101 protein-coding genes, 2 tRNA genes and 2 pseudogenes (2 of these 105 cut by a window edge) are annotated in these 113,541 nt (G+C 64.2%); 64 read left to right on the top strand and 41 right to left on the bottom strand.

The annotated features are described in order from the left end of the window. A protein-coding gene (locus LB516_RS10045; protein ID WP_224719447.1) for a helix-turn-helix domain-containing protein crosses the window boundary here: on the bottom strand, nt 1-634 show its 5' portion. The gene continues 116 nt to the left of window position 1, outside the view; 634 of the gene's 750 nt are visible here — the first part of the coding sequence; it begins with the start codon at nt 632-634; its stop codon lies off the left edge, out of view. A 321-nt stretch (nt 635-955) separates the two neighbouring features. Continuing rightward, nucleotides 956-1,031, bottom strand: a tRNA-Ala gene (locus LB516_RS10040). A gap of 147 nt (nt 1,032-1,178) precedes the next feature. Between LB516_RS10040 and LB516_RS10035 the strand changes: the two genes are divergently transcribed. Continuing rightward, nucleotides 1,179-1,472, top strand: coding sequence for a YggT family protein (locus LB516_RS10035; protein ID WP_015315112.1), 294 nt, complete (start codon nt 1,179-1,181; stop codon nt 1,470-1,472). A 7-nt stretch (nt 1,473-1,479) separates the two neighbouring features. Next, nucleotides 1,480-1,793, top strand: a pseudogene (locus tag LB516_RS10030) (DUF167 family protein). 163 nt (nt 1,794-1,956) lie between these two features. Here LB516_RS10030 and LB516_RS10025 read toward each other — a convergent pair. Genes LB516_RS10025 through LB516_RS10015 form a run of 3 tightly spaced genes read right to left on the bottom strand, consistent with a single transcriptional unit; the run spans nt 1,957 to nt 4,698 of the window. Continuing rightward, complete coding sequence (locus LB516_RS10025) at nt 1,957-2,838, bottom strand: MurR/RpiR family transcriptional regulator (protein ID WP_015315114.1); 882 nt, start codon at nt 2,836-2,838, stop codon at nt 1,957-1,959. A 16-nt stretch (nt 2,839-2,854) separates the two neighbouring features. After that, nucleotides 2,855-3,925 carry an ABC transporter ATP-binding protein gene (locus tag LB516_RS10020; protein ID WP_224719445.1) on the bottom strand — a complete coding sequence of 357 codons (1,071 nt, stop codon included), beginning with the start codon at nt 3,923-3,925 and terminating at the stop codon, nt 2,855-2,857. Nucleotides 3,926-3,927: 2 nt separating this feature from the next. Then, on the bottom strand, nt 3,928-4,698 hold the full coding sequence (locus LB516_RS10015) for an SDR family oxidoreductase (protein WP_224719444.1): 771 nt from the start codon (nt 4,696-4,698) through the stop codon (nt 3,928-3,930). 181 nt (nt 4,699-4,879) lie between these two features. On the opposite strand from LB516_RS10015, the gene LB516_RS10010 reads away from it, so the two are divergent. The 4 genes from LB516_RS10010 (at nt 4,880) to LB516_RS09995 (ending at nt 9,799) form a co-directional block, all read left to right on the top strand. Continuing rightward, a complete protein-coding gene (locus LB516_RS10010) occupies nt 4,880-6,106 on the top strand; it encodes an ABC transporter substrate-binding protein (protein ID WP_224719443.1) in 1,227 nt (408 codons plus the stop codon). A 430-nt stretch (nt 6,107-6,536) separates the two neighbouring features. Beyond that, on the top strand, nt 6,537-7,406 hold the full coding sequence (locus LB516_RS10005) for a carbohydrate ABC transporter permease (protein ID WP_015315118.1): 870 nt from the start codon (nt 6,537-6,539) through the stop codon (nt 7,404-7,406). After that, nucleotides 7,403-8,227, top strand: coding sequence for a carbohydrate ABC transporter permease (locus LB516_RS10000; protein ID WP_224682858.1), 825 nt, complete (start codon nt 7,403-7,405; stop codon nt 8,225-8,227). The genes LB516_RS10005 and LB516_RS10000 overlap by 4 nt, the downstream gene beginning before the upstream one ends. Nucleotides 8,228-8,305: 78 nt before the next feature. After that, a complete protein-coding gene (locus LB516_RS09995) occupies nt 8,306-9,799 on the top strand; it encodes a M81 family metallopeptidase (RefSeq protein ID WP_140712359.1) in 1,494 nt (497 codons plus the stop codon). Between the two features lie 25 nt (nt 9,800-9,824). Here LB516_RS09995 and LB516_RS09990 read toward each other — a convergent pair whose 3' ends face one another. From LB516_RS09990 to LB516_RS09965, 6 genes and pseudogenes are all read right to left on the bottom strand, one after another. Continuing rightward, nucleotides 9,825-11,879 (bottom strand): M3 family metallopeptidase, encoded by a 2,055-nt coding sequence (locus LB516_RS09990; protein ID WP_224719442.1) that lies wholly within the window; start codon nt 11,877-11,879, stop codon nt 9,825-9,827. A gap of 90 nt (nt 11,880-11,969) precedes the next feature. Continuing rightward, complete coding sequence (locus LB516_RS09985; protein ID WP_224719441.1) at nt 11,970-12,404, bottom strand: nuclear transport factor 2 family protein; 435 nt, start codon at nt 12,402-12,404, stop codon at nt 11,970-11,972. Then, nucleotides 12,401-13,045, bottom strand: coding sequence for a carbonic anhydrase (locus LB516_RS09980; protein ID WP_208699123.1), 645 nt, complete (start codon nt 13,043-13,045; stop codon nt 12,401-12,403). The genes LB516_RS09985 and LB516_RS09980 overlap by 4 nt, the downstream gene beginning before the upstream one ends. A gap of 147 nt (nt 13,046-13,192) precedes the next feature. Continuing rightward, nucleotides 13,193-13,984 (bottom strand): annotated as a pseudogene (locus tag LB516_RS09975) (DUF429 domain-containing protein). Continuing rightward, the gene (gene pdxY / locus LB516_RS09970) at nt 13,981-14,865 is read right to left on the bottom strand and encodes a pyridoxal kinase PdxY (protein ID WP_140616546.1); all 885 of its coding nucleotides are present in this window, start codon (nt 14,863-14,865) and stop codon (nt 13,981-13,983) included. The pseudogene LB516_RS09975 and the gene pdxY overlap by 4 nt, the downstream one beginning before the upstream one ends. A 13-nt stretch (nt 14,866-14,878) precedes the next feature. Beyond that, entirely contained in the window at nt 14,879-15,130 is a 252-nt protein-coding gene (locus LB516_RS09965; protein WP_023771802.1) for a hypothetical protein, read from the bottom strand. Between the two features lie 163 nt (nt 15,131-15,293). Here LB516_RS09965 and LB516_RS09960 point away from each other — a divergent pair, with 163 nt between their 5' ends. The 6 genes from LB516_RS09960 (at nt 15,294) to ppa (ending at nt 19,861) form a co-directional block, all read left to right on the top strand. Further along, entirely contained in the window at nt 15,294-15,932 is a 639-nt protein-coding gene (locus LB516_RS09960) for a LemA family protein (protein ID WP_015315127.1), read from the top strand. A gap of 77 nt (nt 15,933-16,009) precedes the next feature. After that, nucleotides 16,010-16,843: a TPM domain-containing protein gene (locus LB516_RS09955; protein ID WP_411908826.1), complete on the top strand. Its 834-nt coding sequence runs from the start codon at nt 16,010-16,012 to the stop codon at nt 16,841-16,843. Between the two features lie 4 nt (nt 16,844-16,847). After that, nucleotides 16,848-17,738 carry a TPM domain-containing protein gene (locus LB516_RS09950; protein WP_224719440.1) on the top strand — a complete coding sequence of 297 codons (891 nt, stop codon included), beginning with the start codon at nt 16,848-16,850 and terminating at the stop codon, nt 17,736-17,738. Between the two features lie 9 nt (nt 17,739-17,747). Further along, nucleotides 17,748-18,386 carry a TPM domain-containing protein gene (locus LB516_RS09945; RefSeq protein ID WP_224719439.1) on the top strand — a complete coding sequence of 213 codons (639 nt, stop codon included), beginning with the start codon at nt 17,748-17,750 and terminating at the stop codon, nt 18,384-18,386. Nucleotides 18,387-18,630: 244 nt separating this feature from the next. Next, nucleotides 18,631-19,137: a GNAT family N-acetyltransferase gene (locus LB516_RS09940; RefSeq protein ID WP_015315131.1), complete on the top strand. Its 507-nt coding sequence runs from the start codon at nt 18,631-18,633 to the stop codon at nt 19,135-19,137. A gap of 190 nt (nt 19,138-19,327) precedes the next feature. Further along, nucleotides 19,328-19,861, top strand: coding sequence for an inorganic diphosphatase (gene ppa, locus LB516_RS09935; RefSeq protein ID WP_224719438.1), 534 nt, complete (start codon nt 19,328-19,330; stop codon nt 19,859-19,861). A gap of 9 nt (nt 19,862-19,870) precedes the next feature. Here ppa and LB516_RS09930 read toward each other — a convergent pair whose 3' ends face one another. Both LB516_RS09930 and LB516_RS09925 read right to left on the bottom strand, forming a co-directional pair. Next, nucleotides 19,871-20,464: a hypothetical protein gene (locus LB516_RS09930; RefSeq protein ID WP_140719846.1), complete on the bottom strand. Its 594-nt coding sequence runs from the start codon at nt 20,462-20,464 to the stop codon at nt 19,871-19,873. A gap of 44 nt (nt 20,465-20,508) precedes the next feature. Continuing rightward, on the bottom strand, nt 20,509-21,126 hold the full coding sequence (locus LB516_RS09925) for a TetR/AcrR family transcriptional regulator (RefSeq protein WP_015315134.1): 618 nt from the start codon (nt 21,124-21,126) through the stop codon (nt 20,509-20,511). A gap of 74 nt (nt 21,127-21,200) precedes the next feature. Between LB516_RS09925 and LB516_RS09920 the strand changes: the two genes are divergently transcribed. Continuing rightward, complete coding sequence (locus tag LB516_RS09920) at nt 21,201-22,484, top strand: MFS transporter (protein ID WP_224591829.1); 1,284 nt, start codon at nt 21,201-21,203, stop codon at nt 22,482-22,484. Nucleotides 22,485-22,677: 193 nt separating this feature from the next. Here LB516_RS09920 and LB516_RS09915 read toward each other — a convergent pair whose 3' ends face one another. Next, nucleotides 22,678-22,959 carry a hypothetical protein gene (locus tag LB516_RS09915; protein WP_140874660.1) on the bottom strand — a complete coding sequence of 94 codons (282 nt, stop codon included), beginning with the start codon at nt 22,957-22,959 and terminating at the stop codon, nt 22,678-22,680. Nucleotides 22,960-23,157: 198 nt separating this feature from the next. On the opposite strand from LB516_RS09915, the gene typA reads away from it, so the two are divergent. Next, the gene (typA, locus tag LB516_RS09910; RefSeq protein WP_015315136.1) at nt 23,158-24,987 is read left to right on the top strand and encodes a translational GTPase TypA; all 1,830 of its coding nucleotides are present in this window, start codon (nt 23,158-23,160) and stop codon (nt 24,985-24,987) included. A 57-nt stretch (nt 24,988-25,044) separates the two neighbouring features. On the opposite strand, the gene LB516_RS09905 is transcribed toward typA, so the two are convergent. Continuing rightward, nucleotides 25,045-25,671 carry a DUF1062 domain-containing protein gene (locus LB516_RS09905; RefSeq protein WP_224719437.1) on the bottom strand — a complete coding sequence of 209 codons (627 nt, stop codon included), beginning with the start codon at nt 25,669-25,671 and terminating at the stop codon, nt 25,045-25,047. A gap of 437 nt (nt 25,672-26,108) precedes the next feature. On the opposite strand from LB516_RS09905, the gene LB516_RS09900 reads away from it, so the two are divergent. Beyond that, nucleotides 26,109-26,720 (top strand): LysE family translocator, encoded by a 612-nt coding sequence (locus LB516_RS09900; protein ID WP_140616554.1) that lies wholly within the window; start codon nt 26,109-26,111, stop codon nt 26,718-26,720. Between the two features lie 2 nt (nt 26,721-26,722). Here the strand turns inward: LB516_RS09900 and LB516_RS09895 are convergent, their stop codons facing one another. Both LB516_RS09895 and LB516_RS09890 read right to left on the bottom strand, forming a co-directional pair. Further along, nucleotides 26,723-28,543, bottom strand: a complete 1,821-nt coding sequence (locus tag LB516_RS09895; protein WP_224719436.1) for an aromatic amino acid ammonia-lyase — start codon at nt 28,541-28,543, stop codon at nt 26,723-26,725. A 141-nt stretch (nt 28,544-28,684) separates the two neighbouring features. Beyond that, a complete protein-coding gene (locus tag LB516_RS09890) occupies nt 28,685-29,248 on the bottom strand; it encodes a peroxidase-related enzyme (RefSeq protein WP_224719435.1) in 564 nt (187 codons plus the stop codon). 138 nt (nt 29,249-29,386) lie between these two features. Between LB516_RS09890 and LB516_RS09885 the strand changes: the two genes are divergently transcribed. Further along, the gene (locus tag LB516_RS09885; protein ID WP_224719434.1) at nt 29,387-34,174 is read left to right on the top strand and encodes an NAD-glutamate dehydrogenase; all 4,788 of its coding nucleotides are present in this window, start codon (nt 29,387-29,389) and stop codon (nt 34,172-34,174) included. Between the two features lie 86 nt (nt 34,175-34,260). Further along, on the top strand, nt 34,261-35,634 hold the full coding sequence (locus tag LB516_RS09880; RefSeq protein WP_224719433.1) for an MFS transporter: 1,374 nt from the start codon (nt 34,261-34,263) through the stop codon (nt 35,632-35,634). A gap of 40 nt (nt 35,635-35,674) precedes the next feature. On the opposite strand, the gene purH is transcribed toward LB516_RS09880, so the two are convergent. Both purH and LB516_RS09870 read right to left on the bottom strand, forming a co-directional pair. After that, nucleotides 35,675-37,291 carry a bifunctional phosphoribosylaminoimidazolecarboxamide formyltransferase/IMP cyclohydrolase gene (purH, locus tag LB516_RS09875; RefSeq protein WP_224719432.1) on the bottom strand — a complete coding sequence of 539 codons (1,617 nt, stop codon included), beginning with the start codon at nt 37,289-37,291 and terminating at the stop codon, nt 35,675-35,677. 104 nt (nt 37,292-37,395) lie between these two features. After that, nucleotides 37,396-39,120 (bottom strand): heparinase II/III family protein, encoded by a 1,725-nt coding sequence (locus LB516_RS09870; protein WP_224719431.1) that lies wholly within the window; start codon nt 39,118-39,120, stop codon nt 37,396-37,398. A 423-nt stretch (nt 39,121-39,543) separates the two neighbouring features. Between LB516_RS09870 and LB516_RS09865 the strand changes: the two genes are divergently transcribed. Continuing rightward, a complete protein-coding gene (locus tag LB516_RS09865; protein WP_224586455.1) occupies nt 39,544-40,476 on the top strand; it encodes a phytanoyl-CoA dioxygenase family protein in 933 nt (310 codons plus the stop codon). 96 nt (nt 40,477-40,572) lie between these two features. Here LB516_RS09865 and LB516_RS09860 read toward each other — a convergent pair whose 3' ends face one another. Together LB516_RS09860 and htpX are read right to left on the bottom strand one after the other, a co-directional pair. Then, complete coding sequence (locus tag LB516_RS09860; protein ID WP_224719430.1) at nt 40,573-41,961, bottom strand: RsmB/NOP family class I SAM-dependent RNA methyltransferase; 1,389 nt, start codon at nt 41,959-41,961, stop codon at nt 40,573-40,575. After that, nucleotides 41,958-42,980, bottom strand: a complete 1,023-nt coding sequence (gene htpX, locus LB516_RS09855) for a zinc metalloprotease HtpX (RefSeq protein WP_224719429.1) — start codon at nt 42,978-42,980, stop codon at nt 41,958-41,960. The genes LB516_RS09860 and htpX overlap by 4 nt, the downstream gene beginning before the upstream one ends. A 105-nt stretch (nt 42,981-43,085) precedes the next feature. On the opposite strand from htpX, the gene LB516_RS09850 reads away from it, so the two are divergent. Further along, nucleotides 43,086-43,307, top strand: coding sequence for a DUF1674 domain-containing protein (locus LB516_RS09850; RefSeq protein WP_015315148.1), 222 nt, complete (start codon nt 43,086-43,088; stop codon nt 43,305-43,307). Between the two features lie 9 nt (nt 43,308-43,316). On the opposite strand, the gene LB516_RS09845 is transcribed toward LB516_RS09850, so the two are convergent. Further along, nucleotides 43,317-43,982: an HAD-IA family hydrolase gene (locus LB516_RS09845; RefSeq protein ID WP_224719428.1), complete on the bottom strand. Its 666-nt coding sequence runs from the start codon at nt 43,980-43,982 to the stop codon at nt 43,317-43,319. A gap of 188 nt (nt 43,983-44,170) precedes the next feature. Between LB516_RS09845 and LB516_RS09840 the strand changes: the two genes are divergently transcribed. From LB516_RS09840 to LB516_RS09830, 3 genes are all read left to right on the top strand, one after another. Beyond that, complete coding sequence (locus tag LB516_RS09840) at nt 44,171-45,040, top strand: transglutaminase-like domain-containing protein (protein WP_015315150.1); 870 nt, start codon at nt 44,171-44,173, stop codon at nt 45,038-45,040. 384 nt (nt 45,041-45,424) lie between these two features. Continuing rightward, nucleotides 45,425-46,903 (top strand): TadE/TadG family type IV pilus assembly protein, encoded by a 1,479-nt coding sequence (locus LB516_RS09835; RefSeq protein WP_224719427.1) that lies wholly within the window; start codon nt 45,425-45,427, stop codon nt 46,901-46,903. Nucleotides 46,904-47,237: 334 nt separating this feature from the next. Next, nucleotides 47,238-48,506: an SAM-dependent methyltransferase gene (locus tag LB516_RS09830; protein WP_140712399.1), complete on the top strand. Its 1,269-nt coding sequence runs from the start codon at nt 47,238-47,240 to the stop codon at nt 48,504-48,506. Nucleotides 48,507-48,521: 15 nt separating this feature from the next. Here LB516_RS09830 and LB516_RS09825 read toward each other — a convergent pair whose 3' ends face one another. After that, nucleotides 48,522-49,268, bottom strand: a complete 747-nt coding sequence (locus tag LB516_RS09825; RefSeq protein WP_140822691.1) for an MOSC domain-containing protein — start codon at nt 49,266-49,268, stop codon at nt 48,522-48,524. Continuing rightward, on the bottom strand, nt 49,268-51,223 hold the full coding sequence (acs, locus tag LB516_RS09820) for an acetate--CoA ligase (RefSeq protein WP_224719426.1): 1,956 nt from the start codon (nt 51,221-51,223) through the stop codon (nt 49,268-49,270). The genes LB516_RS09825 and acs overlap by 1 nt, the downstream gene beginning before the upstream one ends. 317 nt (nt 51,224-51,540) lie before the next feature. On the opposite strand from acs, the gene LB516_RS09815 reads away from it, so the two are divergent. Next, complete coding sequence (locus tag LB516_RS09815; protein WP_224719425.1) at nt 51,541-51,813, top strand: usg protein; 273 nt, start codon at nt 51,541-51,543, stop codon at nt 51,811-51,813. A 62-nt stretch (nt 51,814-51,875) separates the two neighbouring features. Here the strand turns inward: LB516_RS09815 and LB516_RS09810 are convergent, their stop codons facing one another. Both LB516_RS09810 and LB516_RS09805 read right to left on the bottom strand, forming a co-directional pair. Then, nucleotides 51,876-52,910 (bottom strand): aldo/keto reductase, encoded by a 1,035-nt coding sequence (locus LB516_RS09810; RefSeq protein WP_224719424.1) that lies wholly within the window; start codon nt 52,908-52,910, stop codon nt 51,876-51,878. A gap of 56 nt (nt 52,911-52,966) precedes the next feature. Further along, nucleotides 52,967-54,148, bottom strand: a complete 1,182-nt coding sequence (locus LB516_RS09805) for an MFS transporter (protein WP_224719423.1) — start codon at nt 54,146-54,148, stop codon at nt 52,967-52,969. A 121-nt stretch (nt 54,149-54,269) separates the two neighbouring features. On the opposite strand from LB516_RS09805, the gene LB516_RS09800 reads away from it, so the two are divergent. Then, nucleotides 54,270-55,175 (top strand): LysR family transcriptional regulator, encoded by a 906-nt coding sequence (locus LB516_RS09800; protein ID WP_224719422.1) that lies wholly within the window; start codon nt 54,270-54,272, stop codon nt 55,173-55,175. A 60-nt stretch (nt 55,176-55,235) separates the two neighbouring features. On the opposite strand, the gene LB516_RS09795 is transcribed toward LB516_RS09800, so the two are convergent. Beyond that, entirely contained in the window at nt 55,236-56,285 is a 1,050-nt protein-coding gene (locus LB516_RS09795; RefSeq protein WP_224719421.1) for an aldo/keto reductase, read from the bottom strand. 127 nt (nt 56,286-56,412) lie between these two features. Further along, nucleotides 56,413-57,075 (bottom strand): YggS family pyridoxal phosphate-dependent enzyme, encoded by a 663-nt coding sequence (locus tag LB516_RS09790; RefSeq protein ID WP_140662539.1) that lies wholly within the window; start codon nt 57,073-57,075, stop codon nt 56,413-56,415. Nucleotides 57,076-57,228: 153 nt separating this feature from the next. Here LB516_RS09790 and leuS point away from each other — a divergent pair, with 153 nt between their 5' ends. The 3 genes from leuS (at nt 57,229) to LB516_RS09775 (ending at nt 63,159) form a co-directional block, all read left to right on the top strand. Next, nucleotides 57,229-59,853, top strand: a complete 2,625-nt coding sequence (leuS, locus tag LB516_RS09785) for a leucine--tRNA ligase (protein ID WP_224719420.1) — start codon at nt 57,229-57,231, stop codon at nt 59,851-59,853. Beyond that, nucleotides 59,840-60,418 (top strand): LPS assembly lipoprotein LptE, encoded by a 579-nt coding sequence (locus LB516_RS09780; RefSeq protein WP_015315162.1) that lies wholly within the window; start codon nt 59,840-59,842, stop codon nt 60,416-60,418. Before leuS ends, LB516_RS09780 begins: the two co-directional genes overlap by 14 nt. A gap of 275 nt (nt 60,419-60,693) precedes the next feature. After that, entirely contained in the window at nt 60,694-63,159 is a 2,466-nt protein-coding gene (locus tag LB516_RS09775) for a DNA translocase FtsK (RefSeq protein ID WP_224719419.1), read from the top strand. A 60-nt stretch (nt 63,160-63,219) separates the two neighbouring features. Here the strand turns inward: LB516_RS09775 and fsa are convergent, their stop codons facing one another. Next, nucleotides 63,220-63,876, bottom strand: coding sequence for a fructose-6-phosphate aldolase (gene fsa, locus LB516_RS09770; protein WP_015315164.1), 657 nt, complete (start codon nt 63,874-63,876; stop codon nt 63,220-63,222). Between the two features lie 90 nt (nt 63,877-63,966). On the opposite strand from fsa, the gene LB516_RS09765 reads away from it, so the two are divergent. The 8 genes from LB516_RS09765 to LB516_RS09730 all read left to right on the top strand — a co-directional run bounded on the left by LB516_RS09765 (nt 63,967) and on the right by LB516_RS09730 (nt 72,840). Continuing rightward, complete coding sequence (locus LB516_RS09765; protein WP_224719418.1) at nt 63,967-66,150, top strand: primosomal protein N'; 2,184 nt, start codon at nt 63,967-63,969, stop codon at nt 66,148-66,150. A gap of 49 nt (nt 66,151-66,199) precedes the next feature. Then, nucleotides 66,200-66,895 carry an aspartate/glutamate racemase family protein gene (locus tag LB516_RS09760; RefSeq protein ID WP_140874697.1) on the top strand — a complete coding sequence of 232 codons (696 nt, stop codon included), beginning with the start codon at nt 66,200-66,202 and terminating at the stop codon, nt 66,893-66,895. A 96-nt stretch (nt 66,896-66,991) separates the two neighbouring features. After that, nucleotides 66,992-67,387 (top strand): DUF4345 family protein, encoded by a 396-nt coding sequence (locus tag LB516_RS09755; RefSeq protein WP_224719417.1) that lies wholly within the window; start codon nt 66,992-66,994, stop codon nt 67,385-67,387. Between the two features lie 246 nt (nt 67,388-67,633). Next, nucleotides 67,634-68,194, top strand: coding sequence for a F0F1 ATP synthase subunit delta (locus LB516_RS09750; RefSeq protein WP_015315170.1), 561 nt, complete (start codon nt 67,634-67,636; stop codon nt 68,192-68,194). Continuing rightward, nucleotides 68,194-69,723, top strand: a complete 1,530-nt coding sequence (gene atpA / locus LB516_RS09745) for a F0F1 ATP synthase subunit alpha (RefSeq protein WP_015315171.1) — start codon at nt 68,194-68,196, stop codon at nt 69,721-69,723. The genes LB516_RS09750 and atpA overlap by 1 nt, the downstream gene beginning before the upstream one ends. Before the next feature lie 46 nt (nt 69,724-69,769). Continuing rightward, nucleotides 69,770-70,654: a F0F1 ATP synthase subunit gamma gene (locus LB516_RS09740; RefSeq protein ID WP_140662549.1), complete on the top strand. Its 885-nt coding sequence runs from the start codon at nt 69,770-69,772 to the stop codon at nt 70,652-70,654. A gap of 70 nt (nt 70,655-70,724) precedes the next feature. Beyond that, nucleotides 70,725-72,320 carry a F0F1 ATP synthase subunit beta gene (gene atpD, locus LB516_RS09735; RefSeq protein ID WP_181171137.1) on the top strand — a complete coding sequence of 532 codons (1,596 nt, stop codon included), beginning with the start codon at nt 70,725-70,727 and terminating at the stop codon, nt 72,318-72,320. Between the two features lie 112 nt (nt 72,321-72,432). Continuing rightward, nucleotides 72,433-72,840, top strand: a complete 408-nt coding sequence (locus tag LB516_RS09730) for a F0F1 ATP synthase subunit epsilon (RefSeq protein ID WP_140719892.1) — start codon at nt 72,433-72,435, stop codon at nt 72,838-72,840. A gap of 168 nt (nt 72,841-73,008) precedes the next feature. Here LB516_RS09730 and LB516_RS09725 read toward each other — a convergent pair whose 3' ends face one another. Then, nucleotides 73,009-74,517 (bottom strand): mannitol dehydrogenase family protein, encoded by a 1,509-nt coding sequence (locus tag LB516_RS09725; RefSeq protein ID WP_181174485.1) that lies wholly within the window; start codon nt 74,515-74,517, stop codon nt 73,009-73,011. A gap of 151 nt (nt 74,518-74,668) precedes the next feature. Between LB516_RS09725 and uxaC the strand changes: the two genes are divergently transcribed. The 8 genes from uxaC (at nt 74,669) to LB516_RS09685 (ending at nt 81,835) form a co-directional block, all read left to right on the top strand. Next, the gene (uxaC, locus tag LB516_RS09720) at nt 74,669-76,081 is read left to right on the top strand and encodes a glucuronate isomerase (RefSeq protein ID WP_224719416.1); all 1,413 of its coding nucleotides are present in this window, start codon (nt 74,669-74,671) and stop codon (nt 76,079-76,081) included. A gap of 33 nt (nt 76,082-76,114) precedes the next feature. Next, a complete protein-coding gene (locus LB516_RS09715) occupies nt 76,115-77,092 on the top strand; it encodes a TRAP transporter substrate-binding protein (protein WP_224719415.1) in 978 nt (325 codons plus the stop codon). A 62-nt stretch (nt 77,093-77,154) separates the two neighbouring features. After that, nucleotides 77,155-77,679 (top strand): TRAP transporter small permease, encoded by a 525-nt coding sequence (locus tag LB516_RS09710; protein WP_041163297.1) that lies wholly within the window; start codon nt 77,155-77,157, stop codon nt 77,677-77,679. Nucleotides 77,680-77,682: 3 nt separating this feature from the next. Further along, nucleotides 77,683-78,963 (top strand): TRAP transporter large permease, encoded by a 1,281-nt coding sequence (locus LB516_RS09705; protein ID WP_140822662.1) that lies wholly within the window; start codon nt 77,683-77,685, stop codon nt 78,961-78,963. A 114-nt stretch (nt 78,964-79,077) separates the two neighbouring features. Next, the gene (locus LB516_RS09700; protein ID WP_015315180.1) at nt 79,078-79,851 is read left to right on the top strand and encodes a FadR/GntR family transcriptional regulator; all 774 of its coding nucleotides are present in this window, start codon (nt 79,078-79,080) and stop codon (nt 79,849-79,851) included. 22 nt (nt 79,852-79,873) lie between these two features. Next, on the top strand, nt 79,874-80,725 hold the full coding sequence (gene kduI / locus LB516_RS09695; RefSeq protein ID WP_224719414.1) for a 5-dehydro-4-deoxy-D-glucuronate isomerase: 852 nt from the start codon (nt 79,874-79,876) through the stop codon (nt 80,723-80,725). Continuing rightward, a complete protein-coding gene (gene kduD / locus LB516_RS09690) occupies nt 80,722-81,486 on the top strand; it encodes a 2-dehydro-3-deoxy-D-gluconate 5-dehydrogenase KduD (RefSeq protein WP_224719413.1) in 765 nt (254 codons plus the stop codon). The genes kduI and kduD overlap by 4 nt, the downstream gene beginning before the upstream one ends. Before the next feature lie 10 nt (nt 81,487-81,496). Beyond that, entirely contained in the window at nt 81,497-81,835 is a 339-nt protein-coding gene (locus LB516_RS09685; protein WP_224719412.1) for a cupin domain-containing protein, read from the top strand. A gap of 153 nt (nt 81,836-81,988) precedes the next feature. Here the strand turns inward: LB516_RS09685 and LB516_RS09680 are convergent, their stop codons facing one another. Further along, on the bottom strand, nt 81,989-83,410 hold the full coding sequence (locus LB516_RS09680) for a coniferyl aldehyde dehydrogenase (protein WP_224719411.1): 1,422 nt from the start codon (nt 83,408-83,410) through the stop codon (nt 81,989-81,991). Between the two features lie 237 nt (nt 83,411-83,647). Between LB516_RS09680 and recQ the strand changes: the two genes are divergently transcribed. After that, entirely contained in the window at nt 83,648-85,483 is a 1,836-nt protein-coding gene (gene recQ / locus LB516_RS09675; protein WP_224719410.1) for a DNA helicase RecQ, read from the top strand. Between the two features lie 62 nt (nt 85,484-85,545). Here the strand turns inward: recQ and LB516_RS09670 are convergent, their stop codons facing one another. From LB516_RS09670 to LB516_RS09660, 3 genes are all read right to left on the bottom strand, one after another. Further along, nucleotides 85,546-86,889 carry a phospholipase D-like domain-containing protein gene (locus tag LB516_RS09670; protein WP_224719409.1) on the bottom strand — a complete coding sequence of 448 codons (1,344 nt, stop codon included), beginning with the start codon at nt 86,887-86,889 and terminating at the stop codon, nt 85,546-85,548. A gap of 1 nt (nt 86,890) precedes the next feature. Then, nucleotides 86,891-87,217, bottom strand: coding sequence for a low affinity iron permease family protein (locus LB516_RS09665; protein WP_015315187.1), 327 nt, complete (start codon nt 87,215-87,217; stop codon nt 86,891-86,893). Nucleotides 87,218-87,825: 608 nt separating this feature from the next. Then, nucleotides 87,826-87,915, bottom strand: a tRNA-Ser gene (locus LB516_RS09660). Between the two features lie 326 nt (nt 87,916-88,241). Here LB516_RS09660 and LB516_RS09655 point away from each other — a divergent pair. The 3 genes from LB516_RS09655 (at nt 88,242) to LB516_RS09645 (ending at nt 89,990) form a co-directional block, all read left to right on the top strand. Beyond that, nucleotides 88,242-88,913 carry a 50S ribosomal protein L21 gene (locus LB516_RS09655; RefSeq protein WP_140662565.1) on the top strand — a complete coding sequence of 224 codons (672 nt, stop codon included), beginning with the start codon at nt 88,242-88,244 and terminating at the stop codon, nt 88,911-88,913. A 100-nt stretch (nt 88,914-89,013) separates the two neighbouring features. After that, the gene (gene rpmA / locus LB516_RS09650) at nt 89,014-89,283 is read left to right on the top strand and encodes a 50S ribosomal protein L27 (protein WP_015315190.1); all 270 of its coding nucleotides are present in this window, start codon (nt 89,014-89,016) and stop codon (nt 89,281-89,283) included. Nucleotides 89,284-89,402: 119 nt separating this feature from the next. Next, a complete protein-coding gene (locus tag LB516_RS09645; protein ID WP_140712513.1) occupies nt 89,403-89,990 on the top strand; it encodes a GNAT family N-acetyltransferase in 588 nt (195 codons plus the stop codon). Nucleotides 89,991-90,089: 99 nt separating this feature from the next. Here the strand turns inward: LB516_RS09645 and LB516_RS09640 are convergent, their stop codons facing one another. Further along, nucleotides 90,090-90,959 (bottom strand): endonuclease/exonuclease/phosphatase family protein, encoded by an 870-nt coding sequence (locus LB516_RS09640; RefSeq protein ID WP_224719408.1) that lies wholly within the window; start codon nt 90,957-90,959, stop codon nt 90,090-90,092. Between the two features lie 132 nt (nt 90,960-91,091). Between LB516_RS09640 and obgE the strand changes: the two genes are divergently transcribed. The 5 genes from obgE (at nt 91,092) to LB516_RS09615 (ending at nt 96,581) form a co-directional block, all read left to right on the top strand. Then, nucleotides 91,092-92,123: a GTPase ObgE gene (gene obgE, locus LB516_RS09635; protein ID WP_140822653.1), complete on the top strand. Its 1,032-nt coding sequence runs from the start codon at nt 91,092-91,094 to the stop codon at nt 92,121-92,123. Between the two features lie 3 nt (nt 92,124-92,126). Continuing rightward, entirely contained in the window at nt 92,127-93,263 is a 1,137-nt protein-coding gene (proB, locus tag LB516_RS09630; RefSeq protein WP_015315193.1) for a glutamate 5-kinase, read from the top strand. 3 nt (nt 93,264-93,266) lie between these two features. Further along, the gene (locus LB516_RS09625; protein ID WP_140662570.1) at nt 93,267-94,553 is read left to right on the top strand and encodes a glutamate-5-semialdehyde dehydrogenase; all 1,287 of its coding nucleotides are present in this window, start codon (nt 93,267-93,269) and stop codon (nt 94,551-94,553) included. 72 nt (nt 94,554-94,625) lie between these two features. Beyond that, on the top strand, nt 94,626-95,213 hold the full coding sequence (locus LB516_RS09620; RefSeq protein ID WP_411969385.1) for a nicotinate-nucleotide adenylyltransferase: 588 nt from the start codon (nt 94,626-94,628) through the stop codon (nt 95,211-95,213). Between the two features lie 69 nt (nt 95,214-95,282). Next, nucleotides 95,283-96,581: an MFS transporter gene (locus LB516_RS09615; protein WP_015315196.1), complete on the top strand. Its 1,299-nt coding sequence runs from the start codon at nt 95,283-95,285 to the stop codon at nt 96,579-96,581. Here LB516_RS09615 and LB516_RS09610 read toward each other — a convergent pair whose 3' ends face one another. Beyond that, nucleotides 96,582-97,433: a mechanosensitive ion channel family protein gene (locus LB516_RS09610; RefSeq protein WP_140616597.1), complete on the bottom strand. Its 852-nt coding sequence runs from the start codon at nt 97,431-97,433 to the stop codon at nt 96,582-96,584. It abuts the gene before it with no gap. 242 nt (nt 97,434-97,675) lie between these two features. Here LB516_RS09610 and rsfS point away from each other — a divergent pair, with 242 nt between their 5' ends. The 10 genes from rsfS to LB516_RS09560 all read left to right on the top strand — a co-directional run bounded on the left by rsfS (nt 97,676) and on the right by LB516_RS09560 (nt 107,197). Next, the gene (gene rsfS / locus LB516_RS09605; protein WP_015315198.1) at nt 97,676-98,053 is read left to right on the top strand and encodes a ribosome silencing factor; all 378 of its coding nucleotides are present in this window, start codon (nt 97,676-97,678) and stop codon (nt 98,051-98,053) included. A 28-nt stretch (nt 98,054-98,081) separates the two neighbouring features. After that, nucleotides 98,082-98,564 (top strand): 23S rRNA (pseudouridine(1915)-N(3))-methyltransferase RlmH, encoded by a 483-nt coding sequence (rlmH, locus tag LB516_RS09600; RefSeq protein ID WP_140616598.1) that lies wholly within the window; start codon nt 98,082-98,084, stop codon nt 98,562-98,564. 157 nt (nt 98,565-98,721) lie between these two features. Next, the gene (locus LB516_RS09595) at nt 98,722-100,071 is read left to right on the top strand and encodes a murein hydrolase activator EnvC family protein (RefSeq protein WP_224719406.1); all 1,350 of its coding nucleotides are present in this window, start codon (nt 98,722-98,724) and stop codon (nt 100,069-100,071) included. 1 nt (nt 100,072) lies between these two features. Further along, nucleotides 100,073-101,404 carry a S41 family peptidase gene (locus LB516_RS09590; protein ID WP_015315201.1) on the top strand — a complete coding sequence of 444 codons (1,332 nt, stop codon included), beginning with the start codon at nt 100,073-100,075 and terminating at the stop codon, nt 101,402-101,404. A gap of 182 nt (nt 101,405-101,586) precedes the next feature. Then, nucleotides 101,587-102,768, top strand: coding sequence for a divergent polysaccharide deacetylase family protein (locus LB516_RS09585; protein WP_224719405.1), 1,182 nt, complete (start codon nt 101,587-101,589; stop codon nt 102,766-102,768). Nucleotides 102,769-102,804: 36 nt separating this feature from the next. After that, entirely contained in the window at nt 102,805-103,326 is a 522-nt protein-coding gene (locus LB516_RS09580; RefSeq protein ID WP_140662582.1) for an RNA pyrophosphohydrolase, read from the top strand. A 97-nt stretch (nt 103,327-103,423) separates the two neighbouring features. After that, complete coding sequence (alr, locus tag LB516_RS09575) at nt 103,424-104,563, top strand: alanine racemase (protein ID WP_224719404.1); 1,140 nt, start codon at nt 103,424-103,426, stop codon at nt 104,561-104,563. Nucleotides 104,564-104,837: 274 nt separating this feature from the next. Then, nucleotides 104,838-105,260 carry a nucleoside diphosphate kinase regulator gene (gene rnk / locus LB516_RS09570; protein WP_224719587.1) on the top strand — a complete coding sequence of 141 codons (423 nt, stop codon included), beginning with the start codon at nt 104,838-104,840 and terminating at the stop codon, nt 105,258-105,260. Between the two features lie 14 nt (nt 105,261-105,274). Then, on the top strand, nt 105,275-105,817 hold the full coding sequence (locus LB516_RS09565) for a nucleoside-diphosphate kinase (protein WP_140616604.1): 543 nt from the start codon (nt 105,275-105,277) through the stop codon (nt 105,815-105,817). Nucleotides 105,818-105,940: 123 nt separating this feature from the next. Beyond that, nucleotides 105,941-107,197, top strand: a complete 1,257-nt coding sequence (locus tag LB516_RS09560) for a D-amino acid dehydrogenase (RefSeq protein WP_224719586.1) — start codon at nt 105,941-105,943, stop codon at nt 107,195-107,197. 46 nt (nt 107,198-107,243) lie between these two features. Here LB516_RS09560 and LB516_RS09555 read toward each other — a convergent pair whose 3' ends face one another. The 4 genes from LB516_RS09555 to LB516_RS09540 all read right to left on the bottom strand — a co-directional run bounded on the left by LB516_RS09555 (nt 107,244) and on the right by LB516_RS09540 (nt 110,897). Further along, complete coding sequence (locus LB516_RS09555) at nt 107,244-109,388, bottom strand: phospholipase D-like domain-containing protein (protein ID WP_224719403.1); 2,145 nt, start codon at nt 109,386-109,388, stop codon at nt 107,244-107,246. Then, nucleotides 109,385-109,531 carry a hypothetical protein gene (locus LB516_RS09550; protein ID WP_224719402.1) on the bottom strand — a complete coding sequence of 49 codons (147 nt, stop codon included), beginning with the start codon at nt 109,529-109,531 and terminating at the stop codon, nt 109,385-109,387. The genes LB516_RS09555 and LB516_RS09550 overlap by 4 nt, the downstream gene beginning before the upstream one ends. Next, the gene (locus tag LB516_RS09545; protein ID WP_224719401.1) at nt 109,528-109,827 is read right to left on the bottom strand and encodes a hypothetical protein; all 300 of its coding nucleotides are present in this window, start codon (nt 109,825-109,827) and stop codon (nt 109,528-109,530) included. The genes LB516_RS09550 and LB516_RS09545 overlap by 4 nt, the downstream gene beginning before the upstream one ends. A gap of 188 nt (nt 109,828-110,015) precedes the next feature. Next, entirely contained in the window at nt 110,016-110,897 is an 882-nt protein-coding gene (locus LB516_RS09540) for a LysR family transcriptional regulator (RefSeq protein WP_224719400.1), read from the bottom strand. 159 nt (nt 110,898-111,056) lie between these two features. Between LB516_RS09540 and LB516_RS09535 the strand changes: the two genes are divergently transcribed. Both LB516_RS09535 and LB516_RS09530 read left to right on the top strand, forming a co-directional pair. Beyond that, nucleotides 111,057-112,553: a CoA-acylating methylmalonate-semialdehyde dehydrogenase gene (locus LB516_RS09535; RefSeq protein WP_015315211.1), complete on the top strand. Its 1,497-nt coding sequence runs from the start codon at nt 111,057-111,059 to the stop codon at nt 112,551-112,553. Nucleotides 112,554-112,789: 236 nt separating this feature from the next. After that, a complete protein-coding gene (locus tag LB516_RS09530; protein WP_224719399.1) occupies nt 112,790-113,095 on the top strand; it encodes a hypothetical protein in 306 nt (101 codons plus the stop codon). A gap of 25 nt (nt 113,096-113,120) precedes the next feature. Here the strand turns inward: LB516_RS09530 and LB516_RS09525 are convergent, their stop codons facing one another. Further along, nucleotides 113,121-113,541, bottom strand: the 3' portion of a protein-coding gene (locus tag LB516_RS09525) for a GntR family transcriptional regulator (protein ID WP_051041241.1). 272 nt of this gene lie beyond the right edge of the window; the window shows 421 of its 693 coding nt (coding positions 273-693); its start codon lies beyond the right edge, outside the window; its stop codon occupies nt 113,121-113,123.

The following is a 113,541-nucleotide window of genomic DNA, read 5'->3' as shown; positions in this document are numbered from 1 at the left end:
GCCGCATGATGACCGACACGAATGCCGGCCCGGCTTCGGTCAGAAGCATGGCCTTGCCTGTCAGCACCGGTTCGGAGATAGGCGCCCATTGCACCGAGATCAGCGACGGCTCGCCTGTCTGGCGGCGGTTGACGCCGCTGAAATAGATCCAGTTAAGGCGCGAGATCGCCACGCCATAATGATTGCCGCGTGCCCGCGCCCGTGTCGAGCCACGATGCTCCGACCATCCGGTGACCCTGCGGAACGTGACCAGCTCGGCCTCACGCCGCACGAAGGTCACCGACCGCATCAGCAGATCGGAGCGGGTCGGGATTGAAAAATAGGTGAAATAGATGCCGCCAGCGATCGACGGGGCGGGTGGGCGGATCATCTGGGTGAACAGGCTTTCGGAAATCGGCGGCAGGCCGAGAGCCGTGGGCGAGGGGGTGCCGGGGTCCCGGTACAGCTCGGCTTCGTCGACGCGGAAATAATCGCAGATCAGCTTGGCGGTGGCCTTGTTGGGCACGGTCTGCCCTTGCAGGTAACGCTCGAATTGTGTGCGGTTGATGCCAAGCTCGCGGCATACCGCGCTGACAGAAGCATGGTCCTTGCAGAGCCGCCTGAGATTTGCAGCAAGATTCTGGCGAATGGACACTAGTTTGCTTTCGCAGGCGGATACTTCATTTCGACTCGGAATCCGTATAGCGCTTTCGGTCACCCCCGCCGAATCGCCCTGTCACAACACACAGAAAAAACTGATTTGAGAACGCCAGTCTAATGGGACGGCTTCCAAAAAAAATAGCGCCGGGGGGACACCGGCCACCGCCATAAGTCCAATTGACAACCATTTCGCCTTGGAAACGGCGAAATGCCATTTGGCCATTTTTGGGGGGATCGGGGCTACGCCTTGCATCGCGCCGTGGCGGATGCCGGTCGCGCCTTGCAGGAAGGGCCAAAAGCGCGACGATTATTCCGCTGGTGGAGCTGAGGAGGATCGAACTCCTGACCTCGTCATTGCGAACGACGCGCTCTCCCAGCTGAGCTACAGCCCCGTCCAGCGGATGGCGCATTTATCGGGCGCCGCGGTTTCCTGTCAAGGCGGCGCTTCACCGAAAACCGGCTGCCGGTCGCGTGGCGGAACCCTGCCCTTGCCGGTTTGGCGCGTAATGGCTACATGTCGGCAACAATTGGAGTCCGGCATGCTCGCCCTCATACAAACCATCGTCATGGCGCTCGACCTCTATTGGTGGGTGATCATCGCCTCGGCGATCTTTTCCTGGCTCTACGCCTTCAATGTCGTCAACTCGCGCAACCAGTTCGTCGGCAGCATCGGGAACATGCTCTACCGCCTGACCGAGCCGGCGCTGCGGCCGATCCGCCGCTTCATGCCCGACCTTGGCGGTATCGACATCTCACCGATCATCCTGTTGCTGATCCTGTTCTTCCTCAGGCAGTTCATTCTCACCACGGTCGCGCCGCTGCTGCTGGCCTGACGATCGCATGAGCGCGCCGTTCCGCATGCGCGAGAACGGCGTCGATCTGTTCGTGCGGCTGACGCCGAAGTCTTCCGTGGACCGCCTCGACGTCGTAGAAACATTGGCGGACGGACGAAGTCACGTGAAGGCGCGGGTCCGAGCCGTGCCGGAAAATGGCGCCGCCAATCAAGCGCTGGAGAGGCTGGTCGCCAAGGCGCTGGGTGTTCCGGCATCGGCCGTTTCGGTCGTCGCCGGCGGTACGGCCCGCCTCAAGACGTTGCGGATATTGGGTGATCGGAGGCGCTGGTAACAGGTGTCGAAGCGCTTTTCCAAAATTGAGATGCAGGCGGGACATCGCCCCCTCTGCCCTGCCGGACCCGGTCCTGCGCTGTCGCTCCGGGTGGTCGTCGTTCGGAAAGCCAAGCAATTGGCTTCCCGTCCGCCGCGCGTGCCACTCCTTATCCCCGGTTGGGGAGAAATTGGCGGTTTCGGCGCCAGCTCGTCAATCGCCCAGCGGCAAACGGGGGTCGTCGACCTTCAGCGTGTTCACGCTCTGCTTGATGCGGCGCAGGTTCTCCAGCACCTTCGGTCCGCGTGTCTCGGCGACCGAGGTCACGATCATGTCGACGATCGCCAGCAACGCGTAACGTGACGATGTCGGCTTGTAGATGTTGCCGTCCTCGAACGGCTGCAGGTGGATGACAGTGTCGGCGACTTTGGCCAGTGCGGAGTCGGGCGCGGTGACCGCCACCGTGGCGGCGCCATATTGTTGGGCGACCTGCACCGCCTCGATGACCGAGCGCGCATAGCCGGAGACCGAGAAGGCGACCACCGTGGTGTCTGGCGTGGCAACGGCGGCATACATGCGCTGCAACTGTCCGTCGATCTGTGCCAGAACCGGCAGGCCGAGCCTGAACAGCCGGTTCTGCATTTCGGTCGCCATCATCGAGGAAATGCCACCCGAACCTATGCACAGCACATTGCCTGATGCCGCAAGCCGCGCGGCGACGTCGACCAGCGTCGTCATGTCGAGGTTCTCGCTGGCGCGCTGGATGGCTGTAACAGCCGCTTCGGTGATGGCCGAGGCAATGCGCTGTTCGCGGGCGTCGCGGCTCAGTGGCTCCGGCGACAGATACTGGCCGCCGATGGCGATGGCCTGGGCCAGGTAGAACTTGAAGTCGCGCAACCCCTCGCAGCCGAGATTGCGGCAGAAGCGGGTGACCGTCGGTTCGCTGACGCCGACCCGCGCGGCGATCTCGGAGATCGCGGCCTTGGAGGCGAAGTCGAGGTCGGACAGGACGAGGCTCGCCAGCCGGCGATCCGACTTGGTGCCGTCCTGCGACATCAGCTGCAGCCGCGTGATGATATCGGCCGGGGTCTTCATATCCGCGTTTCCGTCGTCATCTCAGCGGCAGGCCCGTCGCCGTGTCGAACAGATGGATGTTGCCGGGGTCGACCGAGACCGGCAGCAGGTCGCCCGGCCGCACCGGCACCCGTTCGCGGAACACGGCGCGCACCGTATCAGTGCCAATGGCGCCGTAGACATGGGTTTCGGAACCGGTCGGCTCGACCACGTCAACCTTGAGCGTCATGGCATCGGTGGCTTCACCGACGATGAAATGCTCCGGCCGGATGCCCGCCTCGACGGCACTGCCTGCCGGCACCGGGTCGCCGGCAAGGGCAAGCCGGCCGCCGCCGACCGACTCGAACCAGGTCGTCCCGGGCGTCGTCTTCAGTGCCCCAGACACAAAACTCATCGACGGCGAGCCGAGGAAGCCAGCGACGAACTTGTTGGCCGGCCTGTCATAGAGCTCCAGCGGCGGCCCGACCTGCTGGATCCTGCCGCGGTCCATCACGACGATGCGGTCGGCCATGGTCATGGCCTCGATCTGGTCGTGGGTGACGTAAACTATGGTGGATTTCAGCCGTTGGTGCAGCGCCTTGATCTCGGTGCGCATCTGTACGCGCAACTGCGCGTCGAGATTGCTGAGCGGCTCGTCGAACAGGAACACCGAGGGTTCGCGCACGATGGCGCGGCCCATGGCGACACGCTGGCGCTGGCCGCCCGAGAGTTGGCGGGGATACCGGTCGAGATAGGAGAACAGGTTGAGGACGCCGGACGCCTTCTTGACCTTCTGGTCGATGGCGGCGCGGCTCTCGCCCCGGATTTTCGGACCGAAGCCGATATTGTCGGAAGCCTTCAGGTGCGGGAACAGCGCGTAGGATTGGAACACCATGGCGATGTTGCGCTGCTGTGGCGGCAGGTCGTTGGCGCGCGTGCCACCGATCAGGAGGTCGCCGGAACTGATGGTCTCCAGGCCCGCCAGCATGCGCAGCAAGGTCGACTTGCCGCAGCCGGACGGGCCGACGAGCACGACGAACTCGCCGCTCTTGATGTCGAGGCTGATCTCCTCGAGGATCTTGTGCTGGCCGAAGGATTTCGAGAGGTTGCGAAACTCGACGTCGGTCATGGTCACGCTCCCAGTATGTCGTCGATGAACGGCAGGCAGCCGGCGGTCAATCCCGCATCCACGGGCATCACCACGCCTGTTATGCCCGAGGCGCGGTCGGAGGCAAGGAAAGTCACCGCTTCGGCGACTTCGGAGGCGTTGACGATGCGGCCGAGCGGATAGAGCCGCTGCAGCTTGCCGATTATGTTAGGGTTCTTGGCAAGGCGATGGTCCCAAGCGGCGGTGCGAATCGATCCGGGGCAGACGACATTGGCGCGCACGCCGCTACGGCCGAGCTCGACGGCGATCGACTTGGCATAGGCGTTGATGCCGGCCTTGGCGGCGGCGTAGGCCGGATTGCCGAAATGCGCGATGGCGTTGACGGAAGAAATGAAGACGACGCTGCCCGAACCGCGTGCAGCCATCGCCTTAACCAGCGGGTCGGCGAAAGTCATCACACCGGTCAGGTTGAGGTCGAGCTCATGTTCGATCGTGTCCGCCGTCAGCGCATCGAGCGTTTCGGCGCGCGTCCAGCCGGCATTGTTGACCAGGATATCTGGCACGCCGTCCCGGTCGAGAACGGCGGCGATCCCCGCCTCGATGGAAGCCCGGTCGAGAAGGTCGAAGACATGCCGCGAGGCAAGGTGCGGGCTCGCCAGTGCCTCCTCTGATTGGTCGCAGCCGACCACCCGCGCGCCCCTGCCGGCCAGCAGTGCGACGATCGCCGAGCCAAGGCCGCCACCGGCGCCGGTAACGACGGCGGTCCTGCCTTCGAATTCGGCTCTCGAAACCACGGCGCTTGCTCCTCCCGCAGGTCAGGCAGATGCCGGAGAGGCTAAAGAACAGGATGTAATTAAGCAACATATTAATCCGCTTGCGCGCGGCGAATTCATCGATAATGTAGGAAAGTCACATAAATCTTGTGCCGGCACCGGCACAAGGAGCGCGAATGCGCGAAACAATGGGAGAGATCGGATGAACCTTGCGAAATGGACTGCCGGCCTGATCGCCGGAATGGGCATTCTGGCCTTCGCGGCGCAGGCAGAGGCTGGCGAAGTGCGGGTTACCGTCGCCGAATACAGCGCCAAGACCGGTCCGTATTTCGAGCAGGTCAAGAAGGAGTTCGAGGCGAAGAACCCTGGCATCACGGTCAAGTTCGAGGTGGTGCCGTGGGATGTGCTCTTGCAGAAGCTGACCACCGACATCACCGCCGGCACCAACGCCGATCTCTCCATCATAGGCACGCGCTGGCTGATCGACTTCGTCCAGCAGGACGTCGCCGAGCCGCTCGACAGCTACATCACGCCCGAATTCAAGGGTCGCTTCATCGACACCTTCCTGTCGCCCTCGATCATGGGCGGCAAGACCTACGGCCTGCCGATCGCCGCCTCGGCGCGCGCCATGTATTACAACAAGGAGCTGTTCGAGAAGGCCGGCATCGCCAAGCCACCGGCAACCTGGACCGAATTGCAGGAGGATGCTCGCAAGATCAAGGCGCAGGGTGCCTTCGGTTTCGGCCTTCAGGGCAAGGAGATCGAGACCGACGTCTATTACTACTACGCGATGTGGTCGCAGGGCACCGAGATCCTCAACAAGGACGGCACGTCGGGCCTGAGCACGCCGGGCGCGCTCGAAGCGGCCAAGCTCTACAAGTCGATGATCGACGAGGGGCTGACGGAGCCCGGCGTCACCTCCAACAATCGCGAGGACGTGCAGAACCTGTTCAAGCAGGGCAAGGTCGGCATGATGATCACGGCGCCCTTCCTGTCCAACCAGATCAAGGACGAGGCGCCGAGCCTCAAATATGGCGTTGCCGCCATTCCGGCCGGTCCGACCGGTGCGCGCGGCACCTATGGCGTCACCGACTCCATGATCATGTTCAAGAACTCCAAGAACAAGGACGAGGCCTGGAAGCTGATGGACTTCCTGTTCACCACGGAACAGCGCGCCAAGTTCACGCAGGGCGAAGGCTTCCTGCCGGTGAACAAGGAAGAGGCCAAGATGGACTATTACGTCAACAACGCCGACCTGGCCGCCTTTACCGCCCTGCTGCCGGATGCCCGTTTCGCGCCGGTCATCCCAGGCTGGGAAGAAGTTGCCCAGATCACGTCGGATGCCATGCAGAAGATCTATCTCGGCGGCGATCCCGAGGCAGGCTTGAAGGAAGCGGCGGCCAAGGCCAACGCAGTGCTGAAGAAGTAGGGGCCGCGCCCAACAAATAGGGCGTATCTCCCTGCGCCCGTGGCGCGCCCCCGACTCAGGTGGGGCGCGCCACATTTCCAAACAGACATTTGGCTGCGCTCCACGTAAATAACGAAGACTGACAAGCAACCACTTTGGACGAATTGTCGACGTCAGCGCCGCCCCTCATTGCCCTGCCGGGCATTTCTCCCCGTATAGAGACGGGGAGAAAGGGCGGCCGGCATCTCGGAGCCCTTTCTGGACGCTGGTGACTGGCGAAAGCGGTGATGAAAGCTCCCCTCTCCCCGTCTCTATACGGGAGAGGATGCCGGCAGGCAGGTGAGGGGCGGCGCCGACGCCGGGGAAGAGTTTGAACCGAGCGCCTGGGAAGAACAGGTCAACTGGCCAACCAGTGCTACTGATGCCTCGCAACGCGGTGTAAAATCAGCCGATGCAAAATCGCTTCCTGCCCTACCTCTTGACCTTGCCCAGTCTGTTCCTGGCGGCGGTGGTCATCTTCTGGCCGGTCTGGGACCTGATCCAGATCGCCACGCATGACGTCAATCGCTTTGGTCAGCTGCGCGAGTTCAGCGGTCTTGCCAATTTCGCCGCGCTGGCCGCGGATCCCGACTTCGTCGCCGCGCTCTGGCGCACGGGGCTGTGGACGGTGCTGGTGGTCGGCGGCGCGCTGCTGCTCTCGGTCCCGGTGGCGATGATCCTCAACACCGATTTCTATGGGCGTGGCCTTGCCCGCGTCATCATCATGCTGCCCTGGGCAGTGTCGCTGACCATGACGGCCGTGGTCTGGCGCTGGGCGCTGAGCGGTGAAAGCGGCATGCTGAATTCGGCGCTGATCGGACTTGGCCTGATCGACCACAACATCCAGTGGCTTGCGAGCGCCGAGACGGCGTTTCCGATGCAGGTGCTGATCGGCATATTGGTGACGGTGCCGTTCACCACGACGATCTTTCTCGGCGGCCTGTCGTCGATCCCGGACGATCTCTACGAGGCGGCGGCGCTCGAAGGGGCAACGCCGCTCCAGCAGTTCCGCGAGATCACCTTTCCGCTCCTGAAACCCTTCATCAACATCGCCATCGTGCTCAACACCATCTACGTCTTCAACTCGTTCCCGATCATCTGGGTGATGACGCAGGGCGGGCCGGCCAACTCGACCGACATACTGGTCACCCACCTCTACAAGCTGGCATTCCGTATCGGCAAGCTCGGCGAGGCCTCGGCGGTCTCGCTGGTGATGTTCGCCATATTGCTGATCTTCACCATGATCTATGTGCGCCTTGCGATGCGGGAGCAGCGCGCATGAAGGCCAAGCTGAAGCGCACCATCATCGCCTGGCTGCTGCTGGCGCCCTTGATCGTGGTGACGATCTTTCCCTTCGCGGTGATGTTCCTGACAGCGGTCAAGCCGCGTACCGAAGTGCTGACGCCGACCTGGTGGCCGAGCGAGTTCCGGTGGTCGAATTTTGCCGACATGTGGGTGGCGACCGGATTCGGCCAGGCGCTGGCCAATTCGCTCTACGTGTCTGTCATCGCCACCGTTGGCGCCATCCTCATCTCCGTCCCGGCGGCCTATGCCATGTCGCGCTTCCGCTTTGCCGGATATGGAGCGTTCCGCCAGTTCCTGCTGATCTCACAGATGATCTCGCCGATCGTGCTGGTGCTCGGCCTGTTCCGGCTGATGGCTGCCTGGGGACTGGTCGAATCGACCACCGCGCTCGGCTTCATCTACATGGCCTTCAACGTCGCCTTCACCGTATGGATGCTGCAGAGCTATTTCGACACCATTCCGCGCGACCTTGAGGAGGCCGCCTGGATGGAAGGCGCCGGCCGCTGGCTGACGCTGCGAAAAGTGTTCCTGCCGCTCTGCCTGCCGGCGATCGCGGTGACGGCGATCTTCACCTTCATCAATGCCTGGAACGAATTCGTCGTGGCGCTCACCATGCTGCGCAGCCAGGAGAGCTATACGCTGCCGATCCAGGTGTTCTCGCTGGTTGCCGGGCGCTACACGATCGAATGGCACCATGTCATGGCGGCGACGCTGCTGGCGACGCTGCCGGTGGCGATCCTGTTCATCTGGCTGCAGCGCTATCTTGTCCGGGGCTTGGCGCTCGGGGCTGTCAAATAGCAATCCCAGCAATTCCAGGAAAAGTGCCCAGCGGTTATCCGTCCGGAATTGCGAAAACAAGAAGTCCACGGAGTTTTCATGCGTATCTTCACCGCCTCGCTGGCGACGGAAACCAACACCTTCTCGCCTGTGCCAACCGACCGGGCCTCTTTCGAGATGGCGTTCTATGCCGGGCCGGGCAAGCATCCGGGAACGCCGACCCTGTGCTCCTCGCCGATCGTGGCGCTGCGCCGCCGCGCGGCCGCCGAAGGCCTGACCGTGATCGAGGGCACCGCCACCTGGGCCGAGCCCGGCGGCCTCGTGCAGCGGCAGACCTATGAGGCGCTCCGCGACGAGATCCTCGGCCAGCTCGAGGCCGCCTTGCCGGTCGATGCCGTCATTCTGGGCCTGCACGGTGCCATGGTGGCGCAAGGCTATGACGACTGCGAGGGCGACCTGCTGGAGCGCGTGCGTGGCATTGTCGGGCCAAGCGTGGTGATTGCCTGCGAGTTCGATCCGCACAGCCATCTGACGCCGAAGCGCGTGGCGGCGTCCGACATCATGGCCTATTTCCTCGAATTCCCGCACACCGATTTCTACGAGCGCGGCGAGCATGTGGTCGCGCTTGGCCTGGCCGCGGCGCGCGGCGAGATCAAGCCGGTCATCTCAACTTTCGACTGCCGCATGATCCAGGTGCTGCCGACCAGCCGCGAACCGATGCGCTCCTTCGTCGACCGCATCAAGGCGCTGCACGGCAAGGACGGCGTGCTGTCGGTCTCGGTCATCCACGGCTTCATGGCCGCCGACGTGCCCGAAATGGGCACGCGCATCCTTGTCGTTACCGACAATGACAAGGCCAGGGGCGATGCGCTGGCGGAGCGGCTTGGACGCGAGCTCTATGGCATGCGCGAAACGACCGCGATGACGATGCTGAGTACGGCCGACGGCATCGATCGGGCGCTGGCCGTGCGCAAGCAAAGACCGGGCAAGCCGGTGGTCATTGCCGATATCTGGGACAACCCCGGCGGAGGCGTTCCCGGCGACGGCACCTTCGTGCTACGCCAGATGCTGGCGCGGGGCCTGGACAAGTTCGGCGTGGCGACGATCTGGGATCCGATCGCGGTGACTTTCTGCCAGGCGGCCGGCGAGGGCGCCGTCATCGACCTGCGTTTCGGCGGCAAGGCCGGCCCGCAGGCGGGCGAACCGATCGATGCACGCGTCAAGGTACTGAAAGCGGTTGCCGAGGGCTGGCAGAGTTTTGGCCCGAGCCGGGTGACATTGGGACCATCAGCGGTGGTGCGCATCGAGGGCACCGAAGTCGATGTGATCCTGAACACCAACCGCACCCAGACCTTCGAGCCGGATGTCTTCTCCAACATCGGCGTCGATCCGTTGTCGAAAGACATTTTGCTGATCAAGTCGACAAACCATTTCTACGCCGGCTTCGAGCCGATCGCCGCCGAGATCATCTATGTCGCGGCGCCGAGTTCCTATCCCAGCAATCCGGCGGCGACGAATTACACGAAGCTGACGCGGCCGGTGTGGCCAAGGGTAAGGGATCCTTGGGTCGGCAGCCAAGGACAACGAGGTTAACGTCGGCGCCGACTTCGGCGATTGCCTACACCAATCCGCGCTTGACCATCATCGCTTCCGGCGACGGCATTTTGCCGCGAAACGCCGTGTAGAGCTCTTCCGGATCCTTCGAGCCGCCGGCGGCGTAGATGTTCTTCCTCAGCCGCTCGGCCAGCGCCGGGTTGAAGGGGTCTCCGGTTTCCTCGAAGGCGGCGAAAGCATCGGCGTCCAGCACCTCCGACCACATGTAGGAATAGTAGCCGGCCGAATAGCCCTCGCCGGCGAAGACATGGCCAAAATGCGGGGTGCGATGGCGCATGGCGATCGTATCCGGCATATGCAGCGTCGCAAGTGTTTCGGCCTCGAAACGAAGCGGCTCTTCCGGCGCGTCGGGCCGTGCATGGTAGGCCATGTCCATCAAGGCAGAGGCGGTGAACTCGACGGTGGCGAAGCCGGCGCCGAAGGTGCGCGTGGCCAGCATCTTGTCGAGCAGCGCCTTCGGCATCGGCTTGCCGGTCTTGACATGCAGCGCGTGCTTTTCCAGAACCGCCGGCACCGTCAGCCAGTGCTCGTAGAGCTGCGAGGGCAGTTCGACAAAGTCGCGGCTGACCGAGGTGCCTGACACCGACGGCCAGGTGACGTCGGTCAGCATGCCATGCAGCGCATGGCCGAATTCGTGGAACAAGGTCTTCGCTTCGTCGACCGACAGCAAAGCCGGTTCGCCCGCTGGCGGCTTGGCGAAGTTCATGATGTTGTAGATCACCGGCTTCGAGCCATGGCCAAGCTTGTAACCGGACTTCAGCGCGCTCATCCAGGCGCCGGAGCGTTTTGACGGCCGCGCGAAATAGTCGGCGAGGAACAGGCCGCGCTCACTGCCGTCGGCATTTTTGACCACGAAGACGCGCGCGTCCGGATGCCAGGCGGCGATGCCTTTCTTCTCCTCGAACGTGACGCCGAACAACCGTGTCGCGACGTCGAAGCAGGCGTCAATGACGCGGTCGAGCTGCAGATAGGGTTTCAGCTCCGCTTCGTCGAAAGCGAACTTCTCGGCGCGCAGCTTCTCCTGGTAGAAGCGCCAGTCCCAGGCGGCGAATTTTTCGTTACTGCCGGCCTCGGCCGCCAGACGCTCCAGCTCTTTCTGGTCGGCGGCGGCTTTTTCCAGTGCCCTTTCCCAAACCGGGTCGAGCAGCGCGTGCACCGCCTTCGGTGTCTTGGCCATGGTGTCGTCGAGCTTGAGCGCGGCGAAGGAGGCGTAGCCGAGCAGCTTCGCCTTTTCGGCGCGCAGCTTCAGCATGTCGCGCACCACGGATGTGTTGTCGGACGCACCGCCGTTCTGGCCGCGCATGGTAAAGGCGCGATAGGCGATCTCGCGCAGGTCGCGGCGTTCGGAGAAGGTCGTGAACGGCTCATAGATCGAGCGCGACAGGGTGACGGCGTAGCGGCCCTTCTGGCCGCGCATCTCGGCGGCTTCGGCCATCGAGCTTTTCACGAAATCCGGCAGGCCGATGAGATCGGCCTCGTCGAGGAACAGCGCCCAGTCGCGCTCGTCGGCCAGCACGTTCTGACCGAAAGTCGTGCCGAGCGACGACAGCTCCTCGTTGATTTTGGCCAGCCGCGTCTTGCCGTCGGCGTCGAGCTTGGCGCCGGAACGGACGAAGCCTTTCCAGGTCTTCTCCAGGACGCGCAGCGTCTCGCGATCGAGGTCAAGGCTCTCGCGGCGCTGGTAGAGATCGTCGATGCGGGCAAACAGCTTCTCGTTCATCGAGATGGCCGAGAAGTGCCGCGACATCTTCGGCGAAATGTCACGCTCCAGGGCCTGGATGGTTTCGTTGGTGTGAGCGCCGGCGCGGCACCAGAAGATCGATGAGACATGATCCAGCGCCTCGCCGCCGAGTTCAAGCGCGGCAAGCGTGTTCTCGACGCTCGGCGTATCCTTGTTGCTTGATATCGCGTCGATCTCGGCCTCATGCGCCTTCAGCGCGGCGTCGAAGACGGGAGAAAAATCACCGTCGCCAATATGGGCGAAATCGGGCAGGCCGAGCGGCCCTCGCCACGCGGTCAACGGATGGGCGGCGAGATCGACGGCTTTCGGAGAGGGCATGGAGGGTCTTTCGCTGGCGTCAGGAAGGAGGGTGTCACCGATGTAGGGCGCGGTCCGCGGGCCCGCAATATGCCAGTTGGCCGCTCCGCCTCAGTAGCCCTCGCAGTTTTCAGCGATTGCCGCCTGCGAACTGGCGGTGATGCGGTTGTCGCTCACCGCGAAGGTCTCCTGCATCAACATATCATTGTCGGGGAAGTCGTAGCAGGCGATCACGGTGGTGACCCCACCTTCGGTCTTCTCGATGCGGTGGCGGATCGCAGCTCCCGCAACCGCACCTTTCCATTCGTCGAGCGAGGCGATGAATTCCTGCTTGCTCTGGACAACGCCGAGGTCGTCGAGCTTGATGCGGACATCGTCGGCGAGCAGGTCCGCCAGCTCGGTGCGATCGGCGACCAGCAGCGCCGAATACCAGCGGCTTATGATGGCGCGGTCATCGGCGCGAGCGGCAACGATCGCCATCATCAGCGCGGCCGCCGTGAAAACGACCGGCCGGACGCTCATCGCCTGCCGCGCCGTACCGTTCATTCCAGCACCGGACGCTCGAAATCGCCGGTCTCCTTGTTCATCACCCAGAGCTCGCCGGTCGAAATGTCGAACCAGGCTCCGTGCAGCGACAGCCGCCCCTTGCCCTCGAGGATCGAGACGCAGGGAAAGGTCCTGAGATTGGCGAGGGAGTAGCGGATCGAGATGCGCTCCAGGGCCGTCTGGCGTTCCGTCGCCGTCATGAAGGTGCTGGCCGACACCGTCTCGGCGGCCGGCGCGATCAGGCTCATCCACTTGCCGATGAAGTCGCCGGGTGAGAGCGGCGCGGCGTTGGTGTCGAGCGCGGCCCGGATGCCGCCGCAGCGGCCGTGGCCCATGACCACGATATTCTTGACCTTGAGGCTCTGCACCGCGAATTCGAGCGCGGCCGAGGTCGAATGGAACTCGCCGTCCGGCTCGTAAGGCGGCACCAGATTGCCGACATTGCGCAAGACGAAGAGTTCGCCCGGACCGGCGTCGAAGATCGCCTCGGGCGCGGATCGCGAGTCGCAACAGGCGACGATCATGGTCTCGGGCGCCTGGCCTTCGCGGGCGAGCTCGCGATAGCGGCCGCTCTCGGTGAGGTAGCGGCCGTTCATGAAATTGCGGTAGCCGGCGAGGAGGTGTTCGGGAAGATGAGGCATGGGCGGCTAAGGCCTTTCCGGGTTGGAGGCGGCAGCTCGTTGCGGTCGAGGAAAGCCTCTAACGGCAAAAGCCCGTTACGAGCAATGCAGAATTGTAGGGGCTAGCTATAAATGCCATGCGCCAGAGCGGGACGCCCGCCGACATTGTCACGCCCAAATGGCGACCGGTATGCCAAAACCGTCAGCGCGAGGCGGGTCGGGAAACGGCTTCGCGTCGCCGCTGGCGATGCGGCCGGCAATCAGCATCATGGCCGCCGCATCGAGGAAATCGTCGGCGGCCGCACCACGTGGCGGCAGCTGGTCGAGGAAATCCATGTCATAGCCGTGCCGGCAAAGCAGCGCCTAGCGCTCCGCCATGCCGGCCAGATTGACGCTGCCCTTGATCTTCTTCGGCAACCGCATGGCCTGATCGCCGTTCAGGCGACAGAAGGCGACTTCCGGATGCGATTCGAAGATGCGGCCGCGCAGTTCGGGCCGCGCGATCAGCAATGTGTCGATCTCGCGGATTTTCGAAAAGATGCCGAAGGCCTGGATGGAAACGCCGCGCGGCGGGTTGGATGTGGCCTTGGCCGCTTCGCTTGCCCTGATATGCGCCGCGTACCAGGCTTCGATCGTGGTGAAGCCGCTGGTGTCGGCATAGAGCGCGGCACGGGACGGAATCGAGAAGACGCTGGACTGGCGAGCGCCAAGCAGCGGCCGCACCAGCGCTTCCGGCCCGCGTCCGCCCTTTTGCGAAAATTCCGGTAGACCGATCGGCATGTCGACGGCGACGATCGCGTCATCGGGGATCGCCGCCAGCAGGGCGGCGAACGAAGAGAAGACATCGACCGAAGGCGCCGTATCTGGGTCACGACGTGTCGAACCGGGTTCGCTCCGCACGGCGATCCAGCCGGCCTTGCAGCCATCGGCGCCGACGAGCACGACCTTGGCCGGGGTCACGCCCGGCGATCCCGCCCCGGATGCGTGAGGTGGCGAAGCTGGACCATGGCCATCGGGTGCGACAGGCTCTGCGCGTCGGTTTCGAGCTGCAACTCGTCGCCGCCGCGTTTTGCGGTGCGCGCCAGGATTTCGTAGACCGCCGCCGTCGTCGACTGCAGCGCCTTGATCGCCGGCTGGCCGGACAGGATGCGCGCCAGGTAGACCGCTGCCGTCAAGTCGCCAAGGCCGTTCGGCGGCTTGTCGATCAGGCGGTGTTCGGCCAGCAGCGCCTGGGTGCCGTCGAGCAGCAGATTGCCTGTGCCGCCTGACATCATCGACGGAGCCGAGGTGACCAGCATGGTCGACGGTCCGGCATGGAGTGCGGCCGAGATCACCGATTTCAGATCGGGCAGCGGCGCGCCGGCCATCCATTCTAGCTCATAGCGGTTGGGCGTGGCGATGTCGGCGATCGGCATCAGCCGGTCGCGCATGGCGGCGGCGGTGGGCTCGGGCACGTAGAGGCCGCCGGAATCACCCATCACCGGATCGCAGATATAGACGGCATCGGGCGTCCTCGCCTTGACCGCGGCGACCAGCGAGGCGACCGCCTCGGCCTGGCCGGCCTCGCCGAGATAGCCCGACAGCACGGCCCCGACCTCGCCCAGCCACGGCGCGCGCTCCAGATCGGCCATCAGCGCCTTGAACTGGTCGAGCGGCGGCACGATGCGGGTCGCGCGGCCATGGCCGGGATGCCAGGGCAGGGTGACCGTAGGCACGGCCCAGACCGGAAAGCCCAGTGTCTCCAGCGCGAAGACGGCCGCGCGGTTGCCAACGGAGCCACGCGCGACATGGCTGGAAATGACGATGACCGCGTGCGGCGCGTCGGTTTTTTCGGCGCTCATTGTTTCTTGATTCCTAGCTGCCCCGGGTGAGGAAAAGCACGAGCCAGACCATCAGGCCCAGCGCCAGAAGCAGGCCGAGTATCCTGCCAACACGCGTGCCCCAGACTTCGATCGGATCCGTGCGATCGGCATCGGCCGCGGAGACGTGGTCGCGCACGCCTTTCGTCGTCCGTGCCACGAAAGAATTGCCGGCCGGATCGGTCTCCTGCGCGACGCGCTGGAGGATACGGCGCGATTCGCTGTCGCTGTCCTGGCGTTTCGCCATGATGATATCCCGTTCTGATCGAACCTTATCGCGTTCACCGGGCCAATCACAGGGCCTTGCGCGGGCACAATTCATGCCGAGCCTGCTTCAGAGGCCGAGGCCGTTTTCTTGCGCGCCGATTGTGGTAATGCTTCGGATGCAACTTCTATCGAGGGATCCCTTCATGCTTGCCCAGCGCCTTGCTCGACCATCGACATTTCGCACGTTGCCCGCCTTCCTGATGATGGCAATCGTGCTGCCGCTGCTTGCCGGCTGCGGCTACAACACGATCCCGACGGCGGAAGAAAACGCCAGGGCGGCATGGAGCGAGGTGTTGAACCAGTATCAGCGCCGCGCCGACCTCATTCCCAATCTGGTCGAGACGGTCAAGGGCTATGCCTCGCATGAAAAGGACACGCTCGACGCGGTTGTCCAAGCGCGCGCCAAGGCGACGCAGATCACGGTGACGCCCGAAACGCTGAAGGATCCGGAAGCCCTCAAGAAGTTTCAGGATGCCCAGGCCGGGCTGACCAGCGCGCTGTCGCGGCTGATCGCGGTGTCGGAAGCCTATCCCGACCTCAAGGCCAACCAGAATTTCCTGGCGCTGCAGGCGCAGCTCGAAGGCACGGAGAACCGCATCGCGGTGGCGCGGCGCGACTACATCCAGGCGGTCAGGGACTACAATTTGACGCTGAAGACCTTCCCGTCGGTGCTGTGGGCGACATTCTGGTTCCGCGGCAACGAGCCCTTCGCCAACTTCACCGTCGACGAAGACAAGATGCAGCCGCCGAAGGTCGATTTCGGCACGAAGCAGGGCGGGTGAACGGCGACTGTCCTCGGAACGAATTCCCGAAAAGACGGACCGCCGGCGTGCAAACACCCCCCTCTGTCCTGCCGGACATCTCCTCCTCAAGGGGGGCGCTACGGAACGCCCACCTTTCCTTTCTTGGCCTTCTTGCCGGCATCCTCTTCCTCCCGTTCGCCGCCTTCGCCGCCGATCTTCCGGCGCTGACCGGCCGCGTGGTCGACAATGCCGGCATCATCGATGCCGGCACACGTGCGGCGCTGACCCAAAAACTCGCCGACTTCGAAACCAAGGGCTCGGACCAGATCGTCGTCGCCACCATTCCCAGCCTCGGCGGCGAGGAGATCGAGCCCTACGCCAACCGGCTGTTCCGCTTCTGGAAGCTCGGCCAGGCCAAGGAGAACAACGGCGTCCTGCTTTTGGTCGCGCCAAACGACCGCAAGATGCGCATCGAGGTCGGGTACGGGTTGGAAGGCACGCTGACCGACCTGCACACCAAGCTGATCATCGAGAACGACATGGTGCCGGCCTTCCGCGCCGGCGATTTCCCGGGCGGCATCTCCAAGGCCGTCGACGACATGATCATGGTGCTGGAGGGCAATCCGGAAGAACTGGAAGCGCGCGGCAAGCGCAACGAGCAGGCACCATTCAATTCCGACGACCTGTTCTTCGCCATTTTTATCGGCATCTGGGCGATCATTTTCTTCGGCAGCATCGCGGCCTCGGTCCTGCCGCCGATCTTCGGCCAGAAACTCGGGCCCGGACGCTATCGCTGGCTCGGCATGACCTTCGAGCCGCACCGGCGATCATCGTCCGGCGGCTGGTCGTCCGGCGGCGGCGGTTGGTCCTCCGGCGGAGGGTCCTCCGGTGGCGGTTTTTCGGGCGGCGGCGGTTCGTCCGGCGGCGGCGGCTCCTCGGGAGGCTGGTAAGGCCATGGCCAGAGCTGCCGTCCCTTCAATGCCCGGCCAATGCGCTTCGCGGCTGCGCCTGGCCTTGATCATCCTGGCGTCTCTGCTGCTTGCCTCGATCGCCGCCGTGGCCGCCGACCTTCCGGCTCTCACCGGCCGCGTGGTCGACAATGCCGGCATCATCGATGCCGGCACACGTGCCGCGCTGACGCAGAAGCTGGCGGACTTCGAAACCAAGGGCTCCGACCAGATCGTCGTCGCCACCATTCCCAGCCTCGGCGGCGAGGAGATCGAGCCCTACGCCAACCGGCTGTTCCGCTTCTGGAAGCTCGGCCAGGCCAAGGAGAATAACGGTGTCCTGCTTTTGGTCGCGCCAAACGACCGCAAGATGCGCATCGAAGTCGGCTATGGGCTGGAAGGCACGCTGACCGACCTGCACACCAAGTTGATCATCGAGAACGACATGGTGCCGGCCTTCCGCGCCGGCGATTTCTCCGGCGGCATCTCCAAGGCCGTCGACGACATGATCATGGTGCTGAACGGCAATCCGGAGGAGTTGGAGGCGCGCGGCCGGCGCAATCCCGCCGACAGCAGCACCCCCATGGATCCGGTCGTCGCGGTGTTCCTGATCCTGTGGGCGACGATGTTCTTCGGTGGCCTGGCAATGGCCTTCCTGCCGCCGATGTTCGGCACAAAGCTGTCGCCGGGCGTGTATCGATGGCTGGGTATGACGTTTCGTTATGGCCAGGGTGCGGGCGGATCATCCGGAACCAGCGGCTGGACGACAAGGTCGTCGGGCGGCGGCTGGTCCTCGGGTGGTTCCGGCAGTGGCTGGTCGGCCGGGTCAAGCAGTGGCGGCGGGTTTTCCGGTGGCGGCGGCTCGTCCGGCGGTGGCGGTTCTTCAGGAAGCTGGTGAGACAAGATCATGGCGACACGACCGATCAGCCCGCAGGATCATGAGCGCATCGCCGCTGCGATCCGCGCCGCCGAAGCGCAAACCGACGGCGAGATCTACTGCGTCGTGGCGCATGCCAGCGACGGCTACTTCGCTCCCGCAGCCTTGATGGCGACCCTCGGCATGCTGGTCGTCAGCCTCGCGGTCGCCTATGGGCTGGAGGCCTGGTGGCTCACCATCCGCCTGCCACATTTCGTCATCGCTCAGTTGCTGGCCATGGCCTGCGTGCTGGCCCTGTTGTGGACGCTGCCCGGCCTGCGCATCCATATGGTGCCGCGTCGGCTGCGCTATCAGGCTGCGCACGCCAATGCGGTCAAGCAGTTCCTCGCCCGCAACGTCCACCGCACCACGGCGCGCACCGGCGTGCTGATCTTCGTCTCGATCGCCGAGCGCTACGCCGAAGTGGTCGCCGATTCGGGCATCGCTGCCAAGGTCGGCCAGCATGTCTGGGACGGCGTGGTGCGCGATCTGACCGCGCATGCCGGCCACGATCGGCTTGCCGACGGTTTCGTCAAGGCGATCGAGGGGGTCGGGGCCGTGCTGGCCGAGCACTTTCCGGTTACTTCGGGCGATACCAACGAGCTCGACGACCATCTGGTCGAAATCTGAAAAGCCCTACCTGCAAACGCTACTCAGCCGGACGCCTGACGCGGCTTTCTGCGCTTCCGATGCCCACGGACCTAAAAGTCCGCTGGGTTTCGGTACTCGAAAGCCGCGCCATCCGCCTCGGCTGAGCGCGTTTTCAGGCAGGCTTTGGCCAATGTCGGCAGTGTCATGATCGTCTGTGCGAAAGCGGACCATCGGCCGCCGGGACTCTTGCAATCGGGCGATGCGGGTTTATGGTTAACAAATCATGAATACGCTGACGATCGACATTCGGAAGGCAGACCCGCGCGATGCCGGCGCCATCGCCGAAGTGCACCTCGAGGCTTGGCGCGGCGCGTATAGCGGAATCATTCCGCACCGCACGCTGACATCTATGATCAACCGTCGCGGAAGCGACTGGTGGGCCAACGCCATCCGCCGCGCCGCCACGGTCCTCGTTGTCGAGATCGGCGGCACGATCGCCGGCTATGCGACGATCGGTAAGAACCGCGCCAAGGAGCTCAAGCAGCAGGGCGAGATCTACGAATTGTACCTGCGCCCGGAATATCAGGGCATCGGGCTCGGCAGGCGGCTGTTTTCGGCGGCCAGGGCACGTCTCGCCGACCATGGGCTGAAAGGCATGGTGGTGTGGGCGCTGGAAGACAATCAGAACGCACTTGCCTTCTATGCCGGGGCCGGCGGCCGCGACATCGCCGAAGGGGTCGAGATTTTCGAGCAGAAGGCGCTGAAGAAGGTCGCCTTCGTCTGGGAGTGACCGCCTGGGGATAATCGCGGAAGGTGTGGTCCCGGGCTCACGCACATCACGACCTTGAAACATCTTGTGCCGATGATTGAACGGGTCGACCGCCATCGCGTCTCGCCGGACGCCTGTAAGCACCATTCGCCGCATTGCACCATTTTGCGCCGCCCGCTATCTCCTGCCGACCGAGAGAGGGACAAAAGACATGCGCATCGAAGCTATAGCCACCGGAAAGAATCCGCCTGAGGACGTCAATGTCATCATCGAGGTGCCGATCGGCGGCGAGCCGATCAAGTACGAGATGGACAAGGAGGCCGGCACGCTGTTCGTCGACCGCTTCCTGCACACCTCGATGCGCTACCCCGGCAATTACGGTTTCGTGCCGCACACGCTGTCGGGCGACGGCGACCCGATTGACGTGCTGATCTGCAACACGCGCGCCTTGGTGCCGGGCTGCGTGATCAACGTGCGGCCGATCGGCGTGCTGATCATGGAAGACAATGCCGGCCAGGATGAAAAGATCATCGCGGTGCCGTCACCGAAGCTGACACTGCGCTACGAGAACGTCACCGAATACACGCAGCTGCCCGACATCACGCGCCAGCAAGTGCAGCACTTCTTCGAGCACTACAAGGATCTGGAACCCGGCAAATGGGTCAAGATCGAGGGCTGGCATGATTCCAAATACGCCAAGAGGATGATCATGGACGCGATCGACCGGGCGAAGGCGAACAAGTAGCTCGAGCGGTCAGTTATCGACCCGGCCGAAAGCCGGCACGTCGCCAATCACCACGCGCTTGTCCTTGCCGCAGGCGAAGCCTTTCGCCTTCTCGTCGGCGATCTTGCGCGCCTGGTCGTTGGCGGCGGGGTTGCCGGTGGCCAACACCAGGCCGACGGTGCAGCCGTCCCGGGCGTCCATCTGGGCGACCTTGGCGACGAGCAGCACCTCGGTCTTCTTGGTCTCGTCCTCGCCATTGCTGATCGAGCGGCGGTGGATGACCGCGAACGGCACGGCTTTGTCGCCATTGGTTTCGACGCGCCACTCGACCTTGGCTCCGGACGAATTCAAGGCGGAAAAACTTTCCCAGGTGGACGTCATGTCGCCGCCGGGCGGAAAACCATAGAACAGCGATTCGCGGGCGTCGTCATATCCGACCAGCACGGGATAGCCGCGATAGCCGGAGCAGGCGAGGTCGGCCCAGTCGCCGTCGCCCTGCCCGGCCTGCGCATAGGTCACGCAGTCCTTCTTCCAGTCGAGGTCGGTGTAGGTGCTGGATATGTCGCCGGCCTGTGCCGCCTGGCAAAGGCCGGCGAAGGTGAGCGGGATCAACAGGCTGCGCATGGCGGAGATCTCAGTTGGAGGTCGTCCCAGCGTATCGCCAATCGCTATTTCTTCAAGCTGGCTTCGATCAGCAGGTCGGCGTTGCGGGCAACCGACTGCGCGGGTCCGCCGAGGCCGAACAGTTGGCCGCTGATATAGGCGCCTTCGATAAGCAGCAGCAACCCGTCGCCCAGCGTGTCGGGGTCTTGCGCGCCCATCGCAGCCGCCATGGCGCGCAGGCGGCGGCGCAATTCCTGCTTGTTGGCCTCGCTGACGACGCGAGCCGGATGGCTGTGGTCGGGATATTCGACCGCCGCATTGGTCATGCCGCAGCCGCGATAGTCCGCCACCTGCGTTCGCTTGCCGATGCGGGTCAGGAAAGCCTTGATCTGAGCGCGCGGGTCGCCGGGATTGGCGGCGACGGCCTCGTCGAAACGCTCCCAATATTCAAGATCGTATTGCCTGAGGTAGGAGGCGGCCAGCTCGTCCTTGGAGGGAAAGCTGCGATAGAGGCTGGGCTTGGTGACGCCGGCACGCTTGACGATTTCGTCGACGCCGATCGCCCGAATACCGCGCCGGTAGAACAGGTCATAGGCCACGTCGAGAATCTTCTTGGCGGCCTTCGGTGGCGCCGACGCATGACCGTCGCTGATGGTCAGTTCAATATTTTTGTCGCTTGGCATCATGGGACTCGATTGACAATGTTACCGATCGGTACGTATACATGCTCCCATCTTGCAACGTACCGGTCAGTAACATGATAGCTCAATCCCGTCCCTTTGGCCAGCGCTACGCTTTCGTGGTGGTGGGCGTCATCTTCCTCTGCCTGCTGATCGCGGCCGGCCTGCGCTCGGCGCCTTCCGTCATGATGCTGCCGCTCGAAAACAGCTTCGGCTGGCGGCGCGACGTCATTTCGCTGGCCGCGGGCGTCGGCATCCTGCTCTATGGGCTGACCGGTCCGTTCGCCGCCGCGCTCATGGAGCGCATCGGGCTGCGCCGCACGCTGCTGGCGTCGCTGGTGGTGATGTCGGCTTCGACCACGCTCAGCCTGCTGATGACCAAGCCATGGCATCTGTTCATCACCTGGGGCGTTTTTTCCGGCATCGGATCCGGCGCTGTCGCCAGCGTCCTTGGCGCCACCATCGTCAACCGCTGGTTCAAGACCAATCGCGGTCTTGTCATGGGGCTGATGTCGGCCTCCAGCGCCACCGGCATGCTGATTTTCCTGCCGCTCATCGCCTCGCTCGCCCAGTCAGGCGGCTGGCAGCCTGTCGTCATCGCTGTCGCGATCGCCACCGCGGCGTTGATCCCTCTGGTCTGGTTGCTGGTGCCGGAGCGCCCGGCCTCGATCGGAATGGTGCGTTATGGGGCCGAGGCGGATGATGTGCCGCCGACTTCGCCCGCATCACAAGGTAATTTCCTGGCGCATACGCTCAGCACGCTGCGCCGCGCCGCCGGCACGCGGGTTTTCTGGTACCTGTTCGCCACTTTCTTCGTCTGTGGCTTCACCACCAACGGGCTGGTCGGCACGCATTTGATCGCCTTCTGCGGCGACATGGGTATCGGCGAGGTGCAGGCCGCCGGCCTGTTGTCGATGATGGGCATTTTCGACCTGATCGGCACCACGCTGTCCGGCTGGCTCACCGACCGCTACGACCCGCGCAAGCTGCTCGGCGTCTACTATGCCATTCGTGGCCTGTCGCTGATCTATTTGCCCTATTCCGGCTTCTCGGCAACCAGCCTGATCATCTTCGCGGTGCTCTATGGTCTCGACTGGATCGCCACCGTGCCGCCGACTTTAAGGCTCGCCAACGAAGCCTTCGGCGACCGCAGCGGGCCGATCGTGTTCGGCTGGATCGTGGCCGGCCATCAGGTGGGTGCCGCCACCGCTGCTGCCTTCGGCGGCACCATGCGCGAACTGCAGGGCAACTACGAACTGGCGTTCCTGATTGCCGGCATGACGGCGATCGCGGCGGCTTGTATTTCGCTCCTGATCAACACCAGCCGGCCGGCCTTCGATCCCGAACCGCAGGCGGCTTGAGGCGCGTCGATAATTCAGGTGAGGCCGGCCTGCAAACGGCGGATTCCTGCGCTTCTCCGTTCTACTGCGTCGCAGTAGAATTGAGCTCACGTACAAAATGTACGCTCCGCTCGGATTCTCGAAAACCACTATTTTCGGCCCGGCCTGACCTGAATCTCAACACACCTCGGCGTGTAAGAACGGGCGCGGACGATCAGTCGGGGTAGCAGACCATTGGAATGTTGGGCCAGACCGCCGCGTCGCAGTTGGCGCTCGCCTGTCTCTGCTTGAAGGCGGCACTGACCGGCCCCGTCACCACGGGGTCGACGCCGTCGGGCGCGTCGGCAAAGGCCTGTTGTGCGGAAGGCGCATCAGCCGGCAGGACAGGGCGCGTTTCCTCCAGCGTCGCGGCCGACTGCGCGGCGTTGGCCGCCAGCAGCATCGCAAAGGCGGCGGAAGCGATAAGCGGCCAAAATCGGTTGAGTCTATCGGTCATCACGTTCGAACTGTCCGGGCCCTGAAAAGGTTCCCGCCTTGGTTAACAAAATCATTTCACACGCAGATGCTTAAGATTTGATGAGTATTTGGTGTCGCGCGTCCCCTTTCGCAACTGCGAAAAACCCTGTATGAGCCGCGCAACCGAAAGAGGCAGCGCCCTTGGCCTGCTGCCTGCAACGCTTCCGAGACCAGAATCATGAACCTCCGTAATATCGCGATCATCGCGCACGTCGACCATGGAAAGACCACCCTGGTCGACCAGCTTTTGAAACAGTCCGGCTCCTTCCGCGACAACCAGCGCGTCGCCGAGCGCGCCATGGATTCCAACGATCTCGAAAAGGAACGCGGCATCACCATCCTGGCCAAGGCGACCTCGGTCGACTGGAAGGACACGCGCATCAACATCGTCGACACGCCCGGCCACGCCGATTTCGGCGGTGAGGTCGAGCGCATCCTGTCGATGGTGGATTCGGCCATCGTGCTGGTCGATGCCGCCGAAGGCCCGATGCCGCAGACCAAGTTCGTGGTCGGCAAGGCGCTCAAGGTCGGCTTGAGGCCGATCGTCGTCATCAACAAGATCGACCGGCCGGACGCGCGCCATGTCGAGGTGGTCAACGAGGTGTTCGACCTGTTCGCCGCGCTCGACGCCACCGACGAGCAGCTCGACTTCCCGATCCTTTATGGTTCGGGCCGCGACGGCTGGGTGTCGGAAAATCCGGAAGGCCCGAAGGACCAGCAGCTTGCGCCGCTGTTCGACCTCGTCATCAAGCATGTGCCAGCGCCGACCGTTCATCCCGGCCCGTTCCGCATGATCGGCACTATCCTGGAAGCAAATCCGTTCCTCGGCCGCATCATCACCGGCCGCATCGAGAGCGGCACGCTGAAGTCCAACCAGGCGGTCAAGGTGCTGCACAATGACGGCACCCAGATCGAGACCGGCCGCATTTCAAAGATTCTCGCTTTCCGCGGCCTTGAGCGTCAGCCGATCGAAGAAGCGCAGGCGGGTGACATCGTCGCCATCGCCGGCCTGTCCAAGGGCACCGTCGCCGACACGTTCTGCGACCTGGCGGTGACCGAGGCGCTGCATGCACAGCCTATCGATCCGCCGACCGTGACCATGTCCTTCCTCGTCAACGACAGCCCGTTGGCCGGCACCGAAGGCGACAAGGTGACCAGTCGCGTCATCCGTGACCGTCTGCTGCGCGAGGCCGAAGGCAATGTCGCGCTGAAAATCGAAGAATCGCCCGACAAGGATTCGTTCTTCGTTTCCGGCCGCGGCGAATTGCAGCTCGCCGTCCTGATCGAGACCATGCGCCGCGAAGGTTTCGAGATCGCCGTCTCGCGTCCGCGCGTCGTCATGCAGAAGGGCGAGAATGGCGAATTGCTGGAGCCGGTCGAGGAAGTCGTCATCGACGTCGACGAGGAGCATGCCGGCGTCGTCGTGCAGAAGATGTCGGAGCGCAAGGCCGAAATGGTCGAGCTGCGTCCCTCGGGCGGCAACCGCCAGCGCATCGTTTTCCATGCGCCGACGCGCGGCCTGATCGGCTACCAATCGGAACTGTTGACCGATACGCGCGGCACCGCCGTGATGAACCGGCTGTTCCATGCCTACGAGCCCTACAAGGGCGAGTTGCCTGGCCGCACCAACGGCGTGCTGATCTCCAACGAACAGGGCGAGTCGGTGGCTTACGCCATGTGGAACCTTGAAGATCGCGGTCCGATGGTCATCGATCCCGGCGTCAAGGTCTATCAGGGCATGATCATCGGTATCCACAGCCGGGACAACGATCTCGAAGTGAACGTGCTGAAGGGCAAGAAGCTGACCAACATCCGCGCCGCCGGCAAGGACGAGGCGGTCAAGCTCACCCCGCCGATCCGCATGACGCTGGAGCGCGCGCTGGCCTGGATCCAGGACGACGAACTGGTCGAGGTGACGCCGAAGACCATTCGCCTGCGCAAACTCTATCTCGACCCGAACGAGCGCAAGCGTTTCGAGAAGTCGTCGAAGGCGGTCGGCGCGGCGTAAAGTTTCCCTTTCCGAGAGTTTGAGAGGGCGGAGCACTTGTTCTCCGCCCTCTTTCGTTCATCCACCAGCGGCCGAGATGATGGTCCGCAGGTCGGGCTCGCTGGCGAGATCGATGCGGATTGTCGCTCCCTCTCGGACCGGTTTGCGCAGGGCCTTTGCTCCATCCGGCTCGATGGTCAGCAGCCTCCGCTCGTCCAGCGCCCGAAGGCGCGACCGCGAGATGCCGAGTTCGTTGGCAAGCAGCCGGTCGAGCCTCAACGATACCGGTATTTCCAGACCAAGCCGAAGATCCAGCACCGTCGCGCCTTGCTTAATCCTGCCGATCACCTGCTTGCGCACGACGGCGTCAGGGAACTCTTCGACGCGTCCCACCTGGTTGCGCAGGGCGACGATGTCGAAGGCATGGCTCCGGACCAGTGCCGGATCATTGCTTTCGAGCGCCGCCAGCAGTGCCGGCGCGATATCGCGCCGGTTGCAGCGCTCGAAAATGCCGAAATTCCAGGAATTGTCGCAGTCGACGCAGCGATAGATCAGCCACGCGTCGATGCGCTTGCCGTTGGCGTTGACGCGGAATTTCTCGCTGCAGCGGTAGGCTTTCACGAAGCCACAGCGATTGCAGTTGATCAGGGGTCGTGGTGCGATTTCTGGCGCGATCGCCCAGTGGACGCGCAGGGCGCAAGACATGCCGGTAAGTCCTTCCCGTTGGGAAGTTCATCCGGTCGGCGCTATCGAGATGCCCATGCGGGCGCGGCGTGGCGGGTGGCTGCGGAGATTGTGACATCAGGTGTCGCTGGCGGTAAGCCGAGCGACAGCGGTTCAGCAGTGCCAAACCGGTCTCGAACCGCCGCCCAAAGGAACACATGAAATACAAACAGGCACCGCTGATGCGGCGCCATGCAGGTGTGTCGGGGGAGTTGACGAGACCGGTGGTTACTGGGGCAAAGTGAAGCTCGAAATTGTTTCGCGGCGGCCCTTCTAGCGGCGTGACGCTGGGGCTGCAAGGGGCTCCGCAAGTCACGCCGTAGGGGTCGGCGCCCATGGCCCATATTGTCTTGCCTTTGCCAGAGACGCAGCTGTCGGGTTATTGTGGTTGGTGAAGCCCTGACGCGGAGACCCTCGCCATGCACCTCGCCTCGCTGCTGATTTTCGCCGCCGCCTTGTTCGTGGCCGCCGGTTCGCCTGGCCCATCGATCGCGGCGCTTGTCGCGCGCGTTATCTCGAAGGGGTTTCGCGATGTGTTTCCGTTCCTGCTTGCCATGTGGATTGGCGAAGGCATCTGGCTGTCGCTGGCGGTGTTTGGGCTGGCCGTGGTGGCGCAGACCTTCCATTTCGCTTTCGTCGTTGTGAAATGGATCGGCGTTCTCTACCTGGCCTATCTCGCCTGGAAGATGTGGACGGCGCCTGTCGACGCCAAGGAGGGCGAGATGCCGCGTGAGGATTCGGCCGGCAAGCTTTTTTTCGCCGGCATGGCCGTCACGCTCGGCAATCCCAAGATCATGATGTTTTACCTGGCGCTGTTGCCGACCATCATCGACCTCGCTTCGGTCAGTCTCGTCGGCTGGGTCGAACTGACGGCGACCATGGCGGTGGTGCTGATCGCCATCGATCTCGCCTGGGTGCTCGCCGCCTCGCAGGCGCGCAAGCTCCTCAGGAGCAAGCGCGCCATGAAGATCGCCAACCGCGTCAGCGCCACGACGATGGCCGGTGCGGCGGCGGCCATCGCGGCGCGGTAAGGCTATCTGGGCAAGACGCCGGCCGCAGGCATGGCGGCCGCCTTCGGCGCCTGCGGTCCGCCGGAATAGAATTTCGAGGCCGGGTTCTCCTGCATGAAATCGTAGGCGACCATGCCGAGCGGCCGCTTTTGCCGTTCCGATGCCGCCTGGTGCCAGGGGATCACCTGGCGCAGCGCCTCGAGCGCCGCGGTTGGCGCCTCGCCGAATTTCCGCTGCGGGTTCTGCGCCTTGCGGATTTCCATCCAATAGCTTGCCGTCAACAGGTCCTGCGCCAAGAGATGGAAGGATATGTCGACAGCCTCGCGGGCGCGTTGCGTCTTGATGCGGGTCTGCCCTTCCAGGTCTTCGACGGTGGCGACGATCGCCTGGCCATTCGGCGTCACCGGCGTGCCGAGGTCGGCCAGTTCCTGCCAGAGATCGGTCGGCAGATAGCCGTCGAAGGTCGGGATGTCCTTGCGCTCGTCGGGCTTCAGCGCATCGGTCGGCTTTATCACGGTGAAGAAGGGATTGCGGAAGCGCTCGATGCGCTGCGCCACCGCGACGCCGAGATTGGTGAGAGAGATGGTGAAAGCCTCGACCTGATTGGCCATGGGATAGGGATCCCAGTTGGCGTTGGAGAAGATATAGCCGGACTTGCCGCCGCTCAGCGGCCCGCCCTTGATGTAATATTTCATGAATTGCGGCGTGCTCAGCTCCGGCGAGCTCTGCGGCGTCAGGCCCGGCAGCACGGCCGGATTGTGATCCGACGAATTGATGGAGAGCAGCACGGATTGGCGCAGATCCGCCCAGGCCTGCCAGGCCGAGCCCTGGCGCTGGCTGGAGGCGCGCATGCTTTCCGGATCCTGGATGATGCGGGCCTGATCCTCGTCGAAGAGATAGCTGCCCTTGATCATGTCCATGACCCGCGCGGCATCCCATGTCAGCCATGGGTAAGGCCGCATGGATTGCACGGGTGCGGAAATCGGCGTCACGCTGGAATTCATGCCGTTCAGCCCCATGGCGTAGCTGAGGTCGGTCCACTCCAGCAGTTTTCGGGCGTCCTCCAGCAAAAGCACGGCCTGTGCCTGTGCGTAGGCGTTGGTGCTGATCAGCGCGGCCTGGTCGGCGGCGAAAGGCTCGAGAGGCTTCAGACCGGCCTGCGAAAGGGCCTGTGTGGCCGGCATGCGGATGCCATCGAGATAGGCTTCGCCTTCGCTGACCATGGCCGCGCCGATATTGCCGAGCGTCGCGAGGTCGCCTTCGCCGAGCGTGCCGCGCGATTGCACGACCGGCGTCACCCGCTTGTTCAGCATGTCGACCAGCATATGCGTCAGCTGCGGGCTGGCAGGCTCGTAGGACATGGTGTTGGCGCGGATCGCCATGATGGCGCGCACCAGCGCTTCTTCCTGCAGCTCCGGCCCGTAGCCTCTGTTGACGCCGCCCTTGAAGCGGGCGAGCTGCTGATCCTTGAGCAGCTTGCTGTTTTCCGGCGTCGTCGGATCGCCCGAGAAGATCACCGTCTCGCGCTGGTCGCCGGCGCCACGGTTGAACCAGTAGATGGTGACACCTTCGGCAGCACCTTCGAGCAGCAGGCCATAAGCGTCCGCCGAACGTTGCAGCGCCTCGGGGCTGAGCTCGACCTTGGCGCCGTTGCGAGCGATGTCGATGACCTGTTCGACGGTCAGGTCATGGCCAGTCAGCGTTATCGTCTTGGCCGCGGCTGTCTCGAAAATGGGCTGGTAGGCTGTCACCGCCTCGAAGGCGTGGGCGGGTGGAGTGGCAAGCGCCAGCGTCATGGTCAGGGCGCGGAGAAAAACCCCGGGTTTGGCAATTGCATCAAGCATAGGGGGACTCCCATTCACGAAGCGTTGGCCTCGGGCATCAAGTTCACCCCTCGGAAATTTTGTTTCCCGGAAAACTAGCCGGCGGCATTCGCCTGTCAACGCTTGATGCGAAGTAGGACCGATGGTGGAACGCGCGTGGCCCTATCGCGCCATGGCGTGGTATTCGTCGTTCGGCCGCATGTCGATCGCGGCCGCGACACGGTTCGACATGTTGAAGAAGGCCGCGGTCGAGGCGATATCCCAGATGTCGCGATCGCTGAAGCCGGCCTGGCGCAGGGCCGCGCGATCGGCCTCGACGATCCTGGCCGGCTCCTCGGTCAGCTTGACGGCGAAGTCGAGCATTGCCGTTTGCTTCGGCGAAAGGTCGGCGGCGCGGAAATTCATCACCATCATCTCACCAAGCAGGGGATCGCCCGAGAGCTGGCGCACCGCCGCGCCATGCGCGGTCAAGCAGTAGTAGCAGTGGTTGATGGAGGAGACGGCGACCGCGATCATCTCGCGTTCCAGCTTCGACAGGCCGGACTCGCCCAGCATCAAATCATTGTACATGTCGGTGAAGGCGCGCAGCTTCTTGTCGTCGAAGGCATAGGCCTTGAGCACGTTGGGGACGAGGCCGAGCTTTTCCTCGCATTTGGCGAAATAGGCTTTTGTCGGCTCGCTCAGCTCTCCGGCGGCCAGGTCTAGCGCGGTGATTTTGCCGTTCATCGTGTCATTTCTCCTCGTCATGCGAAGCCTTGCCGCCGAATTCCGAGAATTCTTGGCAAGCCGTCAAACCTTTGTCGCCAAACAGCGGTCATCTGCTACCATAGTCGCAAAAGCATGCGACGGGAGGGAAGAAGCGTCATGGCCAGCGTAAAATCCGCAGCTAAGTCGAAGAAGAAGGCACCTGCGGCAAAGGCCGATGACAGACCGGCCAGGCTCGCCGATTACCTGCTCGCCCGCGCGCCGGCGGAGGATATCGCCGCCTATGACGTGGCCGACCTCGAGCGTGCCGCCGATCTCGCCGGCCAGGCGGTCGCCGCCCACAAAAAGGGTGAGTGCGTCGTCGCCGTCGACGCCGATTCGGGCGTGGTTCGCGAAGGCCGTCCGGTGACCGTCATCACGGTGGTCAACGACAACATGCCATTCCTGTTCGATTCCATCCTCGGCGAGGTTACAGAAACCGCCGGCGAACCGACCCTGGTCACCCATCCGGTGATTACGGTCCGCCATGGCAAGACGGGTGTCGACGAAATCCTCGGCGATGGCAATTTCGCCAGGGATGACGGCAGCCACGACCGGCTCAGCGTGATCCATGTCCATATTCCCCGGCTGACGCCCGAACAAGCAAATGGCCTGGCCGAGCGGCTGCGCAAGATGCTCGGCCAGGTCCATGCCGCCGTCAACGACTGGCGGCCGATGCTGGCCCGGCTCGATCAGGCCATCTCCGAATTCCGCTATTCGGCGGTGCCGCTCGACAAGAAGAGCGTCGCCGAGGCGATCGCCTTCCTGGAGTGGCTGCGCGACGACAATTTCACTTTCCTCGGCATGCGTGAATTCAAGTACACAGGCGGCGAGGAAAGCGGCAATCTGGAGCGCGCCGAAAAACCCGGCCTCGGCATCCTGACCGACCCGGACGTGCTGGTGCTGAGACGCGGCACCGAGGCGGTGACGACGACGCCGGAAATCCGCGCTTTCCTGCACGGACCGGAGCCGCTGATCGTCACCAAGGCCAATGCCAAGTCGCTGGTGCACCGGCGCATCTATCTCGATTACATCGGCGTCAAGACCTACAGCGCCAAAGGTGCGTTGGCGGGCGAACTGCGCATCGTCGGCCTGTTCACCTCGACCGCATACACGCGCTCGGTGATGAAGATCCCGTATCTCAGGTCCAAGGCCGAAACCATTATCGCCAAGTCGGGGTTCGACCGCCACGACCACTCCGGCAAGGCGCTGATCAACGTGCTGGAAAGCTATCCGCGCGACGAGCTGTTCCAGGTTCCGGTGCCGATCCTGCGCAAGCATGCCGCTGCCATTCTGGGCCTGGTCGAGCGGCCGCGCGTGCGGGCGCTGGTGCGCGTCGACCAGTTCGACCGTTTCGTCTCGATCCTCGTCTTCGTGCCGCGCGACCGCTACGACAGCGTCGTGCGCGAGAAGATCGGCACCTATCTGAAAACCGCGTTCGAGGGCCGGCTGTCGGCCTATTACCCGGCTTTCCCGGAAGGCGGGCTGGCGCGCGTGCACTTCATCATCGGCCGCTCCGGCGGCAAGACGCCGAAGGTCGAGCAGGCAACGATAGAGGCGGCGATCCGCGACATCGTGCGCACCTGGGAAGATGCGCTTGCCGATGCGGCCGAAGCCAGCGGCAGCGACCCGGCGTTGAAAGCCATCGCCGCGCGGCTGCCAGAGAGCTACCGGGATACGTTCAGCGCTGGCGTGGCGCTGGCCGATGCCGGACGAATAGCCAAGATCAGCGCCGGCAATCCGATCGCCATCGATTATTACCGCCATGCCGAGCAGAAGCCGCACCAGGCGGCGCTGAAGATCTATCACCATGGCAGCCCGGTGGCACTGTCGCGGCGCGTTCCGGTGCTAGAGAACATCGGCTTCCGCGTCATCAGCGAGCGGACTTTCGAAGTCGGCGACGACCAGTCGGGCCTGGTCTTCATCCACGACATGGAACTGGAGAACAGCTACGGCAAGCCGATCGACCTCGCCGACGGCGGTGCGCTGTTCGAGGACGCTTTCCTGTCGGTGTGGCGGGGCGACGTCGACAATGACGGCTATAACGGCCTCGCCCAGACCGCCGGCCTGTGGTCGGGCGAGATCACCATCCTGCGTGCCTATGGCCGTTACCTGCAGCAGGTCGGCATCCCGCAGAGCCAGGATTTCATCGCCGCCGCACTCAACCGCTATCCCGAGATCGCGCGCGGCCTGCACGCGCTGTTCATCGCCCGGCTCGGCCCGACGGCCGAAACCGAAGGCGTGGTGGCGGCAAAGCACCTCAAGGCCAAGATCAAGGATGCGCTGGAGGATGTGCCTAACATTGACGACGACACCATCATCCGCCGCTACCTCAATTTGATCGAAGCCTCGCTGCGCACCAATCATTTCGTTGCCGATACGAAAGAGAAAGGCCAGTCGCTGGCGATCAAGCTCGAGTCGCAGGCGGTCGAGGGATTGCCGGCGCCGCGGCCATGGCGCGAAATTTTCGTCTACGGCTCGGAGGTCGAAGGCCTGCACCTGCGCTTCGGCCCGGTTGCGCGTGGCGGCTTGCGCTGGTCCGACCGCGCCCAGGACTATCGCACCGAGGTGCTCGGCCTGGTCAAGGCGCAACAGGTCAAGAACGCCGTCATCGTGCCGGTCGGCGCCAAGGGCGGCTTCTATCCCAAGAAACTGCCGATGAGCGCCGGACGCGACGCGATCTTCGAGGCCGGCACATCGGCTTACAAGAACTTCGTTTCCAGCCTGCTCTCGATCACGGACAATATCGGCCTGGACGGCGTCATTCCACCGGCAGGTGTCGTGCGCCGCGACCAGGACGATCCTTATTTCGTCGTCGCCGCCGACAAGGGCACGGCAACCTTCTCCGACACCGCCAACGCCATCTCCGAAAAGCACGGCTTCTGGCTCGACGATGCCTTCGCCAGCGGTGGTTCGGCCGGCTACGACCACAAGAAGATGGGCATCACCGCCAAGGGCGCCTGGGAAGCGGTCAAGCGGCATTTCCGCGAGATGAACCGAGACATCCAGACCTCGCCCTTCTCTGTCGTGGGCGTCGGCGACATGTCGGGCGACGTGTTCGGCAACGGCATGCTGTTGTCGCCGAAAACGCGGCTGATCGCCGCTTTCGACCATCGCGACATCTTCATCGATCCCGATCCCGACATGGCGGTCTCGATGGCAGAGCGCGAGCGCATGTTCGCGTTGCCGCGTTCGAGCTGGCAGGACTATGACAAGACCAAGCTGTCGGACGGCGGCGTCATCGTTTCGCGCAGCCAGAAATCGATCACCTTGCCGGCTGCCGCAGCAGCGGCGATCGGACTAGCCAAGACGACCGCCACGCCGGTCGAGATCATGACCGCCATCCTCAAGGCGCCGGTCGACCTCTTGTGGTTCGGCGGCATCGGCACGTATCTCAGGGCATCGACCGAGACCAATGCCGAGGTCGGCGACCGCGCCAACGATGCCGTCCGCATCACGGCGCTTGACGTGCGCGCCAAGGTGATCGGCGAGGGTGCCAATCTGGGTGTGACGCAGCGGGCGCGCATCGAGTTCGGCATGAATGGCGGCCGCTGCAACTCCGACGCGATCGACAATTCGGGCGGCGTCAACTGCTCCGACGTCGAGGTCAACATCAAGATCGCGCTGGCGTCGGCAATGCGCAAGGGATCGCTGACGCGGCCGGCGCGCAACAAGCTGCTGGCCGAGATGACCGACGAGGTCGGCGGGCTGGTGCTGTCCAACAACTACCAGCAGACGCTGGCGCTTTCGATCGCCCGCAAGCGCGGCCTCGCCGACATCGCGCATCAGAGCCGCTTCATGACGGCGCTGGAGGCACGCGGCCTGCTCGATCGTGTCGTGGAAACACTGCCGTCGCCGGCAGCCCTTGCCGAGCGCGAGGCGCGCGGCGAGCCGTTGACCCGGGCCGAGCTCGGCGTGCTGCTCGCCTATGCCAAGATCGTGCTGTTTTCCGACATCGTCGCCAGCGACGTGCCTGACGATGCGCATTTCGACCGCGACCTGATGGGCTATTTCCCGGACCGGATGGCGAAGAAATACGCTTCCGAGATCCACGGCCACCGGCTGCGCCGCGAGATCATCGCGCGTGTCGTCGCCAACGATCTGGTCAATCGCGGCGGGCCGTCCTTCGTCAACCGGCTGCAGGAGGCGACGGGGCGCACCGCAGCCGATGTGGTGCGCACCTTCGCCGTGGTGCGCGATGGCTTTGCGCTGCCCGCGCTCTATCGCGAGATCGACGCGCTCGACAACCTGGTCGACGGCCAGGTGCAACTCGATCTCTATCAGATGGTGAGCCGGCTTATCTATATGAGCAGCGGCTGGTACCTGAAGAACGATGCCGGCACGGCACCGCTCGGCCAGCGCATCGCCGAACTGCAGGATGCGCGCAAGGCGCTGGAGCCCAAGCTCGTTTCGCTGCTGCCGGCTTTTTCGCGCGAGCGGATCGAGGAGAAGCGGCACGGGCTGTTCAAGGCGGGCGCACCGGAAAAGCTGGCCGAGCAGCTGGCGATGAGCGAGGCGGCGGAGCTCATCCCGGACGTCGCGCTGACGGCCCGCACCGCCGGCGCCGATATCGTCGCGGCGGCCAAGGCGTTCTTCGCCGTCAGCGATGCCTTCCGCATCCCGCGCGTCGAGGATGCGGCGCGCTCGATCACGCCATCGGACTATTATGACCAGCTCGCTCTGTCCCGCGCCACCGACACGATCGGCGCGGCGCGGCGCGGCATCGCTATCGCCGCGCTTACCGGCCATGCCGAGGCGGCCAATCCGGTGGCGGCCTGGCTCGAAGCCGGTGGCGAGCGGGTGGCGCGCATCCGCGAACGGCTGCAGGCGTTGACGGAGGGCGGCGACATCACCGTGTCGCGGCTGTCGGTTGCGTCTGGGCTGATGAGCGATCTGACGGGCATGTGAGCCAGCGGTTGTCCGTTTGCATGATCATTCGAAACATGCAGACATGGCGCCCGAAATGGGGCGGAGCGGACGCCGGGGGAATCACTATGGCGGTAGAGACAGTGCAGCGGGCATCCGGGCGCGGCATCTGGGGGTGGATGTTCTTCGACTGGGCGGCGCAGCCGTTCTTCACGGTCGTCACCACCTTCATCTTCGGCCCCTATTTCGTTTCGCGCATGGCGGGCGATCCAATCACTGGCCAGGCCGTCTGGGGTTATGGCATCGCCGCGGCCGGACTGGTCATCGCGGTGCTATCGCCGATCCTCGGATCGATCGCCGACCAGACCGGGCCGCGCAAGCCGTGGATCGCGTTTTTCGCGGCGATCAAGATCACCAGTCTCACCTTGCTCTGGTTCGCCGCGCCGGGTTCCAACCTGTTCCTGGTCGTGGCGCTGTTCTCGCTGGCGTCGGTGGCGGCGGAGTTCTCCACTGTCTTCAACGATTCCATGATGCCGCGGCTGGTGCCGAAGAGCGAGATCGGCCGCATCTCCAACATGGCCTGGGGCCTCGGTTATCTCGGCGGCATGATCGCACTGATCTTCGTCGTCACCTGCCTGGCCGGCTCGCCGGAGACCGGCAAGACGATCATCGGCATCACCCCGCTGTTCGGGCTCGATCCGCAACTGGGCGAGGATGCTCGCGCCACCGGGCCGCTGTCGGCGGGCTGGTATTTCCTGTTCATCCTGCCGATGTTTTTCTTTACGCCCGACGCCATCAAGGGCATCCCGATCGGGCCGGCGGTGCGCGAGGGCCTGTCGGAGCTGAAATCGACACTGGCCGAGGTGCGCAAGCGCGGCGGCATCTTCCGCTTTCTCGTCGCCCGCATGATCTACCAGGATGGCGTCAATGCCTTGCTGGCGCTGGGCGGCACCTTCGCGGCGGGCATGTTCCACTGGTCGATCACCGAGATCGGGATGTTCGGCATCATCCTCAATATCGTCGCCATCTTCGGCTGCTGGGTCGCCGCCCGCCTGGACACCGCGCTGGGCTCCAAGGCGGTGGTGATGATCTCGCTGGTCATGCTGTCCATCGCCACTATCGGCGTGGTCTCGACCGGGCCTGGATTCACGCTGCTCGGGCTGATCCAGCTTTCGACCTCCGATTCAGGCGGCCTGTTCGGTACGGCGGCCGAAAAGGCCTACATCATGTACGGCCTGCTGATCGGCCTGGCCTTCGGGCCGGTGCAGGCCTCGTCGCGCTCCTACATGGCGCGCAGCGTGACCGCAGCCGAATCCGGTCGCTATTTCGGCATCTATGCGCTGGCCGGTCGGGCGACCAGTTTCCTGGCGCCGTTCATGGTGGCGACGATTACCGCCACCAGCGGCTCGGCCCGGCTTGGCATGGCGGCGATTATTTTGTTCCTGGCCATCGGCATGGCGATCCTGGTTCGCACGCCATATCCGGCGGATCGGCCGGAGTAGATGCTTCGATAATTCACCCCACTGGCCGCCGAGCGGCAGGTTAGTGCCGGAAATGCCGTACGCCGGTGAACACCATGGCGATGCCGTGTTCGTCGGCGGCGGCGATGACATCGTCGTCGCGCATCGAACCGCCCGGCTGGATCACGGCGGTGGCACCGGCTTCGATGGCCGACAGCAGGCCGTCGGCGAAGGGGAAGAAGGCATCCGAAGCGACCACCGAGCCCTTGGTCAACGGCTCGGCCATGCCTGCCGTCTCCGCTGCGTCGATCGCCTTGCGCGCGGCGATGCGCGAAGAATCGACCCGGCTCATCTGGCCGGCGCCGATGCCGACCGTGGCGCCGTCCTTGGCGTAGATTACGGCGTTCGACTTGACGTGCTTGGCGACGCGGAAGGCGAATTTGAGATCGGCCATTTCAGCCGGCGTCGGCGCGCGCTTCGTTACCACCTTCAGGTCGAGGTCGTCGACCACGGCATTGTCGCGGCCTTGGACCAGCAGGCCGCCTGAAACCGACTTGACCGTCGTGCCGGCCGTGCGCGGGTCCGGCAGGCCGCTGGTGACCAGCAGGCGCAAATTCTTCTTGGCAGCTATGATTGCCGCGGCCTCGTCGGTGGCGTCGGGCGCGATGATCACCTCGGTGAAGGTTTTCACGATTTCCTCGGCCGCCTCCGCGTCAAGGGTGCGGTTCAAGGCGACGATGCCGCCGAAGGCCGAGACCGGGTCGCAGGCGAGCGCCTTTGCGTAGGCCGCTTTCAGCGATGTGCCTTCGGCCACGCCGCACGGGTTGGCGTGCTTGATGATGGCGACGGCGGCCGAGCGATTGGGATCGAATTCGCCGGCCAATTCGAAAGCGGCGTCGGTATCGTTGATGTTGTTGTAGGATAGCTGCTTGCCCTGCAGCTGCCGCGCCGTGGCGACGCCCGGCCGTTTGTCGCCATTGACGTAGAAGCCGGCGCCCTGGTGCGGGTTCTCGCCGTAGCGCATCACCTCGGCCAGCCTGCCGCCGAAAGCGCGCCAGGTTGGATGCTCGATCTCCAGCGCCTCGGCGAACCAGCCCGAGATCGCCGCATCGTAGGTGGCGGTGCGGGCGAAGGCCTTCGCCGCCAGCTTCTTGCGGAAATCCAACGACAGAGAGCCGATGTTCATCTCCAGCGCGTTGAGCACAGCGGCGTAATCGCCGGGATCGGTGACGATGGCGACATAGGCGTGGTTCTTGGCCGAGGCGCGGATCATCGCCGGGCCGCCAATGTCGATGTTCTCGACGATCGCCGCGTAGTCGGCGCCGGAGCGGCGGACGTCCTCGAACGGGTAAAGATTGGAGACGACGAGATCGATCGGCTCGATGCCGTATTTGCGCATCGCCAATGCGTGCTCGGGGTCGTCGCGCACGCCAAGCAGCGCGCCATGCACGGACGGGTGCAGCGTCTTGACGCGGCCATCCATGATCTCGGGGAAGCCGGTGAGCTCGGAGACGTCGCGCACCGCCATGCCGGCCTCGGCGATCGCTTTTGCCGTGCCGCCGGTGGAGACCAGCTCGACGCCGGCCGCGGCCAGTGCCCTGGCAAAGTCGATCAAGCCCGTCTTGTCGAAAACGGAGAGCAGCGCACGGCGGACCGGAACGAGGTCCGGGGCGGGAATGTTCTTGGCAGGAACGGCCATGGCTGGCGGCCTTTCATGTCTGGAGGAGCGTGCCCGCGCCGTAGCACATGAGGCTCGGAAATCAAGCGTTGGCTTTTTCGCGGCATGCCATTGCCGCCGCAAGCTCAATTGTTTTCGGGATAACCGGCGACCTTTGTGCGGGTCAGCTGCCAGTGGACATCGGCAATTTCCGACGCCTTGAAGGCGAGCACGATCTGGCGGCTGCGGCGCGGACCGCCAAGACCGGCGAAATAGATCGATTCCTCAACTTCGGGCACCACTTCGCTGGAGGTGAACACCCAGGTATCGGCCTGATCGCCGGTCAGGACCAGCCGCTCCTGCTCGTCCTGCAGCAGATTGATGTCGGGGTGGATGTGAAAGCGCACGGTGATGAAATCGCGGCCATTGTTGCGGATCGCTGTGCTGCCCGGCCGCTGGAACCGGTCCCGGCCCGCCAGCACATTGCCGTCCGAGGAGAGTTTCAGCTCGCGCTCATGCAGGAAGCCGAAACGCTGGAGATAGCCGTCATGACGGGCGATGAAGCCGTGGACGCCCTTCTGGTCGATGCGCTTGCACTGCACTTGCTGCGGGCCGCCGATCAACGGTGAACCCAACTGGTCGTTTACCCGCAGCGCGTGGGTGAAACGCGCCGAAGACGTGTCGTTGATGGTGGCCGTCGAATGCGCGGCGGTGGCGCGGGCCAGCGGCCGGAACTCGGCGGCGCCGTAGGTGTCGATGCCGGCATTGACGATGTAGTGCTGGCGGCCCGACGACAGTTCAAAGGCAAGGCAGCCGGCATGCGCTGCATTGGACACGTCGACCGGTGGCGGCAGGCCGGTATCGGCGATGACGGTGGTGCCGCCCATCGCCAGCCGCTCATAGCCCGAATGCGGCGCATGCAGCAGCGGTGCGCCGGCGGTGTCGTCATGGCGCAGGATGGTGGCGATGCGGTCATGGATGGTGGCGCCCATGCCGTTGAATCGGGCGAGGCTGCCGTCCTGGTGGCGGAAGAAACGCAGTGCCGGCAGCATGCGGTCGATGGCGCCGATCAGCGCCTGCGGCGGCGCTTCGGCCTGGTTGGCATAGGTCTGGCGCAGCGGCAGGAGGTCGGCGAGGATTTCCAGCACCGCCATTGGATTGCGCGAGATGTGACCGCCGTCGGCAAGGATCTGGCGATTGAGTTCCCCCGCGAGGTTGCGGGTGGCGCCGCGCAGCGCCGAAGCCGGCGCCGGCAGGGACAGCGCCGCGAAGGCCAGCGCGATGCGGGCGCGCAGCCGGTCCTTGCCGTCGGGCATTTCGCGCGCCATCGACCTGAGATAGCGGATCTGCATGGCCAGCGATTTCAGGAAAGCGCGGTAGAAGGGGAACTCAGCACCCTGCAGCACGATGGAGGAGTGCTGCAGCCAGGCAATGATGCGTTTGGCGGTCGTGCCTGGCTCCCAGGCAACGCCCGAAATATGATTGCCATGCATGGCGATCCAGTCCGAAACCAGGGCACGGGCGTTGGCGGCGGCAAGCTCGGTGCCGGCGGCGCGCATATGGCGCAGCCAGCGGAAGCCATGCAGCGTTTTCTGCCAACCGTGATTGGGGACATTGATCTGGAAAGGGGATTTGCCGCCGGTCTCGACCAGGTGGCCGGACAGGGGATAACGGCCGTAGTAGATCTCGAGCGCGATCTGCGGATCGGCGAGGCGCAGGTCCGGCGGTGCGATCAGGACACGTTCGGGCGTGCGGCCCGAATAGCGCCAGCGATAGATCGGCCCGGCGCGCAGGCGCCGGCGCGTCTTGCGCCAGAACTCCTTCGCGACCAGCGTCCACAGACGCGTCGTGTTGCCGGCAGCAAGTGCCAAAACCCCTCCTGGTCGTCCTCTATCCCAAGCACAAGCTTATATGATTCAAGAACTTATGCGAAGGCGGATTTCGCCTCGGTAAGGCGCGCAACGGGGCCGTGGCCGGGTCGCCCCTAAAAAAGTCACGTCTTTTCCGGGCCATACAGCCGGTTTCCTGCGACTTATGTCTTCTTGCGGCGGCGGCCAAACGCGCTGGGCCAGCAGTTTTCGCGGTCCCGAAAGGGCCGCAGAACGCGGAAGGCATCGCCGATATAGACCCTCGTCGCGACCGTTCGATCGAATCGGTAGCCGCCGCAATTGCCTCGCGAACAGGATGCGCGGCTGAAACGGCGTGAGCAGATGGAGGTCGGTTTCCTATCCATAGGAAGGGGCCGAATGATAAGGTATTCTCCGGCCAAGGTCGAACCGATCCAGGTGATTGAAATGTCGGTATCAACGGATGAGCAGGCATTTCCGGACACCCCGCCGGTTGCCCTCACAGCTGACGGCAAGCTGCTGTCGACAATGCCGAACAGGCTCGGATACCTTTCCGCGACCGACCCGTCCGTCGGCATTGAAGCCATCCGGCATCTTTATGCGACCCAAGGCTATGTCTGGCTGAAGGGCCTTTTGCCCCGCAGGGAAGTGATCGATTTTCGTGGCTGGGTGCTTTCCCATCTTGCCGAGAGCGGGCTTTTGGAACCCGGGACGGATCCCTCGCTCGGCATCGCTTCGGATCGTGCCATCGACCGTCAGCTCGCCGAGCGCCGGCTGATGTCGGTGGTCCGGTCAACCGGTTATGAAGGCTTCTGCGCGCAGCCGCGCCTGTCGCGCTTGATGGATGGTTTCGTGGGCGGCCTATCCTATCTGCACAAACGCAAGATCATGCGCTTCACCTTGCCTGGAACGGCCACCGCGACGCCGGCGCATTACGATCTCGTTTATCTGCGCGGAGGCACCAACCGGGTGGTGACGACCTGGATACCGATCGGCGACACGACCATCGACATGGGCGGCCTGGTCTACCTGGAGGGATCACACGCCGTCGGCGCCGCCCTGGAGAGACAGTTCAACAAGGACAATTCCGCTCTCAGTCCGCAGGAGCGCATCAGTGCCTATAATCGCAACATGAGTGAGGGCGGCTGGGTGTCGAAGGACCTGCCCGATATGGCGGAGCGGTTCGACACGCGCTGGCTGATGGCGGATTTCGAAGCGGGCGACATCGTCCTTCACTCGCCCTACATGATCCATGCCTCGACGACCAACCAGAGCCTCGATGGGCTGATCCGGCTGTCGACGGATATCCGCTACCAGAATGTCGACGACGAAATCGATGCCCGCTGGGGCAGTCATTGGAGCCTTGATGACATGCTTTAGAGCGTTCAGCGCTCGATGGGATCGCCGCCCGCTCTAACTCTTTGTCTTCACGCAATTCCGGACGGAAAACCGTTACACGCTTTTCCTGGGATTGCTTTAGCCGGCACGCCGCATGCGGGCCGCGTAGAAGCCGTCGAGGCCGGAAATCGCGGGTGCGCCCAGCACCATGTCGGCGGGCGTGGTGCGCAGCGCGCCATCGGATGTGAGGAACGGGTCGAGACAGGCAAATTCACCCGGCCGGATCGGATCGGTGGTCACCCCCGGATTGTCGACCAGGAAGGCGCGGTAGAGTTCCTCGCCTTCCCGCGGATCGAGCGAACAATTGGAAAAGACGATCCGGCCGCCGGGCCTGACCAGCATCACGGCGCGGGCGAGCAGCCTGCGTTGCAGGTCGGCGAGTTTTTCGACGTCCGCCGCCGTCTTGGTCCACGGCACGTCGGGATGTCGCCGAACGGTACCGGTCGAGGAACATGGCGCGTCGAGAAGCACGGCGTCGAACAACTCCGCCGGCTCGTATTTGAGCAGATCGGCCTGGACGATTTCGGCGGAGAGGCCGAGGCGCGCAAGGTTCTGCGTCAACCGCGCCAGCCGGTTCTTCGAAGTGTCGACGGCGGTGACCTTGGCACCGGCGAGAATGAGCTGCGCGGTCTTGCCGCCGGGCGCGGCGCAGAGATCGGCGACGCGCAATCCGCTGACATCGCCGAACAGTCTTGCCGGCAAGCTGGCGGCCGCGTCCTGGACCCACCATGCACCCTCCGCGAAGCCCGGCAATTCGGTGACGGCGCCGGCAAGCTTCTCCACCCGAACCGTGCCCGTCGGCAGGACAATGCCGCCAAGCTTTTCGGCCCAGAGTTCGGGATCGGCCTTGACCGAGAAATCGACCGGCGCCTCGTGGCGGTGGGCAGCCAGGATCCGCCGGGCCTTCTCGGCGCCGTAAGCGGCCTTCAGCCGGTCGGAAAACCATTTCGGCGCTTCGTCGGTGGCGGCAAGCGCGGCCGGAAGCTCGGATTCCTTGGCCCGCGCGAGCGTGCGCAGCACACCGTTGACCAGGCCGGAAAAGCGCTGCGTGCGAGGATCGGACTTGGCGTGGGTCACCGCGAGGTCGACGGCGGCGCTGTCGGGAATATCGAGGAACAGGATCTGCGCCGCCGCCACATACAGGATATGGGACAAGGCGGTTGCGTTGGGCGGCAGCGGGTTTTCCAGGCGCCGCGCCAGGAGCCCCGCTATGGTCATGCGGTAGCGCAGCGCGGTGACCAGTATGGCGCGTACCAGGCCACGGTCGCGCAGATCGAGCGCCTTGTATTGCGGATGGCCGTTCTCGTGATCGGTCAGGCCGTCGAGCGGCGTGCGGGCGTCGATGACGGCGGCCAGCAGTCGCGCCGCCGCCTTGCGCGCGGCAAGGCCGGCAACGAATTCGCCGCCGGCATTGTGATCCTGATCGCCTGGAACCGTGCGTCGAGGTGCCCTGCCCGCGACGCTCACGACCACCGGCCCTTGGGCCCGGTCGGATTGCGACCCCACGGATTGGATTTTGGGCTGGCTGGCCCGGTCGCCGGTTCTGGCGCGGCTGGCTTGCCCCACGGTCCGGTCATCTCCGGCTCGTCAGCCTGGGTTGACATCGGCGCTTGGCGCTGCGTGGCTGGCGGAGCGCCTTCGCCCATCCGCTGTGCCATCGCCTGCAGCGCGGCGATGCGGTTGTCGGTGCTCGGATGGGTGGAGAACAGACTGTCCATGCGCTCGCCATGCAGGGGGTTGATGATGAAGAGATGCGCCATCGCCGGATTGCGCTCGGCATCGGGATTGGGAATGCGTTCGGCCCCGCGGGCGATCTTGTCAAGCGCGGAGGCCAGCCACAGCGGGTGTCCACAGATTTCGGCGCCGCGCCGGTCGGCCTCGTACTCGCGAGTACGGCTGACCGCCATCTGCACGATCATGGCGGCGAAGGGCGCCACGATCATCGCCGCCAGCACGCCGACAAAGCCGAACGGATTGTTGTTTTCGCGGCTGCCGCCGAGGAAAAAGGCGAAATTGCCGAGCATCGAGATGGCGCCGGCAAAGGTGGCGACGATGGTCATGGTCAGCGTGTCGCGGTGCTGGACGTGGGCGAGCTCATGCGCCATCACGGCGGCGACCTCCTCATGGGTCAGCCGCTGCAGCAGGCCGGTGGAGGCGGCGACCGCCGCGTTCTGCGGATTGCGTCCGGTGGCAAAGGCATTCGGTTGCGGATTGTCGATCAGATAGGTCCTGGGCATCGGCAGGCCGGCCTGCTTGGCCAGCGCCTGGACGATGGCGTAATATTCCGGCGCGTTTTTCTCGTCGACCTCGACGGCGCGATTCATCGACAGCACCATCTTGTCGGCGTTCCAGTAGCTGAACAAATTGGTGCCGGCGGCAATGACCAACGCGATCATCATGCCGCCCGAACCGCCGATCAAAAAGCCGACGCCCATGAACAGCGCCGTCATGGCGGCGAGAAGCATGGCGGTGCGAATGGTATTCATCGTCTGCTCCTGTCCGGATGGTGGTGAAAAAGGCTCGATCCTCGTGAGGTCATCGCTATATGATGGGAAACGCCCGTTCCCGTTTCAATCCACTGGAAATATCGCATGAACGACGAAACCAGTAAAACGCCGCCCGGCCCGGACGATGGCACGCCGCCACGGGAGCTGACGCCCGCCGCCCGCCGCGCGCTGCAGGAAGCCGAGGCAAGGCGGCAGGACTACCGCCGCAAGGAAGCAGCACTTCCGCGGGAGATCGGCGGCCGTGGCGGCAAGGAGCCCGGCCGCTATGGTGACTGGGAGGTCAAAGGCCTGACCAGTGATTTCTAGCGACTGATCTCAAGCAGCGTTGCGCTGCGGCTCGAGCGCAACCCAGCCTCGCTCGTCGACGGTGATGCCGATTGCGTCATAACCTGATATCGCGGCGTGCTGTGTTGCCAGGGGGTGCTGGTGCGTGGCGTTGATCACCATGACCGAAGCGCCCGCCGCCTCCGCCGCCGCGATGCCGGCCGGGGCGTCCTCGAACACCAGGCAATCGCGCGCGTCGAAGCCAAGGCGTCTTGCGCCGAGCTGGAAGCAATCTGGCGCCGGCTTGCCGCTGGAAACGTCCTCCGCCGCGACGAGGACCGCAGGGACGGGAATGCCGGCGACCTTCATGCGTGCACGCGCCAACGAGCGTGGCGCCGAGGTTACGATCGCCCAGCGCTCCGGCGGCAGGGAATTGAGGAATGCCACGGCGCCGGCGATCTGGACGATGCCGTCGAGATCGTCGGCCTCGGCCTTCAGCAGCAGATCCGCTTCGTGTCCCGGGTCGACGCCCGGAAGCGCCAGGGCGGTGATGGTCTCGATCGCCCGTACGCCGTGGATCGTCGGCAGGAAGGCCGCGACATCGAGGTCGTGGCGCCGCGCCCAATCGCCCCAGACCCGCTCCGCCGAGGCGATGGAATTGATGAGCGTGCCGTCCATATCGAAGAGGAAGGCGGCGAATTTTCTGCCAGCAAACATGATTTTCCTTGAAGTGTGGGGAGGGGTCGAGGGAGGACGCAACCGTAACGCCAAGGCGCTGACATGGAAAGGCGCGCGAGCGCATTTGGGGAAAGGCGCGGGAGCGCATTTGGGACGCGATCCAGGGAACCACCGTCACCTTGCAACGTTTCAAACGTACAATTCCCCGCGAACCAGGGACGACGCCCATGCTGATACGCCTCGGCTATGAGATTGCCATCGAATGCGCCGAGGCCACTCCGGTGATTTCGCTGCTCGAGATTCACAAGGACAGGCAGGCCGACATCAAGCGGCAGACGCGTGTCCTGACCTCGCCTTCGGTGCCGACCAGACTCTATCATGACCTGCACGGCAATGCCTGCCGCCGCTTCACGGCGCCGGCCGGCGGCTTTCGCATCCTTTATGACGCGGTCGTGGAGGACAGCGGCGAGACGGATGAGGTCAATACGCTGGCCCGGGAAATGCCCGTCGCCGAGCTGCCTGACGAGGTGCTGTTCTATCTCTTGGGCAGCCGCTATTGCGAGACGGATCATCTGAGTAACCTTGCCTGGCAGCTCTTCGGCCATCTTCCTTCCGGCTGGGCGCGGGTGCAGGCGATCGTCGACTATGTCCATAACCGCCTGTCCTTTGGCTACGGCTATGCCCGTTCGACCCGCACCGCCGCGCAAGCGCACGAGGAACGTGTCGGGGTGTGCCGAGACTTTGCCCATCTGGCGATCACGCTCTGCCGCTGCATGAACATTCCGGCGCGCTACGTGAACGGCTACCTCGGCGATATCGGCGTGCCGGCGGATCCCGCGCCGATGGATTTCTCGGCCTGGATGGAAGCCTTCCTGGACGGCAAGTGGTATACATTCGACCCGCGCCACAACCGGCCGAGGACCGGTCGCGTCGTCATTGCGCGCGGCCGCGACGCCACCGACGTTCCCTTGCTGCACAGTTTCGGCCCGCACCGGCTGAGCTTGTTCAAGGTATGGACCTACGAACAGGAAGGCAGGCTGTTCAATCCACCCTATCACGGCATCGACAGGACGGTCAGCGCGCGGATGCTGGCCTAGCTGCGTTGATATTCAGGTGAGGCCGGGCTGCAAATGGCTTGACCTGACCTGAATCTCAACACACCTGGCCGGGTTTGTGCCTCGACATGCTTCGCAATCCTGGGACAGTTGGCCCGCTTCGGGACAGAGATGCTGTGCCGCAACAAGACGTCGCCGGACACCGGACCAGCACTTCGCTATGGGCATGGTAAGCGTCCGGTAAAGGTGCGCGCGGATACACGCTGACGTTTACCGACCGTTCACCTTCTTACCCCGTGAAAATCCAATAAAAGCAATGTTCTGCTGGTGAATTCCCGATCGCGGATCGGGTCGCCTCCCGTTCCGGCTGGAATCCTGCATTGCCCCCGATGCGGCGACGAGGCCGAGGCAAGTGGAGGCTGTTGGATGCGGAATTACGGGGGTCTTGTTCACGCGGTCGGCGGCTTCGCCAGAGACCGCAGTGGAAATTTCGCGGTCCTGTTCGGCTTTGCTGCCTCGGTCTTGGCGCTGGCCGCAGGCTTCTCGGTCAATATCACGCAGCTCTACAACGCCAGATCGAGCCTGCAGGGCGTGATCGACGCGGCAGTGACATCGACGGCACGTGACCTGACCACCGGCGCCATCAAGGAGGCCGACGCAAACAAATCCGTGCAGGCCTTTCTCGACGCCAACGGCACGGGGGGCATTCTGCACGCTGGCCAGATCGTGCTCGACAAGCTGATCGTCGACAGGACCGCCAACACGGTCCAGGCGGATGCCCACGTCGATGTCGGCCTCTATTTCCCGTTGTTCAGCACCGGTGACATGCAGCGCGTCGGCGCTTCCACCACAGCGCTCTATTCCGACAAGCAGATAGAGGTAGCCATGATGCTCGACATAACGGGATCGATGGCCAGGCGGGGCAACGTCAACAAGATCGGCGATCTGAAAGTCGCCGCGACGAACGCCGTCAAGACGATGCTCGAGAACCAAGACCCGAAGAACCCCCGCGTCCGTGTCGCGATTGTGCCCTATGCATCTGGCGTGAACGCCGGAAAACTGGCCGAAAACGTCTATGCCGAGAAGCAAGGGAGTTCTGAACTACCACCCGTCGCCGGCAGTTCGCTTCTCGTTGCCAAGACGGGCAAAAATCTGCTGCCGTCCTTCAGCGACTACGTCTCCATTGTTGGGGCGGCCATGCCACACCCGGATAGTTGCGCTACCGAGCGCAAGAATAAGAACGGCGATGCCGACTTGAGCGCCGATGGCCCTGACACGGTTCGCATAGACAGGAACGGCAAGAAATATTATGCCCTGGTAAATCGGGACGATCATCTCAGCGACCAGGGAATGAACAAGTGTCCTGACGCGCAAGTGATCCCGCTGACCGCGGATTCGGAGGCATTGCTTGATTCGATCGACGACTTCCAGGCCGATGGTTATACGGCCGGCGCGATCGCCATTCAGTGGACCTATTACATGCTGTCGCCGCAATGGCGCGCTGCGATCGAGAATGCCGGTCTCGGCAACGGCGCTTCGAACGCCGATGCGAAGAAGGTCGCCAAGGTTGCGATCCTGATGACCGATGGCCAGTTCAATACCGCCTTCGCGGGTGTTGCTGGGAGATACAACAGCCAGGGCAATCTTGCGCGCGGCAATGCTGAAACGCTGTGCGACAATATGAAAAATGACGACATCGAGATTTTCACCATCGGCTTCGACCTCAACGATAAGGATATGTCGGCAACCGAGAGGGATCAGGCAAAGGCGGTGCTAAAGGATTGTTCTTCGAAAGACGCCTCCGCCGCCGAGAGACATTATTTCGAGGTGTCCACCGGGCTGGAATTGGATAATGCCTTTCAGGAAATCATCCGCAACACCGAAAAGGTCGTACTGACCCAATAGACCGTAAAAAGGAAAAGGCCGCCGCTTCTTTCGAAGCCGGCGGCCTTCCGTGTTTCCGTCCATGGCGCGGCTCAATGGTGGTGACGCTTACGTCACCGACCGCGCATCTCGCGCCTTAACGGGAAGACTGCTTCCCGAAAGTGCAATCCGCTGAGCCCACGTTCTGGAAAACGAAATCACTCGACATCGGATCACCTCCTTTCGATTTGTTGAACACACACTCATGATGGGGTGCGTTGCAGCAAATGACAAGATGCCGGGTGGAAAAAGCGTGACGTGCTTGCGATCCGCGGCCCAAAAGGACAACATCGCGTCATCGACTGCGGGGAAGGGCATGGACGCCACCGAAAGAGCTGCGCGCATCGTTCGAACGGTAGTCGAGGCGATCAAGCCCGGCTTCGCGGTCAGGCTGTGGACCGGCGAGCGGATCGGCCCCGCCACCGGCCCCGTGCTGATCATCAACGACCACGATATTGTCTGGCAGATCGTTCGCCGACCGTCCCTGTCGACTCTTATCGAGATGTGGATTTCCAAGGCAGTCGACATCGAGGACGGATCGCTGTTCGATTTCTATGCCCTGCCTTCGACGGGCAAGCTGCGGTCGAAGCTGAAGGCATTGCCGAAACGGGCGCTTCTGCGTGACTTGCCGGCGGTGCTGTTTTCGAGAAAGCAGATGGCGTCGCGAGTTGATCTCGCCGGGCGCAACCCGTTCGTCAGCGGCTCCAGCAAGGAGGCGATCCAGCATCACTATGATATCTCGAACGCCTTTTACGGGCTCTTTCTCGACGAGCGCATGGTCTATAGCTGCGGGTATTTCCAGGATTTCGCAAACGGCATCGACGAAGCGCAGGTCGACAAGCTCGACCATATCTGCCGCAAGCTTCGGCTGAAGCCCGGCGAAAGATTGCTCGACATCGGCTGCGGCTGGGGCGCGATGCTGATCCACGCCGCGAAAAACTATGGTGTCGTCGGACACGGCGTCTCGCTGTCGCAAGCCCAGACCTCACTAGCGCGCGAGCGCATTCGCGCCGAGGGTCTGGAGGACAAAATCACCATCGAGATAAAGTCCTATGCGGAGCTCACCGGCACCTTCGACAAGATATCGTCCATCGGCATGTTCGAGCATCTGGGCCTGGCAAACCATGCCGCTTATTTCTCCGCTGTCCACCGGCTGCTGAAACCGGGCGGCATCTATCTGCATCACGCCATCACAAGGCGCAGCAAGGGCGACATCAAGAAGACCCTGCGCAAGGGGCCGGAATACAAGGCGCTGATCAAATACATCTTCCCGGGTGGCGAACTCGACACGATCGGCATGACATCAGGCAATCTCGAAGCACACGGCTTCCTCGTCTATGACGTCGAGAATTTGCGCGAGCACTATGCCCGCACCTGCAGGCTGTGGGCCGAGCGTCTGCAGGCGCGGTTCGACGAGGCGATCGCCGAGGTCGGCGAAGCCAAGGCGCGGCTGTGGCTGCTTTACCTGAGCGGCTGCTCCATCACCTTCGAACGCGCCTCGGCGCAGATATTCCAGACTGTCGCCACCAAACGCGCGCGAGGCCCGAGCGGCCTGCCACCGACGCGGGCGGATCTTTATCGATAGGCTTGGGCCGGAAGGTCAGACGAACCGCATCGGCGCGCCGGTCTCGACACGACCGGGCCGGTCGACGGTGCAGTAGACGCCGAGGTTGTGGGCGTTGTGGCGGACCAGATTGCGCAGGATGGCGGGGTCATGGTCGAAACCATCCTGGGCGATGATGGTGAAGCCGCAGCGGCGGCACGGCTCCGAGATGGTCAGGACGAGGTCGCCGATGGCGAGCTTCTTGCCGATCCATTCGGTTTCAGGAAACGAGCCGTCGACCGAGGCCATGTCGACGACGATGTTGGGACGGAAGCGGCGCGGATCGGCGACCCCCTCCGGATGGAGCGCCTCCAGCCGTGCCAGCGAGGCGGTGGTCAGGAGATGGATCGGCGCCTTGCGGTAGCGCTCCGCGGTCAGCGGCCCGGCATAGCCGGCCGCGTTCTCCCCGCGGAACGGCCGGATCGAGGCGCGGAAGCCGAGATAGGCCGACACGACGCGGTCGCATTCGGCGCCGGGGGCGGCGAGCCAGTCGCCATCGGGGACGGCGATTTCCAGTTCGCTGTCGCGGCTCAGCCGGGTGCGGATGCGCGGCACCTTGTTCCACTTGGCGTCACGATCGGGCCGGGCGATCTCATTGTCCGAAGCATCGACAAGGCCGAACAGGCGGTCGCCCTCGATCCCAGCCGGTCCAACCAGGATGGTGTCCCGGCGCTCGCCGGCGAGCGAACTTGCCGGATAGCGCCACAACTGAGTGACGGTGCCCAATACCGCGTCCTCCCGCATCAGCCCTTCTTGTTCTGCCTGTTGGCAACGAGGTCGTCGACCACGGCCGGATCGGCAAGCGTCGAGGTGTCGCCGAGCGCGGAAAAATCATCCTCGGCGATCTTGCGCAGGATGCGCCGCATGATCTTGCCCGAACGCGTCTTGGGCAGGCCGGGCGCGAACTGGATCTTGTCCGGCGTGGCGATGGCGCCAATCTCCTTGCGGACATGGGCGACAAGCTCCTTGCGCAGATCCTCGCTCGGCTGCCCGCCGGCCATCAGGGTGACGTAGCAATAGATGCCTTGGCCCTTGATATCATGGGGATAGCCGACGACGGCGGCCTCGGAAACCTTGTCATGGCTGACCAGGGCCGATTCGACCTCGGCCGTGCCCATGCGGTGGCCGGAGACGTTGATGACGTCGTCGACGCGGCCGGTGATCCAGTAGTAGCCATCGGCGTCGCGGCGGCAGCCGTCACCGGTGAAGTATTTTCCTTTGTAGGCGGAGAAATAGGTCTGCACGAAACGGTCGTGATCGCCATAGACGGTGCGCATCTGGCCGGGCCAGGAATCGGTGATGCAGAGGTTGCCGTCGGCCGCACCGTCCACCACCTTGCCCTCGCTATCGACCAGCTGCGGCTTGATGCCGAAGAAGGGCCGTGTCGCCGAACCCGCCTTGAGGTCGGTGGCGCCCGGCAGCGGCGTGATCAGGATGCCGCCGGTCTCGGTCTGCCACCATGTATCGACGATCGGGACCCTGCCGTCGCCGACGACGTTGAAATACCACTCCCAGGCTTCCGGGTTGATCGGCTCGCCGACCGAGCCCAGCACGCGCAGCGACTTGCGAGAGGTCTTCTTCACATGCGCGTCGCCGGCACCCATTAGCGCGCGCAGCGCCGTCGGCGCGGTGTAGAAGATGTTGACCTTGTGCTTGTCAATGACTTCCCAGAAGCGCGACTGAGAGGGGTAGTTCGGCACGCCCTCGAACATCAGCGTGGTGGCGCCGTTGGCGAGCGGCCCGTAGACGATGTAGCTGTGGCCGGTCACCCAGCCGACATCTGCGGTGCACCAATAGATGTCGCCGTCATGATAGTCGAAGACATATTGGTGCGTCATCGACACATAGACGAGGTAGCCGGCGGTGGTGTGCAGCACGCCTTTCGGCTTGCCGGTCGAGCCCGACGTGTAGAGGATGAACAGCGGATCCTCCGCCTTCATCTTCTCCGGCTTGCAATCAACCTTCACCGTCGCGACTTCGTCGTGATACCAGACATCGCGTCCCGGCGCCCAGCCGATCTTGCCGCCGGTGCGGCGCACGACCACAACGGTCTTGACCTTGACATGGTGCTTGGCGGCGATGTCGATCGCCTTGTCGGTGTTTTCCTTGAGCTGAATGGGCTTGCCGCCGCGCAGACCCTCATCGGCGGTGATGACGAAGGTCGATTCGCAATCGACGATGCGGCCGGCCAAGGCGTCCGGCGAAAAGCCGCCGAAGACGACCGAATGGATAGCGCCGATACGCGTGCAGGCCAGCATCGCGTAGGCCGCCTCCGGGATCATCGGCATGTAGATGGTGACGCGGTCGCCTTTCTTGACGCCGTGCTTCTTCATCACATTGGCGAGCCGGCAGACGTGCCCGTAGAGTTCGTTGTAGGTGATTTTCTTGTCGTCGTAGGGGTTGTCGCCTTCCCAGATGATGGCGGTCTGGTCGCCGCGCTTCTTCAGGTGGCGGTCGATGCAATTGTACGAGACATTGGTCTGGCCATCCTCGAACCACTTGATCGAGACCTTGCCGTCGAAGGAGGTGTTCTTGACCTTGGAGAAGGGCTTGAACCAGTCGATGCGCTTGCCGTGCTTGCCCCAGAACTTGTCCGGGTTCTTCACGCTGTCGGCATACCATTTGAGGTAGGTGTCATTGTCGATCAGGGCGTTCTTCTTCCACGCCGGCTGGACGCGATGGACATGAACCTCGGACATTCTTGGCTTTCCTCCCGAACCAGTCCGCCGGCTTGAAACGCCCGCGGGATCGCGGCGACGCAGCCGCGAATTCGGCGGCATTATTACCAGTTCCGTCGCGACGGCAACATTAGACGTTGGATTCGCGCGGCGGGATGCCGCAGGGGCGCTTTCCGGAACTGTCAGCACTCGACGCGGTTCGCTGCTAACCGCATGTTTTTACTCGAAAAGTTCCCTTTGAGATCAACAAAAATCAATAGACAGTTAAGTAACGGCGCGCACAATTGGCAGCTGGGAGGAAAGGAGAATCAACCAGGGGACCACCCAAGGGGACCATAATGCGCGACCATCTTGAAATGGACCTGATGCTCAAAGGCTACGGCCTGACCACGGCCAAGATTCTTTATCATTTCCCCGACCACCCGCATCTCCTGCAGAGCTTCGTCTGGCAGGACTACGACATCGCTCCGAAGTTTCCGGTGCTGATCCGGTTCATCGAATTCTGGAAAGCCAAGCTCGACGGGCCCCTGCATTCGGTGCTCTACACGCACCAGAAGCTTATCGCGCCGAATGAATGGCGCAAGGTGGATGGGGAGTTCGTGCTGCATTGAGCGGTGATACAGCTGATCTTCCCGCAAGGGGGGGAGATTGGCAGCTTCAACGCCAGCGCGGCTCAAACCGCCGGCGGGTTCAGCCGGGCGAAGCCCTCCTGGCGGCGATAGGGGAAGTACGGGTAGGGCGCGGTGACTTCGCTTGCGGCGTCGAGCTTCTTCACCTGCTCCGGTGTCAGCGCCCAGCCGACGGCGCCAAGGTTTTGGCGCAGCTGCTCTTCGTTGCGAGCGCCGATGATAACGGAGGAAACGGTCGGGCGCCGCAGCAGCCAGTTGATGGCGATCTGCGGCACGGTCTTGCCGGTTTCCTGCGCCACCGCGTCGAGCTCATCCATGACCCGATAGAGATGCTCGTCCCCGACCGGCGGCCCGAAATCAGCCGTCTCGTGCAGCCGGCTCTTTTCCGGCAGAGGCTGGCCACGGCGGATCTTGCCGGTCAGGCGGCCCCAGCCGAGCGGGCTCCACACCAGCGCGCCGACGCCCTGGTCGAGGCCGAGCGGCATCAGCTCCCATTCGTAGTCGCGGCCGAGCAGCGAATAGTAGACCTGATGCGCGGCGTAGCGGGGATAGCCGTGCTTCTCCGCCAGGCCGAGCGACTTCATCACCTGCCAGCCGGAGAAGTTGGAGGCGCCGACATAGCGCAGCTTGCCGGAGCGAACGAGGTCATCCAGCGTCGACAGCACTTCCTCGATCGGCGTGCCCGCATCGAAGGCGTGCAGTTGCAGCAGGTCGATATAATCGGTGCCGAGGCGCTTCAGCGCGGCGTCGACCGACTTGATCAGCCGCGAGCGCGAGGAGCCGTAGTCGCCCGGCCCGTCGCCCATCGGCAGCGCTGTCTTGGTCGAGATCAGCACCGCATCGCGACGGCCCTTGATCGCTTCGCCGAGCACCTCCTCCGAGGCGCCGTTCGAATAGACGTCCGCCGTGTCGAACAGGTTGACGCCGGCCTCGAGACAGATGTCGATCAGCCGCCGCGCTTCCTGCGCATCGCTGTTGCCCCAGGCGCCGAACAGCGGGCCGGAGCCGCCGAAGGTGCCCGCGCCGAATGAAAGCGCCGGGACTTTCAGGCCCGATGCGCCGAGACGTCGATAGTCCATTTTCTTGCTCCTGGTGGTTTGTGAAGAGGTCGAGAGGATTCGGGTGTCGGCTGGCGTCACGACCGGACGGAGACAGGCGCACCTGATGTGGTGCCACCATCAAGGTGCAGCGCCAGTCCAGCCACGGCGAGCGCCGCGAGCGGCAGCAGGGCGGCGACCCAGGTGAGCGAACCCAGTCCAAGGCCATGGGCGATGACCGCGCCGCCAAGCCAGGCGCCGGCCGCATTGCCGAGATTGAAGGCGGCGATGTTGAACGATGAGGCCAGGCTCTGGCCGGCGCCTTGCGCCTTTTCCAGCATCCACATCTGCAGCGGCGCCACTGTGGCGAAGGCGGCGGCGCCGAGCAGGCCGACATAGATCACGGCCATGACCTGGCTGTGGATGGCGAAGCTCATCGTGGCAAGCACCAGCGCCAGCACCACGAGGCTGCCGAGCACCGCCGGCACCAGCCAGCGATCGGCGATCTTGCCGCCGGCGAGATTGCCGGCGATGAGGCCGCCGCCAAAGACGAGCAGGATCGGCGATACGGCGGCTTCGCTGAAGCCGCTGATCTCGGTGAGCAACGGGGCGATGTAGGTGAAGACGGCGAAGACGCCGGCATAGCCGAGCACCGTGGTGGCGAGGCCGAGCAGGACGGGCGTGCGGCGCAGAACGGCGAGATCGGCGCGCAGATCGCTCTTCTCAGGCGCTGCCTGGCCGCGCGGCACCAGGGCGAGGATGACGGCGAAGGCCGCCAGGCCGACGGCGGTCACCGCCCAGAAGGTCGCACGCCAGCCAAAGGCTTGGCCGAGCCAGGTGCCGAAGGGCACGCCTAGGATGTTGGCGATGGTCAGGCCGGTGAACATCAGCGCGATCGCCGAAGCCTTCCTGTTGGGCGCGACCAGACCAGTGGCGACGACCGAGCCGACGCCAAAGAAGGTGCCGTGGGCGAAGGCGGTGATGATGCGGGCACCCATCAGCGTCCAGTAATCGGGCGCCAGCGCACAAGCGAGGTTGCCAATCGTGAAGATCGCCATCAGCGCCAGCAGCACGGTTTTGCGCGGCCAGTTGCCCGTGGCAATGGTCAACAAGGGTGCACCGATGACGACACCGAGCGCATAGGCAGAGATCAATTGGCCGGCGGCGGAGATCGACACGCCGAGGTCTTTGCTGACATCGATAAGCAGGCCCATGATGACGAATTCGGTAACACCGATGCCAAAAGCACCGGCGGCGAGGGCATAAAGAGCAAGAGGCATGGCGATCGTCCCATCTGTCGGCGAAGGACGCTCAGTCCGCGCCCCGGCCCTGAAGATCATGATCCGCGATGTTGTGAACCAGACTTGCTCAAGGCACACTTCTTGTGAAATAGATTCACAGATGGCCAGGCCCGACATCAACCGTTCCGGCGAGATCGAAGTCTTCGTGCGCGTCGTCGAGGCGGGTAGTTTTTCGGCCGCGGCGCGGCAGCTGCGGATGACGCCATCGGCGGTGAGCAAGCTGATAGCACGGCTCGAAACCCGGCTTGGGGCGCGGCTTGTCAGCCGCTCGACGCGCAAGCTCCAGCTCACGCCGGAAGGGACGGCGTTCTACGACAGCGGCGTGCGCGTGCTCGCCGACATGGACAAGGCCGAGCGTGAAGCCGCGGCGGGAGCCGCGCCGCGCGGCAGGCTGAGGGTTAACAGCTACGTACCGTTCGGCCAACACCGGCTGATGGAACTGCTGCCGCGCTTTCTGGAGCGCTATCCCGAAATTTTCGTCGAGGCTGTGCTGACCGACAGCGTGATCGACCTGCTGGAAGAGCGGGCCGATGTCGCGATCCGCGCCGGCCCGCTGCGCGAATCAAGGCTGGTGGCGCGCAAGCTGGGTCAAAGCCGAATGGTGGTGGTCGCGGCACCTTCCTATCTCGAAGCACATGGCACGCCGCGCACGCTGTCCGATCTCGGGCGTCACAACATGCTCGCCTTCAGTTTCGCGCGGCATATCGACGGCTGGCCTTTTATCGATACGGCAGGCGCGCCGGTGATCACCCCGGTTGTCGGAAACCTGGCATTGACCGATGGCGAGGCGATGCGCCAAACGACCGTCGCCGGGGCCGGCATTGCCCGACTGGCGCGCTGGCATGTCGAACCCGACATTGCCGCCGGCCGGCTGGTGCCGCTGCTGGAACATTTCAACCCCGGCGACGAAGAGCCGACGCATGCCGTCTATGTCGGCCAGGGCAAACACCTGCCGGCACGTGTGCGGGTCTTTCTCGACTTTCTTGCCGAGACCGTTCGGCTGTAATCGAAGCCGCGCGTCGATGAGACGCGCGGCGTAGAAGGACCGGCTTGCCAGCGGTACGCGCTATGCCTTCGGCACGAAAGGCCCCGGACGACGGCCGGCGCCCTGGCGTTCGACCATCCAGCCGGGATATTCGGCGGGTAATGCGCTCACTTCGTCAAGCCTGGCGAGATCGTCGGCATCGAGCTTGAGGCTGGTGGCGGCAAGGTTCTGCTCGAGCTGGTCCATGCGGCTGGCGCCGATGATCACGCTCATCACGAAAGGCTTTGCCAGGACATAGCCGAGCGCCACGGTCGCGACGCCGACATCATGCTTCTCGGCGACCTCCCGCATGACGGCGACCGCCGCCCAGGCGCGGTCCTCGTTGACCGGCGGGAAGTTGAAGGACGCGCGGCGGCCCTCGCCATTGCCCGGCGCGCCGGGCCCATATTTGCCGGACAGCAGCCCGCCAGCCATCGGCGACCACACCATCAGGCCGAGCTTCTCCTCGTTGATCAGCGGCACGATCTCGCGTTCGAGGTCGCGGCCGGCGATCGAATAATAGGACTGGATGGTTTCGAAGCGGGCAAAGCCCTTGCGGTCGGCGATGCCGAGCGCCTTGGCGATGCGCCAGGCCTGCCAGTTGGAGACACCGACATAGCGGACCTTGCCGCTGGAGACGAGATCATCAAGTGCCCGCAGCGTCTCGTCGATCGGCGTCACCGCATCGGTGCCGTGCAACTGATAGAGATCGATATGGTCGAGCTGCAGCCGCTCCAAGCTGGCGTCGACCGAATCCATGATATGGCCGCGCGAGGAGCCGCGCTGGTTTGGTCCCTCACCCATGGCGCCGTGGACCTTGGTGGCGATGACCACGTTTGACCGGGCAACACCGAGATCCCTAAGCGACTGACCAAGCAGGCGTTCGGACTCGCCGACGGAATAGACGTCAGCCGTGTCGAAGAAGTTGACGCCGGCGGCGATCGAGCGGCCGACGATCTCGTTGACGCCCTTCTGGTCGAGGCTGGCGATCAGGCCCCATTGGGCGTTCTGGCCGGCGGCGCCGAAGGTCATGGTGCCGAGGCAAAGTTCGGAGACGAATAGCCCCGTGTTTCCAAGCTGATTGTAACGCATCGTGAGACTCCAGGAGGATGTGCGGTGACATCAGGCAAATAGGAACGGCACGTTTCGTTTCAAGCACTGGTATAATGGTGCTTGTGGATCAGGCCCAGCGATATGCAGGGCAAGCTGGAAATTCGGACTACCGGCTTCCAAAAATCGCCGAACCGACCCTGACGCTGGTGGCGCCAAAGGCGATCGCGGTCTCGTAGTCGCCGGACATGCCCATCGACAGTTTGGCGACCCCGGCTTCCTTGCCGAGTTTCTCCAACAAGGCGAAGTGGGGGCCGGGGTTCTCGTCCGCCGGCGGGATGCACATCAGGCCTTCGATGCCGAGGCCGTGCACTTCCCGGCAGCGTCTGACGAAGGCGACCGCCTCGCTCGGTTCGATCCCGGCTTTCTGCGGTTCGGAACCGGTGTTCACCTGGACATAGAGTTTTGGCGCACGGCCTTGCCGGACAATTTCCTTGGCGAGCTCCGCGGCGATCTTGTCGCGGTCGACCGTCTCGATGACCTCGAACAGAGCCACCGCTTCCCTCGCCTTGTTCGACTGCAGCGGACCGATCAGGTGCAGTTCGATGCCAGGGAAAGCTTCCTTCAGGTCAGGCCATTTGCCTTGCGCTTCCTGCACGCGGTTTTCGCCGAAGACGCGCTGGCCGGCCTCGATGACCGGGCCTATGTCGGCGGCGTCGAAGGTCTTGGAGACTGCCACCAGCGTCACCGCGCCGGCTTTACGGCCGGCCTCCCGCTCGGCGGCGGCGATCTTCGCCTTGACCGCGAAAAACTGCTGAACGGTGTCGCCCATATGCAAATCCCGCTGTTTTGACCCGCGTTTTTGTCAGCCGCCATGCCCATATGGTTGACGGGTTTGCCAAACCATGGTGAACACCCGGACCACATTTCATGAACTGCCGGGCTCTTGCCCGCAGTCCGTATGCTTTTAAGTGAAAAACGTCCCATGGCAACCGAACGATACAACCCGCGCGCGTCAGAACCCAAATGGCAGAAGGCCTGGGCCGAGAAGAAGCTTTTCGAAGCGCACAATGACGATCCGCGTCCGAAATACTACGTGCTGGAAATGTTCCCCTATCCGTCGGGGCGCATCCATATCGGCCATACCCGCAATTACACGATGGGCGACGTGGTGGCCCGCTACAAGCGCGCCAAGGGTTTCAACGTGCTGCATCCGATGGGCTGGGATGCCTTCGGCATGCCGGCTGAGAACGCCGCTATGCAGAACAAGGTGCATCCCAAGGAATGGACCTACCAGAACATCGCCGCCATGCGCGAGCAGCTCAAGGTAATGGGCCTGTCGCTGGACTGGGCGCGCGAATTCGCCACCTGCGACGTCGATTACTACCACCGCCAGCAGATGCTGTTCCTCGACTTCGTCGAGAAGGGGCTGGTGACGCGCAAATCCTCCAAGGTCAACTGGGATCCGGAGGACATGACGGTGCTCGCCAACGAGCAGGTCATCGACGGGCGCGGCTGGCGCTCCGGTGCGCTGGTTGAACAGCGCGAGCTGACGCAATGGTTCTTCAAGATCACCGACTTTGCCCAGGATTTGCTGGATTCATTGGACGGTCTCGACGAGTGGCCCGAAAAAGTGAAGCTGATGCAGCAGAACTGGATCGGCCGTTCGGAGGGCCTGCTGATCCGCTGGCCGCTGGCCTCGGAAATCTCCGGCGAGCATGAGCTGGAAGTCTACACGACAAGGCCGGATACCATTTTCGGCGCCTCGTTCATGGCAATCGCCGCCGATCATCCGCTGGCCAAGAAGGCCGCGGAGACCAATCCGGCCCTGGCGAAGTTCATCGACGAAGTGCGCCATATGGGCACTTCGGTGGCGGCGCTCGAGACGGCCGAGAAGAAGGGCTTCGACACCGGCATCCGCGTCGTCCATCCCTTCGACGATAGCTGGACGCTGCCTGTCTACGTCGCCAATTTCGTGCTGATGGAGTACGGCACCGGCGCCATCTTCGGCTGTCCGGCGCATGACCAGCGCGACCTCGACTTCGCCAACAAATACAGCCTGCCGGTGGTGCCGGTGGTGATGCCTGATGGCGCCGATGCCAAGACGTTCCAGATCGTCGACGAGGCCTATGTCGACGATGGCGCGATGATCAATTCGCGGTTCCTCGACGGCATGACGCCGGACAGCGCTTTCGATGAAGTCGCCAGGCTGCTGGAGCAAAAGACCATCGGCAACCGGCCAATGGCCGAGCGCAAGGTGAATTTCCGCCTGCGCGACTGGGGCATTTCGCGCCAGCGCTACTGGGGCTGCCCGATCCCGATGATCCATTGCGAGGATTGCGGCGTGGTGCCGGTGCCGAAGGCCGATCTGCCGGTCAAGCTGCCCGACGATGTCGATTTCGACCGGCCAGGCAATCCGCTCGACCGTCACCCGACCTGGCGGCATGTGAAGTGCCCGCAATGCGGCAAGGACGCGCGGCGCGAAACCGACACGATGGACACGTTCGTGGATTCGTCCTGGTATTTCGCCCGCTTCACCGCGCCCTGGGCACATGAGCCGACCGATCCCAAGGCAGCGAACGAGTGGCTGGCGGTCGACCAATATATCGGCGGCATCGAGCATGCGATCCTGCATCTGCTCTATTCGCGCTTCTTCACCCGCGCCATGCGCGAGACCGGCCATGTTGCCCTGGCCGAGCCGTTCAAGGGCCTGTTCACGCAAGGCATGGTGGTTCACGAAACCTACCGTGTCGGCTCGGCGTCGAATGGGCGCTGGCTGGCGCCGACCGAGGTTCGTCTGGAGGACGTCGACGGCAAGCGCCGCGCCATCGACGTCGCCACCGGCGAGGCGGTCACCATCGGCCCGCTCGAGAAGATGTCGAAGTCGAAGAAGAACACGGTGAGCCCGGAAGACATCACCGATGGCTACGGCGCCGACACGGCGCGCTGGTTCATGCTGTCGGATTCGCCGCCCGAGCGCGACGTCGAGTGGACCGACGACGGTGCCGCCGGCGCGCATCGCTTCATGCAGCGCATCTGGCGGTTGGTGTCGACGGCGGCCGAGACGCTGGCAGGGGTCACGCCCAAGGCGGCCAATGACGGCGAGGCCGGGGCGGTTTCCAAGGCCGCGCACAAGATCCTGAAGGCGGTCGGCGAAGACATCGAGAAGCTCGCCTTTAACCGCGCCATTGCTCGCATCTATGAACTTGCCAACGCGTTGACAGCCCCGCTCAACGAAGTGGCGGAAGGCAAGGCCGTTCCGGCGCTGAAAAGCGCCTGCCGCGAGGCGGTCGAGATCATGGTGCATCTGATCGCGCCCGTGATGCCCCATCTGGCTGAAGAGTGCTGGGAGACGCTGGGCGGCGTCGATCTGGTGGCCGAACGGCCGTGGCCGGTCTTCGATCCGGCACTGGTCGTCGACAACGAAGTCACCTATCCGGTGCAGGTCAACGGCAAGAAGCGAGGGGATTTGACAATTGCCCGCGACGCGGACCAAGGTGCGGTCGAAAAAGCGGTCTTGGCTCTCGACTTCGTGCAGAAAGCACTTGAAGGTAAGGCTCCGCGCAAGGTGATCATCGTGCCGCAGAGGATCGTCAATGTCGTTGCCTGATCGGGAAAAGACAGAGCTGGGCCGTCTGCTGCGCCGCATCGCGCTTGCCGGCCTCGTCGGTTCGCTGGCGCTCATTTCAGCCTGCCAGGTGCGGCCGCTCTATTCGAGCGCGCCGTTGTCGACGGGCTCGACCGCCAATGCCGAGATGGCATCGATCGCGGTCAAGCCGGTCCGGACGCGCTATGCCCAGCAGGTGCGTAACAATCTGATCTTCGGGTTCGGGCGCGGCGCGGGCGAGCCCGCCTCGCCGCTTTATTCGCTCGACCTCGGCGTGAGCGAAGGCGTTGAATCCTCGGCGCTGGTACAGAATGGAACCGATCAGGACGAGCCGACCGCCGGTTCGGTGACGCTGACCGCGGGCTACACGCTGACCGATGTGAAAACCGGCGCGGTGATCGCCGTCGGCAAGCGGGCGATCACTTCGTCCTTCGACAGGCCACGTCAGGAGTTTGCCTCCTACCGGGCGCAGATCGACGCCGAGAACCGCGCCGCGCGCGAACTGGCTGAAGCCCTGCAACTGTCGATCGCCCAGGATCTGGCCCGGCACGGCAAGGCGGCCAGCTAGCGCGTTCGCCGTCTCAAAAGAGGGCCGAACGCCCTCTCTCATTCTCTCGATATCCTGATCCTGTGTCCGGGCGATGGAAACGCGCCGGCAGCCGGGCTTTTGGCGCCATGTGAATCCTATCCGCGGGTTTCACGTGACCAAGGTTCGCCCTGCTTTCCAGCTCAGCGCTTCGCCGCGAAAGATGCGTCTCGATCGCTCCAGCGACGCCGACGGGAAGCAACTGTTAACCACTCGCTCCCTATTGCTCGGCAGTCGTTTCACAGTGAGTCTTGAGCATGGAAGCCAGGCGTTTTTCTCGGATCAATTCGTTGCACACAGCTGCGCCCGATGAGCCCCAAGGAGAGCGTTCCGGCGGCCCGCGCGGCAAGGTCGATGTCCGCCAGTCCGGCGCTTCTTTCCCGCAGGGTGGCGACACCGAAAGCCCGGCGTGGCAAGAGTATTTTTTCCTTGCGCCCAATGTGCGTTTTACACGCACGCCGGACTATGAGCCAAAGCACCGCCAACCGCAGGACGACGTTGCCGAGCAGGACGCACGGCAGGCGCTCCCGACGCAGCAGGTCGGTCCTGGCACCGTCATGCATCGCGGACCGGCACCGGCCGGGCCCGCTCAGCCGGCGCGTAGCGGCGAGACGGCGAAAGGCGTTGCGCCGGCGGCTCTAAAGGTGCCAGCAACAGCACGAGCGGCCACGCGCCCGGCGCCCGTTGTCGGGAATGGCGCGCCGGTCAAAGCAGCCTCCGCTGAAAAAGCGCGGCGGCCCTATCTTTCGGATCACGCCTTCTTCGAGGGCTTGGCGCCGCTTCTGGTCGACGTGACGCCCGCCCGCCAAGTCAGCCCGGTCCCGCGTGCACCGATGCCGGCTCCGCCGGTTGCCGCCGCCCGGGCCGATGTCTCCGGACCGGCGGTGGCCGATGTCACCGCCTTGTTCCGTGTCATCGAATGCCTTCCTGGCCAGGTTCCACCTGCCCTGCCGGACGTCTTTCCGGCCAACTCCAACAAGGTGGTGGTCGAGCCGGCCGTCCCGGCGGGCAGAGCCGCCCGGCTGGGTCGGACAACGGCCGCGACGGCGCCTGCCGCAGCCAGCGCCGCCCCGGCGCCACTTTTGCAACGCGTGGAGGAAACCGTTCCCGCCGTGCGTTCGCCGTCGCTGCCCATGGCTGGCAAGGTTGTGCAGCCGGTGACGGGCGAAGGCTACGCGCTTCCCTCGGAGGAGCTGCTGCAGCAGCCGCCGGAAGGGCAGGGCTTCTACATGTCGCAGGAGCGGCTTGAGCAGAATGCCGATCTCCTGGAAAGCGTGCTGGAGGATTTCGGCGTGCGCGGCGAGATCATCCATGTTCGCCCCGGCCCGGTCGTTACCCTTTATGAGTTCGAGCCGGCGCCGGGCGTCAAATCTTCCCGCGTGATTGGTCTCGCCGACGACATCGCTCGCTCCATGTCGGCCGTCTCGGCGCGCGTCGCCGTGGTGCCCGGCCGCAACGTCATCGGCATCGAGCTGCCGAACGAGACACGCGAGACCGTCTATTTCCGTGAACTGATCGAATCGCAGGGCTTCCGCAAGACCAGCTGCAAGCTGGCGCTTTGCCTTGGCAAGACGATCGGCGGCGAACCTGTCATCGCCGAGCTGGCGAAAATGCCGCATCTGCTCGTCGCCGGCACCACCGGGTCCGGCAAGTCGGTCGCCATCAACACCATGATCCTGTCGCTGCTCTACCGGTTGAAGCCGGAAGAATGCCGGCTGATCATGGTCGACCCGAAGATGCTCGAGCTGTCAGTTTACGACGGTATCCCGCACCTTCTCACGCCCGTCGTCACCGATCCCAAGAAGGCGGTTACCGCGCTCAAATGGGCGGTGCGCGAGATGGAAGACCGCTATCGCAAGATGGCGCGGCTCGGCGTGCGCAACATCGACGGCTACAACGAGCGTGCCGCCACTGCCCGCGACAAGGGCGAGACGGTCGTCATGACCGTGCAGGCCGGCTTCGAGAAGGGCACCGGCGAGCCGCAGCAGGAGATCGACCTCGCGCCGATGCCCTACATCGTCGTCATCGTCGACGAGATGGCCGACCTGATGATGGTCGCCGGCAAGGAGATCGAAGGCGCCATCCAGCGCCTGGCGCAGATGGCGCGCGCCGCCGGCATCCACCTGATCATGGCAACGCAGCGGCCTTCAGTCGACGTGATCACCGGCACGATCAAGGCCAACTTCCCGACCCGCATCTCCTTCCAGGTCACCTCCAAGATCGACAGCCGCACCATTTTGGGCGAGCAGGGTGCCGAGCAGCTGCTCGGCCAGGGCGACATGCTGCACATGATGGGCGGCGGGCGCATCGCCCGCGTGCACGGCCCCTTTGTGTCCGACGCCGAGGTCGAGCATGTCGTGGCGCATTTGAAGGCGCAGGGCCGCCCCGAATATCTGGAGACCGTAACGGCCGACGAGGATGAAGAGGAAGAGGAAGACGACCAGGGAGCGGTCTTCGACAAGGGAGCCGTTGCCGCCGAGGACGGCGATTCCAGCTATGACGAGGCGGTCAAGGTGGTGTTGCGCGACAAGAAATGTTCGACGTCCTACATCCAGCGCCGCCTTGGCATCGGCTACAACCGCGCCGCTTCACTGGTCGAGCGGATGGAGAAGGAGGGTCTGGTCGGCGCACCGAACCATGTCGGCAAGCGCGAGATCATGGCGGGCAAGCGCCCACCGGTAACCATCCCTGGGGATGACGGCACGGATCGATCGGCCCCTTGATCCGCAACGCATAAAAAAGGCCGGTTGCCCGGCCTTTTTTCGTATCGGGCATAAGCTCGCTCAGCCGATTTTCTGGCCGGTCTTTGCCCAGTCGGCGAGGAAGGCGGCAAGGCCCTTGTCGGTCAGCGGGTGATTGACCAGCGCCTTCAGGGTCGCGGGTGGCGCGGTGACGATATCGGCGCCGATGAGCGCCGCCTGCTTCACGTGGTTCACTGTGCGCACGGAAGCGGTCAGGATCTCGGTCTGGAAATCGTAATTGTCGTAGATCTGACGGATCTCCTGGATCACTTCCATGCCGTCAGAACCGGTATCGTCGATGCGGCCGACGAAGGGCGAGATGAAGGAGGCGCCTGCCTTGGCGGCGAGCAGCGCCTGGTTGGCCGAGAAGCACAGCGTGACGTTGACCATGCGGTTCATCTCGGTGCGGATCGTCTTGCAGGCCTTCAATCCGTCCAGCGTCAACGGCACCTTGATGGCGACATTCGGCGCGATCTTGGCCAACACCTCGGCCTCGGCCATCATCTGCTTGTATTCGGTCGCCACGACTTCCGCGGAAACCGGGCCTTCGACGATGTCGCAGATCTGCTTGGTGACCTCGGCGATTTTGCCGCCCGATTTCAGGATCAGCGACGGGTTGGTGGTGACGCCGTCGAGCAACCCCAGATCGATCAGTTCACGGATTTCCTTGATATCGGCTGTGTCGGCAAAAAATTTCATGGCGGTCTCCTGACGATTTCGTGGTGCCTGCGAAGGCACGTTCAGCGTTGCCCTTTGATCTAGAGCAAAGTCGGGGCAAGGTCACGCCTCATGATCGAAGATTCGCCCTTTGCCGCAGCCGCACCGGTGCTGGTGCCGATGCCGGCCGAACGCCCCTACACCTATGCCGTGCCGGCCGGCATGCGGGTGGTGCCGGGCTCGATCGTGCGCGTGCCGCTCGGGCCGCGTCAGGTCGCGGGCATCGTCTGGGACGGCGTGGTCGAGCAGGTCGATGCCAGGAAATTGCGCCCGATCGAACAGGTTTTCGACTGTCCGCCGATCGATCGCGCCATGCGCCGCTTCGTCGACTGGGTGGCGCAATACACGCTGTCGGCTCCGGGCATGGTGGCGCGCATGCTGCTGCGTGCGCCGGAAGCTTTCGATCCCGAACCCTGGATCGAAGGACTGCAGCGGACGCTCGTCATGCCCGATCGGATGACGGATGCGAGGACGCGGGTGCTGGAGACAGCCGAAGGCGGGCTGGCCTGGACGCGCTCGGGGCTGGCGCATGCCGCCGGCGTGTCGTCGACGGTGATCGAGGGGCTGAAAGCGCAAGGCGTGTTCGAAACGGTGATGATCCCGCCGCGCCCTGTGGTGGCCGCACCCGACCCAAGCTATGCCGTGCCGGATCTGATGCCGGACCAGAACGACGCCGCGTCGATGCTGCGCGCCAATGTCGCGGCCGGTGCGTTCAATGTAGCGCTGCTCGACGGCGTCACCGGGTCCGGCAAGACGGAGGTCTATTTCGAGGCGGTGGCGGCCGCGCTCGATCAGGGAAAACAGGTGCTGATCCTGCTGCCCGAAATCGCGCTGACCCATGCTTTCCTCGAACGCTTCCAGCAGCGCTTCGGCGCCAAGCCGGGGGAATGGCATTCCGATCTGCCGCCCAGGATGCGCGAAAAAGTCTGGCGGCAAGTGGCGGAAGGGGGCGTGCGTGTCGTCGCCGGCGCACGCTCGGCGCTGTTCCTGCCGTTCAAGGAACTTGGCCTGATCGTGGTCGACGAGGAGCACGACCCGGCCTACAAGCAGGAAGACCGTGTCTTCTACAATGCGCGCGACATGGCTGTCGTGCGTGGGCATATTGGCAGCTTTCCGGTGGTCCTGGCGTCGGCGACGCCGTCGGTCGAAAGCCGGGTCAACGCAAGCCAGGGCCGCTATGCCAGGGCTGTTCTTTCCGCCCGCTTCGCTGAGGCGGCACTTCCCGATCTCAAGTCGATCGACATGCGCCGCGCGCCGCCGGCCCGTGGCGGCTTCCTGTCGCCGGTGCTGATCGACCATATGCGCAAGACGCTGGAGAAGCAGGAACAGTCGCTGCTGTTCCTCAACCGGCGCGGCTATGCGCCGCTGACGCTGTGCCGGGTCTGCGGCCATCGCTTCGGCTGCCCGGTGTGCTCGGCCTGGCTGGTCGAACACCGCTTTCGCGGCCAGTTGGTGTGTCATCACTGCGGTCACAATGAGCGCCGTCCGGAAGCCTGCCCCGAATGCGGCACGCTCGACCATCTGGTCGCTTGCGGGCCGGGGGTCGAGCGCATCGCCGAAGAGGTCGTCACGCATTTCCCGGACGCGCGTACCATCGTGCTGTCGTCGGATATAATGGGGGGTGTACGACGGTTGCGGCTGGAACTGGAGGCTATCGCCAACGGCGAGGCCGATATCGTCATCGGCACGCAACTGGTCGCCAAGGGTCACAATTTCCCGAACATGACGCTGGTCGGCGTCGTCGATGCCGATCTGGGCCTTGCCAATGGCGATCCGCGCGCCGCCGAGCGCACCTTCCAGCTGCTCAGCCAGGTGACCGGCCGTGCCGGCCGCACCGGCAAGAAGAGCCTTGGCCTGCTGCAGACCTTCCAGCCCGACCATCCGGTGATGCGGGCGATCGTCTCCGGCGATGCCGAGTCTTTCTACCAGCGCGAGATTTCAGAGCGCGAACGCGCTGCCTTGCCGCCCTTCGGCCGGCTGGCAGGCGTCATCGTCAGCGCGGTGACGCGGGCGGAAGCGGAAGGCCATGCACGCGGCCTGCGCCGCTCCGCACCGGAGGCGCCGGATCTGTTCGTGCTCGGGCCGGCGGAAGCGCCATTATCGTTGCTCGGCGGTCGCCACCGCTTCCGCCTGCTGATCCAGGGCGAACGGCGCGCCGACATGCAGAGCTTCATCCGCACCATGCTGGCCAACGGGCCGAAACAGCGCGGCTCGGTTCGGGTGCAGGTGGACATCGACCCGCAGAGCTTTTTGTAGGAACACAAATTCAGCTACAGCTGCCTCGACGAGAGAAACGGAAGATCTCATGAAAACCCTCGGCCTGCTCGGCGGCATGAGCTGGGAATCGACCGCCATCTACTACCGCCTGCTCAACGAGATCGTGCGCGAGCGGCTGGGCGGTCTGCATTCGGCGAGGCTGCTGCTCTGGTCGTTCGATTTCGCCGAGATCGCCGAACGGCAGCATGATGGCGACTGGGACGGTGCCGGTGCGCTGCTGATCGATGCCGCACACAAACTTGAGGCCGGCGGTGCGGAGGGCCTGCTTCTGTGCACCAACACCATGCACAGACTGGCCGACCAGGTGCAGGCGGCTGTGTCGATCCCGCTGATCCATATCGCCGACGCCACCGCGGCCACGGTCAGGCAGGCCGGCCTGCGGCGGCCGGCGCTGCTGGCAACGCGGTTCACCATGGAGCAGGACTTCTACAAGGGCCGGCTTGCCGACAAATATGGCCTGTCGCCAGTGGTGCCGGATTCGGCCGGGCGCGACATGGTGCATCGCGTCATCTACGAGGAACTCTGTCAGGGCATCGTCACCGAAGCCTCGAAGGCGGCCTATGTCGCCGAGGCAAACCGCTTGCGCCGCGACGAAGCCGCCGACAGCCTGATCATGGGCTGCACCGAGATCACCATGCTCATCGGCCAGGATGATTTCGACATCCCGGTTTTCGACACGACGCGCATCCATGCCGGGGCGGCGGTGGAATTCGCACTCGGTTGATGCGCGTCTCCTAAAGTGGCTGAAGGCATCTGGCGCCGGCTCTTTCCTTCGCTAGAATGTCAGCGACTTTCAAAACAGGCATTTCGAGGGGACACGATGGATTTTTCGCTTCCATGGCCGACGAGCCAGGGCGAATGGCTGGCCTGGTCGAGCGCGGTCTTCACCGTGCTGCTCGGTCTTCTGTTTTTCCTGGCGCCGGGGCTGGCGTTCCGTATCCTGCGCCTGCAGGCGAAACCCGAGAAGGCGGGGGCGATCGCCGAGGGGCGCGGCCGCATGTCGGGCTTCTATCTCGGAGTCGGCCTGTGCTGCATCCTGCTCGCGCAGCCCCTGGTCTACATGGCTCTCGGATTTTCCTGGCTGTTCACCGCATTCGGCCGGCTGCTGTCGATGATGTCGGATGGCGCCAATACACCTTTCAATTGGGTTTCCATTGTGGTGGAATTGGCGCTCGCGGCCTTGCCGCTTGCCTTTGCCTTCGGCTTTGTGCCCTGAATCCTGGGGTATTCAGGCGCGCAGGACGCTGATCTTTCGCCGGATGCGACAATAGTGCCTGAAAACCATGCGGAACGACGCATTGCGGTCTTAAAATGCCTGTGCTAGACGGCAATCGACTTTCGGCCGGGGATAGCGGAAGCCGCGCCTCCGTGCTTGGAAAAATGCAGTAAGGTCAAAGATTTAGCCAGAGTTTTTGCTCGCGCCAACAATCTGCGGCCTGTCAGACAAGAGAAAAGACGGTCCGTGGCTCAATCGTCATCGCCAATCTCAGGTGTCGCAGAACGCTATGCCGGTTCGCTGTTCGAACTGGCATCGCAGGCAAATTCCGTGGCCAAGGTCGAGGCCGACCTCACCAGTTTCGAGGCCATGCTCGCGGGCAGTGCCGACCTGACCCGGCTGATCAACAGCCCGGTATTCTCCAGCGAGGACCAGGCCAAGGCCATCGGGGCGATCGCCGACAAGGCCGGCATCACCGGCCTGACCGGCAATTTCCTGCGCGTCGTCGCCAAGAACCGCCGCCTGTTCGCGGTGCCCGGCATGATCAAGGCATTCCGCCAGATCGCCGCTGAACACCGTGGCGAGGCCGCCGCCGACGTGACGTCGGCTCATGAGCTGACCGCGGCCCAGCAGACCGAACTCAAGGCGGCGCTGAAGGGCGTTGCCGGCAAGGACGTGACCATTTCCGTCACCGTCGATCCGTCGCTGCTCGGCGGGCTGGTGGTCAAGATGGGCTCGCGCCAGATCGATACGTCGCTCAAAACCAAACTCAATTCGCTCAAGCTTGCACTGAAAGAGGTCGGCTGATGGACATCCGCGCCGCGGAAATTTCCGCAATTCTGAAAGACCAGATCAAGAATTTCGGCAAGGAGGCCGAGGTCTCCGAAGTCGGACAGGTGCTGTCCGTCGGTGACGGTATCGCCCGCGTCTATGGCCTCGACAATGTCCAGGCCGGCGAAATGGTCGAATTCCCCGGCGGCATCCGCGGCATGGCGCTCAACCTCGAAGCCGACAATGTCGGCGTCGTTATCTTCGGCGCCGACCGCGACATCAAGGAAGGCGACATCGTCAAGCGCACCGGCGCCATCGTCGACGTTCCCGTCGGCCCCGGCCTGCTCGGCCGCGTCGTCGACGCGCTCGGCAACCCGATCGACGGCAAGGGCCCGATCAAGGCGACCGAACGCAAGCGTGTCGACGTTAAGGCGCCGGGCATCATTCCGCGCAAATCGGTCAACGAGCCGATGTCGACCGGCCTCAAGGCCATCGACGCGCTGATCCCGGTCGGCCGCGGCCAGCGCGAGCTGGTCATCGGTGACCGCCAGACCGGCAAGACCGCCATCATCCTCGATACAATGCTCAACCAGAAGTCGGTGCACGACAACGGCCCGGAAAAGGAAAAGCTCTACTGCGTCTACGTCGCCGTCGGCCAGAAGCGTTCGACCGTCGCGCAGTTCGTCAAGGTTCTGGAAGAGCGCGGCGCGCTCGAATACTCGATCATCATCGCCGCCACCGCTTCCGACCCGGCGCCGATGCAGTTCCTGGCGCCGTTCGCCGGCTGCACCATGGGCGAATATTTCCGCGACAACGGCATGCATGCGCTGATCAGCTATGACGATCTGTCGAAGCAGGCCGTCGCCTATCGCCAGATGTCGCTGTTGCTGCGCCGCCCGCCGGGCCGCGAAGCCTATCCCGGCGACGTCTTCTACCTGCACTCGCGCCTGCTCGAGCGCGCTGCCAAGCTCAACGACGATCTGGGCGGCGGATCGCTGACCGCCCTGCCGATCATCGAGACGCAGGCCAACGACGTGTCGGCCTATATCCCGACCAACGTGATCTCGATCACCGACGGCCAGATCTTCCTCGAAACCAACCTGTTCTTCCAGGGCATCCGTCCGGCCGTCAACGTCGGCCTGTCGGTCAGCCGCGTGGGCTCGGCCGCGCAGATCAAGGCGATGAAGCAGGTTGCCGGCTCGATCAAGGGCGAGCTCGCGCAGTACCGCGAAATGGCTGCCTTCGCGCAGTTCGGTTCGGATCTCGACGCCGCCACGCAGCGCCTGCTCAACCGCGGATCGCGCCTGACCGAACTCCTGAAGCAGCCGCAGTTCTCGCCGCTGAAGACGGAAGAGCAGGTCGCGGTGATCTTCGCCGGCGTCAACGGCTATCTCGACAAGCTGCCGGTCAACCAGGTCGGCAAGTTCGAGCACGGCCTGCTCAGCCACATGCGTGCGGCGGGCAAGGACGTTCTCGACGCCATCCGCAAGGAAAAGGCGCTTTCGGACGATCTGCGCGCCAAGCTCAAGGCCGAGATCGACGCCTTCGCCAAGACCTTCGCCTAAGCGAAGCGCCAGTCCGGATGAGACAAGACGGGATCAGGTTTGAAGCATGCCTTCATTAAAAGACCTTCGTAACCGTATCGCCTCGGTCAAGGCGACGCAGAAGATCACCAAGGCGATGCAGATGGTCGCCGCGGCGAAGCTGCGCCGTGCGCAAGAGGCGGCGGAAGCGGCGCGCCCCTATTCGGAGCGCATGGGTTCCGTGCTGGCCAACATCACCCAGGCGATCGGCGGTGGCGGCGATGCCCCGGCGCTGATGACGGGCACCGGCAAGGACGCCGTGCATCTGCTCGTGGTCTGCACCGCCGAGCGCGGCCTGTGCGGCGGCTTCAATTCGCAGATCGCCCGTCTTGCCCGCGACCACATCCGCCGGCTTCTGGCCGATGGCAAGCAGGTCAAGATCATCTGCGTCGGCAAGAAGGGTTTCGACATCCTGCGCCGCGACTATGCATCGATGATCATCGACCGTGTCGATCTGCGCGAGGTCAAGACGCTCGGCTTCGTCAATGCCGACGCGATCGCCAAGAAGGTCATCCATCTCTTCAACGAGGGCGCCTTCGACATCTGCACGCTGTTCTATTCGCAGTTCAGGTCGGTGATCAGCCAGATCCCGACCGCGCAGCAGATCATCCCGGCCAGCACCGCTTCGGCTCCGGCCGCGGCGGTGGATGGCGGCAGCGCCGTCTATGAATATGAGCCGGAGCCGGGCGAAATCCTCTCCGACCTCATCCCGCGCAACATCTCCGTGCAGGTTTTCCGGGCGCTGCTCGAAAACGCCGCCGGCGAAATGGGCGCCAAGATGAGCGCCATGGACAATGCGACGCGCAACGCCGGCGAGATGATCAACAAGCTATCGATCACCTACAACCGCCAGCGGCAGGCGCAGATCACCAAGGAACTGATCGAAATCATTTCGGGCGCCGAGGCGCTCTAGGCGCGGTCCGCGGGTGACTGTCCCGCGAACCGGACCGCGTGAGAAACAAAGGACGAAAAGGGTAAAGACGATGGCGAAAGCAGCGACCCCCCAGAAGGCAACTCCGAAGGCGGCAGCCCCCAAGGCAGCAGCCCCAGTGAAAGCGGCCAGGGCTCCGGCAGCGGCGGCAAAGGCTGCTCCGGCCAAGGCAGCAGCGGCGCCGGCCAAGGCCGTGGCCGCCAAGACGCAGGCCGTGGCCACGAAAGCCACCGGCGTTGTCGGCAAGGTTCGCCAGGTCATCGGCGCCGTTGTCGACGTGCAGTTCGGCGATCACCTGCCGGCGATCCTGAACGCGCTCGAGACGACCAATGTCGGCAACCGCCTGGTGCTCGAAGTTGCCCAGCATTTGGGTGAAAACACCGTGCGCTGCATTGCCATGGACTCCACCGAAGGCCTGGTGCGCGGCCAGGAAGTGCGCGACACCGGCGCTCCGATCACCGTGCCGGTCGGCCCGGGCATGCTCGGCCGCATCATCAACGTCATCGGCGAGCCGGTCGACGAAGAAGGCCCGGTCGACGCAATCGAAATGCGCTCGATCCATCAGCCGGCTCCGACCTATGTCGAGCAGTCGACGGAAGCCCAGATCCTGATCACCGGCATCAAGGTGCTCGACCTCTTGGCGCCTTACGCCAAGGGCGGCAAGATCGGCCTGTTCGGCGGCGCCGGCGTCGGCAAGACCGTGCTGATCCAGGAACTGATCAACAACATCGCCAAGGCACATGGCGGCTATTCGGTGTTCGCCGGCGTCGGCGAGCGCACCCGCGAAGGCAACGATCTCTATCACGAGTTCATCGAATCCGGCGTCAACAAGAAGGGCGGCGGTGAAGGCTCCAAGGCAGCGCTGGTGTACGGCCAGATGAACGAGCCGCCGGGCGCGCGCGCCCGTGTCGGCCTGACCGGCCTGACGGTCGCCGAATATTTCCGCGACCAGGGCCAGGACGTGCTGTTCTTCGTCGACAACATCTTCCGCTTCACGCAGGCGGGTTCCGAAGTGTCGGCTCTGCTCGGCCGCATCCCGTCGGCCGTGGGCTACCAGCCGACGCTCGCCACCGACATGGGCGCGCTGCAGGAACGCATCACCACCACCACCAAGGGCTCGATCACCTCGGTGCAGGCGATCTACGTGCCGGCCGACGACTTGACCGATCCGGCGCCGGCGACCTCGTTCGCCCACCTTGACGCGACGACGACGCTGAACCGTTCGATCGCCGAGAAGGGCATCTATCCGGCCGTCGATCCGCTGGACTCGACCTCGCGCATGCTCGACCCGCTGGTCGTCGGCGACGAGCATTATGGCGTCGCCCGCCAGGTGCAGTCGATCCTCCAGCGCTACAAGTCGCTGCAGGACATCATCGCCATCCTGGGCATGGACGAGCTCTCGGAAGAGGACAAGCAGACCGTGGCCCGCGCCCGCAAGATCGAGCGCTTCCTGTCGCAGCCCTTCTTCGTCGCCGAAGTGTTCACCGGCGCGCCGGGCAAGCTGGTCGACCTCGCCGACACCATCAAGGGCTTCAAGGGCCTTTGCAACGGCGATTACGACCACCTGCCGGAAGCCGCCTTCTACATGGTCGGCGGCATCGAGGAAGCGGTCGAGAAGGCACAGCGCCTCGCGGCAGAAGCGGCGTAAATAAAGCGAATAGGGAGTAGTCAGTAGTCAGTAGTGAATAGCAGCTGGGCGAGTCGGATAGTTGTTCTCTCGCCCTACTTCCTACTCACTATTCCCTACTCACTAAATTGACATGGCTGAAGCTTTCAAGTTCGAACTGGTTTCCCCGGAACGCCTGCTGGTTTCCGCCGAGGTCGAATCCGTCGTTATTCCAGGCGCCGAAGGCGAGATGACCGTCATGGCTCATCACGCACCGGTCATGACCACGATCAAGCCGGGTGTCGTCACGGTGAAGAGCGCCTCGGGCAGCGAAGAACGCTATGTCGTGTTCGGCGGCTTCGCCGACATCGTCCCGGCCGGCTGCACGCTGCTGGCGGAATCGGCTGTCGCGGTGAAGGATGTCGACCGCGCCGATCTCGCCCGCCGCATCCAGGAAGCCAGGGAAGATGCTGCCGACGCCAAGGACGACCAGGCGCGCGGCAAGGCCGAACAATTCCTTAGCCAGCTCACCACGCTGGAAGGCGCGATCCTGCCGGCCTGAAACGCGTCGCGGGACAACGGATTGAAAGCGGGGCATTGCCCCGCTTTTTTGTTTGTCGGGACATTATGGCGTGAGAGTTGATGTGGCGGCGGTGCCGGAGTTGCGCGACATCGGCAGGACAGAGGGGGCGCTGCGCCGCCGACATCAAGGTTCTGTACCGCTCGCGCCTTACTGTCCTTCGGCTTCTATGCCGAGCGCGGCGAAGGCCAAAGTCGGGCCGTCTCGTCGCAGGTGGACGAGATGGACGGCCACGAGTTCGATCAGCGTCTGGCGCTCGGCGTGATCCCGGGCGAAGCCGGCCATGTCAAACACCGCTGTCGCGGTTTCATTCGCCGGCAGCTGCTGGTCCAAAAGCGCGGTCATCGGCGCATCGAGCGGATCGGTGAAATGGCCTTCCGGCAACGTCTTTCCGCGCGCCGCGCAGGCGGCGATCCAGGCAGCCACCACCAGCGTGAGATGGACCAGCTCGGTGCCGGCTTCGAGGCACTCGACAGCCGAGGCGATAATGCGCTGCGGCAGTTTCTGGCTGCCGTCATTGGCGATCTGCGCCGTGCGGTGGGCAAGTGCCGTGTTCGAAAAGCGCTCGGCAAGCTCGGCGGTATAGGCTGATGGGTCGAGGCCGGCATCGTCCGGCAATGTTGTTATGGCCTCTTGCCATAGCGCGTCGACGAACAGCCGGATCGCCGGATCGGCGAAGGCACTGTCGACCGTCGCGTGGCCGCAGAGCAGGCCGAGATAGGCGATGCCCGAATGCGCGCCGTTGAGCAGCCTCAGCTTCATGTCCTCGAAGGGAGCGACATCCCCAACCATGGTGACGCCGAATTTTTCCCAGGCCGGACGGCCCGTCGGGAAATCGTCCTCGATCACCCACTGGCGGAAGGGTTCCGTCATCACGGGCCAGGCGTCGTCGATACCAAGTTCGCCCGCTATCCGCGCCCTGTCGGCGTCGGTCGTGGCTGGCACAATGCGGTCGACCATGCTTGAGGGAAATGCGACGTGACTGGCGATGTGGTCGGCCATTCCGGCATTGCCCGCCGAACTGGCACTTGCATCGCGCAGCGTGGCGAATTCGATCAGCAGCCGGTGCAAGGTGGCGCCGTTGGCCGGCAGGTTATCGCAACAAAGCACGGTAAAGGGCGGGGTGCCAGCGCCCCGCCTCCGGGCGAGCGCTTCGGTCAGAAAACCATGCGCCGTCTTCGGTGTTCGCGGATTGGCCAGGTCGTGGACGATGTCGGCATGCGCTGCGTCCAATCCGCCGCCGGCCGCCCGCAAATAGGCTTTCTCGGTGATCGTCAGCGTCACGATGCGGGTACGCGGATCGGCCAGCACCGCCAGCACCGCTTCCGGGTCTTCCGGCGCCACCAGCAGCGAGCCGATCGAGCCGATGACATGCAGCTTCTCGCCGCCGCTGCCGCGCACAGCCAAGGTGTAGAGCCCGTCCTGCGGCGCCAGCGCGTCGCGCGTTTCCGCGCTGCGCAGCGACACGCCTGATATGCCCCAGTCCGTTTCTCCGGCCGCCAGGCATTCATCGATATAAGCGGCCTGGTGGGCGCGGTGAAAGGCGCCGACGCCCAGATGCACGATGCCCGGCGTGATTGCGCCACGATCATATCGAGGCGCGGCGACCTTGGCCGGCAATGCCTGCGCCATGCGGTTGGAAAGGCGGCGGTCTGTCATCGGTTCGGCACTCATCTCGTGGAACGATTTGCGGGGTAACACTGACGGCGTCCGCCGACAATGCTCAGCTTTGCCTAGGAGTCATCATACAACAATCCGATTTTTGTATGTTGACATTATTTCTGACCGATCCTACCCATGGAGCCGGAGGATGGCCGTGGCACTGACCAATGCGGATTTGCTGTTTTCAGCCGAGGCGCGTCAGCTGTCGATTGCCCGCGCCCTCTACGCCGGCATCAAGGACCTGCCCATCATCAGCCCGCACGGCCATACCGACCCGCGCTGGTATGCGCTGAACGAGCCGTTCCCCGATCCCGCGCAACTGCTCATCGTGCCGGACCACTATATTTTTCGCATGCTGTTCAGCCAGGGCGTGCGGCTGGAGGCTCTCGGCGTGCCGACCCTTGATGGTGCGCCCGTCGAGACCGACGGCAGAGCTATCTGGCGGCTGTTCGCCGAACACTATTATCTCTTCCGCGGCACGCCGACCCGGTTGTGGTTCGACCATGTCCTTGCGCATCTGTTCGGCATCGAAGAGCCGTTGAGCGCCGCGACCGCCGACCGCCATTACGATACGATCGCAACGCTGCTGCAGTGGGAGAACTTCCGCCCTCGCGCGCTGTTCGAGCGCTTCAACATCGAGGTCATCGCGACCACCGAAGGCGCGCTCGACGATCTCAAATGGCACCAGATGATCCGCGACAGCGGCTGGGAGGGCCGTGTCGTCACCGCCTATCGGCCGGACGCCGTCGTCGATCCCGAATTCGAAGGCTTTTCGGCCAATCTCGATCGGCTCGGCGAGATCACCGGCTGCGACACCGGGGCCTGGGCCGGTTATCTCGACGCACATCGCCAGCGGCGCGCCTTTTTCAAGAGCTTCGGCGCGACTTCGTCGGATCACGGTCATCCCACGGCGGAGACCGCCAATCTTTCCGATGCGGCGGCGCAGGAGCTGTTCAACCGGGTTCGCGCCGGCTCGCAGGATGAGCGCGAGCGAAAATTGTTTCGCGCGCAGATGCTGACCGAGATGGCCAAGATGAGCCGGGACGACGGGCTGGTCATGCAGATCCATCCCGGCTCCATGCGCAATCATTCGGCTTCTGCTTTCCAGAAATTCGGCAGGGACAAGGGTTTCGATATCCCGACCCGGACCGACTATGTCACGGCGTTGAAGCCATTACTGGACTGCGTCGGGCTTGAGCGCGACCTGACCGTCATCCTGTTCACGCTGGACGAAACCAGCTACGCGCGCGAACTGGCGCCGCTGGCCGGCGTCTATCCGGCGCTGAAGCTCGGGCCGGCCTGGTGGTTCCACGACAGCCCGGAAGGCATGCGCCGGTTCCGCGAGATGACCACCGAGACCGCCGGCTTCTACAACACGGTCGGCTTCAACGACGACACTCGCGCCTTTCCGTCGATACCGGCCCGCCACGACGTGGCGCGGCGGGTCGACTGTGCGTTCCTGGCGCGTCTCGTCGCCGAGCACAGGCTGCGTGAGGACGAGGCGCATGAACTCGCGAAGGAGCTTGCCTACACGCTTGCCAAGAATGCGTACCGGCTCTGAGCCGGGCGTTTCGATTTTCAAAGGGAGGAAGTCATGTTGCATTTTTCGAAATTGACGGCGGCGACATTCGCCATCGGTTCGCTGCTGATCGGCGCTGCCAACGCCGAAACCGTGCTGCGATCCTCGGATACCCATCCGGACGGCTACCCGACCGTCGAGGCGGTCAAGTACATGGGCGACCTGATCAAGCAGCGCACCGCAGGCCGCTATTCGATCGAGGTCTATCACTCGGCGCAGCTCGGCGAGGAAAAGGACACAATCGAGCAGACCCAGGCCGGCGTCATCGACCTCGACCGCGTCTCGATGGGACCGTTCAACGGCATCGTGCCGGAGACCGCCGTGCCGTCGCTGCCCTACATGTTCCGCTCCGTCAAGCACATGCGCCACGTCATGGACGGCGCTGTCGGCGACCAGATCCTGAAGGCGTTCGAGGCGCATGATCTCGTCGGCCTCGCCTTCTACGATTCCGGTGCTCGGTCCTTCTACAACACCAAGAAGGACATTACCTCGATGGCGGACATGAAAGGCATGAAGTTCCGCGTCATCCAGTCCGATGTGTTCGTCGACATGGTCAACGCGCTTGGCGCCAACGCCACGCCGATGGCCTATGGCGAAGTCTATTCGGCGCTGCAGACCGGCGTCATCGACGGCGCCGAAAACAACTGGCCGAGCTTCGAATCCGCCAAGCACTACGAAGTGGCCAAGCATTACACGATGGACGAACACCAGATCGTGCCGGAAGTGCTGGTCATGTCGAAGGCAAGCTGGGACAAGCTCTCGCCGGAAGACCAGGCGATCGTGCGCCAGGCAGCCAAGGACAGCGTCGTCAAGATGCGCGAACTGTGGGACGCGCAGGAGAAGAAGTCGCGCGGCATCGTCGAGGCCGCGGGCGTCAAGGTCAGCGAGATCGACAAACAGCCGCTGATCGACGCGATGAAGCCCGTCTACGACAAGTACTTGTCGACGCCCGAACTGAAGGACCTAGCCGCCCGCATACAGGCCGAGAAATGAACAGCAAGGGCAATGGATCGAGCAGCGCGGAGGCCCCCGCGCTGCCTTCGGACGTGTCGGCCATGCGAGGATTCTGGCTGGGTGCGGAGCGGGTCCTGTCAGGGCTTGCCAGGCTGGCGCTTTGGATCAGCGGCGCCGGCCTGACGCTGATGACGATCATCATCTTCTGGCAGGTCTTCTCGCGTTATGTGCTGAACCGTTCGCCGAGCTGGACGGAATCCTTCTCGGTTCTGCTGATGGGCTGGTTCATTTTTCTCGGCGCCGCCGTCGGCGTGCGCGAACGCACCCATCTCGGCTTCGACGTGCTGCTCTATGTCCTGCCTGTTTCGGCCAAGGCGGTACTGCGCAGCATTTCCGACCTTGTCGTGCTGGCCTTCGGCGCCGGCATGATCGTCTATGGCGTGCAATTGGCCAGGCTGACCTGGAACACGGTCATGCCGTCACTTGCCCTGCCGGGCGGCGTCAGCTTCCTGCCGGTCATCCTGGGTGGGGCGCTGGTCTGTCTGTTTTCGCTGGAACGGCTGGCCGGGCGCTTTGCCGGCCTGCCCGTCGACGCCGACATTCATGCAACCGGCGAGGAGCCCTGAACCATGGCCCTGATCGTCCTCTTCGGCACCTTCGTGTTCCTGCTGGTCATCGGCACGCCGATCGCCTTCTGCCTCGGCGTTGCCAGCTTTGCCACGATCCTCACGCTTGGCTTGCCGCCGGTCGTGGTGTTCCAGCGGCTGAATTCCGGGGTCAGCGTCTTTTCGCTGATGGCCATCCCGTTCTTCATCTTCGCCGGAGACCTGATGGTGCGCGGTGGTATCGCCGCGCGGCTGGTCGCGCTGGCAGGCTCCCTGGTCGGTCATTTGCGCGGCGGCCTGGGGCAGGTCAACATCGCCGCATCGACCATGTTCGGTGGCATCTCCGGCTCGGCGGTGGCGGATGCGTCGGCGGTCGGCGGCCTGATGATCCCGCAGATGAAGGCGCGCGGCTACGGCGTCGACTATGCCGTCAACATCACCTCGGTCGGGGCCATCATCGCGCTTCTCATTCCACCGTCCCACAACATGATCATCTATTCGATCTCCGCCGGCGGCCGTATCTCGATCGCCGACCTGTTCACGGCTGGCGTGCTGCCGGGTCTGCTGCTGGCGCTGTCGCTGATGACAACGGCCTATTGGGTCGCCAGCCGCCGGGGATATCCGACGGAGCCCTTCGCCGGCTTCGGCCGGGCCCTGCAACTGCTTGTCGCGGCCATTCCCGGGCTCATCCTGATCGCCATCATCTTCGGTGGCGTCAGGTCCGGTGTCTTCACCGCGACCGAGAGTTCCTGCATCGCCATCGTCTACGCCTTCCTGGTGACGCTGATCATCTACCGCTCAATGAGCTGGGGCGACTTCGTCGCGGCGACGACGGCGTCGGTGCGCACCACGGCCATGGTGCTGATGATCATCGGCTGCGCGGCGGCCTTCGGCTGGTTGCTCGCCTATCTTAGGGTACCGGCGGCACTGGTCGCCTTTCTGCAGTCGGTGTCCGACAACAAGCTGGTGATCCTGCTGCTGATCAACGTTGTCCTGCTCATTCTCGGCACTTTCATGGACATGTCGCCGCTGATCATCATCACGACGCCGATCTTCCTGCCTGTCGTCATGGCCTATGGGGTCGATCCCGTGCATTTCGGCGTGATCCTCATCCTCAATCTCGGCATCGGGCTTTGCACGCCACCGGTCGGCGCTGTTCTGTTCGTCAGCTGCGCCATCGGGCGAATTCCGATCTGGACCGCGATGCGCTCGATCTGGCCATTCTACGGCGCCGCCTTCGCCGTGCTGATGCTTGTCACCTACGTGCCGGAAATCTCATTGTGGCTACCGGGCCTGTTCCATTAGAGCGGTTCGGCGATCGTTAGAATCGTTGAACCGCTCTAACTCTTTGTGTTTACGCAATTCCAGGCGGAAAGCCGCTACGCACTTTTCGTGGAATTGCACTGGGAGGTCACCGAGGTGTCCGATACCGCAAACGACCTCAGGGTCGAGAGAAAACCCAAGCTGTCGGAAACCGTCGTGGGGGCGATCCGCAAGCAGTTGCAGGCGGGCGAGATCCCGCCCGGCCACAAGCTGCCGACCGAGGGCCAGCTGACCGAAACCTTCGGCGTCAGCCGAACCGTCATCCGCGAGGCGCTGGCCAAGCTTGCCGCCGACGGTCTGGTCGAGCCGCGGCAGGGCGCCGGGGTGTTCGTCACAGAGCATATTTCGACCATGTTCGGGGCGCTCGCCGCCGACATGGGAGCCAAGGATTCGGTCGCGCTCAACGTGCTCGAGGTGCGGCTGGCGATCGAGATCGAATCGGCTGGGCTCGCTGCCATCCGTCGCAACGCCGCGCAGGAGGCGGCGATCCAGGAAGCCTTCTTCGAGTTCGAGCGGCTGCTGCTCGACAGCCAGCCGACCGGTCCGGCCGACCTCGCCTTCCATCGCGCCATCGCCAGCGCCACCAATAACCCCTTCTATGTCGAGATGCTCGACGTGCTCGGCCGGCGCGCCATTCCGTGCGACGTGACCTCGCCCTGGTCGACCGAACTGGCGCAGTCCGACAGCTACCAGCGCGGGCTGCAGCGCGAGCATCTGGTGATCCTGAACGCGATCACGGCAGGCGATGCCGAAGCCGCGCGCGAGGCGATGCGCACCCATCTCGGCGCCAGCCAGCAGCGTTACCGCGAGCGGCTGCAGGCGCGGCAGGCCTACTACGCCAGCTCGGTCAAGGCGGCCGCGGGCGAATGATCCACCGAAAGCCAGGACAGAAATGAGCCAGAACCACACCGACTACACATCGCGCTTCGCCATCGACCCGGCGGCGGCGGCCGCCATGGGAACGGATGAGCTGCGCCATAATTTCCATATCGAGGATCTCTTCCAGCCCGGGCGCATCAGCCTGACCTACACGCACTACGACCGCATGATCGTCGGCGGCGCCGTGCCTGCGGCAACGGCATTGCCACTGGAAGCGATCAAGCCGACCGGCACCAAGGGGTTTCTCGACCGGCGCGAATTGATCGCCGTCAACATCGGCGGTGCCGGCACGATCGAAGCCGGCGGCCAGTCCTTCGACCTGCGGGCGCGCGACATGCTCTATCTCGGCATGGGCACCGACACGGTTTCCTTCGCTTCTGCCAATAGGAACGACCCCGCCAAGTTCTATCTGCTCAGCGCCCCGGCGCATCAGGCTCATCCCAGCCGGCTGATCCGCCTCGATGACGCCAAGCGCCTCGATCTCGGCAGCAAGGAGGCCTGCAACGAGCGCTCGATCTTCCAGTTCATCCATGCCGGGGGAACAAAAACCTGCCAGCTCGTCGTCGGCATGACCCAGCTGGCGCCGGGCTCGATTTGGAACACCATGCCGTGCCATGTGCATGACCGGCGCATGGAGGCCTATCTCTATTTCGACCTGCCCGAGGCGGCCCGCGTCTTCCACTTCATGGGCGAGCCGGACGAGACACGCCACATCGTCATGCGCAACGAGGAGGCGGTGCTGTCGCCGGGCTGGTCGATCCACTCTGGCGCCGGCACGTCCAACTATGCCTTCATCTGGGCGATGGCCGGCGACAATGTCGACTACACCGATGTCGATCCGGTGGCGATGGACATGCTGCGGTGAGCGACCTCTCCGCCTTCAGCCTGGCCGGCAAGCGCATCCTGGTGACCGGCGCCAACACCGGCATCGGCCAAGGCATTGCCATCTCGATCGCGCGCGCCGGTGGCGCCGTGATCGGCGTCGGCCGCTCATCGATGGACGATACCGCGAGCAAGGTAGGCGCTGTGGGCGGCCAATTCGAGGCGGTGAGCATCGATCTTGCCGACACGGCAGCAGTCGGACCGATGCTGGACCGCGTCTGGGATCAAAACGGTCCGATCGACGGGCTGGTCAACAATGCCGGCATCATCCGGCGCGCCGATGCCGTCGATCTCGGCGAAGCCGACTGGGACGACGTGATCGACGTCAATTTGAAGTCCGTCTTCCTGCTGTGTCAGTCCTTTGCGCGGCGCCTCCTTGCCGGTGGACGCCAGGGCAAGATCGTCAACATCGCCTCGGTGCTGAGTTTCCAGGGCGGCATCCGCGTCGCGTCCTACACGGCGTCCAAGCATGGCGTGCTCGGCATCACCAGGCTGCTCGCCTGCGAGTGGGGGGCGAAGGGCATCAACGTCAATGGCATAGCGCCGGGCTATATCGACACCAACAACACGCAGGCGCTGCGCGCCGATCCCGACCGCAGCGCGGCTATCCTCGGGCGCATTCCCGCCGGCCGCTGGGGCGAGCCCGGAGACATTGGCGATGCCGCCGTCTTCCTGCTGGCGCCGGCCTCGAACTATATGCATGGCGCGGTGGTGCCGGTGGATGGGGGATGGCTGGCGCGATGAGGAGAAGACGATGACCGAGCCGAAGATTTTCGCGCATGCCGGCCAGGGTGACTGGACGCCGACCCCGGACGGCAATCGCCGGCGGGTTCTCCTCACTACCGACGAACTGATGATGGTCGAATTCGGTTTCGACAAGGGTGGTGTCGGCGCCCTGCATTCGCATCCGCATGTGCAGGCGAGCTATGTAGCCGAAGGCCGTTTTGAGGTGACCATCGACGGCCGGACCGAAATCGTCGAGACCGGCGGCAGCTTCATCGTGCCCTCCGGCCTGGTGCACGGCGTCAAGGCGCTCGAGGCGGGGCGGCTGGTCGACAGTTTTACGCCGCACCGCGCCGATTTCCTCGCCTGACCGGGTCGCCGACGATTTCTCGGCCAACGAAAAAACCCGCGCCTCCAGGGAAGCGCGGGTTGTTGCCTGGGCGCCAATGGCGCCGCGGTACTCAAAACATCACCGCAGAGTGCGAAAGCTGCCGCATCATGGTGAAGATAGACTTAATGCGCGTCAGGTGATGCGCCTGAGCAGGCCGAAAAGCCGTTCGAACGTCTTGCCGTAGGGCGGCCGCAGAAGGCTCCCCGCGCTCAAGCGCGACTGCAGGAAGACCGGTTTCTCCTTGCTGAAGGTGCGGAAACCCCATTCGCCGTGATAGGCGCCCATGCCGCTGGCGCCGACGCCGCCGAAGGGCTGGTTCTCCTGCACCAGATGCAGCATACAGTCGTTGATGGTGACGCCGCCGGCGACCGTCTCGCGCAGGATGCGCTGGCGGTTGCCGCTGTCATTGCCGAACCAGTAGAGCGCCAGCGGCCGGTCGGCGCTGTTCACATAAGCGATCGCGTCGTCGAGCGTGGCGTATTCGACGATCGGCAGCACCGGGCCGAAAATCTCCTCGCGCATCAGCTTCAGGTCCGAGCCTGCGTTGCTGACCAGGGTCGGCGGAAGCTTCCGGCCCGCATTGCCGAGGTCCTCGCCGGCCGGGTTGATCTCGGTGACATCGGCACCCGTGTCGCGCGCTTCCGCGATCATGGCGCGCAGACGCTGGTAATGCCGATCGCTGATGATGGCGGTATAGTCGGGGTTGTCGCGCAGCGAGGGGTAGAGCCGCGCCATGGCGATCGCGAGCTTCGCGGCGATCGTACCTGCTTGTCCCTTCGGCACCAGCAAATAGTCCGGCGCGATGCAGGTCTGCCCGGCATTCAACAGCTTGCCATAGGCGACGCTGGCAACCGCAGTGTCAAGATCGCAGGAGGGGTCGAGGATCGCCGGCGACTTCCCGCCGAGTTCGAGCGTGACCGGGGTCAGGTTGGCGGCGGCGGCGATCGCAACCTGGCGTCCGACCGCCGTCGAACCGGTGAACAGCAGATGATCGAACGGCATCGAGACGAAGGCTTTCCCCGTATCGTCATCGCCGGCGATGACGCTGAGTTCATCCGGGGCGAAATGTTCGCCAGCCAGCCTGGTCAGCAGCCCGGAAAAAGCAGGCGTCAGTTCGGAAGGCTTGACCAGCACGCGGTTGCCGGCGGCAAGCGCGGCCGTAACCGGCGCGACGGCGAGCTGAAAAGGATAATTCCAGGGAGACACGATACCGACGACCCCGAGCGGCTGCGGCACGAGGCGGTTCCTGCCTGGCAGAAACGGCAAGGTGGTGGCAACGCGGCGCTCCCGCATCCAGCCGCCGACATGGGCGAGCGCATGGCGAATGCCGGCGCGCACGACGAACAGTTCGGCCAGGCGGGTCTCATGCGCCGAGCGGCCGCCGAAGTCGGCATCGATCGCAGCGCAGATTTCGGTCTCGTGCCGCTCGGTCAGCGCCAGCAGGCGCCTCAGCCGGTCCTTGCGGACGCCAAGGTCGGGAAAGGGTTGTGCCTTGAAGGCGGCGCGCTGCAGCCGGAACCGCTCGCCCAGCAAATCCTGTCTCACCTGCAGCATCGCGCCCTCCGTGGCGTATCGGCGAGGGCAAGCTTACATCGCAACGCGGCGGAATCCATCAGGGGTGCGTGTGCCGCTGGGGAAGGCGTCGCCGGCGGTGTTGCCGAGGGCATTGACAGGGCGGTTGTGATGGGATGAGCGGTGGGCTACTCCAAGACCTCACAAGGAGTCGCCCTTGACCATCTTGCCCGATCTCTCCCGTACGCGAAACATCGCTTGCCGCCGGGCGGCTGTCTGATGCCGGCGCAGGCGGCGGGCATCAGGGCCGGCGATCCCAAGCGGCGCGTCCTGAAGGAGGTGTTCGGCTTCGACGATTTCCGCCCCGGCCAGGCCGACGTCATGGACGCACTGCTTGGCGGGCGCCATGTGCTGGCCGTCATGCCGACGGGCGCGGGCAAATCGCTCTGCTACCAGGTTCCGGCACTGGTTCTGGGCGGGCTCACCCTCGTCGTCTCGCCGCTGGTGGCTCTGATGCAGGACCAGGTCGCGGCGCTGCGGCTTGCCGGCGTGGCGGCCGATACGATCAATTCCTCGCTCGACCGCGAGGCCAATGTCGCGGCCTGGCGCCGTGTGGCATCTGGCCAGACGCGGCTGCTCTATCTGGCGCCGGAGCGGCTGATGACCGAGCGCATGCTGGACGCCCTTTCCAGGCTCCACGTCAGCCTGATCGCCATCGACGAGGCGCATTGCATCTCGCAATGGGGTCCGGCGTTCCGGCCCGAATATGAGGATCTGTCCCGGTTGCGAGGCATCTTTGCCAATGTGCCGATCATCGCGGTGACGGCGACGGCCGATGAGAGCACGCGTACCGACATCGCCGCCCGCCTGTTCGCCGAGCAGGTCGAAACGCTGGTGCTCGGTTTCGACCGGCCCAACATCAAGCTGGCCATCGCGCCCAAGCAGGACAGCAAGCGCCAGCTGCTCGGCTTCATCGAGCGCCATGCGGGCAAGAGCGGCATCATCTATTGCTTGTCGCGCAAGAAAACGGAAGAGATCGCGGCCTTTCTGAAGCGCAACGGCGTCACCGCGCTCGCTTACCACGCCGGCATGAGCAAGGAGGCGCGTGAAGCCAATCAAAACGCCTTCATGACCTTGTCCGGCGTCGTCATGGTGGCAACCATCGCGTTCGGCATGGGCATCGACAAGCCTGATGTCGCCTTTGTCTTCCACACCGATATGCCGGGCAGCCTGGAAGCCTATTATCAGGAAATCGGCCGTGCCGGCCGCGACGGACGCGAGGCCGAAGCGCATATGCTTTACGGCCTTGGCGACATCCGCATGCGCCGGCTGTTCATCGACGACGAGGATGCCTCGTCAGAGCACAAGAGGCGGTCACACCGCCGGCTCGACACGCTGATCGGCTATTGCGAGACGGCGCAATGCCGCCGCCAGGTGCTGCTCGGCTATTTCGGCGAAGAGGCCCAGGCCTGCGGCAATTGCGACAACTGCCTCGACCAGGCGCCGCGCGCCGATGGCAGTGCCGAAGCGCGGAAGATCCTGGCGGCGGTCGCAGAGAGCGGCGAGCGCTTCGGCGTGGCCCATGTCATCGATATCCTGCTTGGCCACGAGACCGAGAAGGTGCTGGCGAGAGCTCATCAAACACTCAGCAGTTTCGGCACCGGCGCCGCGCACAGAAAGACAGTGTGGCTGTCGCTGGTCCGGCAACTGGTGGCCGGCGGGTTCCTGATGCCGGATCCCGAGGGCCATGGCGGTCTCGCCATCTCCGAAAGCGGCCGCGCGCTCGGCCGTGGCGAGATTGCATTCCAGTATCGCGTCGAGACGCGGGACCCTCTGGCGCGCGGCAGGAAGCGTTCCGGGGAAGGCGCCGCCGCCGGAGCCGAGGGCGTCGATGCTTCGCTGCTGGCGGCGCTCAAGTCGCTGCGGCTACGGCTCGCCAAGGAGCGACAGGTGCCGGCCTATGTGGTGTTTTCCGACCGCACGCTCATCGACATGGCCGACCGCCGCCCGCGCGACCTCGACGCCTTTGCCGAAGTGAATGGCGTGGGAGGGGCCAAGCTCAAGGAGTTCGGCGTGGTTTTCCTGGCCGCGATCGCCGCGCAACAGCCTGATTGAAAGCTTGATGGCGAGCGGTAGGGCTGATCAGGCTGGTCGAATGAGCAGTAAAAGCCAGGTCATCAAAGTTGGGAGCGCAGCCTGCTGGCCAGCCAGTCCGAAATTTTTTCCCGCAGGGGACGCGCTTCCCATTCAGCCAGGGTGATCTGCCGGGATCTCCCAAGGTCTTGGTTGAACAGGTCGATCTGCGTGTTCGCGAAATCCCTGCCGTAGACGTTCAGACTGGCTTCATCGTTCAGCCGCAAGGAGCGTTCGTCCAGATTGGTGGAACCAAAGCTCGTCCAGACGTCGTCAACGATCAGCAGCTTGGGATGATACATGGTGGGCTGAAACTCGTAGATGCGCACCCCAGCCCTAAGCAAGTCGCCCCAGAAATAGCGCGAGCCCTTCCGAACCAAAGGCACGTCGGTGAGCGCGTTCGGAACGATCACATCGACAGACACGCCTCGCTTCCTGGCGTCCAGGATCTGCTGGAGGGCGATGTCGTCGGGGACGAAATAGGCCATTCCGATTCGCAGGTGATCCCTCGCGGCGGCTATCGCGGCCAGCATCATCAATTCCATGTTCTCCGAGCCATTTGGCTGCGAAGAAAGTATCAGCTGGGCGCCGAGCGACCCTGCCGGTTCGGGCGGAGGGTAGAACTTCCGACCCTGCAATGTCTCACCGGTCGTCTCCAACCAATTTTCGGCAAAGGCTGCCTGGAAAGCAGGTACGGCGGTCCCTTCGATCCGATAGTGCGTTTCGCGCCATTCATCCGGATTGCGGGCGTCTCCCTGCCATTTGTCGGCGATGCCGACGCCGCCCGTAAAGGCCACTCGTCCGTCGACAATGAGCAGTTTGCGATGGGTCCGGTTGTTCACACGGTCCAACGTATACCAATGGATCGGCCGGTAGCGGTGGAACCTCACGCCGGCTCCTGTCATGATGTGGATCAGGTTTTCGTCGAAAGGCAGGCTGCCGACCCAGTCGACAAGCACGCGGACCTCCACACCTTGCCGCGCCCTGGCCGCCAAGGCTTGTGCGAATTCATATCCAACGGCCCCAGACCAATAGATATAGGTCTCAAAATCGATGGTGGACCGGGCCGCGCCGATCGCCTGGAGCATCGAAGGAAAAATCTCGTCGCCGTTCACAAGGGTCTGCACCGCGTTCGCGTTTGACATCTGTCCCAGCGAGTAGCTGCTCATCGACCTCGCGAACTGCGGATCCGATGCGTCGAAGCGATGCGGGACAATCGTCCGCAAAACCCGCGGTTCAGGGGTCAGGTTTATGGCCGCCAACGTGGCCAGACCGGCGACAACCGCAACGGCCACATAGCTTAATCCCTTGAGCAGCGGGCTGAATTTTCGATCCAACCGCGTTGGCTTCGCGCCCCTCAGGAACGCCACGAGACCGGCAGCGCGCATGTCAGTCGCCCTGCTGCTTGCGATCGCGATGTTTCTCGATGTCCTCGGGCTCTTCATCGTCGATGCGGGTGATGGTCGAAGCCGAACTGTTTGATCTCAGCATTTCGTCCAACTTGGCATGAATGGCCTGGGTATCGCGATGTTCAGCCCGCTGAATGAAGAGCGTCATGGCCCAGGTGAGGAGCGTAGCCGCGCCATGCCAGTTCAAGCTTTGCCGGTCGAAAACGATCCAGAAGATCGCATAGGCCAGCAGGACCAGGAATGCTGCCGGACGAGAGGTCCACGTGCCGATCGAGGTGAGCGCGCCGGTAATGGGGTGATTTGCCATCAGCAGGAACTTTCCACGGTAACGCAGGTTCCCGCGAGCGCGTCGGCGAAGGCTGCCGTGCGGCACAGTTGTCTGCAGAAAGCGCCGTCAGGCCCTGACCATCCGTCTGGGTTGGGCGTTGTCTCGAACGGCTGCTGCGTCAGAGGCTGCAATGGGAGCCTTGCGATCGCGGGCCTGTCTCGGAGCGCCGCAGCGTCGGGACGTCGTCAAGCAGGCAGCCCGGCGAGTACTGCGCCAATACCCTTTCCAGACGCGCCAGAAGGACTTTCCTCGACTTTATCTCGTACCCCAACCGCAATGTGCCTCCCATGCTTTTGCGGTTGGTGGTCAACTCCTGCTGGAGGATGCCGATGCGGATGCGTACCTCATCGGCCTGTGCTCGAAGTGCTGCCTTGATTGGCCCTCGACCTTGCATGCTGAACTCGATCTCCCCTGGAAACGGATATCGAACTTGAGGGACATGCTTTGGTTCCTCGGCATCGCTTCTTATTTTCCGACCCGCGACAGCCGGTCGCGTCCCGCCGCACGCATGTCAGCGCCTCTCCAATTGGAGCCGAGCCAGCGAATTGGCGTGAGCCGATGCCGCCGGCATTTTCAATTTGGGGAAATGGCGGAGAGGGAGGGATTCGAACCCCCGATGGGCTTGCACCCATGCCGCATTTCGAGTGCGGTGCATTCGACCACTCTGCCACCTCTCCGCGGTCATGGTCGGCCGTTGCCGGCGCGGCGCACTAGATAACGGCTGAACGGGCAGGTTACAAGGCCAAATCCACCGGAAATTCAGCTTCCTGTCCGGGCCTCGTTCGGAGTGCCACGCTCCGTCCTGGGCAGGAGTCTCGCCCGCATGGCAGGGAACCCGGCGCGTTTGCCTTGACTCCCACGCAACCTTCGGTTAGGGACAGCGCGCAATCGGCGTGGAGGGTTCTTCCACGCCGCTTGTTTTTTGAACCCGCAGACTGACAAAAAGACGGCCGAACCGCCAGAGGCGGTTCATCAAGGCCGACCGAACAGCGAAAGGCAAAAAATGTTCGCAGTCATTAAAACGGGCGGTAAGCAGTATCGCGTTGCCGCCAACGATCTCCTGAAGATCGAAAAAGTCGAAGCCAATGTCGGCGACATCGTCGAGATCGGCCACGTGCTCGCTCATGGCGAGGGCGAGAATGTCACGTTCGGCGCGCCGTTCGTCGATGGCGCCCTGGTGACCGCCGAAGTCGTCGAGCAGGGCAAGAACCGCACGGTCATCGCTTTCAAGAAGCGTCGCCGCCAGAATTCGCGCCGCAAGATCGGCCATCGCCAGCTTTTGACCACCGTGCGGATCTCCGAGATCCTGCTGGGTGGCGCCAAGCCCGCCAAGAAGGCGGCCGTCAAGGCGGAAGCCAAGGCTGAGGTCGCTCCCGAGGCCGCGCCGAAGGAAGCCAAGGCCAAGAAGGACGCCGCCCCCAAGGAAGACGCGAAGGCCGAGGCCGTCGCCGCGCCGCTGTTCAAGGCGCCGAAGGGCGAGCCGGACGACCTGACCGTGATCAAGGGCATCGGCCCGGTCGCCGCCAAGGATCTCGCCGAGCAGGGCATCATCACCTTCGCGCAGCTCGCCAAGCTGACCGAGAAGGACGTTGCCAAGATCGACGAGAACATGCCGTTCAGCGCCGACCAGATCAAGGACTGGCGCGAGCAGGCCAAGGAACTGGCTAAGAAGTAAGGCGAACCGGCGCGAAACGTCGCCGGATCGGACTTGAAACGGAACGCGAACGCGTTCATAAGACCATTCAAGCGCCCATGGGCGCATCGGAGTTAGTTAGATGGCACACAAGAAAGCTGGCGGCTCGTCGCGCAACGGTCGCGACTCGCATTCCAAGCGTCTGGGCGTGAAGAAGTTCGGCGGCGAAGCCGTCATCCCGGGCAACATCATCATTCGTCAACGCGGCACCACCTGGCATCCCGGCGTCAATGTCGGCATGGGCACGGACCACACCCTTTTCGCGCTCGAAACCGGCGCCGTGACGTTCAACAAAAAAGCCAACGGCCGAACCTACGTATCGGTCAACCCGATTACCAAAGCCGCGGAGTAGCCGGTTCCGCACTAGAACACCGGCGCCCATCTCGGGACCGGTGTCTGGCAAAACCAGGAAAAGGATCAGGGGAGATGGGTTTCCATCTCCCCTTTTTCTTGTGCCTGGAGGAATTTGAAATGGTTGCCGAAGCGGAAGACAGTGAAGACGAAAGTTATGCGATAGACTGCCCGGTGCTGGTCACCGAGCGGCTGGTGATGCGCGCTCCCGATGAGCGGGATATCGCGCAACTGGTCGAGCTTGCCGACAACCGTCACGTTGCCGAGATGCTGGCGCGCATGCCGCACCCCTATGGGGAGGCCGAGGGACGTGCTTTCCTCGCCATGACCAAGGCGCGGCGCGCCGGCATCGCCTATGCCTTGACGCTGGCCGGCACCGACACTTTCGTCGGCTGCGCCGGGCTGAACACCACCGATCGCGGCCTTGAGCTCGGCTACTGGATCGGCGAGCCCTACTGGAAGAAGGGCTACGCCACGGAAGCCGCGCACGCGCTGGTCGACCTCGCCTTCCAGAAGACGTCGATCCAGGTGCTGCAGGCCTCGACCAGGGTCATCAATCCGGCTTCACGCCGCGTCATCCACAAATGCGGCTTCCAATATGCCGGCCAGGGCATGCTGAATTCGATCGTCGCCGGCCAGGTGCCGGTCGAGCGTTATCGGCTCGACAGGAAAACCTGGACGAGCCTGCGCAATTGGATCCACTTCTAGGTGCGTCGATATTCAGGTGAGGCCGGCCTGACCTGAATATCGGCACACCTTGGCGCGTGGGGCGAAACAGGACAAATCAGCTGGGGACCGGACTTGGGCTTAGCCCAGTTCGACCCAGACCGGCCGGTGGTCGGAACCGACCGACTGTCTGTCGACCCAAAGGCGCTTCAGCGACCGGGCAAGCGAGGCGCTGGTGAAGATATAGTCGATGCGCTTGTGGCGGTCGGTGTTGCTGGGGTCGTTGGGATCGACCCAGGAGACGAGATCGTCGCCGGCGACATCGAGGCGCAGGGCGGCATCGACGGCGAAGTCGGCGGTCAGCGGCATGCCGAATTCATGGTCCGGCCGGCCGGCAAGTTCGACATATTCGGGCGAGCCGGCCAGCATGTTGAAATCGCCCATGCCGACAAAGGCTTCCGGATGCGGCAGTTCCGGCAGGCCGATCTCGGCGACGCCGGACAGCGCACCGCCTTCGAGCGCATAATTCAACAGGCGCTGGCGCAGGAACTGGATCTGGCTGGCGCGTTCGACCGGGCTGCGGTGATCGAGATGGATGGAATAGAAGCGGATGAAACCAAGCGGCGTCTCGATCAGGGCTTCCAGCGCGCCGCGCTGGAAGTTCATCATCTCGAAGCTGCGGCTGCGCGGCAGAAGCAGGTTGCGCGACAGATGAATGGGTGTTTTCGACAAGACCATGTTGCCGAGCTGGAAGGTCGTGGTGATGGCGCGGCCGTCCTCGATGCGCGAGCCGATATTGGCCTCGAAATTGCTGCCATAGACGGCGAAATAATCGGGCAGCGCCTCGCCGATCTCGGCCACCATGTCGCGGCTGCCGTTCCGGGGATTGTTGCGGGTGACCTCCTGCAGCGCGATTACGTCGGCGCCGCGCACCGCGTCGGCGATGCGCCCGAGATCGTAGCGTCCATCGAGACCGATGCCGTACTGGATGTTGTAGGTTACAAGCTTCATTCCGACGTCTCTCCGGCCAACCCCGCGCGGCCATCGTCACAAAACGGCCTCGCCCTTCGCCGCGCCTTGGTTTAGAGCAAGGCCCAAGGTTTAGAGCAATGCCGCAAAGCCAATAAAAGAAACTGCAGTCCCATGAAATTTCTCGATCAAGCCAAGGTCTATGTCCGCTCGGGTGACGGGGGCGCCGGTTCGGTGTCGTTCCGGCGCGAGAAGTTCATCGAGTTCGGTGGCCCGGATGGCGGCGATGGCGGCCGCGGCGGCGATGTCTGGCTGGAAGCGGTCGACGGGCTGAACACACTGATCGACTATCGCTACCAGCAGCATTTCAAGGCCAAGACCGGAGTCCACGGCATGGGCCGCAACATGACCGGCGCCAAGGGCGCCGATGTGACGCTGAAAGTGCCGGCCGGAACGCAGGTCTTCGAAGAGGACAATGAGACGCTGATCTGCGACCTCACCGTCGTCGGCCAGCGCTTTCTCCTGGCCAAGGGCGGCAATGGCGGCTTCGGCAACCAGCATTTCAAGACCTCGACCAACCAGGCGCCGCGACGCGCCAATCCCGGCCTTCCCGGCGAAGAACTCAATATCTGGCTCAGGCTGAAGCTGATCGCCGACGCCGGGCTGGTCGGGCTGCCGAATGCCGGCAAGTCGACATTCCTTGCCGCCGTCACCGCGGCCAAGCCGAAGATCGCCGACTATCCGTTCACGACGCTGCATCCGGGCCTCGGCGTCGCCCGCATCGATGCGCGCGAATTCGTCATCGCCGACATTCCAGGTCTGATCGAAGGCGCGCATGAAGGCGTCGGCATCGGCGACCGCTTCCTCGGCCATGTCGAGCGCACGCGCGTGCTGCTGCACCTGGTCTCCGCGCAGGAAGAGAACCCGGGCAAGGCCTACAAGACCGTGCGGGCCGAGCTCGAGGCCTATGGCCACGGCTTGACCGACAAGGCCGAGATCCTGGCGCTGAGCCAGGTCGACACGCTCGACGCAGACGCGCGCAAGAAGAAGGTTGCCTCGCTGAAGCGTGCCGCCGGCCGCGCGCCGATGCTGCTGTCGGCGGTCACCGGCGAGGGCGTCGAGGCGGTGCAGCGGGCGTTGATGGCTGTCATCGCGGAGGCGCGTGCGCGGATCGCCGCGCCGGTCGAGTCGCGCTGGGAAAAGTAAGGCATGCAGCCGCTCAGGAAATACCGGCGCATCACCGTCAAGATCGGCTCGGCATTGCTCGTCGACCGCGCGAGCGGCCTGAAGCGCGACTGGCTGGCCTCGCTCGCCGACGACATCGCGGTGCTTGCCCAGGGAGGCGCCGAAATCCTCGTCGTGTCGTCGGGCGCCATCGCGCTCGGCCGCACCATCCTTGGCCTTGGCAAGCGCGCCCTGAAGCTCGAGGAGAGCCAGGCCGCCGCCGCCGTAGGGCAGATCGCGCTCGCCGGCGCATGGTCGGACGCGCTCGGCAAGGGTGCCTTGAAATCGGGCCAGATCCTTTTGACGCTCGGCGACACCGAGGAGCGCCGGCGTTATCTCAACGCGCGGGCCACCATATCGACGCTGCTCAAGATGAAGGCGGTGCCGGTCATCAACGAGAACGACACGGTGGCGACCTCCGAAATCCGCTATGGCGACAATGACCGGCTGGCGGCCCGCGTCGCCACCATGATGGGCGCGGACCTTCTGGTGCTGCTCTCCGACATTGACGGGCTCTACACCGCGCCGCCAGCGTCGGACCCCGGTGCAAAGTTCATTCCGGTGGTCGACCGCATCACACCAGACATCGAAGCGATGGCGGGAGCCGCCGCGTCCGAGCTGTCGCGCGGCGGCATGCGTACCAAACTCGACGCGGGCAAGATCGCCAATGCTGCGGGCACGGCGATGATCATCACCTCCGGCACAAGGCTGTCGCCGCTGATGGCGATCGAGCGCGGCGAGCGCGCGACGTTCTTCAAGCCCAGCGCCAATCCGGTGAAAGGCTACAAGACCTGGATCGCCGGCCAGCTCGAACCGGCCGGGCGGCTGACCGTCGATGCCGGCGCCATCGGCGCGCTCATTTCGGGCAAGTCGCTGCTGCCGGCCGGCGTCAAGCTGGTCAGCGGCAATTTCTCCCGCGGCGACACGGTGGCGATCCTGTCGCCCGAAGGCCGCGAGATCGCGCGCGGGCTGGTTGCCTACGATGCCGCCGATGCCGTAAGGATCGCAGGCCTGAAGACGGCCGAGATCGAGACGGTGCTCGGTTACGAGGCGCGTTCGGCGATGATCCACCGCGACGATCTCGTCGTAAGTCACGCCGGAAGCGACACAAGCGGAGGATGAGCCATGCTGAAGCTGCATGAAAAATCCGGGGACGACACCGTGGCGCTGATGGCCGATATCGGGCGCCGCGCCCGCGCTGCCGCCCGACCGCTGGCCATCGCCACCGCCGCCGCCAAGAACGCCGCTCTTGTCGCTATGGCCGACGCGATCATTTCCCGCGCGCGGGACATTCTCGACGCCAACGCCATCGATGTCTCGAATGGCCACGAATCCGGGCTTTCCGGCTCTTTCATGGATCGGCTGAAGCTCGATCCGGCACGCATCCGCGCCATGGCGGACGGTATTCGCGAAATCGCTGCCCTGCCCGATCCAGTCGGTGATGTCATCGCCGCGTGGGAGCGGCCGAACGGTCTGCGCATAGAGCGCGTACGTACGCCGCTCGGTGTTGTCGGCGTCATCTATGAAAGCCGGCCGAACGTGACGGCGGATGCCGGCGCTCTCTGCCTCAAGGCGGGCAATCCGGTCATCTTGCGCGGCGGCTCGGATTCACTCAATTCCTCCTCGGCGATCCATGCCTGCCTGGTCGAGGGACTGAAGGCGGCCGGTCTGCCCGGGGATGCCATCCAGCTGGTGCCGACCACCGACCGCGCTGCGGTCGGCGAGATGCTCAAGGGGCTTGGCGGCAATCTCGACGTCATCATTCCGCGCGGCGGCAAAAGCCTGGTCGGGCGGGTGCAGAGCGAGGCGCGGGTGCCGGTCTTCGCCCATCTCGAAGGCATCTGTCATCTCTATATCGACCGCTCCGCCGAGCTCGACATGGCGGTGCGGATCGCCGTCAACGCCAAGATGCGGCGCACCGGCGTCTGCGGTGCCGCCGAAACGCTGCTGGTCGACCGTGCGGTCGCCGCCACCCATCTGGTGCCGGTCCTCGATGCGCTGCGCGCCGCCGGCTGCGAGATCCATGCCGATCAAGAAGTGATGAAAATGTTCTTCGACGCCAAGCCGGCGACCGACGCCGACTGGGTGACCGAATATCTCGACGCGATCATCGCGGTGAAGCTGGTCGACGGGATCGCTGGTGCGATCGATCACATCGAAACCTTCTCCTCGCATCATACCGAGGCGATCGTCGCCGAGGACGCGAAGGCGGTCGAACGGTTCTTCAACGAGATCGATTCGGCGATCCTGCTGCACAACGCCTCGACGCAGTTCGCCGATGGCGGCGAGTTCGGCATGGGTGCCGAGATCGGCATCGCCACCGGCAAGATGCACGCGCGCGGGCCGGTCGGCGTCGAGCAGTTGACCTCGTTCAAATATCGCGTGCGCGGGTCGGGACAGGTGAGGCCTTGAAGCTTTTCGTCGCCAGAGCCTGAAGCGATGCTGGCCTCTTCCGAACCGGCGATACCCTCCAGCTATCTGAAGATGCCGCATGCCGAGAAGGGGCTGGCCGTCGGACTGTTTGGCGGTTCGTTCAACCCGCCGCATGCCGGCCACGCATTGGTCGCCGAAATCGCTTTGCGGCGTCTGGCGCTGGACCAGCTTTGGTGGATGGTGACCCCAGGCAATCCACTGAAGAGCACGCGCGAACTGGCGCCGCTGGGCGAGCGCATCGTGCTTTCCGAGAAGATCGCCAAGAACCCGAAGATCAAGGTCACCGCCTTCGAGGCGGCACACAATGTGCGCTACACCGCCGACGCGCTGGCGCTGGTCAAGGCGCGCAATCCCGGCGTCGACTTCGTCTGGATCATGGGCGCCGATTCCCTGAGGGACTTCCATCGCTGGCAGCGCTGGCGCGAGATCGTCATGACCTTTCCGATCGCGGTCATCGACCGCCCGGGCGCGACGCTGTCCTTTCTGTCGTCGGTTGTCGCCAAGACCTTCGATTACGCCCGCATCGACGAAGGCGACGCGCCAAGGCTTGCGCGGATGAAGGCGCCGGCCTGGACCTTCATCCACGGTCCGCGTTCCTTGCTGTCGTCGAGCGCGATCCGGAAGATGGCGAAGGGTTGAGCGTCGTCCGTCCGGCCATGTCGTTTTTACAGCGGCGTCCGCCTGACCCATGGGCGATGCTGACCAGCCATGGCGATTCACAAGAAAACCCATCCCACGATCGATCCCGACCAGGGCAGCACGCCTGCGCCGCTGATCGCGATTGCCAGTGTCATCGTGTCGATGGCGCTGATTGCCATCGGCAACGGGCTGATGTTCGCCTATATCCCCGTCCGGCTCGGCGTCGAAGGGTTCGATCCGGTCTGGGCAGGGCTGATCGTCACCGGCCTGTCGGCCGGCGGCCTCGCCGGCTGTATCCTGACCGGTCCGCTGGTGCGCCGGGTCGGCCACGCCCGCGCCTTCATGGTGCTGTCGGCGCTGATCGCGCTGTCCAATGCCGCCATCGGCGCCGGACCGCACCCGCTGCTGTGGATCGTGGCGCGCGCGCTTTACGGCTTTGCCATATGCGGCCTGTTCATCGTCGCGCAAAGCTGGCTCAACGACGCGCTGCCGAACGCCGTACGGGGCCGGGTGATGGCCGTGTTCTACGTCGCCTACATTGCCGGTCTTGGGGTCGGCTATGCGACGCTTGCCGTGATCGACATCCACACGGCGGCCGCGTCACTGATCGGCATCGCCTTTACCGCTCTGTCGATCCTGCCCGTCGGCATGACACGCCTTGCCCAGCCGCCGGCGCCGCAGGCGGCTTCGGTGGCGCTGCGCCAAGCCTGGCGGATTTCGCCGGTCGGCGTCGCCGGCATGCTGGCGGTCGGCGGCCTGTCGATGATCATTTCCGGCTTCGCGCCCATCCACGCCACGGCCAAGGGCTACAGCCAAGCCGATGTCGCGCTGCTGCTGTCGGCAATGCCGGTCGGCACGCTGATCCTGCAGATACCGCTCGGCTGGCTCTCCGACCGTACTGATCGGCGCTACGTGCTTGCCGGCGCCGCGGCGCTGGCGGTCGTTGCCAGCGTGCTCGCCATCGCCTTCGACGGCGGTGCGCTGATGGTGCTGGTGGTGATCTATCTGATCTGGGACGGGGCGGCGGAATCGATCTACGCGCTCTCCAGCGCGCATGCCGCCGACCGCGCCAGGAAGGATGAACTGCTGGCGCTGTCGAGCTCGATGCTGTTTGCCTGGTCGCTCGCCGGCTTCATCGTGCCGGGCATCGTCACGGCGCTTTCCGCCGTCTTCGGCACGGCAACCTTCATCTATGTCGGCATCGTCATCGCCTCGGTATTCTGCCTTTTCGTGCTGTGGCGGGTGATCGCGGCGGGCCGCGTCCCGGCGGCCGCCACGGGCAGTTTCGCGCCGATGTCGGCGCAAGCACCCTTGCCGGTCGAACTCGCCTTCGCGCCGGACGAAGTGGTCCGCCACAGGGGCGACTGATTACTGCTTGCGGGCCTCGGGTGGCGATGCTTCCGGAGGCGGCTGCGGGATCGAGATGCCTTCGCTGTCGAAGACCTGCTTGGCGCGTTTCGTCATGTCGATCTGGGTGGCGAAATGGTCCGCCGCCGCGGTCCAGTAGCGCAAGGTGAGCGAAACGGTCGTATCGCCGAGCCCGGCCACGAAGGCGATCGGCGCCGGTTCGCGGCGGATGCGCTTCTCGGCACCGGCAATGGCAAGCAATGTCTTCTGGGCGCCGTCTATGTCGTTCCAGGAGCCGATGCTGAGCGTGATGTCGGTGCGGCGCACGCCGTTGCGGGTGAAATTGCGCACCGGCTGATTCCAAAGCGTCGAATTCGGTGCCAATATGTAGATGCCGTCGGCGGTCCTGAGCTTGGTGGCGAAAAGGCCGATTTCCTCGACCGAACCGGCAATGGAACCGACCTCAACGGATTCGCCAATGCGGAATGGCCGCAACGCGAGCAGCATGATGCCTGCAGCGATGTTCTGCAGCGTGCCTTGCAGGGCGAGACCGATGGCGAGGCCGATGGCGCCGATCGCGGCGATGATCGATGCAGTCTGCACGCCGAACTGGCCGAGCACCATGATGACGACGAGGATCAGAATGGCGTAGCGCCCGATCTTTGAAAAGAAATGCCGCAGCGTCGCGTCGAAACCATGGATATGGCCGAGGCCAGCCGAGATCGTGCGCTCGGCAAGGTTGGCAACGATGTAGCCGACCACCAGGAGGATGACGGCGCCGATGGCGGAAAAGGAATAGGAGACGATCAGCGTACTCAGCTGCGCGAGGCCGGTCTGGACGGTGAGAAGGGTGTTTTGCGGGTCGATCGGCATGGCGGGATTCCGGTTGGTCGGTCAGCCGGTAACCGCTGTGGAAAGCCTGGGTTCCGATGTTTTTGCGTCACCCGTGGAACAACATTCCACTCGGCGAGTTCGCGTCCATCGGGGCTCCGTCTTGAAACTGCAACGGAACTCTGCCTATCTAAGTGGTGTCACCTGCTTCAAGGGGTGATTTGGTTGTTCTTGCTGCGAAAGGAAATACACTGAGAACAGCACTGCGGAAGAAGGCCGACATAGTGCCTTCGCCGGCCAGGATCAGCGTAGACGACGCCGTGTCCCGTGCCATCAAGACAGTCCTTGCCAGTCTGGAAGACTCCAAGGCCGAAAACATTGTCTCAATCGACATTCAGGGGAAATCGAGCCTCGGCGACTACATGGTCGTTGCGTCGGGCCGATCGCACCGTCATGTCGCGGCTGTCGCCGACCATCTCCTTAAGGCGCTCAAGGATGCCGGTCTCGGCACCGCGCGCGTCGAGGGACTGTCAGGCGCCGACTGGGTCCTGATCGATTCTGGCGATATCATCGTCCATGTCTTCCGTCCCGAAGTCCGCGAATTCTACAATCTCGAAAAGATGTGGCAGGCGCCGGATCTCGAGGAAGAGACCCTCCACTAAGCCCTTCGCGGGGCTTATAGAGGCGAGGATGAAGATTTCAGTTCATGCCGTGGGCCGAATGAAAGCCGGCCCCGAGCGGGAGTTGGCCGACCGCTATTTCGAGCGGTTCGCCAAGAGCGGACCCGGCGTGGGGCTCGAATTCGCCGGAATCACCGAGATCGTCGAGGGCCGCGCGCAGAGCGCCGCCGAGCGCCAGCGCGACGAAGGTTCGCGGCTGCAGGCACAGCTGCAGCCAGGCACGGCCCTCATCCTGCTCGACGAGCGAGGCAAGAGCCTGTCTTCACAGGATTTCGCCGGCCGTCTGGGACAGTTGCGCGACGGCGGACGCAAGGCGCTGGTCCTCGCCATTGGTGGCGCCGACGGCCACGATCCGTCGCTGCGCGGCCAGGCCGAGCTGGTGATGTCGTTCGGGGCGCTCACCTGGCCGCATCAGCTGGTGCGGGTGATGCTGGGTGAACAACTCTACAGGGTGGCGACGATCCTGTCGGGTCATCCCTACCACAGGTCCTGAAAGCCGCCGGATCGCACCGAATTTGGCCCCAAATGCCGCGCAAGATTCGACGTGGGCCTGTTTTTCCGTTGCATTGCGTTATTGCGAACCCTTTGGGCGACAGGCGCTAACATGGTTGATGATTCGTTAACGAAGGCGCGGATAGAATCGATCGCGAATGTCTGAAAGCTGGAAATCGACGACGGGCCCATCGACGGGAGGCTCCTGGCGCGTGCGCTGCGGTATCGCCGCGGCGGCGACGCTTCTTTCGCTGCATGCGGTGCGGGCCGAAAACACGCTCGACATGGCGCCCGATCCGGACCAGAGCCGTGCCGAATACGAGCAGGTTTCGAAGGAAATAACGCTGTCGTCCGAACGGCTGGCCAAGCTCGCCGCCGACATCGCCGCGGTCAAGAAGGACCACGCCTCGATCACCGCGGCACTCATCCAGTCGGCGATGACCGAGCAGAAGCTCGGCCAGGACATCGAGGACATCGGCGCCAAGCTGGAAGGGCTGAAGGGCCAGCAACAGAAGATCCGTACTTCGCTGGCGGCGCGGCGCGATGTGCTGGCCGAAGTGCTGGGCGCCCTGCAGCGCATGGGGCTCAACCCGCCGCCGGCGATCCTGGTCAAGCCGGAAGATGCGCTGTCGTCGGTGCGCAGCGCCATCCTGCTCGGCGCCGTGGTGCCTGAGTTGCGCCAGCAGACCGACAGCCTGCTGGCCGATCTCAAGGAGCAGACCCGGGTGACGGCTTCGATCGAGGCCGAACGGGCGCGGCTGACGGCGGCGGTCGGCGATCAGATGGCGGAGAAGAAGCGGCTCGGCATGCTGCTCGAAGCCAAGCAGAAGCTCGAGACCGACGCCAAGGCGCAGATGGCGGCCGAACAGCAGCGTTCCGAGCAATTGGCGGCCAGAGCCAGCAGCCTGAAGGATCTGATCGCCTCGCTCGAAGCGCAGGCAGACAAGAACCGCAAGGCGGCGGATGCCGCAAAGGCAGCCGCCGCTGGCCAGGCCGGCGGCACCGAGCCCGGTGGCGACCAGACGGCATCGCTGCCGGTTCCCGAAGGCAACAGGTTGACCGCCGCGGCGCCTTTCTCGGCACTGCAAGGACAGGTCGCCCTGCCGGTCACCGGCCGCATCAAACTCAGGTTTGGCGCCGACGACGGTAACGGCGCCTTGATGCTTGGGGACATGGTTGCGACACAATCGGGAGCCATCGTTACCGCGCCGGCGGATGGGAATGTGCTTTATGCGGGGCCGTTTCGCTCCTACGGTCAACTCTTGATCCTCAATGCCGGCGACGGTTATCATGTCGTCTTGGCTGGGATGAGCAGAATCAGCGTCGCGACTGGCCAGTCGGTGCTTGCAGGAGAGCCGGTCGGCGCGATGGGAGAAGCCCGGGTGGCAAGCACCTCGGTTTCGAAGAATGGAAATGCCACGCCGGAGCTCTATGTCGAGTTCCGCAAGGATGGAAAACCCGTCGATCCGGCCCCATGGTGGGCGGACCGTTTTTCTGGAAGGACGTGAAATGATGCGGAAACTGTCGCTTCTGTTTGCCGGTGCGCTGATGGGCGCGTCCGCCATGAGCCTTGTCTATGGCGCACCCGGCTCGGCGGCGAACGCTGCGGGGTCGGAGACTTACAAGCAACTGGCGATCTTCGGCGACATCTTCGAGCGGGTGCGGGCGCAGTATGTGACCCCGCCCGACGACAAGTCGCTGGTCGAGAACGCCATTAACGGCATGCTTTCCTCGCTCGACCCGCACTCCTCCTACATGAACGCCGAACAGGCGCAGGACATGCGCGTGCAGACCAAGGGCGAGTTCGGCGGCCTCGGCATCGAGGTCACCATGGAGAACGACCTGGTCAAGGTGATCACGCCGATCGACGACACGCCGGCCGCCAAGGCTGGTGTGCTGGCCGGCGACTATATCGCCAAGATCGACGGCGAGGAGGTTCGCGGCCTGACGCTCAACGACGCGGTCGACAAGATGCGCGGCCTGGTCAACACGCCGATCAAGCTGACCATCCTGCGCCAGGGCGCCGACAAGCCGATCGAGCTGACGGTGGTGCGCGACATCATCAAGGTCAAGGCGGTCAAGTTCCGGGTCGAGAACGATATCGGCTACATGAAGATCACCTCCTTTACCGAAAAGACCTATGACGACCTCGAGAACGCTATCGAGACCATCAAGAAGCAGGTGCCGGACGACAAGCTGAAGGGCTATGTGCTCGACCTGCGCCTCAATCCGGGCGGCCTGCTCGACCAGGCGGTGAGCGTGTCGGACGCCTTCCTCAAGCGCGGCGAGATCGTCTCGACGCGCGGACGCGATCCAAAGGACGTCACCCGCTTCGACGCCAAGCCCAAGCAGACCGACGACATCAACGGCAAGCCGATGATCGTGCTCGTCAATGGCGGCTCGGCCAGCGCTTCGGAAATCGTCGCCGGCGCGCTGCAGGACCTGCGCCGCGTCACGGTGGTCGGCACGCAGTCCTTCGGCAAGGGCTCGGTCCAGACCATCATCCCGCTGGGCGAGAATGGCGCGCTCAGGCTGACGACGGCGCTCTATTACACGCCATCGGGCAAATCGATCCAGGGCAAGGGCATCACGCCCGACATCAAGGTCGACCAGCCCCTGCCGCCCGAACTGCAGGGCAGGGACCTGACGCGCGGCGAATCCGATCTCAAGGGCCATATCAAGGGCGCCGACGAGAGCAAGACCGGCTCGGGTTCCGCGGCCTATGTGCCGCCGGATCCGAAGGACGACCTGCAGCTCATCTATGCCGAGCAGCTGCTGCGCGGCCAGAAGACCGATCCGGCCTTCCCGCCCAATCCGGAAAAGGCCGTGCTCAACCAGTAAGGCAACCGGTCTGGCCGGTTGAACGAAGCAATGCGATGCTGCCGGGACCGAAAGGTTCCGGCAGTTTGATTCGGGGGGCAGGACCAGGCCTCCAGATATGGCGCCCAGGCGCCAGGATTGATGAATTCGTGCATGTGTTGCCGAAGGAGGTCGCCTTCGGAACCTTGCATCGGGGATAGGGCTTGGCTGATATCGGCAAGGACATCGAACGCCCGCTTGGACAGGCCGTCCGGGCGCCTCGCGCCGCCGGCAGGATCAGCGTCGGTGTGATCGCGGCGAGCGCGATCGTGCTTGCCGTGGTCGGCGTCTCGGCCGCGATCGCGTTCAGGGAAAAGCCGTTTCGAAAGCCGCAGGAAGTCGCCGTCTCGACGCCGAAAGTGACCGCGGCGGCCGAGCCCGCCGCGTCGCCTCCCGCATTGGCCCCGGCGGCGACGCCAAAGGTGGAGATGCCGGCCAAGACGGGCGGTCCGCAGATCATTCATGTGCAGACCGAAGAAGGCGATGGCCCGCCAAAGGCGGCAATCGTCATTCGCGATCCATCGACCGTCGGCCAGAACCTCAAGATCGCGCATATTCCCGACAGGGCGCTGATCGAAACCAGTGAAACCGGGCCCTTGCCGATGCGCTCCGCCGACGGAAGGCGACCGTTCGACGTCTATGCGCGGCCATGGTCCGGCACGCGTGGCGCGCGTGTGGCGATCATCATCGGCGGGCTCGCGGTTTCACAGACTGGTACCCAGGCGGCGATCGCCAAGCTGCCGGCGGAAGTGACGCTGGCCTTCGCGCCACAGGGCAACAGCATCGGCCGCTGGATGCAGGCTGCAAGGCAGAGCGGCCACGAGGTCGTCATGCAGGTGCCGCTCGAGCCGTTCGACTATCCCAAGGTCAACCCCGGCCGCAACACGCTGACGGTGGCGGCGAGCGCGGAAGAAAACCTGAAGAACCTGCACTGGGCGCTGTCGCGGACGACGAACTATACCGGTGTCATGAACTATATGGGCGCGCGGTTTTCCGCCGACTCCGCGGCGATGGAGCCGTTCATGGCCGAACTTGGCAAAAGGGGCCTCGCCTATATCGACGACGGCTCGTCGGCGCGCAGCTTGGCTCCGGACATGGCGCTGAGGAATGGCGTCCCTTTCGTCGCCGGCGACACGGCGATCGATGCGGTGCAGGATCGCGGCGCCATCCTGAAGAAGCTCGACAGTCTCGAAGCGACCGCGCGTGCCAAAGGCACGGCCGTCGGCATCGGCTCGGCTTTCGACCTGACGGTCGACACGGTCTCGTCATGGGTGGCCGAGGCCAAGAAGCGCGGCATCGAGATCGTGCCGATTTCAGCGGTGGCCGTCGATCCGCAAAAAGGTTAGCCAAGGCCTTCGGAAGGCGACTGGAGAGACTAAGTGATGCCGCAGACGAAAAAAGTCGACCGCGAAACGCTGCCCTACCGACCCTGTGTCGGGCTGATGATCCTCAATGGCGAGGGGCTGGTCTGGGTCGGGCATCGCATTGCCGAACCCGACAGCGAGTTCGCCGGCACGACGCAGCTCTGGCAGATGCCGCAAGGCGGCATCGACAAGGGCGAGGAGCCGTTGCAGGCCGCCGAGCGCGAGCTCTACGAGGAGACCGGCATGCGCAGCGTCTCGCTGTTGGCAGAAGCGCCGGACTGGATCAACTATGACCTGCCGGACCATCTGGTCGGTATCGCCTTCAAGGGGCGGTATCGCGGCCAGACGCAGAAATGGTACGCCTTCCGCTTCCATGGCGATGCCAGCGAGATCCAGATCAATCCGCCGCCGGGCGGCCACACAGCCGAATTCGACAAATGGTCATGGCGGCCGATGCAAGACCTGCCCGACCTGATCGTGCCGTTCAAGCGCAAGGTCTATGAAGAGGTGGTGGGGGCGTTCCGTCACCTTGTGCCATAGCTGGACGGGCTCCGGCCGCGGTTCAAACGCCCGCGGTTGCCGCGCCGGTTCGACCGCCGTATTGATTTGATGTCTGTCCGTCACAAGAAGGGCCGCCATGTACGACGCCCCCAAAAGATCACTGCCCGAGGAAGCCGACGCCCCGAGCGAGGCTGCTGCCGGGGCTATCCTCACCATCGATCTTGGCGCGATCCGTGAAAATTACCGGCGACTCAAGGCGCGGCTGGGCGGCGTGCGCTGCGCGGGCGTGGTCAAGGCCGACGGCTACGGTCTGGGTGCGAGCCAAGTGGCATCGGCGCTGATGAAAGAAGGCTGCGACATCTTCTTCGTCGCTCTGCTGGCCGAAGGAATCGCGCTCCGCAAGGCGATCGGGGCAGGACCCGAGATCTATGTGCTGAACGGTCTGCCGCCAGGCTCCGAGGGGGAAGCGGTCGCGTCTGGTCTCTGCGCGGTCATCAACAGTGGCGCACAGTTGAGAGCCTGGCGCGCGGCGGCACATCGCGTTGGCCAAAGACTTCCGGCCGCGATCCAGGTCGACAGCGGCATGTCGCGACTTGGCATGGCACCGCCCGAAGTCGAGGCCATGGCCGGCGATGCCGCCGCGTTCGATGGCGTCGCCATCAGGTATGTAATGAGCCACCTGGCCTGCGCCGACGAGCCGCACCATCCCGCCAACGAACAGCAGCGGCGGGCCTTCGAGCGGTTGCGTGCCATGCTGCCCGGGGCATCCGCCTCGCTCGCCAATTCCTCCGGCATCTTTCTGGGACCGTCCTACCATTATGATCTCGCCCGGCCTGGCGCCGCGCTCTATGGCATCAATCCGACGCCTGCCGAACCCAACCCGATGCTGCCCGTGGTGCGGCTGCAGGCCAAGGTGGCGCAGACGCGCAGCGTCGAAAAGGGCACCGGCGTCGGCTATGGCCACACCTACCATGCGGAAGGGCCGCTCAGCCTGGCGACGATCTCGTTCGGCTACGCGGATGGCTGGCTGCGCCGGTCCGCGTCGGCCGCCTGGTTCGAGGGGGCGCGCCTGCCCTTCCTCGGACGCGTGTCGATGGATTCGATCATTCTCGACATCTCGGCCCTGCCGCCCGGCAAGCTTCGCGAAGGGGATCTCGTCGAACTGCTCGGCCCTTCGCAAAGCGTCGACGACGCTGCCGGCCATGCCGGCACGATCGGCTACGAAATCTTGGCCAGCTTCGGAACGCGGTTTCACCGGCGCTATGTCGGCGGCTGAGCGGTTTGGCCGCGCTTGACAAGCGGACGCCTGTCGGCAAGGTTCGGCGCATGAGCAACCTCGCTTGTAGCACAACCTTGTTTAGGGTCTGCCCGATCGCGGGATCGTAGCCCCGGCGCGGCCGCCTTCCGGCGTCCGTCCGTACCGGGGCATCCATACATCCACATCGCCATCAAGCCGAACAGCCCTTCGCGGCTGCCGGCCTTTCATCACGCCGCCGCCAGTGCGGCGGCAGGCGAGCATCCGTTCGATGCGCCGATCCATGAGGTTTGCCATGCAACATGCAAAAGAACTGCGTCCAAACAGCCATATTCTGATCAGCGAAGCCGACCATAACAGGCTGACCGGCCTGGCGAGGGCGTTGCTCGATCGCGCGCCCGAGACGGCCGAGGAGCTGCTTTCGGAAATGGACCGGGCCGTCGTCACGAACGCGGCGGCGATGCCGGCCGGTGTGGTGCGAATGGGCTCGACGGTTATGGTGCGCGGCGAAAGCGGGGACATCCAGCGCATCATGCTGGTCTACCCGGGCGAGGCCGACATAGCCAAGAATCGGATCTCGGTGCTGACGCCGATGGGAACCGCGCTCATCGGCGCGAGCGTTGGGCAGGCGGTTTGCTGGAACGGTCGTGGTGGTCGGGAACTGTCCGTGACCGTCGAAGCCGTCGATACGCCGGCTTCCGGCCCGCAACGAGCTTGAAGGCGGAGGCGGTGATGACGAGCACGGATTGCTGCCTGACGACGAAGGACTTTGCCGTTCTCGAAGTCATGCTGGAGCGCCGGCGGGCATTCGCGGATCCGATCGTGCGCATGCTCGAACACAAGCTTTCATGCGCCGATGTCGTGCCGATCGATTCGGTCGGCCCCGACATCGTCACGCTGAACAGCAGGGTGGTGTTCGGCGTCGATACCGGTCCCGCGGAGACGCGAACCCTGGTGCAGCACGAGGTGCGCGGGCCGGTCGGCTCCAGCCTGTCGGTCGCAACGAGGCGCGGACTCTGCATGCTTGGCATGGCGCAAGGCCAGACTGCAATGGTCGAACACGCCGACGGCCGGCGGGAGTGGATCCTGATCCGGGCCGTGCTCTACCAGCCGGAGGCTGCCCGGCGCACGGTCAGGCAGAAACACCAGGCTGACGCGCAGCGACCGCACGGGCTCAGGCTCGTCTACAGTGCCGCAGCCGATTGGAGGCCTCTTGGCGAGACGGCCGGAATGCGGCAGACAGAAGACGACGACCCCGGTCCCTCGGCGGCGTGAATGGGCAACAGCGCGTGGTCTCGAAGATCGGCATCGATTTTCGCTCGGGATCATGCGCAAATCGAAAAATACGGCCGCGTCCACGGGCGTCCTGAGGACGCTCGGCGCGGCAAGGAGTGAATGATGAAAATCATGGTGCTGGGCAGTGGCGTGATCGGGGTGACCACGGCCTATTATCTCGCCGAGGCCGGCCACGAGGTGACGGTGATCGACCGCCAGAAAGGGCCGGGGCTGGAAACCAGCTTTGCCAATGCCGGCGAGATTTCGCCCGGCTATGCCTCGCCTTGGGCCGGGCCCGGCATCCCGCTCAAGGCGATCAAGTGGCTCTTGATGAAGCATGGTCCGCTGGTGGTGCGGCCGGCCTTCGATCCGCATATGTGGACGTGGCTGGTCAAGATGCTGCGCAACTGCACCGCCGAGCGCTACGCGATCAACAAATCGCGCATGGTGCCGCTGGCGGAATACAGCCGCGACACGCTGAAGGCGCTGCGCGAGGCGACCGGCATCGCCTATGACGAGCGGACGCAGGGCACGCTGCAGCTGTTTCGCACGCAAAAGCAGCTCGACGGCACATCAGGCGATGTCGAGGTGCTGAAGAAATATGGCGTGCCCTATGAGGTCCTTGATCCCGACGGCTGCATCACGGCGGAACCAGCGCTGGCCGGGGTGCGTGAAAAATTCGTCGGCGGCCTGAGACTGCCGGGCGACGAGACCGGCGACTGCAAGATGTTCACCGACAGGCTGGCTGAGCTCTGCGTGGCGCGCGGCGTGAAGTTCGAATACGACACGACGATATGGCGCGTCATCCGCAGCCGCAACCGCGTCAACAATATGAGCACCAGCAAGGGCTGGCTGACCGCCGACGCCTATGTGATGGCGCTGGGCAGCTATTCGGCTGGTTTCATGCGCCGGATGAAGCGACCGATCCCGGTCTATCCGGTCAAGGGCTATTCGATCACGGTGCCGATCAAGGACGCCGCCGCCGCACCGGTGTCGACGGTGATGGACGAAACCTACAAGGTCGCGATCACCCGGCTCGGCGATCGCGTCCGCGTCGGCGGCACGGCCGAGATTTCCGGCTTCGACCTCAGGCTGCATGAATCGCGTCGGCGCACGCTCGAACACTCGGTCGGCGACCTGTTTCCGGGAGCCGGCGCGATGCGCGATGCGACGTTCTGGTGCGGGCTGCGGCCGATGACGCCGGACGGACCGCCGCTGATCGGCCGCACGGAGCTGTCCAACCTCTATCTCAACACCGGCCATGGCACGCTCGGCTGGACCATGGCCTGCGGCTCGGCCAAGGTTCTGGCCGACATCATCTCCAACCGGGTGCCCGATATCGACGTGCGTGCCTTGGCCCAGGAGCGTTACCTGAAATAGCCGCCGCGCGTCTCGCGCTTGTCGTTGCCCCGGAACCGGGGCGATATCAGAACGCCTGCCTGACCCACGCCTCGTCGAACAGCAGCCGGTAGGCCCACGGGATCGTCACATTGGTGGCGACCGGGTTCGAGTGGACGAGGTAGTCGTCATAGACCGGCTTCATCCTGGCATAGATGGCGCGGTCGAGCACCATCATGCCGTTCTCCGAATCGTGGAAGAAGCTGCGGTTGTTGAGGTTGACCGAGGAGATGGCAACCAGCCTTTCATCGATCATCATGATTTTGGAATGCAGCACCACGTCAGGCGCCTTGAACTCGCGGATATCGATACGGTCGCCATATTTCTCGACGAACAGCTTGTTGAGCGCGGTGAGAAACCTGCCCCCGATATCGCCCTTGAGGTCGATGCGGCCGACGATATCGATCCTGACGCCGCGGGCGAGCGCCCGGTCAAAAGCTTTGGCGAGGCTGGGCGTCAGATTGAGGTAGGGGTTGACGATCTGGATATGGTGCCGGGCGGCATCGACCAGTTCGACGAAATAGGCCTCCAGCGCATGGTCATCCTCATAGGGCATCGAGATGAAATGCCGGGCATTGCCCCGGGGGCCATCTCCGCGGACCGGGATGGAGAAGGGGCGCGCCAGGTTGGTGTCGGCGTCGCGCAGCCATATCGTCGACAGCTGCGCGGCGAGCGTCTCGACCGTCGCCCGGTCGGCGAACTCGATGTCGAAGTCGCTCCAGTTCGAGTAGTAATTCAGCGAAAACCCGTCGGTCTTGCCGTATTGCTCGAGGTCCGGATAGCGCGACAGATCGATCGGCTGGTGGAACAGGAAACCGTCATGGATGTTGCGGCCGCCGATGATGACGCGCGAGCGCGCGGGGTCCTGCGCCAGCGTGGCCAGCATCTTGACATGATGGACCTTGTGCAGTTGTGAAATCTGCTCGTCGATCGGCGCGCCGTGGTCCGCCCGCCAGCGATATTCCTGCAGCTCCACATTGGGGAATTCGGCGGCCAGCCGGTGCAGCATGGCGTCGTCCTTTTCGCGCTCCAGCACGTCGGTGACTATGATGCGCACCTTGGTGCCAAGCGCTGCATGATGGCGGATCAGCCGTTCGATGACGCGCCCGGAAAAGTCGGCCTTGAATTCCAGCGAGGACAGATAGATCAGCTTCAGCCTTGGCGCCTTCGAGAAATCGAGCGGCAGTTCCGGATCGCCCTTGTCTATTGCCGCATTGGACAGCGGCGCGCCCATCAGCGCCTCGACCTTGGCGTTGAAGCCGTCGCGCGACTTGCGCAGCAGCCTGGGCTCGCCGATCGGCATGGCGCAGGTCTGCGACAGCCAGCGGCTGGCATAGAAGGCGCGCTCGAGCGCATCGAGGCCTGCATCGCCGGGGACTGGGCAGCGCTGGTAGCGGCTGTCCAAGCTGGCAAGCGCCGGATCCGCGGTTTCTTCACGCCGGATGGTGAGCGGTGTACCGGTGGGCGCAAGGCTGGAGCGGATCCTCGCCGTGCACCGGTTCAGGCCGTCGCCCGGGAACAGGCTGACCGTGTCGTCCTCGCCGGAGAGGTGAAAGTGGAATGCCGCGCCGGCGGCGATGGTGCGTGAGGCTCCGCCAGCGCGGAGCGCCACTGCGCCGTCGCAACTGCCTTCGATGTCGGCCGGCTGTTTGCCCGCCTGGCGCACGACGATCTCGGTGCTGCGTGCCTGCAAGCCGGAGAAATCGAAAATCCCGGGGGCCGAGGGCCGCGCCGCCGCATCGATATAGAGCGTCTGCCGCGACACCCGCCAGCGGCCGTCGAAATGACCGTCGCCGCTGCCCCCACCGACCGGCGGCAGATGAGCGTTGGCGACTGGTCCGGCCAGGTGCTGGAGCGTCGAATAGGTCGCCTGGAAATCGCGGTTCTGGACATCGAGGCGGTTGCGCCCGAAGGGGCCGGTGCCGTTGGCACGGTCCATGGCGCCGAGCTGGTTGTGGGCGAGCAGTGCCAGGAACCGTCTTTCATAGTCGCTGCCGCCGTCATTGCCGAAGAACTGCTCAGCCGCGACCCGCGACCCGGGCGTGCCAGCCGACAGCGAGGGCCGTGCGCAAGCCTCCTGCCCGGCCGATAGGTCGCAGGCATTGCGGCCCGCACCGCAGCCGGCAAGGGCGGCCAGCCCGAACAGGGCGAGGATGGCCGTGCGGATGTTCACCCCGTCGCCCCGGCCTTCATGACGCTCAACTGCGCCGGGTCGCGGGGCGGCATGAAACCTTGCGGGAAAACCTTGCAGACAGGGATGGCGAAGGTGGCGATCAGCAGGTCCGCCTTGCCGCGCATCTTGCGGGGCGCCGTCATGTCATCGCGATCGCCCTCGCCGAGGCGACAAGGGCGCCGTCGCAGTCGCAATGGTTGCGGCGGGCGATGTAGCAGGCATCATGGGTTCGGCAAACGGCGTCGAGGCGATCGACAGGCCGGGCCGACAGATCGCCGGTGCGGGTGCCGGGACCGCAGTAATTGCCGATGACGAAAGGCGAGGGACGCGCCATGGCGTAGCGGATCGGTTTCGGCAATTCGGCTTCCGGAACTTTTGTCCATGGGTTGGCGCATGCGGAGACGAACAGCAGCGGCAGGATGGCAAGAACGGCTCGCATGTCTATCCGCGCCAGCTTTCTGAAAGATTTCCCCACCCGACCTGTCCCATGGCCGGCGACCGCACGCCTGATGCCACACTGGTCGGTTTTGTGGCAAGGAAAAGGCGGCGTGCGTGATCCAGGCCCGCGTTATTGTGATGTCGGCACCCTGCCTGAAGGGCGCGAAACCCGCAGGCATCTGGGCGAAATCAGGTAAACAACCCCCGCTCCCGTTCCACCGCCTTGGTGATGAAGGAGGCAACGATCTGGACGCGGCGCAGCGGTCTCACCGATTCGTGATAGACCAGCCAGTAGGCGCGGCGGATGGGCGCGACCACATCGACGGCGACCAACTCCGGCATCGAGCGGGCGACGAAGGTGTGCAGGATGCCGATGCCGGCGCTCGAGCGCACCGCTTCGGCCTGACCAAGTGCGGAGGAGATGGCAAAGCTGGTCCGCCAATCGGCGCTGAATTCGGCGGCGTAGTCGAGCGACGGGCTGACGATCAGGTCAGGCACATAGCCGATGAGGGTGTGCTGGCCAAGTTCGGCGGCGGTTTTGGGCAGGCCATGCGCGTCGACATAGCCGCGGGAGGCAAACAGCCCGAGCGAGTAGTCGACCAGTTTTCCCGCCACCAGCCGGCCTTCGGTCGGCCGCTCGACGGTTATGGCAATGTCGGCCTCGCGTCGCGACAGGGAGAAGGAGCGCGGCACCGGGACGAGCTGGATGGTGAGTTCGCGGTGCTGGGCGGTGAGTTCGCCCAGCCGCTTGGCCAGGAAAGCGACGCCGAAGCCGTCAGGCGCGCCGATGCGCACGGTTCCGGACACGTCGTCGCCTTCGCCCGATATGGTCGAGCGGGCGGCGATCATGCCGCCCTCCATGCGCTCGGCGATGTCGAGGAAGCGCTCGCCGGCCGGGGTCAGTTCGCTGCCGGTGGTCAGCCGGCGGAAGAGTTTCGTGCGTAACGCGTCTTCAAGGGCCGCGATGCGGCGCGAGACCGTGGCGTGGTTCAGCTCCAACCGCCTGGCGGCGCCAAGGATCTGGCCGGCCCGCGCCACGGCGAGAAAGATGCGGACGTCATCCCAGTTCATGGCGTTCCCCTGATGGAGATCTCGGGCGAGTATTTGCGAGAATTGATGCTCACGCGTCAATCGATATCTATTTTATGCACAACGGTTGCGTTCTCCCTCGCGTTGCCATCGGCCGGCCAAAGGCGGACAATGCGACATCACAACCCAGGGAGAGAAATCATGATCGACTACGGTCATTTCATCGGCGGCAAGCGTGTCGCCGGCACCAGCGGCCGCAAGCAGGACGTCATGCAGCCGATGGACGGCACTGTGCGCGGCACGGTGGCGCTGGCCTCGCAGGCGGAATTGCGCGCCGCGGTCGAGAACGCCAAGGCCGCACAGCCCAAATGGGCCGCGACCAATCCGCAGCGCCGCGTGCGCGTGCTGATGAAGTTCCTCGAACTGGTCGCCCGCGACTATGACGAACTGGCCGAGATCCTTGCGCGCGAACATGGCAAGACCATCGCCGACGCCAAGGGCGACATCCAGCGCGGGCTGGAAGTGGTCGAGGTCTGCATCGGCGCTCCGCACATGATGAAGGGCGAGTTCACCGACGGCGCCGGCCCCGGCATCGATGTCTATTCGATGCGCCAGCCGCTCGGCGTCGTCGCCGGCATCACGCCGTTCAATTTCCCGGCGATGATCCCGCTGTGGAAGATCGCGCCGGCGATCGCCTGCGGCAACGCCTTCATCCTGAAGCCTTCGGAGCGTGATCCGGGCGTGCCGATGCGCATTGCCGAACTGTTCATCGAGGCCGGTCTGCCGGCCGGCATCCTCAATGTCGTCAACGGCGACAAGGATGTCGTCGACGCCATCCTCGACGATCCCGACATCAAGGCCATCGGTTTTGTCGGCTCGACGCCGATCGCGCACTACATCTATTCGCGCGGCACGGCGGCTGGCAAGCGCGTGCAGTGCTTCGGCGGCGCCAAGAACCACATGATCATCATGCCCGACGCCGACATGGACCAGACCGTCGACGCACTGATCGGCGCCGGTTACGGCTCGGCCGGCGAGCGCTGCATGGCTATCTCGGTGGCCGTTCCGGTCGGCAACGACACCGCCAACCGGCTGATGGAAAAGCTGATCCCGCGCGTCGAAAGCCTGAAGGTCGGCCCCTCGACGGATTCGGCGGCGGATTTCGGCCCGCTGGTTACCGCTCAGGCGCTGGAGCGCGTCAAGGGTTACGTCGACACCGGTGTCAAGGAAGGCGCCAAGCTTGTCGTCGACGGCCGCGGCTTCAAGATGCAGGGCTATGAGAACGGCTACTATATGGGCGGTTGCCTTTTCGACAATGTCACGGCCGATATGCGCATCTACAAGGAAGAGATCTTTGGGCCGGTGCTCTCGGTGGTGCGCGCGCCGACCTATGAGAACGCCATCAAACTCGCCAACGATCATGAGATGGGCAATGGCGTCGCCATCTTCACCCGCGATGGCGACGCCGCGCGCGACTTCGCCAGCCGTGTCCAGGTCGGCATGGTCGGCGTCAACGTACCGATCCCGGTGCCGATCGCCTATTACACTTTCGGCGGCTGGAAGGCGTCTTCCTTCGGCGACCTCAACCAGCATGGCCCGGACGCGTTCCGCTTCTACACCAAGACCAAGACGGTTACCTCGCGCTGGCCGTCCGGCATCAAGGACGGCGCCGAGTTCGTTATCCCGACGATGAATTGACCGGACGCTTTTTTATCTGGTCTTCCTCGCTGCAGGGCGGATGAGAAGATCGATTGAACCTGAGGCCTAAGTCCCCGGACTTAGGCCTTTTGTTTTTGCAAACGCTAATGTGATGGAACCGGTGGGGGATTGCGCGACTTAGGGCTGCAATCCTGCCGTGGAGGAGGCGCGGCAGACAACCAGGGCGCCGACGGCGGGCCGGTGGCATTGCATCGTCCGGCGCAAGGAGGTGTCAAATGACACGACGTCTTACGGCGACAATGTTCGTTGCGGCGATGGCGATGTGCTCGTGCGCTGCTCAGGCAAATGCAGCTGGGCAATGCGCGCCACGCGCCGATATCGTGAAGGCGCTCGGCGAGAACTTCCACGAAAGCGAAGCCGGGCGCGGCCTGATCAACCCCAATGTGGTCCTCGAGGTCTTCGTTTCGGAACAAGGCAGCTGGACGGTCCTGGCTTCCGACACGAAAGGCCAGAGTTGTATCCTGTCGGCTGGCGAAGGCTGGGACAGCCCGACACTCAAGGCGGCCTTGCCGGGCGCCTGAGCGATTTGCCTTCGCGCTCTTGCAACTAGCGCGTGGCGGCGACCTCGGCATGGCCGCGCAGCAGTGCCATCAGTTTCTTGGCGTCCTTGGCGGCGCCTTCCTCATCGCCGTCCAGGATCGAGCGGATCAATGCAACATGGTGCTCGGCGGATTCCGCCAGCCCGGTGTCGGCCTTGTAGCGGAACCAGAAGCGGCGACTGTGTGTCTGCAGCGGGGCGGCCAGCCGGGCGGCGAACGGGTTGTCGGCGGCCAGCGCCAGCGCCTCGTCGAGCGCCTTGTCGGCCTGGATGAAGGCGAGCACATTGCCTGATATCACTGCTTTCTGCATGGCGAGCGCCGCCTCGTGGAACAGGTCGGCGGCCTCGCGGGTGACGAAGCGTGCGGCCGAACGGGCGAGCACCACCTCGACGCCGCGCCTTGCGTCGAGCACGCGCAGCCAGTCGCCG

Source organism: Mesorhizobium sp. CO1-1-7, assembly GCF_020164885.1.
In the GTDB taxonomy this organism is placed as follows: Bacteria; Pseudomonadota; Alphaproteobacteria; order Rhizobiales; family Rhizobiaceae; genus Mesorhizobium; species Mesorhizobium australicum.
This window is presented reverse-complemented; position numbering and strand designations above follow the sequence as displayed.

Bases quoted from the DNA above. Each gene is read 5' to 3' on its own strand.
- LB516_RS09940 (WP_015315131.1), top strand. From the start codon at position 18,631: ATGAATACGCTGACGATCGACATTCGGAAGGCAGACCCGCGCGATGCC.
- LB516_RS09590 (WP_015315201.1), top strand. From the start codon at position 100,073: ATGATGCGGAAACTGTCGCTTCTGTTTGCCGGTGCGCTGATGGGCGCG.
- obgE (WP_140822653.1), top strand. From the start codon at position 91,092: ATGAAATTTCTCGATCAAGCCAAGGTCTATGTCCGCTCGGGTGACGGG.
- LB516_RS09615 (WP_015315196.1), top strand. From the start codon at position 95,283: ATGGCGATTCACAAGAAAACCCATCCCACGATCGATCCCGACCAGGGC.
- LB516_RS09530 (WP_224719399.1), top strand. From the start codon at position 112,790: ATGACACGACGTCTTACGGCGACAATGTTCGTTGCGGCGATGGCGATG.
- LB516_RS09805 (WP_224719423.1), bottom strand. From the start codon at position 54,148: ATGCCTCTTGCTCTTTATGCCCTCGCCGCCGGTGCTTTTGGCATCGGT.
- ppa (WP_224719438.1), top strand. From the start codon at position 19,328: ATGCGCATCGAAGCTATAGCCACCGGAAAGAATCCGCCTGAGGACGTC.
- LB516_RS09685 (WP_224719412.1), top strand. From the start codon at position 81,497: ATGACCGAGCCGAAGATTTTCGCGCATGCCGGCCAGGGTGACTGGACG.
- LB516_RS09560 (WP_224719586.1), top strand. From the start codon at position 105,941: ATGAAAATCATGGTGCTGGGCAGTGGCGTGATCGGGGTGACCACGGCC.
- LB516_RS09990 (WP_224719442.1), bottom strand. From the start codon at position 11,879: ATGCCCTCTCCGAAAGCCGTCGATCTCGCCGCCCATCCGTTGACCGCG.
- rlmH (WP_140616598.1), top strand. From the start codon at position 98,082: ATGAAGATTTCAGTTCATGCCGTGGGCCGAATGAAAGCCGGCCCCGAG.
- LB516_RS09535 (WP_015315211.1), top strand. From the start codon at position 111,057: ATGATCGACTACGGTCATTTCATCGGCGGCAAGCGTGTCGCCGGCACC.
- LB516_RS09895 (WP_224719436.1), bottom strand. From the start codon at position 28,543: ATGCTTGATGCAATTGCCAAACCCGGGGTTTTTCTCCGCGCCCTGACC.
- LB516_RS09725 (WP_181174485.1), bottom strand. From the start codon at position 74,517: ATGACAGACCGCCGCCTTTCCAACCGCATGGCGCAGGCATTGCCGGCC.
- LB516_RS09715 (WP_224719415.1), top strand. From the start codon at position 76,115: ATGTTGCATTTTTCGAAATTGACGGCGGCGACATTCGCCATCGGTTCG.
- LB516_RS09710 (WP_041163297.1), top strand. From the start codon at position 77,155: ATGCGAGGATTCTGGCTGGGTGCGGAGCGGGTCCTGTCAGGGCTTGCC.
- atpA (WP_015315171.1), top strand. From the start codon at position 68,194: ATGGACATCCGCGCCGCGGAAATTTCCGCAATTCTGAAAGACCAGATC.
- LB516_RS09625 (WP_140662570.1), top strand. From the start codon at position 93,267: ATGCTGAAGCTGCATGAAAAATCCGGGGACGACACCGTGGCGCTGATG.
- LB516_RS09950 (WP_224719440.1), top strand. From the start codon at position 16,848: ATGGCCAGAGCTGCCGTCCCTTCAATGCCCGGCCAATGCGCTTCGCGG.
- LB516_RS09540 (WP_224719400.1), bottom strand. From the start codon at position 110,897: ATGAACTGGGATGACGTCCGCATCTTTCTCGCCGTGGCGCGGGCCGGC.
- LB516_RS09775 (WP_224719419.1), top strand. From the start codon at position 60,694: ATGGAAGCCAGGCGTTTTTCTCGGATCAATTCGTTGCACACAGCTGCG.
- LB516_RS10000 (WP_224682858.1), top strand. From the start codon at position 7,403: ATGAAGGCCAAGCTGAAGCGCACCATCATCGCCTGGCTGCTGCTGGCG.
- rpmA (WP_015315190.1), top strand. From the start codon at position 89,014: ATGGCACACAAGAAAGCTGGCGGCTCGTCGCGCAACGGTCGCGACTCG.
- acs (WP_224719426.1), bottom strand. From the start codon at position 51,223: ATGTCCGAGGTTCATGTCCATCGCGTCCAGCCGGCGTGGAAGAAGAAC.
- LB516_RS09790 (WP_140662539.1), bottom strand. From the start codon at position 57,075: ATGGGCGACACCGTTCAGCAGTTTTTCGCGGTCAAGGCGAAGATCGCC.
- LB516_RS09900 (WP_140616554.1), top strand. From the start codon at position 26,109: ATGCACCTCGCCTCGCTGCTGATTTTCGCCGCCGCCTTGTTCGTGGCC.
- LB516_RS09730 (WP_140719892.1), top strand. From the start codon at position 72,433: ATGGCTGAAGCTTTCAAGTTCGAACTGGTTTCCCCGGAACGCCTGCTG.
- pdxY (WP_140616546.1), bottom strand. From the start codon at position 14,865: ATGAGCGCCGAAAAAACCGACGCGCCGCACGCGGTCATCGTCATTTCC.
- LB516_RS10020 (WP_224719445.1), bottom strand. From the start codon at position 3,925: ATGACCGACGTCGAGTTTCGCAACCTCTCGAAATCCTTCGGCCAGCAC.
- LB516_RS09920 (WP_224591829.1), top strand. From the start codon at position 21,201: ATGATAGCTCAATCCCGTCCCTTTGGCCAGCGCTACGCTTTCGTGGTG.
- atpD (WP_181171137.1), top strand. From the start codon at position 70,725: ATGGCGAAAGCAGCGACCCCCCAGAAGGCAACTCCGAAGGCGGCAGCC.
- typA (WP_015315136.1), top strand. From the start codon at position 23,158: ATGAACCTCCGTAATATCGCGATCATCGCGCACGTCGACCATGGAAAG.
- LB516_RS09640 (WP_224719408.1), bottom strand. From the start codon at position 90,959: ATGAAGCTTGTAACCTACAACATCCAGTACGGCATCGGTCTCGATGGA.
- LB516_RS09965 (WP_023771802.1), bottom strand. From the start codon at position 15,130: ATGGCGAAACGCCAGGACAGCGACAGCGAATCGCGCCGTATCCTCCAG.
- LB516_RS09680 (WP_224719411.1), bottom strand. From the start codon at position 83,410: ATGCTGCAGGTGAGACAGGATTTGCTGGGCGAGCGGTTCCGGCTGCAG.
- LB516_RS09890 (WP_224719435.1), bottom strand. From the start codon at position 29,248: ATGAACGGCAAAATCACCGCGCTAGACCTGGCCGCCGGAGAGCTGAGC.
- recQ (WP_224719410.1), top strand. From the start codon at position 83,648: ATGCCGGCGCAGGCGGCGGGCATCAGGGCCGGCGATCCCAAGCGGCGC.
- LB516_RS10035 (WP_015315112.1), top strand. From the start codon at position 1,179: ATGCTCGCCCTCATACAAACCATCGTCATGGCGCTCGACCTCTATTGG.
- LB516_RS09830 (WP_140712399.1), top strand. From the start codon at position 47,238: ATGGACGCCACCGAAAGAGCTGCGCGCATCGTTCGAACGGTAGTCGAG.
- LB516_RS09810 (WP_224719424.1), bottom strand. From the start codon at position 52,910: ATGGACTATCGACGTCTCGGCGCATCGGGCCTGAAAGTCCCGGCGCTT.
- uxaC (WP_224719416.1), top strand. From the start codon at position 74,669: ATGGCCGTGGCACTGACCAATGCGGATTTGCTGTTTTCAGCCGAGGCG.
- alr (WP_224719404.1), top strand. From the start codon at position 103,424: ATGTACGACGCCCCCAAAAGATCACTGCCCGAGGAAGCCGACGCCCCG.
- LB516_RS10025 (WP_015315114.1), bottom strand. From the start codon at position 2,838: ATGAAGACCCCGGCCGATATCATCACGCGGCTGCAGCTGATGTCGCAG.
- LB516_RS09800 (WP_224719422.1), top strand. From the start codon at position 54,270: ATGGCCAGGCCCGACATCAACCGTTCCGGCGAGATCGAAGTCTTCGTG.
- LB516_RS10010 (WP_224719443.1), top strand. From the start codon at position 4,880: ATGAACCTTGCGAAATGGACTGCCGGCCTGATCGCCGGAATGGGCATT.
- proB (WP_015315193.1), top strand. From the start codon at position 92,127: ATGCAGCCGCTCAGGAAATACCGGCGCATCACCGTCAAGATCGGCTCG.
- LB516_RS09885 (WP_224719434.1), top strand. From the start codon at position 29,387: ATGGCCAGCGTAAAATCCGCAGCTAAGTCGAAGAAGAAGGCACCTGCG.
- LB516_RS09595 (WP_224719406.1), top strand. From the start codon at position 98,722: ATGTCTGAAAGCTGGAAATCGACGACGGGCCCATCGACGGGAGGCTCC.
- LB516_RS09545 (WP_224719401.1), bottom strand. From the start codon at position 109,827: ATGCGAGCCGTTCTTGCCATCCTGCCGCTGCTGTTCGTCTCCGCATGC.
- LB516_RS09620 (WP_411969385.1), top strand. From the start codon at position 94,626: ATGCCGCATGCCGAGAAGGGGCTGGCCGTCGGACTGTTTGGCGGTTCG.
- LB516_RS09580 (WP_140662582.1), top strand. From the start codon at position 102,805: ATGCCGCAGACGAAAAAAGTCGACCGCGAAACGCTGCCCTACCGACCC.
- LB516_RS09835 (WP_224719427.1), top strand. From the start codon at position 45,425: ATGCGGAATTACGGGGGTCTTGTTCACGCGGTCGGCGGCTTCGCCAGA.
- purH (WP_224719432.1), bottom strand. From the start codon at position 37,291: ATGGCCGTTCCTGCCAAGAACATTCCCGCCCCGGACCTCGTTCCGGTC.
- LB516_RS09755 (WP_224719417.1), top strand. From the start codon at position 66,992: ATGGATTTTTCGCTTCCATGGCCGACGAGCCAGGGCGAATGGCTGGCC.
- LB516_RS09760 (WP_140874697.1), top strand. From the start codon at position 66,200: ATGAAAACCCTCGGCCTGCTCGGCGGCATGAGCTGGGAATCGACCGCC.
- LB516_RS09980 (WP_208699123.1), bottom strand. From the start codon at position 13,045: ATGCCTCATCTTCCCGAACACCTCCTCGCCGGCTACCGCAATTTCATG.
- LB516_RS09780 (WP_015315162.1), top strand. From the start codon at position 59,840: ATGTCGTTGCCTGATCGGGAAAAGACAGAGCTGGGCCGTCTGCTGCGC.
- leuS (WP_224719420.1), top strand. From the start codon at position 57,229: ATGGCAACCGAACGATACAACCCGCGCGCGTCAGAACCCAAATGGCAG.
- LB516_RS09845 (WP_224719428.1), bottom strand. From the start codon at position 43,982: ATGTTTGCTGGCAGAAAATTCGCCGCCTTCCTCTTCGATATGGACGGC.
- kduI (WP_224719414.1), top strand. From the start codon at position 79,874: ATGAGCCAGAACCACACCGACTACACATCGCGCTTCGCCATCGACCCG.
- LB516_RS09655 (WP_140662565.1), top strand. From the start codon at position 88,242: ATGTTCGCAGTCATTAAAACGGGCGGTAAGCAGTATCGCGTTGCCGCC.
- LB516_RS09815 (WP_224719425.1), top strand. From the start codon at position 51,541: ATGCGCGACCATCTTGAAATGGACCTGATGCTCAAAGGCTACGGCCTG.
- LB516_RS09905 (WP_224719437.1), bottom strand. From the start codon at position 25,671: ATGTCTTGCGCCCTGCGCGTCCACTGGGCGATCGCGCCAGAAATCGCA.
- LB516_RS09550 (WP_224719402.1), bottom strand. From the start codon at position 109,531: ATGACGGCGCCCCGCAAGATGCGCGGCAAGGCGGACCTGCTGATCGCC.
- LB516_RS09840 (WP_015315150.1), top strand. From the start codon at position 44,171: ATGCTGATACGCCTCGGCTATGAGATTGCCATCGAATGCGCCGAGGCC.
- rnk (WP_224719587.1), top strand. From the start codon at position 104,838: ATGCAACATGCAAAAGAACTGCGTCCAAACAGCCATATTCTGATCAGC.
- LB516_RS09645 (WP_140712513.1), top strand. From the start codon at position 89,403: ATGGTTGCCGAAGCGGAAGACAGTGAAGACGAAAGTTATGCGATAGAC.
- htpX (WP_224719429.1), bottom strand. From the start codon at position 42,980: ATGAATACCATTCGCACCGCCATGCTTCTCGCCGCCATGACGGCGCTG.
- LB516_RS09795 (WP_224719421.1), bottom strand. From the start codon at position 56,285: ATGCGTTACAATCAGCTTGGAAACACGGGGCTATTCGTCTCCGAACTT.
- LB516_RS09765 (WP_224719418.1), top strand. From the start codon at position 63,967: ATGATCGAAGATTCGCCCTTTGCCGCAGCCGCACCGGTGCTGGTGCCG.
- fsa (WP_015315164.1), bottom strand. From the start codon at position 63,876: ATGAAATTTTTTGCCGACACAGCCGATATCAAGGAAATCCGTGAACTG.
- LB516_RS09665 (WP_015315187.1), bottom strand. From the start codon at position 87,217: ATGGCAAATCACCCCATTACCGGCGCGCTCACCTCGATCGGCACGTGG.
- LB516_RS09930 (WP_140719846.1), bottom strand. From the start codon at position 20,464: ATGCGCAGCCTGTTGATCCCGCTCACCTTCGCCGGCCTTTGCCAGGCG.
- LB516_RS09670 (WP_224719409.1), bottom strand. From the start codon at position 86,889: ATGCGCGCTGCCGGTCTCGTGGCGTTCCTGAGGGGCGCGAAGCCAACG.
- LB516_RS09925 (WP_015315134.1), bottom strand. From the start codon at position 21,126: ATGCCAAGCGACAAAAATATTGAACTGACCATCAGCGACGGTCATGCG.
- LB516_RS09995 (WP_140712359.1), top strand. From the start codon at position 8,306: ATGCGTATCTTCACCGCCTCGCTGGCGACGGAAACCAACACCTTCTCG.
- LB516_RS09945 (WP_224719439.1), top strand. From the start codon at position 17,748: ATGGCGACACGACCGATCAGCCCGCAGGATCATGAGCGCATCGCCGCT.
- LB516_RS09865 (WP_224586455.1), top strand. From the start codon at position 39,544: ATGTCGGTATCAACGGATGAGCAGGCATTTCCGGACACCCCGCCGGTT.
- LB516_RS09880 (WP_224719433.1), top strand. From the start codon at position 34,261: ATGGCGGTAGAGACAGTGCAGCGGGCATCCGGGCGCGGCATCTGGGGG.
- LB516_RS09705 (WP_140822662.1), top strand. From the start codon at position 77,683: ATGGCCCTGATCGTCCTCTTCGGCACCTTCGTGTTCCTGCTGGTCATC.
- LB516_RS09985 (WP_224719441.1), bottom strand. From the start codon at position 12,404: ATGAACGGTACGGCGCGGCAGGCGATGAGCGTCCGGCCGGTCGTTTTC.
- LB516_RS09610 (WP_140616597.1), bottom strand. From the start codon at position 97,433: ATGCCGATCGACCCGCAAAACACCCTTCTCACCGTCCAGACCGGCCTC.
- LB516_RS09740 (WP_140662549.1), top strand. From the start codon at position 69,770: ATGCCTTCATTAAAAGACCTTCGTAACCGTATCGCCTCGGTCAAGGCG.
- LB516_RS09915 (WP_140874660.1), bottom strand. From the start codon at position 22,959: ATGACCGATAGACTCAACCGATTTTGGCCGCTTATCGCTTCCGCCGCC.
- LB516_RS10005 (WP_015315118.1), top strand. From the start codon at position 6,537: ATGCAAAATCGCTTCCTGCCCTACCTCTTGACCTTGCCCAGTCTGTTC.
- LB516_RS09565 (WP_140616604.1), top strand. From the start codon at position 105,275: ATGACGAGCACGGATTGCTGCCTGACGACGAAGGACTTTGCCGTTCTC.
- LB516_RS09825 (WP_140822691.1), bottom strand. From the start codon at position 49,268: ATGCGGGAGGACGCGGTATTGGGCACCGTCACTCAGTTGTGGCGCTAT.
- LB516_RS09850 (WP_015315148.1), top strand. From the start codon at position 43,086: ATGAACGACGAAACCAGTAAAACGCCGCCCGGCCCGGACGATGGCACG.
- LB516_RS09960 (WP_015315127.1), top strand. From the start codon at position 15,294: ATGCTTGCCCAGCGCCTTGCTCGACCATCGACATTTCGCACGTTGCCC.